The 110,764-nt window shown below is 69.5% G+C and carries 109 protein-coding genes and 2 pseudogenes (1 of these 111 cut by a window edge); 48 read left to right on the forward strand and 63 right to left on the reverse strand.

What is annotated here, in order from left to right; all coding sequences use genetic code 11:
- Positions 1–134: 134 nt before the first annotated feature.
- The 8 genes from MMF98_RS16250 to MMF98_RS16285 form a co-directional block, all read right to left on the reverse strand.
- Positions 135–1,235: a LacI family DNA-binding transcriptional regulator gene (locus tag MMF98_RS16250; protein ID WP_243307706.1), complete on the reverse strand. Its 1,101-nt coding sequence runs from the start codon at positions 1,233–1,235 to the stop codon at positions 135–137.
- Between the two features lie 100 nt (positions 1,236–1,335).
- Positions 1,336–1,989: a hypothetical protein gene (locus tag MMF98_RS16255; RefSeq protein ID WP_243307708.1), complete on the reverse strand. Its 654-nt coding sequence runs from the start codon at positions 1,987–1,989 to the stop codon at positions 1,336–1,338.
- A gap of 18 nt (positions 1,990–2,007) precedes the next feature.
- Positions 2,008–2,868 (reverse strand): COG1470 family protein, encoded by an 861-nt coding sequence (locus MMF98_RS16260; protein ID WP_243307710.1) that lies wholly within the window; start codon positions 2,866–2,868, stop codon positions 2,008–2,010.
- Complete coding sequence (locus MMF98_RS16265) at positions 2,865–3,392, reverse strand: hypothetical protein (RefSeq protein ID WP_243307711.1); 528 nt, start codon at positions 3,390–3,392, stop codon at positions 2,865–2,867. Before MMF98_RS16265 ends, MMF98_RS16260 begins: the two co-directional genes overlap by 4 nt.
- Positions 3,389–4,042: a hypothetical protein gene (locus MMF98_RS16270; protein ID WP_243307714.1), complete on the reverse strand. Its 654-nt coding sequence runs from the start codon at positions 4,040–4,042 to the stop codon at positions 3,389–3,391. The genes MMF98_RS16265 and MMF98_RS16270 overlap by 4 nt, the downstream gene beginning before the upstream one ends.
- Positions 4,043–4,052: 10 nt before the next feature.
- Positions 4,053–4,688: a hypothetical protein gene (locus MMF98_RS16275; protein ID WP_243307715.1), complete on the reverse strand. Its 636-nt coding sequence runs from the start codon at positions 4,686–4,688 to the stop codon at positions 4,053–4,055.
- A gap of 12 nt (positions 4,689–4,700) precedes the next feature.
- Entirely contained in the window at positions 4,701–5,342 is a 642-nt protein-coding gene (locus MMF98_RS16280; RefSeq protein ID WP_243307716.1) for a hypothetical protein, read from the reverse strand.
- A gap of 104 nt (positions 5,343–5,446) precedes the next feature.
- Complete coding sequence (locus tag MMF98_RS16285; RefSeq protein WP_243307717.1) at positions 5,447–7,615, reverse strand: hypothetical protein; 2,169 nt, start codon at positions 7,613–7,615, stop codon at positions 5,447–5,449.
- 427 nt (positions 7,616–8,042) lie between these two features.
- Here MMF98_RS16285 and MMF98_RS16290 point away from each other — a divergent pair, with 427 nt between their 5' ends.
- Positions 8,043–9,020, forward strand: a complete 978-nt coding sequence (locus tag MMF98_RS16290) for an ABC transporter substrate-binding protein (RefSeq protein ID WP_243308647.1) — start codon at positions 8,043–8,045, stop codon at positions 9,018–9,020.
- Positions 9,021–9,098: 78 nt separating this feature from the next.
- On the forward strand, positions 9,099–11,006 hold the full coding sequence (gene htpG, locus MMF98_RS16295) for a molecular chaperone HtpG (RefSeq protein ID WP_243307718.1): 1,908 nt from the start codon (positions 9,099–9,101) through the stop codon (positions 11,004–11,006).
- Between the two features lie 21 nt (positions 11,007–11,027).
- Here htpG and MMF98_RS16300 read toward each other — a convergent pair whose 3' ends face one another.
- Positions 11,028–11,639 (reverse strand): hypothetical protein, encoded by a 612-nt coding sequence (locus MMF98_RS16300; protein ID WP_243307719.1) that lies wholly within the window; start codon positions 11,637–11,639, stop codon positions 11,028–11,030.
- An 80-nt stretch (positions 11,640–11,719) separates the two neighbouring features.
- Between MMF98_RS16300 and MMF98_RS16305 the strand changes: the two genes are divergently transcribed.
- Together MMF98_RS16305 and MMF98_RS16310 are read left to right on the forward strand one after the other, a co-directional pair.
- Entirely contained in the window at positions 11,720–12,088 is a 369-nt protein-coding gene (locus tag MMF98_RS16305) for a hypothetical protein (RefSeq protein WP_243307720.1), read from the forward strand.
- A gap of 102 nt (positions 12,089–12,190) precedes the next feature.
- Positions 12,191–12,592 carry a hypothetical protein gene (locus MMF98_RS16310; protein ID WP_243307721.1) on the forward strand — a complete coding sequence of 134 codons (402 nt, stop codon included), beginning with the start codon at positions 12,191–12,193 and terminating at the stop codon, positions 12,590–12,592.
- Positions 12,593–12,618: 26 nt separating this feature from the next.
- Here the strand turns inward: MMF98_RS16310 and MMF98_RS16315 are convergent, their stop codons facing one another.
- Positions 12,619–13,653, reverse strand: coding sequence for a serine/threonine protein kinase (locus MMF98_RS16315; RefSeq protein WP_243307724.1), 1,035 nt, complete (start codon positions 13,651–13,653; stop codon positions 12,619–12,621).
- An 85-nt stretch (positions 13,654–13,738) separates the two neighbouring features.
- Between MMF98_RS16315 and MMF98_RS16320 the strand changes: the two genes are divergently transcribed.
- The 11 genes from MMF98_RS16320 to MMF98_RS16370 are packed head-to-tail and all read left to right on the forward strand — an operon-like array spanning position 13,739 to position 25,719.
- Positions 13,739–14,212 carry a lipocalin-like domain-containing protein gene (locus tag MMF98_RS16320; protein ID WP_243307726.1) on the forward strand — a complete coding sequence of 158 codons (474 nt, stop codon included), beginning with the start codon at positions 13,739–13,741 and terminating at the stop codon, positions 14,210–14,212.
- The gene (paaN, locus tag MMF98_RS16325) at positions 14,209–15,897 is read left to right on the forward strand and encodes a phenylacetic acid degradation protein PaaN (protein WP_243307728.1); all 1,689 of its coding nucleotides are present in this window, start codon (positions 14,209–14,211) and stop codon (positions 15,895–15,897) included. Before MMF98_RS16320 ends, paaN begins: the two co-directional genes overlap by 4 nt.
- Before the next feature lie 11 nt (positions 15,898–15,908).
- The gene (locus MMF98_RS16330; RefSeq protein ID WP_243307729.1) at positions 15,909–17,354 is read left to right on the forward strand and encodes a carotenoid oxygenase family protein; all 1,446 of its coding nucleotides are present in this window, start codon (positions 15,909–15,911) and stop codon (positions 17,352–17,354) included.
- A 36-nt stretch (positions 17,355–17,390) separates the two neighbouring features.
- Entirely contained in the window at positions 17,391–19,142 is a 1,752-nt protein-coding gene (locus MMF98_RS16335) for a class I adenylate-forming enzyme family protein (RefSeq protein ID WP_243307730.1), read from the forward strand.
- A complete protein-coding gene (locus tag MMF98_RS16340) occupies positions 19,139–19,840 on the forward strand; it encodes an alpha/beta fold hydrolase (RefSeq protein WP_243307731.1) in 702 nt (233 codons plus the stop codon). The genes MMF98_RS16335 and MMF98_RS16340 overlap by 4 nt, the downstream gene beginning before the upstream one ends.
- 28 nt (positions 19,841–19,868) lie before the next feature.
- A complete protein-coding gene (locus tag MMF98_RS16345; protein ID WP_243307732.1) occupies positions 19,869–20,846 on the forward strand; it encodes a Bug family tripartite tricarboxylate transporter substrate binding protein in 978 nt (325 codons plus the stop codon).
- A gap of 13 nt (positions 20,847–20,859) precedes the next feature.
- Complete coding sequence (locus MMF98_RS16350) at positions 20,860–21,522, forward strand: flavin reductase family protein (protein WP_243307733.1); 663 nt, start codon at positions 20,860–20,862, stop codon at positions 21,520–21,522.
- Positions 21,515–22,516 (forward strand): Bug family tripartite tricarboxylate transporter substrate binding protein, encoded by a 1,002-nt coding sequence (locus MMF98_RS16355; RefSeq protein ID WP_243307734.1) that lies wholly within the window; start codon positions 21,515–21,517, stop codon positions 22,514–22,516. The genes MMF98_RS16350 and MMF98_RS16355 overlap by 8 nt, the downstream gene beginning before the upstream one ends.
- 10 nt (positions 22,517–22,526) lie before the next feature.
- Positions 22,527–23,537, forward strand: a complete 1,011-nt coding sequence (locus MMF98_RS16360; protein WP_243307735.1) for an NAD(P)H-dependent flavin oxidoreductase — start codon at positions 22,527–22,529, stop codon at positions 23,535–23,537.
- Positions 23,534–24,757: an acetyl-CoA acetyltransferase gene (locus MMF98_RS16365; RefSeq protein ID WP_243307736.1), complete on the forward strand. Its 1,224-nt coding sequence runs from the start codon at positions 23,534–23,536 to the stop codon at positions 24,755–24,757. Before MMF98_RS16360 ends, MMF98_RS16365 begins: the two co-directional genes overlap by 4 nt.
- A gap of 20 nt (positions 24,758–24,777) precedes the next feature.
- Entirely contained in the window at positions 24,778–25,719 is a 942-nt protein-coding gene (locus MMF98_RS16370) for a winged helix-turn-helix transcriptional regulator (protein ID WP_243307737.1), read from the forward strand.
- A gap of 137 nt (positions 25,720–25,856) precedes the next feature.
- On the opposite strand, the gene MMF98_RS16375 is transcribed toward MMF98_RS16370, so the two are convergent.
- From MMF98_RS16375 to MMF98_RS16390, 4 genes are read right to left on the reverse strand one after another with little or no spacing between them, the layout of a single operon-like run.
- Positions 25,857–27,221: an amidase gene (locus MMF98_RS16375; protein ID WP_243307738.1), complete on the reverse strand. Its 1,365-nt coding sequence runs from the start codon at positions 27,219–27,221 to the stop codon at positions 25,857–25,859.
- Positions 27,222–28,196: a Bug family tripartite tricarboxylate transporter substrate binding protein gene (locus MMF98_RS16380; protein ID WP_243307739.1), complete on the reverse strand. Its 975-nt coding sequence runs from the start codon at positions 28,194–28,196 to the stop codon at positions 27,222–27,224.
- 33 nt (positions 28,197–28,229) lie between these two features.
- Positions 28,230–28,751: a cupin domain-containing protein gene (locus tag MMF98_RS16385; RefSeq protein WP_243307740.1), complete on the reverse strand. Its 522-nt coding sequence runs from the start codon at positions 28,749–28,751 to the stop codon at positions 28,230–28,232.
- Entirely contained in the window at positions 28,748–30,379 is a 1,632-nt protein-coding gene (locus MMF98_RS16390; protein WP_243307741.1) for a gamma-glutamyltransferase, read from the reverse strand. The genes MMF98_RS16385 and MMF98_RS16390 overlap by 4 nt, the downstream gene beginning before the upstream one ends.
- A 135-nt stretch (positions 30,380–30,514) precedes the next feature.
- Between MMF98_RS16390 and MMF98_RS16395 the strand changes: the two genes are divergently transcribed.
- Complete coding sequence (locus MMF98_RS16395) at positions 30,515–31,195, forward strand: TetR/AcrR family transcriptional regulator (protein WP_243307742.1); 681 nt, start codon at positions 30,515–30,517, stop codon at positions 31,193–31,195.
- 47 nt (positions 31,196–31,242) lie between these two features.
- Positions 31,243–31,464 carry a hypothetical protein gene (locus tag MMF98_RS16400; protein WP_243307743.1) on the forward strand — a complete coding sequence of 74 codons (222 nt, stop codon included), beginning with the start codon at positions 31,243–31,245 and terminating at the stop codon, positions 31,462–31,464.
- Between the two features lie 137 nt (positions 31,465–31,601).
- On the opposite strand, the gene MMF98_RS16405 is transcribed toward MMF98_RS16400, so the two are convergent.
- A complete protein-coding gene (locus MMF98_RS16405) occupies positions 31,602–32,693 on the reverse strand; it encodes a DUF2855 family protein (RefSeq protein ID WP_243307745.1) in 1,092 nt (363 codons plus the stop codon).
- A gap of 154 nt (positions 32,694–32,847) precedes the next feature.
- On the opposite strand from MMF98_RS16405, the gene MMF98_RS16410 reads away from it, so the two are divergent.
- Both MMF98_RS16410 and MMF98_RS16415 read left to right on the forward strand, forming a co-directional pair.
- Positions 32,848–33,618, forward strand: a complete 771-nt coding sequence (locus MMF98_RS16410) for a hypothetical protein (protein WP_243307747.1) — start codon at positions 32,848–32,850, stop codon at positions 33,616–33,618.
- An 87-nt stretch (positions 33,619–33,705) separates the two neighbouring features.
- Positions 33,706–34,935: a hypothetical protein gene (locus MMF98_RS16415; protein ID WP_243307749.1), complete on the forward strand. Its 1,230-nt coding sequence runs from the start codon at positions 33,706–33,708 to the stop codon at positions 34,933–34,935.
- A gap of 96 nt (positions 34,936–35,031) precedes the next feature.
- On the opposite strand, the gene MMF98_RS16420 is transcribed toward MMF98_RS16415, so the two are convergent.
- The 4 genes from MMF98_RS16420 to MMF98_RS16435 form a co-directional block, all read right to left on the reverse strand.
- Complete coding sequence (locus MMF98_RS16420; protein ID WP_243307751.1) at positions 35,032–35,448, reverse strand: organic hydroperoxide resistance protein; 417 nt, start codon at positions 35,446–35,448, stop codon at positions 35,032–35,034.
- Between the two features lie 49 nt (positions 35,449–35,497).
- Positions 35,498–35,947, reverse strand: coding sequence for a MarR family winged helix-turn-helix transcriptional regulator (locus MMF98_RS16425; protein ID WP_243307753.1), 450 nt, complete (start codon positions 35,945–35,947; stop codon positions 35,498–35,500).
- An 86-nt stretch (positions 35,948–36,033) separates the two neighbouring features.
- Complete coding sequence (locus MMF98_RS16430) at positions 36,034–36,840, reverse strand: crotonase/enoyl-CoA hydratase family protein (RefSeq protein ID WP_243307756.1); 807 nt, start codon at positions 36,838–36,840, stop codon at positions 36,034–36,036.
- Between the two features lie 9 nt (positions 36,841–36,849).
- On the reverse strand, positions 36,850–37,710 hold the full coding sequence (locus MMF98_RS16435) for a 3-hydroxybutyryl-CoA dehydrogenase (RefSeq protein ID WP_243307758.1): 861 nt from the start codon (positions 37,708–37,710) through the stop codon (positions 36,850–36,852).
- A gap of 371 nt (positions 37,711–38,081) precedes the next feature.
- On the opposite strand from MMF98_RS16435, the gene MMF98_RS16440 reads away from it, so the two are divergent.
- Complete coding sequence (locus MMF98_RS16440; protein WP_243307759.1) at positions 38,082–38,819, forward strand: hemerythrin domain-containing protein; 738 nt, start codon at positions 38,082–38,084, stop codon at positions 38,817–38,819.
- Positions 38,820–38,841: 22 nt separating this feature from the next.
- Here the strand turns inward: MMF98_RS16440 and MMF98_RS16445 are convergent, their stop codons facing one another.
- The 13 genes from MMF98_RS16445 to MMF98_RS16505 all read right to left on the reverse strand — a co-directional run bounded on the left by MMF98_RS16445 (position 38,842) and on the right by MMF98_RS16505 (position 49,663).
- The gene (locus tag MMF98_RS16445) at positions 38,842–40,194 is read right to left on the reverse strand and encodes a GAF domain-containing protein (RefSeq protein WP_243307760.1); all 1,353 of its coding nucleotides are present in this window, start codon (positions 40,192–40,194) and stop codon (positions 38,842–38,844) included.
- Entirely contained in the window at positions 40,191–40,685 is a 495-nt protein-coding gene (locus tag MMF98_RS16450; protein ID WP_243307761.1) for a hypothetical protein, read from the reverse strand. Before MMF98_RS16450 ends, MMF98_RS16445 begins: the two co-directional genes overlap by 4 nt.
- A gap of 5 nt (positions 40,686–40,690) precedes the next feature.
- The gene (locus MMF98_RS16455; protein ID WP_243307762.1) at positions 40,691–41,521 is read right to left on the reverse strand and encodes an ABC transporter permease; all 831 of its coding nucleotides are present in this window, start codon (positions 41,519–41,521) and stop codon (positions 40,691–40,693) included.
- A gap of 2 nt (positions 41,522–41,523) precedes the next feature.
- Positions 41,524–42,447 carry an ATP-binding cassette domain-containing protein gene (locus MMF98_RS16460; RefSeq protein ID WP_243307763.1) on the reverse strand — a complete coding sequence of 308 codons (924 nt, stop codon included), beginning with the start codon at positions 42,445–42,447 and terminating at the stop codon, positions 41,524–41,526.
- 66 nt (positions 42,448–42,513) lie between these two features.
- On the reverse strand, positions 42,514–43,323 hold the full coding sequence (locus MMF98_RS16465; RefSeq protein ID WP_243307764.1) for an ABC transporter permease: 810 nt from the start codon (positions 43,321–43,323) through the stop codon (positions 42,514–42,516).
- Positions 43,324–43,326: 3 nt separating this feature from the next.
- Complete coding sequence (locus MMF98_RS16470) at positions 43,327–44,211, reverse strand: ABC transporter permease (RefSeq protein ID WP_243307765.1); 885 nt, start codon at positions 44,209–44,211, stop codon at positions 43,327–43,329.
- A gap of 4 nt (positions 44,212–44,215) precedes the next feature.
- Positions 44,216–45,223 (reverse strand): Rieske 2Fe-2S domain-containing protein, encoded by a 1,008-nt coding sequence (locus MMF98_RS16475; RefSeq protein ID WP_243307766.1) that lies wholly within the window; start codon positions 45,221–45,223, stop codon positions 44,216–44,218.
- Positions 45,224–45,234: 11 nt separating this feature from the next.
- Entirely contained in the window at positions 45,235–46,377 is a 1,143-nt protein-coding gene (locus MMF98_RS16480) for an ABC transporter ATP-binding protein (protein WP_243307768.1), read from the reverse strand.
- 8 nt (positions 46,378–46,385) lie between these two features.
- Positions 46,386–47,432, reverse strand: coding sequence for an ABC transporter substrate-binding protein (locus tag MMF98_RS16485; RefSeq protein ID WP_243307770.1), 1,047 nt, complete (start codon positions 47,430–47,432; stop codon positions 46,386–46,388).
- 50 nt (positions 47,433–47,482) lie between these two features.
- Entirely contained in the window at positions 47,483–47,797 is a 315-nt protein-coding gene (locus MMF98_RS16490) for a 2Fe-2S iron-sulfur cluster-binding protein (RefSeq protein WP_243307771.1), read from the reverse strand.
- 6 nt (positions 47,798–47,803) lie between these two features.
- The gene (locus MMF98_RS16495; RefSeq protein ID WP_243307772.1) at positions 47,804–48,796 is read right to left on the reverse strand and encodes a Rieske 2Fe-2S domain-containing protein; all 993 of its coding nucleotides are present in this window, start codon (positions 48,794–48,796) and stop codon (positions 47,804–47,806) included.
- Positions 48,797–48,803: 7 nt separating this feature from the next.
- Entirely contained in the window at positions 48,804–49,253 is a 450-nt protein-coding gene (gene gloA / locus MMF98_RS16500) for a lactoylglutathione lyase (RefSeq protein ID WP_279343711.1), read from the reverse strand.
- 23 nt (positions 49,254–49,276) lie between these two features.
- Positions 49,277–49,663 carry a RidA family protein gene (locus tag MMF98_RS16505; protein WP_243307773.1) on the reverse strand — a complete coding sequence of 129 codons (387 nt, stop codon included), beginning with the start codon at positions 49,661–49,663 and terminating at the stop codon, positions 49,277–49,279.
- A 257-nt stretch (positions 49,664–49,920) separates the two neighbouring features.
- Between MMF98_RS16505 and MMF98_RS16510 the strand changes: the two genes are divergently transcribed.
- Together MMF98_RS16510 and MMF98_RS16515 are read left to right on the forward strand one after the other, a co-directional pair.
- A complete protein-coding gene (locus MMF98_RS16510) occupies positions 49,921–50,907 on the forward strand; it encodes a LysR substrate-binding domain-containing protein (protein WP_243307774.1) in 987 nt (328 codons plus the stop codon).
- Positions 50,900–52,339 (forward strand): amidase family protein, encoded by a 1,440-nt coding sequence (locus tag MMF98_RS16515; protein ID WP_243307775.1) that lies wholly within the window; start codon positions 50,900–50,902, stop codon positions 52,337–52,339. Before MMF98_RS16510 ends, MMF98_RS16515 begins: the two co-directional genes overlap by 8 nt.
- A gap of 66 nt (positions 52,340–52,405) precedes the next feature.
- Here the strand turns inward: MMF98_RS16515 and MMF98_RS16520 are convergent, their stop codons facing one another.
- Positions 52,406–53,899 carry an AMP nucleosidase gene (locus MMF98_RS16520; RefSeq protein WP_243307776.1) on the reverse strand — a complete coding sequence of 498 codons (1,494 nt, stop codon included), beginning with the start codon at positions 53,897–53,899 and terminating at the stop codon, positions 52,406–52,408.
- A gap of 134 nt (positions 53,900–54,033) precedes the next feature.
- Entirely contained in the window at positions 54,034–55,398 is a 1,365-nt protein-coding gene (gene gor, locus MMF98_RS16525) for a glutathione-disulfide reductase (protein ID WP_243308652.1), read from the reverse strand.
- A 176-nt stretch (positions 55,399–55,574) separates the two neighbouring features.
- Here gor and MMF98_RS16530 point away from each other — a divergent pair, with 176 nt between their 5' ends.
- Positions 55,575–56,879, forward strand: coding sequence for a chloride channel protein (locus MMF98_RS16530; RefSeq protein WP_243307777.1), 1,305 nt, complete (start codon positions 55,575–55,577; stop codon positions 56,877–56,879).
- 12 nt (positions 56,880–56,891) lie between these two features.
- Here MMF98_RS16530 and argE read toward each other — a convergent pair whose 3' ends face one another.
- The 4 genes from argE to MMF98_RS16550 form a co-directional block, all read right to left on the reverse strand.
- The gene (gene argE / locus MMF98_RS16535) at positions 56,892–58,007 is read right to left on the reverse strand and encodes an acetylornithine deacetylase (RefSeq protein ID WP_243307778.1); all 1,116 of its coding nucleotides are present in this window, start codon (positions 58,005–58,007) and stop codon (positions 56,892–56,894) included.
- Between the two features lie 10 nt (positions 58,008–58,017).
- Entirely contained in the window at positions 58,018–58,938 is a 921-nt protein-coding gene (locus MMF98_RS16540; protein WP_243307779.1) for a DMT family transporter, read from the reverse strand.
- Complete coding sequence (locus tag MMF98_RS16545) at positions 58,939–59,658, reverse strand: alanyl-tRNA editing protein (protein ID WP_243307780.1); 720 nt, start codon at positions 59,656–59,658, stop codon at positions 58,939–58,941.
- Positions 59,659–59,736: 78 nt separating this feature from the next.
- Positions 59,737–60,570 (reverse strand): AraC family transcriptional regulator, encoded by an 834-nt coding sequence (locus MMF98_RS16550; RefSeq protein WP_243307782.1) that lies wholly within the window; start codon positions 60,568–60,570, stop codon positions 59,737–59,739.
- A 94-nt stretch (positions 60,571–60,664) separates the two neighbouring features.
- On the opposite strand from MMF98_RS16550, the gene dbpA reads away from it, so the two are divergent.
- Positions 60,665–62,050, forward strand: coding sequence for an ATP-dependent RNA helicase DbpA (gene dbpA, locus MMF98_RS16555; RefSeq protein ID WP_243307783.1), 1,386 nt, complete (start codon positions 60,665–60,667; stop codon positions 62,048–62,050).
- A 60-nt stretch (positions 62,051–62,110) separates the two neighbouring features.
- Here dbpA and MMF98_RS16560 read toward each other — a convergent pair whose 3' ends face one another.
- The 8 genes from MMF98_RS16560 to MMF98_RS16595 are packed head-to-tail and all read right to left on the reverse strand — an operon-like array spanning position 62,111 to position 68,871.
- Positions 62,111–63,097: a Bug family tripartite tricarboxylate transporter substrate binding protein gene (locus MMF98_RS16560; protein ID WP_243307784.1), complete on the reverse strand. Its 987-nt coding sequence runs from the start codon at positions 63,095–63,097 to the stop codon at positions 62,111–62,113.
- Between the two features lie 18 nt (positions 63,098–63,115).
- Complete coding sequence (locus MMF98_RS16565) at positions 63,116–63,289, reverse strand: hypothetical protein (protein WP_243307785.1); 174 nt, start codon at positions 63,287–63,289, stop codon at positions 63,116–63,118.
- Complete coding sequence (locus MMF98_RS16570; protein WP_243307786.1) at positions 63,282–64,370, reverse strand: branched-chain amino acid ABC transporter permease; 1,089 nt, start codon at positions 64,368–64,370, stop codon at positions 63,282–63,284. The genes MMF98_RS16565 and MMF98_RS16570 overlap by 8 nt, the downstream gene beginning before the upstream one ends.
- A gap of 1 nt (position 64,371) precedes the next feature.
- On the reverse strand, positions 64,372–65,256 hold the full coding sequence (locus MMF98_RS16575) for a branched-chain amino acid ABC transporter permease (protein WP_243307787.1): 885 nt from the start codon (positions 65,254–65,256) through the stop codon (positions 64,372–64,374).
- Entirely contained in the window at positions 65,253–65,975 is a 723-nt protein-coding gene (locus MMF98_RS16580; RefSeq protein ID WP_243307788.1) for an ABC transporter ATP-binding protein, read from the reverse strand. The genes MMF98_RS16575 and MMF98_RS16580 overlap by 4 nt, the downstream gene beginning before the upstream one ends.
- A complete protein-coding gene (locus MMF98_RS16585) occupies positions 65,972–66,718 on the reverse strand; it encodes an ABC transporter ATP-binding protein (protein ID WP_243307789.1) in 747 nt (248 codons plus the stop codon). Before MMF98_RS16585 ends, MMF98_RS16580 begins: the two co-directional genes overlap by 4 nt.
- Positions 66,715–68,034, reverse strand: coding sequence for an ABC transporter substrate-binding protein (locus MMF98_RS16590; protein ID WP_243307790.1), 1,320 nt, complete (start codon positions 68,032–68,034; stop codon positions 66,715–66,717). The genes MMF98_RS16585 and MMF98_RS16590 overlap by 4 nt, the downstream gene beginning before the upstream one ends.
- Positions 68,035–68,094: 60 nt before the next feature.
- Positions 68,095–68,871 (reverse strand): coniferyl-alcohol dehydrogenase, encoded by a 777-nt coding sequence (locus tag MMF98_RS16595; RefSeq protein WP_243307791.1) that lies wholly within the window; start codon positions 68,869–68,871, stop codon positions 68,095–68,097.
- A 204-nt stretch (positions 68,872–69,075) separates the two neighbouring features.
- Here MMF98_RS16595 and MMF98_RS16600 point away from each other — a divergent pair, with 204 nt between their 5' ends.
- Positions 69,076–70,848 (forward strand): sigma-54-dependent Fis family transcriptional regulator, encoded by a 1,773-nt coding sequence (locus MMF98_RS16600; RefSeq protein WP_243307792.1) that lies wholly within the window; start codon positions 69,076–69,078, stop codon positions 70,846–70,848.
- Positions 70,849–70,879: 31 nt separating this feature from the next.
- On the opposite strand, the gene MMF98_RS16605 is transcribed toward MMF98_RS16600, so the two are convergent.
- On the reverse strand, positions 70,880–71,776 hold the full coding sequence (locus tag MMF98_RS16605; RefSeq protein ID WP_243307793.1) for a helix-turn-helix transcriptional regulator: 897 nt from the start codon (positions 71,774–71,776) through the stop codon (positions 70,880–70,882).
- Between the two features lie 288 nt (positions 71,777–72,064).
- Between MMF98_RS16605 and MMF98_RS16610 the strand changes: the two genes are divergently transcribed.
- Entirely contained in the window at positions 72,065–72,829 is a 765-nt protein-coding gene (locus MMF98_RS16610; protein WP_243307794.1) for a nuclear transport factor 2 family protein, read from the forward strand.
- Between the two features lie 162 nt (positions 72,830–72,991).
- On the opposite strand, the gene MMF98_RS16615 is transcribed toward MMF98_RS16610, so the two are convergent.
- Positions 72,992–73,627, reverse strand: coding sequence for a cysteine hydrolase family protein (locus MMF98_RS16615; protein WP_243307795.1), 636 nt, complete (start codon positions 73,625–73,627; stop codon positions 72,992–72,994).
- Between the two features lie 94 nt (positions 73,628–73,721).
- Here MMF98_RS16615 and MMF98_RS16620 point away from each other — a divergent pair, with 94 nt between their 5' ends.
- Together MMF98_RS16620 and MMF98_RS16625 are read left to right on the forward strand one after the other, a co-directional pair.
- Positions 73,722–74,714, forward strand: coding sequence for a GlxA family transcriptional regulator (locus MMF98_RS16620; RefSeq protein WP_243307796.1), 993 nt, complete (start codon positions 73,722–73,724; stop codon positions 74,712–74,714).
- Positions 74,715–74,736: 22 nt separating this feature from the next.
- Positions 74,737–75,459 carry a sulfite exporter TauE/SafE family protein gene (locus tag MMF98_RS16625; protein ID WP_243307797.1) on the forward strand — a complete coding sequence of 241 codons (723 nt, stop codon included), beginning with the start codon at positions 74,737–74,739 and terminating at the stop codon, positions 75,457–75,459.
- 54 nt (positions 75,460–75,513) lie between these two features.
- Here the strand turns inward: MMF98_RS16625 and MMF98_RS16630 are convergent, their stop codons facing one another.
- The 5 genes from MMF98_RS16630 to MMF98_RS16650 all read right to left on the reverse strand — a co-directional run bounded on the left by MMF98_RS16630 (position 75,514) and on the right by MMF98_RS16650 (position 83,072).
- The gene (locus MMF98_RS16630) at positions 75,514–77,604 is read right to left on the reverse strand and encodes a DUF6600 domain-containing protein (protein WP_243308713.1); all 2,091 of its coding nucleotides are present in this window, start codon (positions 77,602–77,604) and stop codon (positions 75,514–75,516) included.
- A gap of 296 nt (positions 77,605–77,900) precedes the next feature.
- Positions 77,901–81,194: a fused isobutyryl-CoA mutase/GTPase IcmF gene (gene icmF, locus MMF98_RS16635; RefSeq protein ID WP_243307798.1), complete on the reverse strand. Its 3,294-nt coding sequence runs from the start codon at positions 81,192–81,194 to the stop codon at positions 77,901–77,903.
- A 40-nt stretch (positions 81,195–81,234) separates the two neighbouring features.
- A complete protein-coding gene (locus tag MMF98_RS16640) occupies positions 81,235–82,095 on the reverse strand; it encodes a PPK2 family polyphosphate kinase (RefSeq protein ID WP_243307799.1) in 861 nt (286 codons plus the stop codon).
- A gap of 94 nt (positions 82,096–82,189) precedes the next feature.
- A complete protein-coding gene (locus MMF98_RS16645; RefSeq protein ID WP_243307801.1) occupies positions 82,190–82,645 on the reverse strand; it encodes a DUF6691 family protein in 456 nt (151 codons plus the stop codon).
- Positions 82,646–82,661: 16 nt separating this feature from the next.
- Positions 82,662–83,072 (reverse strand): YeeE/YedE family protein, encoded by a 411-nt coding sequence (locus MMF98_RS16650; RefSeq protein ID WP_243307803.1) that lies wholly within the window; start codon positions 83,070–83,072, stop codon positions 82,662–82,664.
- A 71-nt stretch (positions 83,073–83,143) separates the two neighbouring features.
- Between MMF98_RS16650 and MMF98_RS16655 the strand changes: the two genes are divergently transcribed.
- The 8 genes and pseudogenes from MMF98_RS16655 to MMF98_RS16690 all read left to right on the forward strand — a co-directional run bounded on the left by MMF98_RS16655 (position 83,144) and on the right by MMF98_RS16690 (position 88,630).
- On the forward strand, positions 83,144–83,389 hold the full coding sequence (locus MMF98_RS16655) for a metal-sensing transcriptional repressor (protein ID WP_243307805.1): 246 nt from the start codon (positions 83,144–83,146) through the stop codon (positions 83,387–83,389).
- A gap of 16 nt (positions 83,390–83,405) precedes the next feature.
- A pseudogene (locus tag MMF98_RS16660) lies at positions 83,406–83,906 on the forward strand (MBL fold metallo-hydrolase); the annotation flags it as partial.
- 174 nt (positions 83,907–84,080) lie between these two features.
- The gene (locus tag MMF98_RS16665) at positions 84,081–84,518 is read left to right on the forward strand and encodes a rhodanese-like domain-containing protein (RefSeq protein ID WP_243308654.1); all 438 of its coding nucleotides are present in this window, start codon (positions 84,081–84,083) and stop codon (positions 84,516–84,518) included.
- An 85-nt stretch (positions 84,519–84,603) separates the two neighbouring features.
- A complete protein-coding gene (locus MMF98_RS16670) occupies positions 84,604–85,920 on the forward strand; it encodes an acetylornithine deacetylase/succinyl-diaminopimelate desuccinylase family protein (RefSeq protein ID WP_243307807.1) in 1,317 nt (438 codons plus the stop codon).
- A gap of 163 nt (positions 85,921–86,083) precedes the next feature.
- Positions 86,084–87,265, forward strand: coding sequence for a GGDEF domain-containing protein (locus MMF98_RS16675; RefSeq protein ID WP_243307809.1), 1,182 nt, complete (start codon positions 86,084–86,086; stop codon positions 87,263–87,265).
- Between the two features lie 131 nt (positions 87,266–87,396).
- Positions 87,397–87,711: an ArsR/SmtB family transcription factor gene (locus MMF98_RS16680; protein ID WP_243307810.1), complete on the forward strand. Its 315-nt coding sequence runs from the start codon at positions 87,397–87,399 to the stop codon at positions 87,709–87,711.
- A 2-nt stretch (positions 87,712–87,713) separates the two neighbouring features.
- Complete coding sequence (locus MMF98_RS16685) at positions 87,714–88,181, forward strand: SRPBCC family protein (RefSeq protein WP_243307812.1); 468 nt, start codon at positions 87,714–87,716, stop codon at positions 88,179–88,181.
- Positions 88,182–88,207: 26 nt separating this feature from the next.
- On the forward strand, positions 88,208–88,630 hold the full coding sequence (locus tag MMF98_RS16690; protein WP_243307813.1) for a GFA family protein: 423 nt from the start codon (positions 88,208–88,210) through the stop codon (positions 88,628–88,630).
- On the opposite strand, the gene lysM is transcribed toward MMF98_RS16690, so the two are convergent.
- Positions 88,627–89,115 (reverse strand): peptidoglycan-binding protein LysM, encoded by a 489-nt coding sequence (gene lysM, locus MMF98_RS16695; protein WP_243307815.1) that lies wholly within the window; start codon positions 89,113–89,115, stop codon positions 88,627–88,629. The genes MMF98_RS16690 and lysM overlap by 4 nt on opposite strands.
- 128 nt (positions 89,116–89,243) lie before the next feature.
- Here lysM and MMF98_RS16700 point away from each other — a divergent pair, with 128 nt between their 5' ends.
- Both MMF98_RS16700 and MMF98_RS16705 read left to right on the forward strand, forming a co-directional pair.
- On the forward strand, positions 89,244–90,158 hold the full coding sequence (locus tag MMF98_RS16700) for a hypothetical protein (protein ID WP_243307816.1): 915 nt from the start codon (positions 89,244–89,246) through the stop codon (positions 90,156–90,158).
- The gene (locus MMF98_RS16705; RefSeq protein WP_243307817.1) at positions 90,155–90,922 is read left to right on the forward strand and encodes a type III pantothenate kinase; all 768 of its coding nucleotides are present in this window, start codon (positions 90,155–90,157) and stop codon (positions 90,920–90,922) included. Before MMF98_RS16700 ends, MMF98_RS16705 begins: the two co-directional genes overlap by 4 nt.
- A 98-nt stretch (positions 90,923–91,020) precedes the next feature.
- Here the strand turns inward: MMF98_RS16705 and MMF98_RS16710 are convergent, their stop codons facing one another.
- Entirely contained in the window at positions 91,021–92,583 is a 1,563-nt protein-coding gene (locus MMF98_RS16710; RefSeq protein WP_423837639.1) for a wax ester/triacylglycerol synthase family O-acyltransferase, read from the reverse strand.
- Positions 92,584–92,722: 139 nt separating this feature from the next.
- On the opposite strand from MMF98_RS16710, the gene MMF98_RS16715 reads away from it, so the two are divergent.
- Positions 92,723–92,977 carry an acyl-CoA-binding protein gene (locus tag MMF98_RS16715; protein WP_243307818.1) on the forward strand — a complete coding sequence of 85 codons (255 nt, stop codon included), beginning with the start codon at positions 92,723–92,725 and terminating at the stop codon, positions 92,975–92,977.
- A 96-nt stretch (positions 92,978–93,073) separates the two neighbouring features.
- Here the strand turns inward: MMF98_RS16715 and MMF98_RS16720 are convergent, their stop codons facing one another.
- From MMF98_RS16720 to MMF98_RS16740, 5 genes are read right to left on the reverse strand one after another with little or no spacing between them, the layout of a single operon-like run.
- Positions 93,074–94,030 carry a VTT domain-containing protein gene (locus MMF98_RS16720; protein ID WP_243307819.1) on the reverse strand — a complete coding sequence of 319 codons (957 nt, stop codon included), beginning with the start codon at positions 94,028–94,030 and terminating at the stop codon, positions 93,074–93,076.
- 35 nt (positions 94,031–94,065) lie between these two features.
- Positions 94,066–95,307 carry a CaiB/BaiF CoA transferase family protein gene (locus tag MMF98_RS16725; protein ID WP_243307820.1) on the reverse strand — a complete coding sequence of 414 codons (1,242 nt, stop codon included), beginning with the start codon at positions 95,305–95,307 and terminating at the stop codon, positions 94,066–94,068.
- Positions 95,304–95,621 carry a polyhydroxyalkanoic acid system family protein gene (locus MMF98_RS16730; protein WP_243307821.1) on the reverse strand — a complete coding sequence of 106 codons (318 nt, stop codon included), beginning with the start codon at positions 95,619–95,621 and terminating at the stop codon, positions 95,304–95,306. The genes MMF98_RS16725 and MMF98_RS16730 overlap by 4 nt, the downstream gene beginning before the upstream one ends.
- Complete coding sequence (locus MMF98_RS16735) at positions 95,614–96,720, reverse strand: aminopeptidase (RefSeq protein WP_243307822.1); 1,107 nt, start codon at positions 96,718–96,720, stop codon at positions 95,614–95,616. Before MMF98_RS16735 ends, MMF98_RS16730 begins: the two co-directional genes overlap by 8 nt.
- The gene (locus MMF98_RS16740; protein WP_243307823.1) at positions 96,717–98,792 is read right to left on the reverse strand and encodes a molybdopterin-containing oxidoreductase family protein; all 2,076 of its coding nucleotides are present in this window, start codon (positions 98,790–98,792) and stop codon (positions 96,717–96,719) included. The genes MMF98_RS16735 and MMF98_RS16740 overlap by 4 nt, the downstream gene beginning before the upstream one ends.
- A gap of 98 nt (positions 98,793–98,890) precedes the next feature.
- Here MMF98_RS16740 and MMF98_RS16745 point away from each other — a divergent pair, with 98 nt between their 5' ends.
- From MMF98_RS16745 to MMF98_RS16765, 5 genes are all read left to right on the forward strand, one after another.
- On the forward strand, positions 98,891–99,973 hold the full coding sequence (locus MMF98_RS16745) for an ABC transporter substrate-binding protein (protein ID WP_243307824.1): 1,083 nt from the start codon (positions 98,891–98,893) through the stop codon (positions 99,971–99,973).
- 482 nt (positions 99,974–100,455) lie between these two features.
- Entirely contained in the window at positions 100,456–101,226 is a 771-nt protein-coding gene (locus MMF98_RS16750) for an MHYT domain-containing protein (protein ID WP_243307826.1), read from the forward strand.
- Between the two features lie 303 nt (positions 101,227–101,529).
- Complete coding sequence (locus MMF98_RS16755) at positions 101,530–102,714, forward strand: helix-turn-helix transcriptional regulator (protein ID WP_243307829.1); 1,185 nt, start codon at positions 101,530–101,532, stop codon at positions 102,712–102,714.
- A 61-nt stretch (positions 102,715–102,775) separates the two neighbouring features.
- The gene (locus tag MMF98_RS16760; protein WP_243307831.1) at positions 102,776–103,987 is read left to right on the forward strand and encodes a M20 aminoacylase family protein; all 1,212 of its coding nucleotides are present in this window, start codon (positions 102,776–102,778) and stop codon (positions 103,985–103,987) included.
- Positions 103,984–105,081, forward strand: coding sequence for a M14 family metallopeptidase (locus tag MMF98_RS16765; RefSeq protein ID WP_243307833.1), 1,098 nt, complete (start codon positions 103,984–103,986; stop codon positions 105,079–105,081). Before MMF98_RS16760 ends, MMF98_RS16765 begins: the two co-directional genes overlap by 4 nt.
- Positions 105,082–105,159: 78 nt before the next feature.
- On the opposite strand, the gene MMF98_RS16770 is transcribed toward MMF98_RS16765, so the two are convergent.
- Positions 105,160–107,160 (reverse strand): lytic transglycosylase domain-containing protein, encoded by a 2,001-nt coding sequence (locus MMF98_RS16770; RefSeq protein ID WP_243307835.1) that lies wholly within the window; start codon positions 107,158–107,160, stop codon positions 105,160–105,162.
- 10 nt (positions 107,161–107,170) lie between these two features.
- Here MMF98_RS16770 and MMF98_RS16775 point away from each other — a divergent pair, with 10 nt between their 5' ends.
- Positions 107,171–107,746: a 5-formyltetrahydrofolate cyclo-ligase gene (locus tag MMF98_RS16775; protein WP_243307837.1), complete on the forward strand. Its 576-nt coding sequence runs from the start codon at positions 107,171–107,173 to the stop codon at positions 107,744–107,746.
- A 6-nt stretch (positions 107,747–107,752) separates the two neighbouring features.
- On the opposite strand, the gene MMF98_RS16780 is transcribed toward MMF98_RS16775, so the two are convergent.
- On the reverse strand, positions 107,753–108,736 hold the full coding sequence (locus tag MMF98_RS16780) for a LysR substrate-binding domain-containing protein (protein ID WP_243307838.1): 984 nt from the start codon (positions 108,734–108,736) through the stop codon (positions 107,753–107,755).
- Between the two features lie 132 nt (positions 108,737–108,868).
- On the opposite strand from MMF98_RS16780, the pseudogene MMF98_RS16785 reads away from it, so the two are divergent.
- Positions 108,869–109,117 (forward strand): annotated as a pseudogene (locus tag MMF98_RS16785) (DUF2917 domain-containing protein); the annotation flags it as partial.
- A 110-nt stretch (positions 109,118–109,227) separates the two neighbouring features.
- Here the strand turns inward: MMF98_RS16785 and MMF98_RS16790 are convergent.
- Positions 109,228–109,686: a TfoX/Sxy family protein gene (locus tag MMF98_RS16790; RefSeq protein ID WP_243307839.1), complete on the reverse strand. Its 459-nt coding sequence runs from the start codon at positions 109,684–109,686 to the stop codon at positions 109,228–109,230.
- A gap of 37 nt (positions 109,687–109,723) precedes the next feature.
- On the opposite strand from MMF98_RS16790, the gene MMF98_RS16795 reads away from it, so the two are divergent.
- Both MMF98_RS16795 and MMF98_RS16800 read left to right on the forward strand, forming a co-directional pair.
- Positions 109,724–110,329 carry a TetR/AcrR family transcriptional regulator gene (locus MMF98_RS16795; RefSeq protein WP_243307840.1) on the forward strand — a complete coding sequence of 202 codons (606 nt, stop codon included), beginning with the start codon at positions 109,724–109,726 and terminating at the stop codon, positions 110,327–110,329.
- On the forward strand, positions 110,326–110,764 hold the 5' portion of the coding sequence (locus MMF98_RS16800; RefSeq protein WP_341481313.1) for a gluconokinase. It continues 113 nt past the right edge of the window; 439 of the gene's 552 nt are visible here — the first part of the coding sequence; its start codon is at positions 110,326–110,328; the stop codon falls past the right edge of the window. The genes MMF98_RS16795 and MMF98_RS16800 overlap by 4 nt, the downstream gene beginning before the upstream one ends.

Below are 110,764 nucleotides of genomic sequence, written 5' to 3' on the forward strand. Positions count from 1 at the left end.
CGCCGCGAGGCGCGCGCGGGAACTCCTGATTTGATAGCTGGAAAGGACCAGGGGACGAGGACATCGGGCCGATTTGGCTTGAAAAATCCGCCGCCGGGCCGTTTTCTCGCCGCCGCCCGCCGGCCGGCCCCGCTTCAGGCCGGCGCCAGCGAGCCCAGCGACGAACCCCGCACCACTAGTTGCCCTGGCAGCAGGATCTGGCGCGGCGGCAGCACCAGCCCCTGCAGCCGCTCGATCAGGCAGTTGGCCGCGAGCCGCCCGAGGTCGTCGGTGGGCTGCGCGATGGTGGTGATGCCCGGGCCGACATGCGGCGCCCAGTCGGTGTCGTCGAAGCCGACCAGGCCCAGCTCCCGGCCCCAGTGCCAGCCCAGCCGCGCCATCGCGCCGGCCAGCCTCAGGGTGATCACCGAGTTGCTCGACAGCACGGCGGCGCGGCGCGGCGCGGCCTGCGCGCGCCAGGCCCGCAGGGCCTCGGCCAGCGCGTCGGTGGCGCCGTCGCCGTCCTGGCTCTCGAAGGTCTGGCCGCGCACGCCATCGGCCTGCTGCGCGAAGGCGCGGAACGCCGCCTCGCGCTCCAGGCGCGAGCTCACGCCGCGCATCGGCTCGGTCACGTAGAGCAGGTCGCGCCAGCCCTGCTCGGCTAGGTGGCCGGCCGCCATGTGCACGGCGCTGGCGTTGTCCAGCGAGACGAAATCGGCCTGCAGCCCGCTGTGGCGGCGGTCCACCAGCACCACGGGGCGGCCCTGGCGCGCGCCGTCCACCACCGCGCCGGCGTCGCGCCCGAGCGTGTTGAGGATGAAGCCTTCCACCTGGTAGGAGGCCAGCGCCTCGATCGCGGCGCGCTCGCGGCCGCTGTCGTTGCCCAGGTTGAACAGCATCAGCAGGTAGCCCGCCTGCTGGCAGGCGCGCTCGGCGCCGCGCAGCACGGCCACCGAGAACGGGTTGGTCACATCGGCCACCACCAGCCCGATCAGCCGCGAGCGCCCGCGCTTGAGCGCGCGCGCCATCGGGCTGGGCGAGTAGCCCAGGGCCGCGACGGCGGTTTCGACGCGCGTGGCGATGTCGGGCGTGAGCAGGGTCTCGCGGTGATTCAGGAAGCGCGACACCGTGGCCTTGGACACGCCGGCGGCGCGCGCGACGTCGTCGATCGTGGCGCGGCGGGCGCCGGGCGGGGCGGAGGCATCTGGCGTGGGGCGGGCGGCAGCGCGTGCACGCGGGGGGCGGGGGTCGGGCATGAAGGGGGCGGGCGAAGGGGCGGGGTGACTGAAACCAGTTTCAGTCGATGCAGGGATGATAGCGCCCGGCTGCGCCGGCTGTCCAGCCGCGCGTGCGCGTTCAGGGCGACGAGGCCGTGAAGCTGATCTGGCCGGTGTAGACGCCGGCGCGCTGCGTCGCCAGCGGGTTGTACGAGAAAGTCCAGTTGGCGCTGCGCACCGTGACCAGGTTGGAAAAGGCCGTGCCCGTGACGTTCACCGCCGGCCCGGTGCCGGTGTTGGGCACCACGGGCGCGGGCAGGTTGGCGTCGCTGGAGCTCAGCACGATCTGCGACAGCGGAATGTTGTTGGCGCCGCTGTTCAACGGCGTCGTGGCCGTGGCCCGGATGCTGATCTGGCCGGCGTTGCTGCGCACTTCGACCGGCAGGCTGGTCGCTGCCGCCGTGAAGGCCGGCAAGGCGCCATTCCAGACCACGGTGGTGTTGTTGCCGGCAACCGGCACCACGGCGCCGGCGGGAATGGCGGGCACGGCATTGAAGGCCACGGTATCCACCGTGGCGCTGGCCGTGGGGAACGCGCCCGTGCCGACGCGAAAGAAGATGAACTTGCCGATGTTGAGCACGAAATCGAGGTTGGCGGTGGACGAGTTCGTGCCGGTGCTGCCCTGGTGGGCCAGGGCGCTTGGCAGGGTGCCGCCCAGCGCCAGCAGCAGCGCAAGCGCCCGCAGGGCGGGCTGGCGCAGGCGCGGGGGAGGGCACGCGGGCAGGGGCGTCATGGCGGAGGCGGCGGGAGGCTACTTGAACTCGGCATTCACCTTGAAGCTGCCCAGGTCCCAGTCGAGTTGGCCGCTGGCCCGGACCGGCAGCACCACCTCGGGCGGCTTCTGGCCGGACTCGGCTTTCGGCAGCAGCGGCAGGGTGCGGGTCTGGCCCGGCATGATGGGCGTGCCCTCGGGCAGCAGGTCGAACTTCAGCCCCTTGGCGTCCACCGCCTCCAGGCCGCCTTCGAGGCGGCCGTGGGCATCGCCCTGGTTGCCGACCGTGATCACGGGGGTGCGCTTGCCGTTGATCTCCTTGACGCCGACCTGCTGCACCTCGAGCCTGGGTTCGGCACCGTTGATCATCACGTACACCGCCACCGCGATGCGCCCGCTCACGGGCAGGCTCAGGCTGGCGCCGCCGCTTTGCAGCTGGGCCCGGTAGGCCGGCTCCACGCCCTCGATGGCCAGCATGAAGCGGCACTCGCCGCGCGGCGCATCGGCCGGGATGTCGACCTGGAAGCGGAACGCGGTCTTGGCCTGGGGCATGACTCGCAGCAGCTTGCGCTCCAGCGTCACCCAGGGCCGGCAGCTGCCCGGCAGCAGCTCGTCGTGGTAGCCCACTTCGCCGCTCTCGGAGTAGGTCCAGTCGAGCGTGCGCACCGACACCTCGGACGGGGCGGTGCCCACGTTGAAGATGTTGAGCGACTGGCCGATGCGGGCGCCGCTCTTGCCCGTGACTTCGAAGCGCGAAGGCGAGATCGCAACCTCGAACGAAGCGGCCAGGGCCGGCAGGCCGGCGCTGGCCAGCGCCAGGGCGCCCAGCAGGCGGGCTGCCTGCCGGCGCAGGGCAGAGCGTCCATCGACGCTGCGGCCCAGGAGAGAAAAGGGAGTCATGGGGAAACCTCGATTTCGAAATAGGACTCGAACCCGAACTGGCCGTCGCGCGGCCGCTGCAGCTCGCGCAGGTCGAGCTGGAAGCTCAGGTCCAGGCCGTCGCTCATCCAGGCCTCGCGCACCGTGCCGGTCCATACCAGCTGGCGCTCGCCTGGCCGGGCACTGCCGCTGGCGAACAGGCCGTAGCCGCGCCAGTCCACGCGCAGGCCGGCCGGCGAGCGCAGGCCGTTGATCTGGGCCGGAACGACGTAGTAGATGCGGGCCTGGCGGCCGACGTAGCGGGCGGTGGCCAGCTTGTAGTCGACGCGGCCGAACTTCACGGTGGCCGTGACCGGGTTCAGGCTGTCGGCCAGCGGCCGGCCTTCGTTGCTCATCACGACCTGGGCCGGCACGCGGCTGCGCGGCGAGGCGCTGTCGTCGAGTCGGTCGGCCGCGGCCACGGGGCTGGCAGCGCCCGCCAGCAGGGCCGCCGCCAGAGCCCACGACCCGGCGCGTGGCGTCAGCAGAGCAGGCCGGCGCGTCATAGGTTGGTGGCGGTGTACACCACGCGGCCCTGGTAGGTGCCCGACGGGTACAGCGTGGCGTTGTCGTACTGGAAGATCAGCACGTTTCGCATGGTGAGCGTGCCGCCGAACAAGCCGGAGGCCTGGCTTCTGCTGGCGAGGGGCTGGCCGGCCGCGCCGTTGAAGGTGCCGGTCTGGATGTCGCCGCCCCCCGCATCAAGGTTGTAGGAGGTCCAGCTGATGGTGCTGAACGGAATGAGGGTGGTGCCGCAGCCGGTGCCGCCCACGCAGCTCAGGCCGGCGGAGGAATCCACGCTCAGGGCCAGGGTGTAGGTGCCGAAGAGCCCGGGCATCGCCGCATCGATCTGGATTTCCGTGCCGTTTGCCGGGGTGGTCGCCGGGGTGCCGTTGCCGGGTGTGCCCGTGACGGGCACCGGGTTCAGGAACAGGCTGGCGCTGTTGACGTTGAAGGTGACGTTGTTGACCGTGGCGTTGGCCGAGCCGACCCGCAGCGTGACACTCTGCGCCGGAAAGAAACCGCCGGCCCAGGTGAACACCGCCTGCGCATCCTGTGCAAAGAACAGGGCGATCGCGCCCAGGGCGGCGCCCAGCGCCGTGCGTGCCGGGGTGGCGCGGGCGCCGGCGCGGTGCGGCGCGGCCTGGGCGTTCATGGGCGTGGCCTCAGAGGCTGGTCGCCGTGTAGGTCACCACGGAGCTGTAGGCACCAGCCAGCCAGGTCGCGGGCGTGCCGCCCAGGGCATAGGCCCAGTTGGACGACACCAGGGTGTTGGCCGCAATGGCGGGGGTGGCCGCGCAGGAGCCCAGGTTGGCGCCCGGGTGAGGCAGTGTTCCCGTCGCGGTCACCGCGAAATTGGCCAGCGTCGGGCCGCCCGCGCCAATCGCCGTGGCGGCGCAGTTGACGGTGGAGCCGGTGGAGTTGCTCCACGCCGCCACCGCCAGCGCGGCGGGGTCGGCCGAGGTGCTCACGGTCGGCGCAGTGCCGTTCCAGGTGACGGGGGCATTGTTGGCGGTCACCGAGGGGGTCGTGGGTGTGGCCGGAATGCTGAAGCCCGTCGTCCAGGACAGCGTATCGATGGTGCCCCCGCTCGAACCGACCTTCAGCAGGATCAGCTTGGGCACGGTGACGCTCAGGTTGACGCGCGCGGTGGCGGTGACGACGCCCGTGCCGACGGCACTGTAGCCATAGGTGCTTTCGGCATGCGCAGGCGCGCTGGCCGCCAGCGCCAGGCACAGCAGGCCCGGCGCGGCGGACAGGCGCCGCAGCCGCCGGCCCCGGGGAGAGAGGATGTACTGCATTGCGAGGGCTCCTTACAGGGTGGTGGCGGTGTAGGTCATCTGCTGGGTGTAGCTGCCGGCCGCTGCGCCAGCCAGTGCCGAGGCCGAGACGGAGAACACCCAGTTCGAGCTCACGATGGTGTTGCGCGTGAAGGTCGTGGTGGCGTTGGTGCCCGTGTCGGTGCCCGGGTGGGCGAGGCCGCCGCCGGAGACAGCAGTGCTGGCCACCGTGACGTCCGCGGCGGTCAGGCCGGCGCCGCCTGCCAGCGCCGTCGTGACGGCGGCGTCGACCTTGCCGCCGCCCGAGGCGTTGGTCCAGGCCCAGGCCTGCACCGAGCTGGAGGTGGCGGTGGTCCAGACCGGCGCCGTGCCGTCCCAGCCCGAGGCGTTGTTGCTGCCGTCGGTCAACGGGTTGTTCACGCCGCCCGGGATGCCGGTGTTGAGGGCCGCCGTGAGGTTGGCCGAGTTCACGGTGGTGCCGCTGCTGCCCACGCGCAGCAGGATCAGCTTGGGCACGACGATGTTGATGTCGAGTTTGGCCGTGGCGGTGCGGGCGCCGCTCGTGCCGGTCGCGTCGTAGCCGTACTGGCTCTCGGCGCGTGCACCGAGGCTGGCGGCGAGGGTCAGCAGGGCGCCGGTGAGGACGGCGGCGCGTTGGAGATGCAGGAGGTTCATGGCAAAGGTTTCCTTTCTTTCGCTTTCAGGTTGAGAAACAAACGGGAACAGGTCGATGGCCAGGGAGGGATGGCCGGGTGGGGGGCGCAGGCGTCGTTGCATGGTCATTCCCCCACCCGCACCACAGGGATGCGCGCGGTGGCCTGGCCACGCAGCGGAACATCGACGCTCACGCCCCGGTCCTGCACCGCGCCCCAGGGCAGCGGCACGCTCTCGAGCTTGAGCGTCAGCTGGTGGCGTCCGGTGCCGACCAGCGGAAAATCGAAACGGCCGTTGCGGTCGGTGGTGACGCGGTAGCGGCCGTCCAGGATCACCTCGACGTTGGGCACGCCGCCCTCGCCGGGCTGCTGCTCGCCGTCGCGGTTGACGTCGAAGTACACGATGCCGTCCAGGCTGCCGCCGCCGGCCGAGCCCGGTCCGCGCAGGCCCGCGCCCTGGTAGCTCGAACCGCCGCTGCCTTCCCAGCGCAGGTAGACGGAGGCGTATTTGTCGTTGCTGCGGCTGACCTGCGGCGCGCCCAGCACCGGCGAGGCCACGTTCACGGTGGCCTGGTTCATGACCAGCGTGCCGCCCAGGCGCCAGCCGTGCTGCAGCACCTTCTCGAAGTCCAGCGTGCCCGACAGGCCGCGGCTGGTGGCCAGGTTGCTGTCGCGCGCGGTGTAGCGCAGGCTGCCGCCGATATTCCAGCTGGCCTCGGGCCAGAAGCGGAACACCACCCCGGCGGTGGGCCGCGTTTCGGGGATGCCGTTGCTGCGGTCGCGCGCCAGGCCCAGGGTGGTGACGAACTCGGGCCGCTGGGTTTCGTAGCGGCCCGCGATCCAGTCCTGCTCCCACTCGATCTCGTCGCCCGTGGCGGGCAGGCCGTTGGTCACCAGCACCTCGTCGCGGCGCAGCGTCAGGCGCAGGCGGCTGCGCCCCCAGCCGGGCGCCAGGCGGGTCTGGTAGTAGCCGCTGGCGTAGACGCTGCGCATGCCGGCGCCGAGGTCGGGCAGGCCATTGGTGCCGCTGTCGTAGCGATTGCGGCTCAGGTTGACGTTGGCCCCGACGGTGTCGTCGCGGTTCAGGCGGTACTGGGCGTTGGCATTCAGGCCGAGGCGGCGGCCTGCCAGGCGGCCCGGGTCGCGGTGCGGGTTCTGGTCTTCCAGGCTCAGCCCGAAGCCCCAGGTCAGGCGCATGCTGCTGCCGTCCATGCGCCAGTAGGCGCCGCGGTTGTCGGCGGGCAGCAGCAGGTCGCCGAAGCGCAGGTTGGGTTCGGCGCTGTAGGCGCCCATCTCGTGCCGCAGGCCCCACCAGCGGAAGCCGCCCTCGGCAAAGAAGCCCTGCGCGCTGTTGGCCCGGTCCGCGATCGGGGCCGAGGTCTGGCTGCGCACGTACATCAGGCGGCCCTTGCCGGTGCTGTTCAGGGAGAGGTCGCTGCCGTAGCCCACGCTGGCGGCCAGGCTGGTGACGTTGTCGGTCAGGCTCGTGAAGCCGGCGGCGGAGTAGGCGGGAATGCCGCTGGCCTGGTTGACCTGCAGGCCGGCGAAGGTGTCGCCGGACAGGCGCCGGCTGTAGCCGGCCCAGGCCAGGGAGCCCTGGCTGCGCTCGTAGCCGGGGTAGGGGCCGCCGGCGAGGTTGCCGCGCGCGCCGAAGCCCACGCGCAGGTCGGACAGGCCGTCGAACACGCGCATGCCGATGCCGCGCACCATGCCGCTGCCCAGCGACAGCCGGTAGGCGCGCGTCAGGGCGTCGGTGATCTCGCTCGACATGTCGCCCACGGTGGTGTCGGCGAACAGGCTGGGGGTGATGGGAAAGCCGAGGTTGCGCACGGTGAAGCGGGCGCTGGACTTCTCGGTGGCATAGCCCAGCGGGCCGCCGCCCAGGCCCGCTGCGCCCTGGCTGTCGCGCCAGTCCAGCTGCACCAGGAAATCCCCGTAGTTCAGGGTTTCGCGGCGGTATTCGAGCCGCTGGCCGAGTTCGGTGGCGCTGCGCAGCGCCAGCCCCGAATCGGAGCGGGCCGTGCCCATGCGCGTTTCGACCACGTAGCCGCGAAAGCCGGTCTGGTCCGGGTCGGGCGGCCGGTCGTCCTCAGCCATGGACGGCAGCACGCTGGCGTCCATGACCTTGTCTTCGTAGGCCTTGGGTCGGTTAGCCAGCATTTTTCTCAGGCGCTCCTGTTCGGCCTGGAAGCGGTCCAGGGACTCGACCTGGGGCTGCGGCACGTCCGCGGCCGGAACGCCCGTGCTGCCGGCGGGGCCGGCATGCACGGCCCCAGCGGCCAGAGAGATGGCCAATGCGATGCATTGCCAACGGCAGGAGGCTCGATATCGTGACTTCCCAACATCTGAAAAATTCTTGCGCACGTACTGCAAAACGGCGAATCACCCGGAAAATGACGAGTACAAAAGTTCCTGTTTCTTGGGGTTGTTTTGAGTTTGAAACTATTTGAAACAATTAGAGCGTTAATAGGGAATAGTTTGTTTTCTTGTTACATTAAAAACAAAAGTTCGTTAAATAAGTCACGGTAATCCTTAAGTGATGACGCTCTGGGGCACCGTCAAAGTGCGTCTGAGCGGTGCTCGTCAGGAGTGGCAAGGGAATTCGCTATGCTTGCCCGGCTGGCGTGGGGAGGCCGCGCCTGAAGCGAGGAGTCAAGCCATGAATTCATCCAGACTGCTGCGTGGCGCGCGTGCCCTGTGCCTGGGCGCCGCGGTGGCCGCGATGGCGGGCTCCGCCGCCGCCCAGGGCGCCGTCAGTGCGATCTGCAGCACCGACCAGGCCTGGTGCGAGATGGCCGCAACCGAATTCAGCAAGGCGACCGGCCTGCGCGTGCAGCAGACGCACAAGGCCACGGGCGAGGCGCTGGCCCAGTTGCGGGCCGAGGCCGCCAACCCCAAGACCGACCTCTGGTGGGGCGGCACCGGCGATCCCTTCCTGCAGGCGGCCGAAATCGGCCTGCTGGAGCCCTACCGGCCCGACTATCTGGACCAGTTGCACGGCTGGAGCGTGCGTCAGTACGCGATGACGCAGAACCGCGTGGGCGGCTTCTATACCTCGGCCATCGGCTTCGGCTTCAACACCGAGCTGCTGCGCAAGAAGAAGCTGCCCGAGCCGCATTGCTGGGCCGATCTGGTCAAGCCCGGCTACAAGGGCGAGATCGAGATTTCCCATCCCGTGAGCAGCGGCACGGCCTACACCATTCTGGCCGGGCTGGTGCAGCTGCTGGGCGAGGACGCCGCATTCGACTACATGAAGCAGCTGCACCGCAACGTGACCACCTACACGCGCAGCGGCCAGGCGCAGGCGCCCAATGTGGCCAAGGGCGAGGTTGCGGTGGGCGTGAGCTTCATCTTCGGCTTCGAGGGCTGGCGCTATAACAAGTACCCGGTCAAGACCGCTGCGCCGTGCGAGGGCACGAGCTACGAGATCGGCGGCATCGCGCTGGTCAAGGGTGGGCGCAACCCGGCCGGCGCCCGGCGCTACTACGACTGGCTCATGAGCCCTGCCGGCCAGTCCATCGGCGGCAAGGCCAACAGCTTGCAGGTGCCGGCCAACAAGACCTTCAAGACCGATCCGCGCATTCCGTCGCTTGATGACGTGAAACTCATCAAGTACGACTTCGAGAAGTATGGACGGGCCGCCGAACGCCGGCGCCTGCTCGAGCGCTGGACCCGCGAGGTGGAGTCGCTGCCCCGATAATTGCGCCCTTGAAAGCCGCGCGGGCGCCCCGTATCTGCTGGGGCGTTTCGCGCTTTGTATTCCCGCACGACAGACACCATGAGCAAACAAACCCTTTCCTTCCAGGCCGAAGTGGCCCAGCTGCTGCACCTGGTCACCCACTCGCTGTACTCCAACAAGGAAATCTTCCTGCGCGAGCTGATCTCCAATGCCTCCGACGCCTGCGACAAGCTGCGTTTCGAGGCGCTGAACGACAACGCCCTGTACGAGGACGCGCCCAACCTGGAAGTGCGCGTGAGCCTGGACAAGGCCGCCCGCACGCTGACCATCGCCGACAACGGCATCGGCCTGTCGCAGCAGGAGGCCATCGACAATCTCGGCACCATCGCCAAGAGCGGCACGCGCGAGTTCATGGGCAAGCTCAGCGGCGACCAGAAGGCCGATGCGCAACTGATCGGCCAGTTCGGCGTGGGCTTCTACTCGGGCTTCATCGTGGCTGACAGGATCACGGTGGAATCGCGCCGCGCGGGGCTGCCGCCCGAGGAGGGCGTGCGCTGGGCCAGCGGCGGCACCGGCGACTTCGAGGTTGACAGCATCACCCGTCCCCAGCGCGGCACCAGCGTCACGCTGCACCTGCGCGAGGACGCCGACGACTACCTGAACGCCTGGACGGTCAAGGGCATCATCGGCAAGTACTCCGACCACATCAGCCTGCCCATCCTGGTGGAAAAGGAAGAGTGGAAAGACGGCGAGAACGACCAGCCCGGCGAGATGGTGAAAACCGGCGAATGGGAGACCGTGAACCAGGCCAGCGCCCTGTGGACGCGGCCCAAGAAGGACATCACGCCCGAGCAGTACGCCGAGTTCTACAAGCAGATCAGCCACGACCATGAGGCGCCGCTGGCCTGGAGCCACAACCGCGTGGAAGGCGGCACCGAGTACACGCAGCTGCTCTACCTGCCTGCCAAGGCCCCGGCGGACCTGTACAACCGCGACAAGGCCGCCGGCGTCCGGCTGTATGTGAAGCGCGTCTTCATCATGGACGATGCCGAGGCGCTGCTGCCGGTGTACCTGCGCTTCGTCAAGGGCGTGATCGACTCGGCCGACCTGCCGCTCAATGTGAGCCGCGAGCTGCTGCAGGAAAGCCGCGACGTGAAAGCCATCCGCGAAGGCTCGACCAAGCGCGTGCTCGGCATGCTGGAAGACCTGGCGAAGCAGGAAAAGGACGATGGCGCCTCCGAAGAAGACAAGGCCAGGTACGGCAGGTTCTATTCGGAATTCGGCGCCGTGCTCAAGGAAGGCCTGGGCGAGGACTTCGGCAACCGCGAGCGCCTGGCCAGGCTGCTGCGCTTCGCCTCGACGGCGAGCGACACGGTGACCGTCTCCTTCGCCGACTACAAGGCCCGCATGAAGGAAGGCCAGGACGCGATCTACTACATCACGGCCGACACGCTGGCCGCCGCCAAGAACAGCCCGCAGCTCGAAGTCTTCCGCAAGAAGGGCATCGAGGTGCTGCTGATGAGCGACCGGGTCGACGAATGGGCGCTGAACTTCCTCAACGAGTTCGACGGCACGCCGCTGCAGAGCGTGGCCAAGGGCGCGGTGGACCTGGGCAAGCTGCAGGACGAGGCCGAGAAGCAGGCCGCCGAAGAAGCCGCGGAAACCTTCAAGCCCGTGCTGGCCAAGCTCAAGGAGGCGCTCAAGGACAAGGCCGAGGACGTGCGCGTGACGACGCGCCTGGTCGATTCACCGGCCTGCCTGGTGGTGACCGACGGCGGCATGAGCATGCAGCTTGCGCGCATGCTCAAGCAGGCCGGCCAGAAAGCGCCCGACGTGAAGCCGGTGCTCGAAGTCAATGCCGACCATCCTCTCGTGAAGAAGCTCGACGGCTCGGTGCATTTCCACGACCTGGCCCACATCCTGTTCGACCAGGCGCTGCTGGCCGAAGGCGGCATGCCGGAAGACCCGGCGTCCTATGTGAAGCGGGTGAACGCGCTGCTGGCGTAAATACGTTCTGTGGTGGCGGGTTCAGCGTCCGACCAGCGCGCAGTACGCCGCGCGCGTATCGGGTGCCACGGAGGCGATCAACTGCTCGTAGGACGTCTGGTGCCGCGCCAGCATGCGCGCCGAAGCCACGGTTCGGGACTTGCAGAACCAGTGGCAGGTGTGCTGCATCAGGAACAGCTCGGCCGACATCGTGAAGGCCCGGGCCTTGGGCGATGGAGCCTCGCCGTCCTGAGCCTGCGCCGCGTGCGCGATCCCGCGCGCGTGAAGGGCCAGGGCCTTGCGCAGGTCGAACGTGGCGCTCGGGAACAGCCGGGTTGCAAAGGGCAGGTAGAAGGGCAGCTTGCTGACGCGCGCGCTGGCTTCGTCCGCGCGGGAAAACTCGGCGGCGAAGCGGTTGAACTGGTCGCACAGGCTCTGCTCGGTGGAGCGCAGCAGGCCCCAGATCTGCTCGCGGCGCTCCGGGTCGCTCTCGCCGAGCGCCCGCAGATAGCCCTGTGTCAGCGCCTCCATGTTCTTCTCGATCTGGTACTGGCCGAGATGGCTGCCCAGGAGTGCAATGCGCTGGCCCTGGTCCTTGGATTTGAGGGCCCAGAAGGCGAAGGCGATGAGCATCGCCAGAAGAAACATGTCCATGACTGCGGTGTTGATCACTGGTGCAAAGGGCTCCGAGTGTAGTCACCACCGCCTGCAAGCCGATAGCCACGCCTCTCACCATGACCCTGCACTACCTCGAGTTTGACTACAGCGAAGACGCCGAAGGCACAGGCAGCTTCGATGCCATGGCCTCGGCCGCGCCGGCACAGGTGGCGGCCCTGCAGGCGGAGGTGACGCGCGTGCTGGACTGGGCGCATCGCGACTTTGCCGGCGCGCGCGAGCCGCTGGACGAGGGCGGCGACTGGGACTACGAACTGCAGGGCGTGCAGGAAGTGGCGACGACGCTGCAAACCCGGTACGACGCGGCGGCGGGACGGCTGGACCTGCAGCCGGGCGAGACCGGGGCGCCGCGCCTGACGCTGACGTTGACCGTCAGCGGAACCCCGGCGTTCTGCGAGGCGTTCAGGGGCGCGTTTGGCATCGCCTAAGGCACAGATTCCCGGGCTTTGCCGGCTGGAGTGGACGCTGCTCGCGGCGCAGGTGTATGGTGGAGCCTTCAGGAGGCGCTTGTCGTGATGAATCCGATGTCCATGTCTGTTCTTTCTTCGTCATCTTGGCGCGCTGCGCGCCGGGTGGGTGCTGGCGGTGCCGCCGCGGTGCTGGCGCTGCTGCTGGCCGGGTGCGGGTCTGCGGGCGTGGGGATTGGCGTTCCGGTCGGGCCGTTCTCGATCGGCGTCGGGGTCGGCAGCGGCGGCGTGACGGCCGGGGTGGGCACGGGCGTGGGGCCGGTCGGCGTCGGCGTGGGCGTCAACCAGCGCGGCCAGGTCACGGGCGGCGTGGGTGTGGGGGCCAGCACGCCGATCGGCAACAGCAACGCACGGGTCGGCGTGGGCGTCGGCACGGGCACCGTGCTGTACGACCCGCAGCGCAAGCCGGCGCCAGCCACCGGCGCCGCGCCGCTGCCGGCGGCCGCGGACCCTGTGGCGCCTTAGCCTCTTCTCCCGGTGGAGCTGGGGGCTCACGCCACCAGCGCCGGCTCCTGCATCGCTTCCATCTGCTCCTGCAGCATGTGGACCTGGCCCTGCCAGTAGTCGCTGCTGCCGAACCACGGGAAATTGGCCGGAAAGGCCGGGTCATCCCAGCGCCGGGCCAGCCAGGCGCTGTAGTGGATGAGGCGCAGCGTGCGCAGCGGCTCGATCAGGGCCAGTTCGCGGCGGTCGAACTCTCGGAATTGTTCATAGCCGTCGATCAGGGCGCCAAGCTGATGGGTGCGCTGGGCGCGGTCACCGCTGAGCAGCATCCACAGATCCTGCACGGCCGGGCCGGTGCGCGCGTCGTCGAGGTCGACGAAATGCGGGCCGCCGCCCGGCAGATCGGCCGGCGTCCAGAGGATGTTGCCGGGGTGGCAGTCCCCATGCAGGCGCAATGTCTGGATATTTGAAGGATTGGCGCCGTTGGTCCAGGCGGGGAGGCCGCTCGATGCTATCAAATTGAGAGCGTCCGTGCAGGCGGCTTGCCAGGCGCTCTGCATGTCCAGCGGGACCATGTCGTTCGCCAGCAGCCAGTCGCGCGAATCGACGCCGAAGGTCTGGAGATTGAGCGCGGGGCGGTGCTCGAAGGGCTTGGCCGCGCCCACGGTGTGGATGCGGGCCAGGAAACGGCCGATCCATTCCAGCACCTCGGCGTCATCCAGCTCGGGCGCGCGCCCGCCGCGGCGCGGGCTGACGCAGAACGCGAAGCCCGCGTGGTGGTGCAGTGTGCGGCCCTGCAGGACCAGCGGCCCCACGGCCGGCACTTCGGCCGCCATCAGCTCGGCCGCGAAGGCATGCTCCTCCAAGATCTGCGCCTCGGTCCAGCGGCCGGGCCGGTAGAACTTCGCGACCACGGCCGAGCCGTCGTCCAGGTAGGCTTGGTACACGCGGTTTTCGTAGGAACTCAGCGCCATCAGGCGGCCGTCGCCCTGCAGGCCGACGCTGGCCAGCGCATCGAGCACCACGTCGGGCATGAGCCGCTCATAGGCGTGGCGCTCGGAGGTTTCGGGGGTTGACACCATGGTGACATTCTCGGCGTTAAACCCGTGGTGCCTCGCTTGCCAAGCCGAAAAACTTGATCTACATTGAGTTCAGTTAAGAAAGTAAATGGAGAAGATTTTGGATTCGACGGGCAATCCGCTGCTGGGCACCTGGTACCTGGTGCGCTGGGACATCAGCTACGGCGACGGCCGTGCGCCGACGCTGCCATTCGGCGCCGAGGCCACGGGCCTGATCCAGTACACGGGCGACGGCCACATGAGCGCCTGCATCGCGCGCGGCGGGCGCGGGCGGCTGTCCAGCGACAGCGTGCGCAGCGCGCCCGAGGCCGAGCGCCTGGCTGCGTTCGAAAGCTATTTCCAATACGCAGGACCTTATGAGATCCGCATCCACGAAGGGCGCCGGCAGGTGGTGCACACGGTGACGCATGCGCTCAACCCCAACTTCGTCGGGACGCAGCAGGTGCGCAACATGGACATCGACGCCGACGGCGGGCTGACCCTGTCGGCCTCCGACACCGTGCCCGGCACGGCCGTGGCGCGCCATCACCGTCTGGTCTGGTCGCGCCGGAGTGCTTCATGAGCCTGTTCGAGAAACACCGCGCCACCTTCGAGCGCGCGCAGCTGGCCTGCCGCGAGCGGCACTGCTGGAGCCCCTACCCCGAGCTGCCGGCCAAGTACCCCGATGCCGAGGCGGCCCAGGCCGCCGGCCGCGCCGCCTTCCGGGCGCACCTGGGGCAGCGTTTCGCGTTGGACCAGCCGGGCGCCGTGGGCGAGCTCGGCGAGGAAGTGTCGCCCTACACCCAGCAGCCGCTGGGCGTGCGCTACCCGCAGGCCGAGGTGGACACGCTGTTCGACGCCGCGCAGCAGGCCATGCCGCGCTGGGCCGCAGCCTCCATCGACACCCGCATCGGCGTGCTCATGGAAGTGCTCGACACGATCTACCGCGAGCACCTGTTCGAGATCGCCCAGTCCGTGATGCACACGGCGGGCCAGAGCTACAACATGGCCTATGCCGGCTCGGGCGTGAACGCGCTGGACCGCGGCATCGAGGCCCTGGTCTATGCGCACCAGGCCATGCAGGCCGTGGCGCCCTCGGCGCGCTGGGAGCGCCGCTTCGGCCCCGCGCAGATCGTGCTCGACAAGACCTACCGCCTGGTGCCGCGCGGCGTGGCCGTGTGCTTCTCGTGTGCGAGCTTTCCCACCTGGAACGCCTGGCCGTCGATGCTGGCGAGCCTGGCCACCGGCAACGCGGTGATCGTCAAGCCGCACCCGGCCACCGTGCTGCCGATGGCGATCTCGGTGCGCGTGTTCCGCCGGGTGCTGGCGGCTGCGGGCTTCGATGCGAACCTGGTCACGATGGCGCTGGACACGGTGGCCGAGCCCCTGGGCAAGCGGCTGGTCAAGCACCCCAAGACGGCCATCGTCGACTTCACCGGCAGCGTGCGCTTCGGCCAGTGGGTGGAGCAGAACGCGCACCCGGCGCTGAGCTTCACCGAGACCGCGGGCTGCAACACCGTGGTGCTGGAGTCCGCCGACGACCTGGACGCCGCGCTGCGCAGCCTGGCCACCACGCTGTGCATGTTCAGCGCCCAGATGTGCACCAGCCCGCAGAACATCTACGTGCCGGCCCAGGGCGTGCGCACGCCGCAGGGCCGGGTGCCGCTGGACGAGGTGGCGCGGCGCCTGGCCGACGCCGTGGCGGCGCTGACCAGCGACCCGAAGAAAGCCGCCATGATCCTGGCCACGCTGCAGTCGCCGCAGACGCTGGCGCTGCTGGCCCAGATGCAGGAGGAGGGCGCGAAGCGCGGCCGCGTGCTGCTGCGGCCCGAGGCCTATGCGCACCCCGAGTTCGCGCAGGCGCGCACCAGCACCCCGCTGATGCTGCAGGTGGGCAAGGACGCGCGCGACCTGTACGGCGAGGAGCGCTTCGGCCCCGTCAGCTTCGTGATCGCCTGCGACGACGCGGCGGATGCGCTGCGCCAGGCCACCGCCGACGTGAAGCAGTTCGGCGGCCTCACCGCCTTCCTGTATTCCACCGACGAGGCCTACATCGCGCAGGCCGAGGCCGCCTACGCACAGGCCGGCGCGCAGCTCACCATCAACCTCACGGGCCCGATGCCGCTGAACTTCGCCGCGGCCTACAGCGACTACCACGTCACCGGCCTGAACCCGGCGGGCAACGCCAGCCTGACCGACCTGTCTTTCGTGGCGAGCCGCTTCCGCATCACGCAGTCGCGCCGGCCCGCACCCCTCACCTCACCCTGAAGGAGAACACCATGGGCGTCAATGAAATCCCCGTTCTGCAAGGCGGCTTCGCGCCGATCGAGCAGGAACTCACGCTGGACCTCACCGACATCGAAGGCGAGGTGCCGAAGGACCTGACCGGCATGTACGTGCGCAACGGACCGAACCGCCGATTCGAGGCGGCCGGCCGCTACCACTGGTTCGACGGCGACGGCATGCTGCACGCGGTGCGCTTCGAAGGCGGCCGGGTGCAGTACCAGAACCGCTGGGTCATGACCGACAGCTTGCGCGAGGAACTGGCCGCTGGCGCCGCGCTGTGGCAGGGCATCAAGGACCCGCCGCGCAAGGACCGGCCCGACATGCCGGTCAAGAACACCTCCAACACCGACGTCAAGTTCTATGCCGGCAACCTGGTTTCCATGTGGTACCTGGGCGGCTCGGTCTACCAGGTGCGCCCAGGCGACCTGTCCACCGTGGGCAAGCTGGAGTTCGACGAGCGCATGAAGGCGCTGCCGGTGTCGGCGCACTCCAAGGTGGACGAGCGCACCGGCGAGTTCCTGTTCTTCGCCTATGGCAAGGAGGCGCCCTACATGCACTACGGTGTGATGGACCGCCACGGCAAGCTGCAGACCTTCATGCCGGTGCAACTGCCCGGCCCGCGCCTGCCGCACGACATGGCGATCACGCCCAATTACACCGTGGTGCACGACCTGCCGCTGTTCTACGACATGGACGCTTTCGCGGCGGGGCGCCACAAGCTCAAGTTCCATCACCAGCTGCCTTCGCGCTTCGGCGTCATCCCGCGCCACGGTACGCCCGATCAGATCCGCTGGTTCGAGGCCAAGCCAACCTACATGTACCACGTGTCCAATGCCTGGGAAGAGGACGACGGCCAGGGCGGCACCGAGATCGTGATGACCGGCACGCCGTTCCGCCTGCCGCGCGACTGGCGCGGCAACATCGAGGTCGACCGCTTCCCCAAGATGCTGGCCAACCTGGAGCACGACTTCCTGTTCTACGAATGGCGCTTCAACCTGCGCACCGGCCAGACCAAGGAGCGCGTGATCGACGACATCGTGAACCAGGAGTTCCCGGTCATCAACTCCTGGATGCAGGGCTACAAGACCCGCTACTCGTGGAACGTGCTCATGGGCCGCAGCAACCGTGCCGAGGACCCGCGCTTCTGCGGCTTCGTGCGCTACGACCTGGAGCGCGACACCTGCACCAGCTACCACGAGGGCGTGAACAAGTGGTTCAGCGAGGCACCGTTCGCGCCCAAGGACCACTGGAAGAAGGAAGACGACGGCTACCTCGTCGGCTTCATGTGGGACGATGAGAAGCAGGCTTCCTACGTGACGGTGTTCGACGCCGCCGACATCACCCAGGGGCCCGTCTGCCGCATCAAGCTGCCGCAGCGCGTGCCCAACGGCTTCCATGCCACCTGGGTCAGCGGCGAGCGCCTGGCCCGGGGATATTGATGGCGCACCCTCAGGCTGTGTGAAAAGGCGGAGCAAGTGATTCTGGTTGCACCTGAAAAAATCGACGAATACACCGCGCGCGGCTGGTGGGGCACCACCACGCTGTGGGACCTGTTTGCCAGCCACGTGCGCGAGCGGCCCGAGGCCGAGGCCGTGGTCGACGCGCCCAACCGCGCCGACTTCGCGCACGGCGTGCCGCGCCGCCTGAGCTGGGCGATGCTGGCCGACGAGGTGGACCGGTTCTGCGGCCTGCTGCTGGACCAGGGCATGCGCCGCGATGCGGTGTTGGTGGTGCAGTTGCCGAACTGCGTGGAGCAGTTCGTGGTCTACCTCGCCTGCGCGCGGCTGGGCATCGTCGTCACGCCGGTGCCGATCCAGTACCGCGACCATGAGCTGGGCCACATCCTCGATGTCACGCAAGCCGCAGGCGCCGTCACCTTCTCGCGCATCGGCAAGCCCGAAGGCGGGCATGCAGCGGCGGCCATGTTCACGGGGCTGCAGGCTGCGCATCCCGGGCTGGCCCGCGTGTTCGCCTGGGGCGACGCGGTGGGGGATGGCGTGATCGACATTGCCCGCTGCACCGCCGAAGCCGTCACGCCCGCCGCACGCGAACGCCTGGCGCGCGCCGAGCGCGAGGTCGCCGTCACCGCCAACGACGTGTTCACCATCTGCTGGACCTCGGGCACCGAGGCCGCGCCCAAGGGCGTGCCGCGCAGCCACAACGAGTGGCTGATCGTCGCGCCCTCGATCATCGAGGCCGGCGAGATCCGCCCGCGCGCGCGGCTGCTGAACCCGTTCCCGCTGGTCAACATGGCGGGCTTTTCCACCGCCTTCGCGTCCTGGCTGCGCCTGGGCGGCACGGTGGTGCAGCACCAGCCGTTCACGCTGCCGGTGTTCCTGCAGCAGCTGCGCGAGGAGCGCATCGACTACACCGTGGCGCCGCCGGCCATCCTCAACATGCTGCTGCAGAACGAGGCGCTGCTGGAGGGCATCGACTTCGGGCGCCTGAGCCGCATCGGCTCGGGCTCGGCGCCGCTGTCGGACTGGATGGTGCGCGGCTTCGGCGAGAAGTACGGCGTGGAGATCGTCAACTACTTCGGCTCCAACGAGGGCGCGGCGCTGTCGGGCAACCACGTGGACATTCCCGACCCGGCCCAGCGCGCGCAGTTCTTCCCGCGCGCTGGCGTGGCGGGCTACGACTGGAGCATCTCCACCACGCGCAAGATCCGCACGCGGCTGGTCGACGTGGAGACCGGCGAAGACATCCTGGAGGCCGGCCGCCCCGGTGAAATCCGCTTCACCGGCCCCACCATCTTCAGCGGCTACTACCGCTCGCCGGCCCTGAGCGCGCGCGCGTTCGACGAGCAGGGCTTCTACAAGACCGGCGACCTGTTCGAGATCGCGGGCGACCGCCTGCAGTACTACCGCTACGTGGGCCGCTCCAAGGACCTGGTGATCCGCGGCGGCGTGAACATCTCGTCCGAGGAGATCGAGAACCTGCTGCTGGCCTGCCCCGGCGTGCGCGAGGCGGCCGTGGTCGGCGTGCCCGACGAGATGCTGGGCGAGAAGGTCTGCGCCTGCGTGGTGGCGGCCGACGGGCAGGCGCCGAGCCTGGACGCCATCAACGGCTTCCTGCGCGAGCACAAGCGCGTGGCGGTCTACAAGCTGCCCGAATACCTGCTGCCGCTGCAGGCCCTGCCGCGCAACCCGGTGGGCAAGATCCTCAAGCGCGAACTGCGCGAGCAGGCCAAGGCTCTGGCCGCCACACCCCGGAGAGAAACCGCATGAAACCCGTCCTGCTGCTGATTCCCGGCATGCTCAACACCGCCGAGGTCTGGGCCGGCGTGGCCGAACACCTGGGCGATGCCGCCGAGTTGCGCATCGCCACGGTGCAGACCCAGGACAGCATCGCCCAGATGGCGCGCGACGCCTGGGCCCTGCTGGCCGATGTGCCGGCCGGGGTGCCGCTGGTGCTCTGCGGCTTCTCCATGGGCGGCTACGTTGCTCTTGAAATGATGGCGTCGCCCGACCGCCCCGTGAGCGCCCTGGCCTTGTTGGACACTTCAGCCCGGCCCGAATCGGCCGAAGGCGCGGCGATGCGCGAGAAAACCATCGCCGCCATCGGCCGCGATTTTTCCAAGGTGGTGGACGGCGTGGCGCAGTTCGCCACGCATGCCGCGAGCCGCGAGGATGCGGCGCTGATGGCGCGCCTGCGCGAGGTCATGCTCGGCATCGGCAGCGAGGCCGCCATCCGGCAGAACCGCGCCATCCTGGGCCGGGCCGACCACCGCGCGCGGCTGGCGCAGCTGAATGTGCCGACCCTCGTGATGTGCGGGCGCGACGACAAGGTCACGCCGCCCGCACTCTCGCAAGAGCTGGCCGCGCTGATTCCCGGCGCGCGGCTGGAATGGATTGAGAACGCGGGCCACATGGCCCCGATGGAGCAGCCGGCCCGCGTCGCCGCGCTGCTCGCCACCCTGCTGTAGCCCCCATCCCCGTCAGGAGACAAACACCATGAAACGACGCCACGCCCTGCAGCTGCTGGGCACCCTGCCGCTGGCCGCGGCCCTGCCCGCAGCCCGGGCCCAGGCTTTCCCCGACAAGCCGGTGCGCATCGTCGTGCCGTTCGCGGCCGGCAACACATTGGACACGGCGCTGCGCCTGGTGGCCGAAGCGTTCAAGCAGAACACCGGCCAGCCCATGCTGATCGACAACAAGCCCGGCGGCTCGGGCATCATCGCAGCGCAGACCGTGCTGTCGGCGCCGCCTGATGGCTACACCCTGCTGCTGGCCAATACCAGCATGTTCACCATCAACCCGCACACCTTCGCCAAGCTGCCCTACGACCCGGAGAAGAGCTTCCGCCCGGTCACCAACTTCCTGGGTTCGGCCATGGTCATGGCGGTGAATGCCAGCGTGCCGGCCAACAACCTCAAGGAATTCATCGCCTGGGCCAAGGCCCGGCCGGGCAAGGTGTCGTTCGCCTCGTTCACCGCGGGCAACTCCTCGCATTTCTCGGGCGTGATCCTGAACCAGCGCGCCGGCATCGACATGGTCCACGTGCCCTTCAACGGCACGCCGCCCGCGGTGCAGAACCTGGTGGGCGGGCAGGTGGACGCGGCCTTCCTGCCGCTGCTGGCCGTCAAGCCGCACATGGACAGCGGCAAGGTCAAGGTGATCGCCGTCACCAGCCCGCAGCGCTCGCCGCTGATGCCGGGTGTGGGCACCTTCCGCGAGCAGGGCTTTCCCGACCTGGAAATCTACATCTGGGCCGCGATCGTGGCGCCGGCCGCCACGCCCGAGGCGGTGGTCGGCAAGCTCAACGCCGAGCTGGTGCGCATCCTGAAGTCCGCCGAGATCAAGGACAAGTGGCGCACCATGGATTTTGAAACCCTGCCGTCCACGCCCGAGGAGTTCACCCGGTTCGCACAGGCGGATTCGCGGCGCTGGGCCGAGGCGGTGAAGATTTCCGGCTTCAAGGCCAGCGAATAGAGGGAGTCCTGCCATGTTCTATTCGCCGGGCAGCGAAACCTCGGGCCTGCCCCACAACCCGTTCAAGTCCTGCTGCGTGCCGCGCCCGATCGGCTGGATCTCCACCGTCAGCGCGGCCGGCGTGCACAACCTTGCTCCCTACAGCCAGTTCCAGAACCTGACCTGGGACCCGCCCACCGTGATGGTGGCGGCCAATGCGCGGGCGGACGGCTCCCCCAAGGACACCGCCGCGAACATCCTGGCGACCGGCGAGTTCGTCTGGAACATGGCCACCTACGACCTGCGCGAGTGGGTGGTCGGCAGCTCGCGCGACTGGGCGTCGGGCGTGGACGAGTTCAGCGAGCTGTCCATTCCCTGGGTGCCGTCCGTGCATGTCGCGCCGCGCCGCGTGGCCGGCTCGCCGGTGCAGTTCGAGTGCCGGCTGACGCAGCAGCTGCGCATTCCCGGCAACACGGCCGAGGCCTCGGCCTGGCTGCTGGTCGGCCAGGTGGTGGGCATCCACATCGACGACGCGGCGCTCACGCCCGCGGGGCAGATCGATATCACCCGCCTCAAGCCGCTGGCGCGCATGGGCTACCGCGACTACACCTGCATCGAGCGGGTGTTCGAACTCAGCGAATTCACCGGCCGCCAGGCCGCGGGCATTGCCCATCTTCAGGAGGTTCTCCATGCATGACGCCCTCACCGTGCGGACGACCCGGCGCCAGGTGCTGATGCTGGCGGCTGCGGCAAGCCTGGGCACGGCTGCCCGGGCCCAGGCGGCCTACCCCGACAAGCCGGTGCGCATCGTGGTGCCCACTGCCGCCGGCTCCGGCTCGGACCTGATCGCGCGGGCGCTGGCCCAGCAGCTGGCGCTGGCCTGGAAGCAGCCGGTCACGGTGGACAACCGGGCCGGCGCCTCCGGCATCATCGGCGTCGAGGCGGCGGTGCGTTCGCCGGCCGACGGCTACACCCTGCTGATGTCGTCCTCCTCGCCGGTGATCATCAACCCGATGATCTTCCGCAAGCTGCCCTACGACCCGCGCACGGCGCTGACGCCGGTGTCGCACGTGGCGATCGGGCCGGCAGCGCTGCTGGTGAATGAAACCACGCGAGCCAGGAGCCTGGCCGAATTCGCGGCGCTGGCCAAGGCCCGGCCGCGGCAGCTCAGCTATGGCTCGTTTGGCACGGGCTCGGGCGGCCACCTCGGGGTGGAGGCCTTCTGCCAGGCCGCCGGCATCGAGATGATCCACGTGCCCTACAAGGGCACGGCGCCCGCGGTGACCGACCTGCTGGGCGGCCAGATCACCAGCGTGCTCACCGATCTGGCCACCGCGCAGACCCATATCCGCAGCGGCAAGCTGCGGGCGCTGGCCATCAACGGCCCGGCCCGTTCGCCGCTGCTGCCGGAAGTGCCCACCTTCACCGAGCAGGGTTTTGCCAGCGTGGAGGGCACCTATGCCCGCTTCGCGCTGTTCGCGCCCGCGGGCACGCCGCCCGCGGTGGTGGAGCGCGTCTCTGCCGACAGCACGGCCGCCCTGCGCCGGCCGGAGCTGCGCGAGCGCTTCACCGCACTGGGCTATGGCCTGGAGGGCAGCACCCCGGCCGAGCTGGCCGTCCTGCTGAGGCAGGACACCGACCGCTGGAGCCGCGTGATCGCGGCGCTGGGCGGCATTTCACTTGACCAATGAGGTTCATCCCGTGCCTTCCACTCGCACTTCTCCCTTCTCCCTGCGCCTGCCGGTGTTCGCCGCCCCGATGTTTTTGATCTCCGGCCCCGAACTGGTGCTGGCCGCCTGCAAGGCCGGCATCATCGGTGCCTTTCCCACGCCCAACGCACGCCCGATCGAGACGCTGGATGCCTGGATGCGGCAGATCACCGAGGGCCTGGCCCGCGCGCGCGACGAGCAGCCTGCGGCCACCATCGGCCCCTGGTGCGCCAACCTCGTCACGCACTCGTCCAACACGCGGCTGCCCGAGGACCTGGCGCTGATCGCCAAGTACAAGCCGCCGATCGTGGTCACCGCCCTGGGCAGTCCCAAGCCGGCCATCGAGGTGGTGCACGGCTATGGGGGCCTGGTGTTCGCCGACGTCATCAACCTCACGCTGGCGCGCAAGGCGGTGGCGGCCGGCGCCGATGGCCTGGCCTGCGTCTCGGCCGGCGCGGGCGGGCACACCGGTTCGCTCTCGCCGTTCGCCTTCGTGAGCGCGGTGCGCGAGTTCTTCGACGGCCACGTCATCGTGGGCGGCGGCATCAGCGACGGCTGGGGCGTGGCCGGCGCCATCGCGGCCGGGGCCGACTACGTCTACATGGGCACGCGCTTCATCCCGGTGGCCGAGAGCCTGGCCCAGGCCGAGTACAAGCAGATGCTGGTGGACAGCTCGGTGGATGACCTGGTGGTCAGCGCCGGCATCACCGGCACGCCCGCGAGCTGGCTCAAGCCCTCGCTGCGCGCCAACGGCCTGGACCCGGACAACATGCCCGCCGCTCCCGCGCGCAACTACGACAGCAGCCAGTCCATCGGCGCGAAGAAATGGAAGGACGTCTGGGCCGCGGGTCAGGGCGTGGGCGCCATCAAATCGGTGGAGCCCGTGGCCGCCGTGGTGGAGCGGCTCGCGCAGGAGTACGCCCAGGCCACGGCGCGCCTGGCCGGCTTGCCCTACCAGGCCGCTTCCGCCCCACGAACCGACGCCCTGAGGAGAGTCGCATGACCGAACCCGTGTTCATCCTCGGCGGCCACCAGACCGACTTCGCCAAGGCCTGGTCGCGCCAGGGCCAGGACCTGTCCGACATGATGCGCGAGGCCACGCTCGGCGCGCTGGAGGCCGCGCGGCTCGATGCCTCGGCCGTGCAGAGCATCCACGTGGGCAATGCCTTCGGCGAGCTGCAGCGCCAGCAGGCGCACCTGGGCGCGATGGTGGCGCAAGTGGTGCCCGAGCTCTGGGGCGTGCCCGCGATGCGGCACGAGGGTGCCTGCGCCTCCTCGTCGCTGGGCGTGCTGGCGGCCATGGCCGAGATCGAGGCCGGGCGCTACGACTGCGTGCTGGTGCTGGGCGCCGAGGAGTTCAAGAACCTGCCGGGCAACCAGGCCTCGCAGAACCAGAACGCCGCCGCCTGGCAGGGCCGCGAGGGCTTCGACTGCACCTACATGTGGCCAGCCGCCTTCGGCCGCGTGGCGCAGGAGTACGAGCGCCGCTACGGGCTGGACCGCCGGCACCTCAACCGCATCGCCGAGATCAACTACACCAATGCCCGGCGCAACCCGTTGGCGCAGACGCGCCAGTGGCAGTTCGACGTCTTGAGTTTCACCGACGACGACGAGGCCAACCCGGTGATCGAGCCCGGCACGCGGCGCCAGGACTGCGGCCAGATCACCGACGGCGCTTGCGCCGTGCTGCTGGCCTCGGGCCGCTTCGTGCGCGAGCAGGGGCTCGACGCCGCCGCGCTGCCGCGTATCGCGGGCTGGGGCCACCGCAACGCCGGCCTGCGCCTGCTCGACAAGTTCGAGCGCAGCCAGGGCCAGCCCTATGTGTTCCCGCACCTGCGCCGGACGCTGGAAGACGCCTGGCGGCGTGCCGGCGTGGCCGGGGTGGAGGCGATGGACGGCGTCGAGACGCACGACTGCTTCACCACCACCGAGTACGTGGCCATCGACCACCTGGGCCTCACCCCGCCGGGCCAGAGCTGGCAGGCGGTGGAAGATGGCAGCATCGCCCCCGGCGGGCGCTGCCCCGTCAACATGAGCGGCGGCCTGATCGGCTGCGGCCACCCGGTGGGCGCCACCGGCACGCGCATGCTGTTCGATGCGGCGCGCCAGGTCACAAACCAGGCCGGCGACTGCCAGATCGAAGGGGCCGAGCGCATCCAGACGCTCAACATCGGTGGCTCCTGCGCGACCGTGGTGAGCTTCGTGGTGGCGCGGGGCGGCTAGGATGCGGGGCTGGAAACCCCATGGCCCTGACCCCCGACCTCGACCTCACCCGCGACGCGCTCGCCTCCAGCACCCTCAGCCACGGCCTGCACCTGCTGGGCGACCGCTGGACGGTGGCGGTGATCCTCGGCGCCTTCCTCGGCGTGCGCCGCTTCGACGACTGGCAGGCGCGCCTTGGCATTCCGCGCCACACGCTGGCGGAGCGCTTGAAGGCGCTGACCGAGCTCGGCCTGCTGCGCCAGCGCCCCTACCAGCAGCGCCCGCTGCGCCAGGGCTATCACCTCACCGCCAAGGGGCTGGCGCTCTACAACCACGTGCTCATGATGTGGACCTGGGAGCGGCGCTGGGGCGTGCGCGCATCGATGCTGCCGCAGCGGCTGGTGCACCGCGGCTGCGGCCACGCCTTCGTGCCGCAGATGGCCTGCGCGGCCTGCGGCGACCGGGTGGGGGTGGGCGACCTGATGTTCTCGCTGCATGTCAATGCCGCGCTGCAGGCCCGGGTGCCGCCGCGTCTGCGGGCGGCGCGGCTGTCGCCCGAGGCGTCGGCGCAGATGGGCCTGGGGCTGCGGGTGGACCGCTGGGCATTGCTCATCGTTTCGGCCGTGCTGCTGGGCTGCCACTACTTCGACCAGCTCAGCCACGTGCTGGGCATCGGCAGCAGCGTGCTGGCGCGCCGCCTGGCTGGCATGGTGGATTCGGGCCTGCTGCTGTGCCAGGCCGACCTCAACGACGCGCGCCGCAGGATCTACCGCCTCACGCCGGCCAGCCGCGACCTGTTCGGCTACATCATCTGTTTTTCGAGCTGGGCCAGCCGCTACCACTTCCACGAGCCCAGCTCCATCCGCCCCACCCACAAGGGCTGCGGCCAGCCCTTCGTGCCGCAGGTGGTGTGCAGCCACTGCCACGCGCCGCTGCAGCCCTGGGAGGTGCGGCCCGAGGGGCTGGAGGGCGCGGCGGGCTGACCGGGGCGTTTGGGCCGAGGATTTCGAGGTAAAACCCGCCAATGTCCAGGCGGGGCAGTTCTTTCTTGCTATGGTTTTGGGAGCGATGGCAGCAGCCCTGACCGCCGTAGCGCAGCCCCCGGGACAGGGCTCCGGCCTCAGCGCAGCACGGCCTCGATGGCGGTGGCGATCGCCAGCAGGCGCGTGTCCTGGCCGTTCCCGCAGATGACTTGCAGCCCCGCCGGGAGGCCTTCCCGCGTCGGCATCGGCAGGCTGACCGCGCATTGGCCGAAGACGTTGACGGGACGGGTATGGCGCCCGATGCGCCGGTTCCAGTGCAGGGCGTCGTCCAGGGAGCGCAGGGCGCTGCGCGGGCCGGCCACGCAAGGCGTGGTGGCGCACAGCCACGCGTCGTACCCCTGCATCTGCGCTTGCGCCAGGTGCCGCAGTTGCGCGGCTTGCCGGGCCAGGGCGTCCAGCTCCGCGGGGGGCATGTCGATCTCGGCCGCGGCCCGCGCCGCGGTGACCGGGTCGAGCAGGTCCATGCCGGCGCGCAGCCGGTCCTGGCCCAGCATGCGCGCAAATTCCGCCGGCATGCGCCGCGCGAACAGGCGCGCAACTTCTTCCGCCGCGGGGGGCGCGACGGGCGACACGGCCGCGCCCGCTTGCCGCAGCCGCTCGACGGCGTGGCCCAGCGCGTCCTGCACCGCGGCGTCCAGCGGCTCGCCATCCGGCTCGCACAGCCAGCCCAGGCGCAGTCCCGACAAACCGGCGGCCGAACCGGCGGATGGCGTGTCTGGAGCAAGGCCGAGATGGGGCCGGAGCGCGTGGGCCACCGCGGCGCAGTCGGCGGCGCTGGTGGCCAGCACACCGAGCGCGTCCATGGAGGGGGCGGCCGGGAAGACGCCGTCGGTCGGCCACACGCCTTGCGTGCTCTTGTACCCCGCCACGCCGCACAGCGCGGCGGGCACCCGCACGGAGCCGCCGGTGTCCGTGCCCACGGCAAAGGCGCACAGGCGCGCCGCCACGGCCACCGCCGATCCGTGGCTGGACCCGCCGCACAGGCGGCGGACGGTGCCATCCACCGGGTTCCAGGGGCCCGGGTCCTCCCAGTTGAGTGTGGCCAGCGCGAACTCGGTGGACGCCGTGGTGCCCAGGATGACGCAGCCCGCGGCGCGCAGCGCCCGCACGAACGGGCCTTCGACGGGGCACAGGCTGGAGACGTCGAGCCGCGAGTTGACGCTGCACCCCAGGCCTTCGACGGCGATGATTTCCTTGACGGCGATGGGCACGCCCATCAAGGGGCCGCGGTCATGCCCCTGCGCGCGCTCCGCATCCAGGGCACGCGCTTCGGCCAGCGCCTGCTCGGCCCGGACCTGGCGAAACGCCTGCAGCTTCGGCTGCAGGGCAGCGATGCGGTCCAGGTACTGCCCGACCGCCTGCTCGCTGGTGACGGCGCCCTGGCGCAAGGCCCGTGCGAAGGCGGCGATGCCCGGGGAAAAAATGTCTGCAGCGGCCGCCACTCACTGCACTTTCACGTGGCCTGCCTTGGCGATGCCGCCCCATTTCTTCTGCTCCTCCACCATAAAGCGGCGGAGCTCCTCGGGCGTGCGCTGCGTGGGCTCGGTGCCGGTGCTGCGCATCCGCTCCTGCACGTCGGGCGCCTTCAGCGCCGCATTGATGGCCTGGTTCAGCTGCGCGATGACCTGGGGCGGCGTGCCGCGGGGCGCCATGAAGGCATACCAGCCCAGGTACTCGCGGTCGTCCAGTCCCAGCTCCTTCACGGTGGGCACGTTGGGCAGGGTGTCCACGCGTGCCGCCGAGGTCACGGCCAGGGGCAGCAGCTTGCCCGACCGGACTTGCGCCGTGCCGGTCGACACCGCGTCGACCATGATGGGCATCAGGCCGCTGATGACGGCCAGTTGCGCCTCGGGTGCTGTCTTGTGGGGCACGACGGTGACGTCGAGGCGATGGCGCTGGCGCAGGCCTTCGAAGACCAGGTGGTTGAGCGATCCGCTGGCGCCCATTGCGAGGTCGAGCTTGCCCGGCGCGGCCTGGGCCTGCTGCACGAAGTCGCCCAGCGTGCGGATCGGCCCGCCGGGGTGGGCCACCCACAGCATGGCGGTGGTTCCGGCCAGCGCCACCGGCTCCAGGTCCTTCATCGGATCGAGCGGCATGCGCTCGTAGATGGAGGTGTTGATAGTCAGTGCGCCGGTGGAGGCGAACAGCAGCGTGTAGCCGTCGGCCGGCGCCTTCGCCACCAGGTCCATCGCGATGTTGCCGTTCGCGCCCACCCGGTTCTCGATGACGATGGGCTGGCCCAGGCTGGCCGTGAGCTTGGGCGCGAGGAGCCGCGCAATCCATTCGTACCCGCCGGGTGCGATCGGCGTCACGATGCGGATCGGTTTGCTGGGGTAGGGCGGCTGCGCCGCCGCGCCATGGGCCGCGGCGGCGGCCCAGGCCGCCAGGCAGGCCTTGAGGAAGAAGGAGCGAAGCATGGGAAGTCCTTTCAAGGGAGGAAGCCGTGCGGGCTAGGTGCGCGTGATGTGGCCTTGCGCGTCCAGCGCATAGCCGGCCTGGCGCGCGGTGTCGAGCACGTCCTGCGCCCACTCCACCTTGCCGGGGTCGGTGCCGCTCAGGATCGCAAGGATGTAGGCCTCCTGGTCGCCGTCGTTGCGAAAGCCCCGCATGATGTGCGGCGGCACCGAGACCGTGTCCCAGGCGCCCAGGGTCAGCGTGCTCTCGCCGGCGTCGCCCCAGATCACCGTCCAGGTGCCGGACAGCGGCATGAAGACCTCGACGGTCTGGTGCAGATGCAGGCCGGAGCCTTTGCCCGGCTGGGCTTTCACCAGGGTGATGTGGAAGTTCTCCACGTCCTGGATCGGGATCTCCATCGACGCGTCCTCGCACACGCCCATGCCGATGATGTTGTAGTTCTCGCGCTGGTAGGCGGGCAGCACGGCGTCGATCAGCGGCATGGTGCTGGGCACCAGCTTGTCGAAGAAAGCCACGCGCCTGAGCATCTGCTCGCGGGTGACGACGGGGTTGCTCATGGCTTGTTTCCTTCTCGGGTTGCTGCGGGGTGGGGATGGGCGAGGTCTTCCTCGCTGACGGCGACGCTGTAGGGCACGTCGATCGAGGCCATGCCGCTGTTCAGGTCGCCGACGCGCTGGACGGCCGAAGGCACGGCGAACGGCATGGGATAGGCGGCGTGTTCGATCAGGCTGACGCGGTGGCGCTCGGCGATGCGCGCCACCACCTCGGGTGGGAGCCGGTGGTCGCACAGCACCTGGGCCGGGTCCGAGGCGTCGATCCGCGGCGTGTGGAATGCCTGCGCGAGGTCGAGGCCGTGGTGCAGCATGAACGACAGCAGCTGGATCACCGCCGGCGGGATGTGCCGCCCGCCCGAGCCGCCCAGCGCCAGCCAGGGCTGGCCGGCGCGCTCCACCATCATCGGGCAGGCATTGGTCAGCGGCCATTTGCCGAGGCCGATGGAATTGGGCCGGCCCGGCTCGGGGTCGAACCAGAACATGCCGTTGTTCATCAGCAGCCCGAGCCGTTCGAGCATCACGCGCGAGCCGAACCGGGCGCCCAGCGTGTTGGTCAGCGACACCATGTTGCCCTCTGCATCGACGACGTTCAGGTGCGTCGTGCACTTGTCACGGGGGCCGGTGTCGCCCAGGCTGGCGTAGCGTTCGGTCCAGCAGTCGCGCATCACCGAGGCGATGTGCCCGTAGTCGTCGGGCGTGGGCTGGCTCGGGGCCGGCGCGTGGCCGCGGAGGTAGCGCTCGAAGAAGCGCAGCGCGGTCGGGCCGCCGTTCAGGCCCGGCACCGCCAGCAGGCGCACGCCCGCATGGTCCAGCGCCATCGGCTCGGCGATGCGCGCGCGGTAGGCCGCCAGCTCCGCGGCCGTCCACGTCCGGCCGCAGGCGGCCACGTCGGCCAGCAGATCGCGGGCGGTCTCGCCTTCGTAGAAATCGCGGTAGCCGCGCTCGGCCAGGCGCCGCAGCATCGCGGCGTCGCGCGGGTTGCGGATCACGTCGACGCCGTCGGCCTCCTCGACCGTCGGCGCGTAGTGGCCGTCACGCAGGAACACGTCGCGCGTGCCGGGAAACCGCGCCAGGCCGCGGGCTTCCGTGCCGATGGCCAGGGTGGTGTACCAGTTCACGGGCCAGCCGCGCTCGGCCAGATCGACGGCCGGCGCCAGGGCCCGGTGCCAATCCCAGGTGCCGAAACGCTCCAGCGCCTGGCCCAGCCCGTCGACCGCCCCGGGAATCAGCATGGCCGTCGGACCCGACATGTTGCGGCCGCCTTCGACCCGGGGCCAGCGGAAGGTGCCGATGCGCGCGTTGCCGGGCGCGAGGGGGTAGTTGCGCGGATCGGCGTCCAGGGCCGCCTTCATGGAGAAGTCGATCGCGTGGTAGCGGTTCTCCCGGGCCTGGTGGACGAGCATGCAGCCGCCGCCGCCCAGCCCGCTGGACCAGGGCTCGACGACGTGCAACGCGCAGGCCGCCGCCACCGCCGCGTCGACCGCATTGCCGCCCTGCGCGAGCACGGCCGCGCCGATTTCCGCCGCGCGGGCGCTGGCCGCCACCACGACCCCCGTGCGCGAGGTCGTGACTTGTTTGCTCAGCACCCAGTGCTGGTGCTTCTCACCGATTTCCAACCGCAGCTTTGACATTCGATCCTTCCCGGGGCGTGGGGCAACGCAGCAAGCCTGCGCGCTGGCAGTTTAGAAAGTAAATCATCCGTTGTCAACCATCCGGATGGTTGATTAAATGAAAAAAAGCCACTCCGCGTCCGCATAATGGCTGGCATGAAAACGCCCCCCTCTTCGCAAGCCCCGCTCATCTCGGCCAGCCGGTCGCGCGCGCCATCCGACGGCCGGCGCAATGCGGAGCGCACCAAGCGCAACCTGCTGGACGCCGCCTATGTGGAGTTCTCGGAGAACGGCTTCCAGGGGGCCCGCGTGGACGCCATCTGCAAGCGCGCCGGCGTCAGCAAGCAGATGCTCTCGCACCATTTCGGCTCGAAGGAAGCCTTGTTCGTCGAGGTCCTGGAGCGGGCCTATCTGTCGTTCCGGATGCACGACGACGACGTCGAGCTGTCCAGCGGCGGGCCGGTCGAGGCGGTGGAGCACCTGGTGCTGAGCACCTTCGACCACGTGCAGAAACACCAGGAGCTGATCCGGCTGCTGTCCGACGAGAACATGCACAACGGGCGCCACATCCAGCAGTCGCCCAAGCTGCGCGCGCTCTATCGGCCGTTGATCGAGAAGATCGCGGCCATGCTCAAGCAGGGCGAGCGCGCGGGGCTGTTCCGCAAGGGCGTCGATCCCTACCAGTTCTACATCTCGATGACGTCGCTCATCTTCCTGTTCTTTTCCAACAACCATACGCTGAGCGCGGTGTTCGACATGGACTTCTCCACGGCCAAGGCGCGGGCCGAGCGCCGCCGCCACGTCGTCGAGTTCGTGCTGGCGGCGCTGCGGCGCTGAGGGGCCCAGGTCCACGCCGGCGTTGATGGCCGCCAAGCATCATCACGATGCGCAACGCGGAGGCCACCATTCCCAACGCGGTGCTGGTGAGCAACCCGATCCGCAACGACTCGCGGCTGGCGGACAGCACGGGCACCCTGGTGTCGGCCAAGGCCTTGATCGGCTACGACACGCCGTGGCGGCAGGTGCATGCGCTGCCGCTGGACGCGGCCTCGCGCACCGGCGGGCTGCGCGCCGAGCCCCGCCCTTCGTGCAGCAGCGCGCCCTGAGCGATTTCTACGTGGAGTCATGTCGCCGCATTGCATGGCGCAGCCGGCCCAGCCGGTGGTTCCGGCGCCAGCACGGCCCCAACCTTGATTTTTTGAGCGTTTTACGGCCGATGTCCAGGTGGGGTGTTCGTTTTCAGCTATTGTTTTGATAGCGAAAGAATGTGCCCCGTGCGCGGATCGCCGTGCCCGGCCAGCACCTCGGCATAGGTGGCCAGCACCGCCTGCGGGCCCTGGTAGTGCTGCACCACGAGCCAGGGCGCGCCCGGCGCTGCCACCTGTGCGATGAACGCCTGCCAGGCCTGCATCAGCCGCTGGCCCAGGCCCTCGGCGCCCCAGTCGGCCTGGCGCTTCTTGACCTGGGCCGGCGCGAAGAACAGCGTCGGGCGCGGGCCGGGCAGGTCCCTGGCGCTGCCGAGCTGTTCCACATGCGTGCCGCCGATCGAGCTGCTGAACCGGAGCTGGGCAAAGCGCGTGTGGATGGCGTGGCGCAGCTTCGCATTGCCGGCGAAGTCCACGTACACGCAGGGCGTGTCGGCCGCCACCAGGTCGAGCTGCTCATAGGCGAGCACGCGGTGATAGACCCCCAGGCTCTCGCAGAACGCCACGTTGGCGGGCGAGGTCAGGCCCACCACCTCGATGCCCGGGCGCTGCGCCAGCTGCGCGGCCGTGCCATAGGCGGTCTTGCTCGAGGCGCTGGACAGCAGCATCGTGGTGGCGCCGAAGAAGCTGTTGTCGGCCAGGAAATCGTCGATCAGCCACGAGGTGATGAACAAGGGGCGCAGCAGGGACTGCAGGTCCTCGCTGTCGGCGGTGTACAGGGGGTCGGCCGCGCAGCGCAGGTACTGGTTGTAGACGGCATGCAGGGCCGCCCGGTGCGGCGCGCCGTCGACAAAGCCCGCAGGCGAGAGCCGCGCGGGCGCCAGCACCGCGCTGGAGGCCATCGGCCAGTAGCCATAGAGCCGCTCGCCCACGGCCACGCCCGGGTGCAGCGATTGCGTCACCGTGGCGAAGCCCCAGACCGGCACGGTGCCCCAGCCGTCCTCGCCCGTGGGGAAGAACTGCCAGTAGTCCATCGCGTCGCCGAAGGCCGCATAGGTGATGTTGTTGGCGGTCAGCGCGAACGACTCGACGCGCACGCGCACCTGGCCGTCGGCCAGCGGCGTGTCGTCGGTGCTGCGCAGCCGGGTGGTGGCAAGCTGGTCCTTGCGGACGAGGAGTTGGGTGGTCATGCCGCTACCGTAGCGCAGCGCGCCGGCGGCGGCAAGGGCTCCAGAGGCCCCGCCCATCGCGCAGGTGACAGGGCGCCGGGCGCCCATCGCCATAATCACGCGGCACGCCCCGACGGCCATGGCTGGCATGGCCCCGGCGTGCGCGGAGACCCCAATGAGTTTTCAGTATGTGAGCGTGGAAGAGGCCCTGCAGCACGACGGCCTGCGCATGGTGGTGGTGGGCCAGGTGCCCAGCCCCTGGGGCGAGGCTGCCAAGGGCATCCTGCACATCAAGCGCATCGACTGGGTGGCCGTGCGCCTGGCCTACGACAGCGAGCCGCTCAAGGCCTGGACCGGCGCGCGCAACGGGCCGGTGGCCCTCTACCGGAACGAACCGCCGCGCGCCGGCTGGGCCGACATCCTCCTGCTGGCCGAGCGCCTGGCGCCCGCGCCCTCGCTGCTGCCGGCCGACCCGGCCGAGCGCGCGCTGGTCTTCGGGCTGGCCCACGAAATCTGCGGCGAAGCGGGCCTGGGCTGGTCGCGCCGCCTGCAGCTGATCCATGCCGGCCTGCACGGCGCGGGCGGCTTTCCGGAGCGGGTGGCGAAGTACCTGGGCAAGAAATACGGCTACAGCCCCGAAGCCGGCGCCGCGGCCGACGCCCGGGTGGCGCAGCTGCTGGGCATGCTGGCCGCGCGCCTGCAGGCCCAGCGCGCCGCGGGGAGCCCCTACTACGTGGGCCACGCGCTGAGCGCGGCAGACATCTACAGCGCGACCTTTGCCGCCCTGTTCGATCCGCTGCCGCCGGCGCAATGCGCGATGGACGCCGGCACGCGCGCGGCCTTCGAAACGCGCGACGCGCAGACCGCCGCGGCGCTGGACCCGATCCTGCTCGCGCACCGCGACAGGGTGTACGCGGAGTTCCTGGAGCTGCCGCTGTCGCTGTGAGGCGGAGCGGGCACGGCATGCCTTGCGCCGCCTGGGGGAGTGAAACTCCTTATTGCGATCAGGGACTCCATGCTTGGAAATAGGCGCATGGATTGCTTATCTTCACGGAACGCCTGTATTCCCTCGCGCGGCGGCGTCCAACTCGCTGGCAAGAACGCGGCGCAGGCCCTGCGCAACCGCACCGAACTCGACACGCTGCTGCAGGCCCTCGGGCTGCAGGGCCACACCTGCACCGAATCGCTGGTCACCGTGAGCGGTCATGTGCTGGTGTGCACGCTCACGCGCGAAGCGGCGCAGTCCTGGGCGCCCGCGCACGACACCCTGGGCCTGCAGTTGCGGGTGCAGGAGACCTGGGCGGGCCTGGACGAGCCGCAGGCGCTGGAGCGCGAGATCCTGATCGCGCTGCTGGCTTCGCCCATCGGTTTTGGCTATCCCGGCGTGGAGGCCCTCCTGTCCCAGGTGCGGGTGCGGCGGAACATTGCGCTGGCCGCGCGCAAGACGGCGCTCGCCTTCAAGACCGAGGCCGCCGAGCGTCCCGAGGCTTACTGGCGCTACGACGAGGGCAACGGCTTCCTGCTCCATCCCGGCCGCCCGCTGATCGAGGCGCTGGTCTGCGCCACCCAGCCCGAGGCGACGGGCAAGCTGTACGACTTCTCGTGCTACCGCGCCACCGAGTACGTGATCCTGCTGGGCATCGCCCAGGAGGCGGCCCGGCATCACCCGCGGCTGCTCGACGAGCTGCAGTCCTGCAACGAGCAGAACGCCATCCGGTCGGGCCAGTTCCACGACGTCTTCCTGGTCGAGTACGGCAGTATGGAGGCGCCGCTGCCCGCGCGCTATTACGTGCCCGGCGACCGCCTGTGGTTCCGCAACCCCGACGAGCGCTCCTCGGACGTGATGGGCTACGAGGGCTCGTGGGTCATCTACATGGGCGGCGGCCTGTTCAGCAACTTCTGGCGGCGCGACCGGCCCTTCACGCTCGAGTCCAAGTGCCTCGAGGTGTACCACTGGCGCGATGGCGTCGTGACGGATGCCGCGGGCGAGCTGCAGATGGACGAGGCCCGGGTTGAAGCCTGCGTGCAGCGCACCCAGGCCCAGCCCCAAGCCTTGCGGCAGGTGCTGCAGCGCATGATGCGCATGCGCGATGCCAAGGGTGTCTATGCCGACGGCGGCTGCATCGACAGCACGCGCGAATACCCGCGCGGCGTGGCGGCCGGCGCCTGCGAGCTGGTGCTGCCGCCGCTGCCCGGCGCACTTGAGGCATCGCAGCCTCGGGCGGTGCCGCCGGTGGCCGCCGTGGCGGGCGCCTGCCCCTGAGCCAGCGCGCGTCCACGGGCTGAGGCGCCTTTCCAAAAAAGAAGGCCCGCCTGTTCCACACAGGCGGGCCGCTAGGCGGGCGACAGCCGGGCGTGATCAGACCAGCGTGATTGTCACGTCGATGTTGCCGCGCGTGGCGTTGGAGTAGGGGCACACTTGGTGGGCGGCGTCCACCACGCCCTGGGCCACGGCGCGGTCCAGGCCGGGCAGGCTGACCTTGAGGCGCGCGGCGATGCCGTAGGCGTTCGGGATCGGGCCCAGGTCCACTTCGGCGTCGATGGCCAGGTCGGCCGGCAGCGCGACCTTCATCTTGCCGGCAACGGCCTTCATGGCGCCGATGAAGCAGGCGGAGTAGCCGGCCGCGAACAACTGCTCGGGGTTGGTGCCGGTGCCGGAGGTGCCGGGCGAGGACAGCGTGACGTCCAGGCGGCCGTCGTCGGTCTTGGAGGCGCCGTCGCGGCCGCCAGTGGTGTGGGCGCGGGCGGTGTACAGAACTTTGTCGAGCTGGGTCATGGTGGTTTCCTTCGAGTGATGGAGGTTGGGTGGACGGGGAGAACGGTCTTCAGGCCGTCAGGCGCTGACGCAGGGCTTGCACCTGCTGGGTGAGGGAAATCAGTTCGGGAATGGAGCACTGGCTGGCGCTCAGGATGCAGCCCGGAATCCGCGCGGCCCGGGTCTTGAGCGCGCGCCCGGCGGCCGTGAGGCTGACGCGTACGCGCCGCTCGTCCTGCACGTCGCGGATGCGGGCGATCAGGCCCGCGGCCTCCAGCCGCTTGAGCAGCGGCGTGAGCGTGCCCGAATCGAGGTACAGGCGCTCGCCGAGCTCCGAGACCATCAGCCCGTCGCCTTCCCACAGCACCAGCATCACCAGGTATTGCGGGTAGGTCAGGCCCAGTTCGTCGAGCAGCGGCTTGTACAGCTTGGTCATGGCCAGCGAGGTGGAATACAGCGCGAAGCACAGCTGGTTGTCGAGCAGCAGGGCCTGGGCGGTGAGAGACTTGTCGGCGGGCATGGTCGAATTATAGTCAACAATTAAATTGTGTACAAGTTAATTGTTGCGACAAGTAACCCACGCCTTGGCGCTACGGCTGCAACGGCTCAGCGGCCGGTGAAGCGGGCCGGGCGCTTCTCGATGAAGGAGCGCACGCCCTCGGCCGCGTCTTCGCTGTTGGACAGGCGCTGCTGCACCTCGATGAAGTCCTGCATCGCTGCCAGCGGCCCGTGCTCCACGGCCTTGAGCGCATTCAGGCGCGTGGCGGTCACCGCCAGCGGCGCCTGGGCGGCAATGCTCTGCGCCAGGCGCAAGGCCTCGTCCAGTTCCTGGCCCGCCGGTACCACCTTCTGCACGAAATGCAGGCGCAGTGCCTCGGCGCTGCCGAACTCGTCGCCGGTCAGCAGGTGCAGCAGCGCATTGCCCAGACCGGCGCGCTCGGCCATGCGCAGCGTGGCGCCGCCCGTGGCCATGATGCCGCGCCTGACCTCCAGTTGCGAGAAACGGCAGTTGTCGGCCGCGATCACGATGTCGGCCGCCAGCATCAGCTCGATGCCCAGCGTGAAGGTGATGCCCTTGACCGCCACCATCATGGGCTTGGTGCGGCGGCGGTAGCCGGGCGTGCCCAGGTCGGTCGGCTCCACCAGCCCCAGCGGAATGGCTTTCTCGCCCCGGCGCATCAACGGCGCAATGGTGGGCAGGTCGAGCCCCGCGGTGAAGTGCTCGCCCATGGCATGGAGCACGCCCACGCGCAGCGCCGGCTCGTCGTCCAGCCGGGTGTAGGCCTCGCCGAGCTCGCGGAACATCTTGGGCGTGAAGCCGTTGCGCTTGGCCGGCCGGTTGATGCTGATGAGCAGCACATGGTCGAGCACCTCGCAGTCGATGCTGCCTTCGGGATGTTCCGCGACGCTCATGGCCGTTCCTCAGTAGGCGTAGACGCCGCGGCCCGTCTTGCGGCCCAGGCGGCCGGCGGCCACCATCTCCTTGAGCAGCGGGCAGGGGCGGTACTTGCTGTCGCCGAACTCGGTGAGGTAGACCTCCATCACCGCCAGGCACACGTCCAGGCCGATCATGTCGGCCAGCGCCAGCGGGCCGATCGGCTGGTTGCAGCCGAGCTTCATGCCCGCGTCGATGTCCTCCGGCGTGGCCAGGCCCTCGGCCAGCACGAAGAAGGCCTCGTTGATCATCGGCACCAGGATGCGGTTGACCACGAAGCCCGGCGCGTTCTTCACCGTGATCGGCGACTTGCCCAGCGCCTCGGCCAGCGCCTTGACGGCATCGTGCGTGGCATCGCTGGTCTGCAGGCCGCGGATGATCTCCACCAGCGCCATCATCGGCACCGGGTTGAAGAAGTGCATGCCGATGAAACGGTCGGCGCGCGAGGTGGCGGCCGCCAGCTTGGTGATGGAGATCGACGAGGTGTTGGAGGCGATGATCACCTCGGGCGCCAGCAGCGCGTCGGCCTGCTTGAGGATCTTGAGCTTGAGCTCGTAATTCTCGGTGGCGGCCTCGATCACCAGTTGCGCGGCCTTGAGCGCCTCATAGTTGGTGGAGGTCTGGATGCGCGCCAGCGCCGCGGCCTTGTCGGCCTCGGTGATCTTTTCCTTCTTGATCAGCCGGTCCAGGCTACCCGCCACCGTGGCCAGGCCCTTGGCCACGGCCGCGTCGGTGATGTCCACCATCACCACGTCGATGCCCGACACCGCGCAGGCCTGCGCGATGCCGTTGCCCATGGTGCCGGCGCCGATGATGCCGACGGTCTGGATGGAAAGGTTCTGGCTCATGAGGAAAGGCTCCGGGAAGATGAGAAAGAGAGGGGAAGGCAGGTTCAGCCGGGAATGGTAACGCCTGCATGGGCGGAGGTTCGCCGCCGCCCATCGGCCTGCGGGCGCATGCGCAGCCGGGCTCGCGCGGCAGCGCTCCATGCGCCGCCAAAGTTGTGATGGATGTCGCAGCTTTTCGGCTGCGGCCGCAACCGGACGCGCGCTTAAGAATTCTTTAGTGTGGCCTTAAGTATTTTTTAGCAACGCCGTGAGGGCCCCGTTCCTAGACTTCTTTCCATGGCCGCAGTGCATGGGGCATTGCCGCCAGTCCACCCTGCCAGGCCGGACGCCTCCGGCGCCGCCTGGCCCATCGAAGAGAAAGAAGCACGACGATGAACATCGATCCCAAGGAAATGGCCGAACTGGCCTCTGTGCCCGCCGCACCGCGCGAGGACCTGTATTCAGGCATCCACAAGGCGCTGCGCGCCCTGATGGCCGACACGCTGCTGGGGCTGGGCCGGATGGACACCGAAGACGATTTCGAACTCGCGCAGACCTGCCACCGCGTGATGGAACTGCTGGATTTCTGCCGCGCGCACCTGACGCACGAGAACCAGTTCATCCATGCGGCCATCGAAGCCCGCGCGCCCGGCGCCAGCGAGGTCATTGCCCACGAGCACGAAGAGCACGAGCGCGGCATCACCGAGCTGGGCTCCGCGGTCACCGCGCTGCTGACGGCCCCGCGCGCAGGGCGCGCCGCGGCGGCGCTGGGACTCTACCGCCAGCTCGCGCTGTTCATCGCGCACAACTTCGAGCACATGCACGTGGAGGAAACCGCGCACAACGCCGTGCTGTGGAGCCGCTACACCGATGCCGAGCTCATCGCCATCCACAATGCGCTGGTGGCGTCGATCCCGCCGGAGGAGATGATGTACGTCATGCGCTGGATGGTGCCGTTCATGAATCCGTCCGAACGCGCGGCCATGCTGGGCGACGTGCAGCGCCATGCGCCGCCGCAGGCATTCCAGGCCGCGCTGGAGGTCGCGCGGCCGCACCTGACGGATGCCGAATGGGCCAAGCTCATGCGCAGCCTGGGCCTGTCGCCGGTGTCGGGGCTGGTGAGGGCCTGAACGGCGGAAGACTGCCGGGGGCTCAGCCCGCCACGTCTTCCAGCACCACGGGGCGGCCCACCGCGAGGCGGAAGCGGCCGCGGCCGGTTTTCTCGATGCGGATGTGCGGGCTGTTTTCCTGCAGCCGCCGCTGCAGCAGCAGCAGCCGGGCTTCGAGGTTGTCCGTCACGTCGGGCAGCCTGATCGACGGGTCCAGCCGCAGCTCGCGGTTGGAGAATTCGGTGCGGCCCTGCTGCGCATGGTCGCGCAGCAGCTTCCAGAAGATGGCGCCGGCCACGCCCTTGATCAGGTAGGTGTCGTTGATGAAGACGCTGTCATTGGGGCCGAAGCGGCGCACCAGCAGCGGCGCGCCCGCCACCGGCGCGGCGGCGGTGGCCACGCCCGTGTCGGCCGCCTCGGTGGCGGCCTGCATCAGGTCGATGGCCGAACCCAGCTGGCCGGCCACGGCCACCAGCACGTCTTCGTCCTCGTAGGTGAATTGCTGGTCGTTCGGGCTTTCCACGAACAGCACGCCCAGCAGCCGCCCCGCCGACAGGATGGGCACGGCGAGCTGGCTGTGCGGTTCGGCGAGTCCGGGGTAGGGGATGTCGGTGTCCAGCGGCATGCCGGGCGCGTCGGCGCGCAGGCTGCTGCGGATGGCGTGGCTGTAGAGGTAGGCGCTGGTCATGTGCAGGATGCGCACCGGCGTGCGTTCGCGCGCGGCCACGCCGATCACGCCATCGCCCATCTCGATTTCCGAGCCCACGCCCGAGACGGCATAGCCGCAGCTGGCTACGGTGTAGAGCCGGCCGCTGCCGGCATCGAGCATCAGCACCATGGCATGGCGCACGCCCAGGGTGTCGCTGAGCGTGCCCAGCGCGGCGTTCAGCAGCTCGTCCAGCGTGGTGCAGCGCGACAGCCGCTCGCTGCAGCGGCGCACCGCGCCCAGCATGCCGCTGCGCGGCAGCGGGGCGGGCAGCGGCTGGCCTTCGACGCGCTCGATCTCGCGCACCTCGTAGACATCGGAGCCCAGCAGGGCGAACACGCTGGCCATGCCGCTGTGCGAGGCGATGCCCGCGAGCTGCGCCTTCATGCTCTCGAACAGCGGGCCCTGCGTTTCGGTGCGCAGGTAGCGGATCGACAGGCGGTAGAACTGCGCGGTGACCGGGTGCATCACCAGCACCGTGGCGTGCGGGTTGACCAGGATGTTCTGTCGCGTCTTGTTGAAAAACTGGAACGACAGCGCCACATGGCGTTCGTCGACATGGAACACCTGCGAGATCAGGGCGATGTTGGGCGTGCCGTCGGGTGCGCAGGTGCCCATCATGGCGGGAATGGCGCCCTCCAGGCAGGGCCGGATCTCGGCCATGGAGGCGCTGTCGTCGGCCGGGCTCATGCCGCTCCCTCCTCGCCGAGGGCCGCGCCGGCGCGCGGGCCGGGTGTCTGGTCGAAGGCCTGCAGGGGCTCGAAGCTGACCGCCACCACGTCCTCGATCCGATGAGACAGCATGGCACGCGTGAGCGAGGGGGGATAACCCACGCGCAGGACTTCCTGCTCCATCGCCTGCAGGTAGCGCGCCAGCAGCGGCTCGTCGTCCGGACTTGCCTCGCGGATGCGCGCGCGTTCCGTCTTGACCTGCACGGTGCGGTGCGTGAAGGGCACGCTGAACACCACCGCGGCGCTTCCCGTGGCGGCGATGTCCTGCACTAGCTGGCGCGACGAGCGGCGCGTGAGGTAGACCGTGATGGTGCGGCCCTCGGGCGTGATCGTGCTGCCCACCGCGCGCATGACGCTGGGCCGGTTGGCCTGGTCGCGCGAGCAGACGATGGTGGTCACCCCCTGGCTGATGAGCGCGATGAACTCCGGCGTCAACAGGCTGGCGGCCATGGCATTCAGGCCTTGAAGCGCCGGCGGGTGAGCGCCAGCGCCAGCCAGAAGGCGGCTACGGCGTAGGCCAGCAGCACCAGCAGGTTGCGCAGCGGATGCTCGGGCCACTGGTCCATGAACAGCGGGCGTACCAGCTCCACCGCGTTGGTCAGCGGCAACCAGTCGGAGACCACGCGCACCACGCTTGGCAGCTGTTCGCGCGGGAAGAACACGCCGCTCAGGAACATCATGGGCGTGAGGAACAGCGTGAAGTAGTAGGTGAAGAAGTCGTAGCCCTTGGCCAGCGCATTGAAGATCAGCGCGATGCATGAGAAGCTGATGCCGGCCAGGAACAGAAGGGGCCAGGCCAGCAGCAGCTTGGGGCTGTGGCTGATGCCGAGCGCCAGCATCACGCCCAGGATGGCCGTCACGGTGAACAGCGCCTTGAACGAGGCCCACAGCATCTCGGCCAGCACGATGTTGTCCAGGCTCACCGGCGCGTTCATGATGCCGTCCCAGGTGCGCTGCACCTGCATGCGCGAGAACGCCGAGTACAGCGCCTCGAACGAAGCCGCGTTCATGGCGCTCATGCAGATCGAGCCGCTGGCGAGGAACAGGATGTAGGGCACGCTCTGCCCGCCCAGGTTGACCTGGCCGACCAGCGCGCCCATGCCGTAGCCGAAGGCCACCAGCCAGATCAGCGGCTCGGCGATGTTGCCCACCAGGCTGGGCACCGCGAGCTTGCGCCACACCAGCAGGTTGCGCAGGAACACCGGCCACCAGCGCCACGACAGCTCGGGCGCGCGCCAGGCCGACAGGGTGGGTTCTGGCACCGCCAGGCTGTTGTCGCTGCTCATGGTCAAGCGTCCTCCCTGATCTGGCGGCCGGTGAGCTTGAGGAACAGGTCCTCCAGGTTGGCCGGCCGGTGCAGCGTGCGCAGCTGCGGGTGGGCGGCCAGCCCTTCCAGCAGCGGCTTGGCGCTCTGCGTGTAGAAAAATACCGTCTCGCCGCTGACCTCGACGCGCGCGGCCAGCGCCTTGAGCGGCGAATCCACCAGCGCCAGCGCACCGTTGCCGTAGACCTCCACCACGTCAGGCTCCAGGTGCTGGGCGATCAGGTCGCGCGGCCGGCCTTCGGCGATCTTGCGGCCGTGGTCCAGCACCAGCAGGCGCGAGCACAGGCGTTCGGCCTCGTCCATGAAGTGGGTGGTCAGCAGGATCGACTTGCCCTGCTGCAGCAGCAGTTGCAGGCGTTCCCACATCAAGTGCCGCGCCTGCGGGTCCAGCCCGGTGGTGGGCTCGTCCAGCAGCAGCAGCCGGGGCTCGTTGACCAGCGCGCGGGCCAGGCTGAGCCGGCGCTTCATGCCGCCCGAGAGCTCGCCGGGCTTGGCATCGGCCTTGTGGGTGAGCGCCGCGAACTCCAGCAGCCTCGGGATGCGCGCCTCGATGTCGGCGCGGCGCATGCCGAAGTAGCGGCCATAGACCAGCAGGTTTTCGGCGCAGGTGAAGTCCGGGTCGAGCGTGTCGAACTGGCTCACCACGCCGAGCTGCTCCTTGATGGCCAGCACGTCGCGCGGCATCTGCAGGCCCAGCGCCGTGATCTCGCCCGCATCCGGCGCCGTCAGGCCCAGGCACATGCGGATGGTGGTGGTCTTGCCGGCGCCATTGGGGCCGATCACGCCCAGGCATTCGCCGGGAGCGATGTCGAACGAGACGCCGTCGACGGCCAGGGACGGGCCATAGCGCTTGGTCAGGTTCCGGACGGACAGGAGATACGGCTGCATGGGCGCCATATTACTTGGACGCCGCGACGCGGCGGCCCCCCGGCGGCGGCCGGTGCGCGCGGCCGCTCAGGCGCCTGGGGCCTGGCCACCGCGGTGCCGGGCCGACACCATGCCCAGCACCACGACCGCCAGGCTGCCCAGGATCAGCAGCGTGCTGACGGTCGAGAGCGTCGGGTCGATCTCGTCGCGCAGGGAGCCGAACATCACCTTGGTGATGGTGGCGTTGTCGCCGGCGGCGATGAACAGCGAGACCACCACCTCGTCCAGCGAGGTGACGAAGGCGAACAGCGCCCCGGACAGCACGCTGGTGCGGATCTGCGGCAGGGTGACCGTGAGGAAGGCGCGCAGCCGCGTGCAGCCCAGGCTGCGCGCCACCAGCTCCTGCGACATGTCGAAGGAGCGCAGGCCCGCCAGCACCGTCACGACGACGAAGGGCAGCGCCAGCATGGTGTGGGCCAGCGCGATGCCTGCGAAGTTGCCGAGGATCTCCAGCCTCACGAAGATGTAGAAGATGCCAATGGCCAGGATGATGTGGGGCACCATCAGGGGCAGCAGCAGGAAGGTCTGCGCCAGGCGCACGCTGGCCGTGCGCCCGTGGTGGATGCCGTAGGCGGCCGCGACGCCCAGGGGCGTCGCCAGCAGCGTGGTGCAGAAGGCCAGCTTCAGGCTCACCAGGAGGGCCCCATACCATTCGAGTGCGGTGAAGAAGCGCTCATACCAGCGCAGCGACCAGCCGCGCGGCGGGAAGTCCAGCATGCGCGAGTCCGAAAAGGACATGGGGATTACCACCAGCACCGGCAGCACGAGGAACAGCACGACCAGTGCGGCCAGTGCATAGAGCCAGATCCGGCGGCGGTGGGACACGAGAGCGTTCATGGCTTATTTCTGGAACAGCCGCTCGACCGGCATGTAGCGCCCGGCGGCGGCGAAGATGGCCAGCACCGCGGCCACGAAGAAGATGGCGACGGCGCTGGCCGTGCCCCAGTTCATGCTGCTGTTGACCTCGTGCTCGATCAGGATGGACATCACCACCGTGCGCCCACCGCCCAGCAAGGCCGGCGTGATGTAGAAGCCCAGGCACAGCACGAAGACCAGCACGCACCCGGCCACGATGCCGGCCATCGTCTGCGGAAAGAAGACGTGCCAGAACGTGTAGAGCGGCGAGGCGCCCATGCCGGCGGCGGCCCGGGTGTGGTCAGGGTCGACCTTCTGCAACGCCGCGTACAGCGGAAACACCATGAAGGGCAGCATGATGTGGACCATGCCCACCAGGGCGCCGACGGCGTTGTGCATCATCGGTATCGGGGTGTCGATCAGCCCTGACTTGAGCAGCAGCGTATTGACGATGCCGCGGTTCTGCAGCAGCACCAGCCAGGCGTAGGTGCGCACCAGCACGCTGGTCCAGAACGGCAGGGCCACCAGCGCCATGACCAGCGTGGCGGCCCAGCGCGGCATCAGCGTCATGGCATAGGCCAGTACGTAGCCCGCGAGCGCGCACACGACGGTGGTGACCACGGCCAGCCACGCGGTGAGGTAGAAGGCCCGGGCATAGGAGGTGTCGTCGAAGATGCGGGCGTAGTTGTCCAGCGTGAAGCCGCCTTGCGGCCCCGTGAAGGACAGGGCGAACAGCCACAGCAGCGGCACGGCCAGCAGCGCGAAGATCAGCGCCGCGGCCGGCGACACGTTCAGCAGCGCCCAGCGCTGCTCGCGGCGCTCCAGGCCGCGCGGGCGCGCGGCGGCGGCGGGAAGGACATGCGTGGCCATGGCGTCAGTTGATGAACGGGGCCGAGGGATGGGCGCGCGGATAGGCCCGCAGATAGCGCAGGAAGCGCCCCAGCGTCGTGTCGGCCTTGGTGAGCAGGCCTTGCCGGTAGTGAATGGTGTTGAGGATGTCCTTGTCCTCGCCGACCGTGCGCCGGCTGATGGCCAGCACATCCTGGAGCTGCGCCGCGGCGTCGGGGCCGGCACGCACCAGGCTGCAGCTGAACACCTCGTGCTGGCCGGGCCGCGGCAGGCTGAAGCCGGTCACGTTGCAGCGCCAGTAGCCGTTGTACAGGCCCCAGCGGTAGAACACGCTGGTGCCCAGGATGCCGGCCGTGTTGGCGATCGGCACATTGCCCTGATGAACGCCGCTGTAGCTGAATTCCATGCCGTGCTCGTGCCAGCGCACGAGTTCGTGCGGGTCGTCCGCGTCGAAGCGGATCTTGTGCACCACCTTCAGGTGCTGCATGTCCGGCGTGTTGGCGGCGAACACCCAGGGGTCGCACTGCAGGCGCTCGCCCATGCGGTAGGCGCTGGCGGCCAGTTCGGCATCGGGATAGGGCAGTTGCGGCAGATCGAACAGCGGCGTCTCGCCGTTGAAGACCCAGATGATGCCGAAGCGCTCCTGCGTCGGAAAGACGAACAGGCAGGCCGAGCGGGGTGGCGGGTCGCCAATGCCGGTCTTCACGCACACACCGTCGCCGTTGTACTCCCAGTGGTGGAAGGCGCACTGCACGTGGTTGCCCACGACCCGGCCCACCGACAGGTCCGCGCCCACGTGCGGGCAGTAGGCGCTCATGGCCTGCGGTGCGCCGCCCTCCTTGCGGAAGACGACGATCTTGCCGTCCAGGAACTCAAGGCCCAGGATCTGGCCCGCCGCCAGGTCCGAGGCGAGCGCGACCGGGTACCACGACTGCGAGAACAGCCCGTTCTCGCCTTCGGGTGGAATCGGCATGGCGCGCGGAGGCTGCGGGCGCGGCCGGGTGGAGGCGGGCGGGGCGATGGTCTGTTCCATGAAGCGAGGTCCTAGTCGGGCACGACGATGGTGGCGGAGGGCGACAGGCCCAGCTCGACGGCCTGGCCGGCCGCCCAGGTCTGCGCCTCGACGCCGCCGCGCAGGGGCTTGCGGATCGAGATGGCCTGCGCTCCGGCGATCTGCGCCAGCATCAGCAGGCTGTCGCCCTGGTAGATCACGTCCGTCAGCCGGGCGGGAATGCGGTTGAATCCCTCGCCATACTCGCCCGGCAGCAAGAGGCGCTCGGCCCGCAGCGCCACATGCAGCGAAGGCGCGTCGGGCAGCGGGTCGGCCACCGCCAGCAGGCGGCCGTCCGGCAGGGCTACGGTGCCCGCCGATGCCTGGGTGACGGGCACCAGCGTCGTTTCTCCGATGAAGCCGGCAACGAAGCGGCTGGCGGGCTTTTCATAGATGCGCGCAGGAGCGTCGCACTGCTCGATCCGTCCCTTGTTCATCACGGCGACCCGGTCGCTCATGGTCAGCGCCTCGCGCTGGTCGTGGGTGACGTAGAGGGTGGTGGCGCCGATCTTCTCGTGCAGGCGGCGGATCTCGACCTGCATCTGCTCGCGCAGGTTCTTGTCCAGCGCCGACAGCGGCTCGTCCATCAGCACGATGCGCGGCGCGAACACCACGGCGCGGGCCAGCGCCACGCGCTGGCGCTGGCCGCCAGAGAGGGCCGAGATGCTGCGGCCGCCGAGCTGCGAGAGCTGCACCAGCTCGAGGGCCTCACGCACGCGCCGGTCGATCTCCGGGCCCGCCATCTTGCGCACCCGCAGCGGAAAGGCGATGTTTTCGTACACGCTCTTGTGCGGGAACAGGGCGTAGTTCTGGAACACCATGCCCAGCCCGCGCTCGTGCACCGGCCGGGCGGTGACGTCATCGCCGCCGAACCACAGCGTGCCCTCGTCCGGCGCAATGAAGCCCGCGATGATGTTGAGCAGCGTGGTCTTGCCCGAACCCGAGGGCCCGAGCAAGGTGAGGAATTCGCCGGGCTTCACGTCGAGCGAGACGCGGTCGAGCGCCGCGAACGCGCCGTAGGACTTGCTCAACGCCTCGGTCCGGATGCCCAGCGATCCCTGCCCGGCGGCCGCGGGCGCCTGGTCGCGCACGGCCAGGCCGGCCGGCGCGGCGGAAAGAACGGATGCAGGACTCATGGCCACCATCACTGCAGGAACTTGGCGAAGCGCTGATAGGCAGCTTCGGCCTCGGGCGAGGCATACCAGCGCTGGTCGGCCCACACCTGCCGGGGCAGGTTCTGCGGCGCGCTGGGCAGCCACTCCATCGCGGCCGCGGGAATCAGGCCGCCCTCGAAGGCCTTCAGGTTGGTCGGGCCGTAGATGCTGGCCACGGCGAAGGCGGCCTGGTTCTTCGGTTCGAGCGCGGAGTTGATCAGCTGCATCACGGCCTTGGGGTTCTGCGCGTTGTGCGGCACCATCAGGCATTCGGTGTCGATGAAGGCCTTGTCCCAGACGAAGGTGAGCGGCGTGCCGTCCTTGACCACCGACATCGCGCGGGCATTGGAGATCAGGCCCATGTCCACCTCGCCGTCGCGCATCAGCTGCATGGCCTGGCCGCTGGACTTGTACCAGACCGCCACGTGCGGCTTGATCTTCTCGAGCTTGGCGAAGGCGCGGTCCACGCCGGCCGGCGTGCGCAGCACCTTGTACACGTCGGCCGGGGGCACGCCGTCGGCGATCAGCGCGATCTCCAGCGCATACAGGCCGTCGCCGATCAGGGTGCGGCGGCCGGGGAATCTCTGCACGTCGAAGAAGTCGGCCCAGCTCTTGGGGCCGTTGGCGCCGTACTTCTTGGTCTGGTAGGTCAGGCCGTAGCTGAAGGTGTACACGCCCACGTACTTGGGCTGGGCCAGCGCGGCCGGCACCTTCGACTTGTCGACCACGCCGTAGTCGATGTCCTGGATCAGGTTGGCCTGGGCCGCCTGCTCACAGCGCGCGAAGCCGATTTCAGTGAGGTCCCAGCCCGGCGCCTTGGCCATCAGGTGGGCCTTCACGCCGCTCCAGAAGCCGTTGCGGTCTTCCTTGATGCGGATGTTGAGCTTGCCCGCGTCGGCAAACATCTGGTTGACCATGGCCTCCTGCAGGGGGCCGCCGAAGCCTGCGAAGGCCACGGTGGTCTGCGCGGCGGCGGCCAGAGGCCATTGCAGCAGCGCAGCGGTGGCGACTGCGCCCAGGATCTTGAGGACTTTCATCGTGAACACTCCAGCAATAGGGGTTGGTACTTGGAAAGGGAGGCGGTGCTTCAGGCGGCGATGGCCAGCCGCAGGCCGTCCATCGCCTGCTCCACGCGAATCTGGCAGGCCAGGCGCGACGTCGGCCGCCGCCCATCCAGCCAGTCAAGCAGGGCGGCTTCGTCGGGCGCGGGGGCGGGAAGGCGGGCAAACCAGGTCTCGTCCAGATGCACGAGGCAGGTGCCGCAGGCCAGGCTGCCTTCGCAGGAGGCCTCGATGTCCAGGCCTGCGTCCTTGAGCGAGCGCATCAGCGAGCGCCCGGCCTGCGCCGGCACCTCGCGCAGCGCCTGGCCGTCGGCATCGAGCAGGTGGCAGGTGATCGTCATGGCGGTTCAGCGGATGAAGGGGGCCGATGGATGGGCCCGCGGGAAGTTGCGCACGATGGTCAGGTACTTGGCGAGCGTGCGGTCGGCCGCGGTGAAGGTACCCTGGCGGTAGTGGATGCTGTCGAGGATCTTCTCGTCCTCGCCGATGGTGCGCTCGGTGATGCCGCGCATGATGGCCAGGCGTTCCTCGGCCTGCTCGCCCTTGAGCACCATGGCCGCGCCGTACACGTGGTGCAGGCCGGGCGCGGGCAGGGCGAAGCCGGTGACGGCGGCGCACCACCAGTCGCCATAGCTGCCGGTGCGCCAGAAGCAGCCGGTGCCGCGCAGGCCCAGGTTCCAGTCGATGGGCACGCCGCCCTGGTGCCGGGCCTTGATGTTGTATTGAAGGCCCCACTCGTCCCAGCGGATCTCGTCGTGCGGGTCGCCATGCTCGAACTTCACCTTGTGCACGGCCTTGAGGTGCTGCATGTCGGGCGTGTTGGCCGCGAACACCCAGGGGTCGCTGTGAAACGGCCGCGGCAGCTTGTAGCTCCAGACCAGGAGCTGGTCTTCGGGGTAGCCCATGTCGGGCAGCTCGAACAGCGGCGTCTCGCCGTTGAACACCCACACGATGCCCCAGCGCTCCTGCGATGGAAAAACGAACAGGCAGGCCGAGCGCGGCGGCGGGTCGCCGATGCCGGTCTTAACGCACACGCCGTCGCCGTTGTATTCCCAGTGGTGGAAGGCGCATTGCACATGGTTGCCCACGACCTGGCCCACCGACAGGTCCGCGCCCAGGTGCGGGCAGTAGGCGCTGGTGACGTGGACCGCGCCGTCATCGCCGCGGAACGCAACCACCTTGCCGTCCAGAAAGGGGCAGCCCAGGACCTGCCCCCGGGCCACTTCGGACGACAGGCACAAGGGGTACCACGACTGGCGGAACAGGCCATCCTGGCCTTCGGCCGGAATGGGCAGGGTGCGCGGGGGCGTGGGGCGTGCGGGGGCGGCGGTCGGTTCCATGGTCTTTCTACTTTCTGCCGATCAGCTCGATCTTGTAGCCGTCGGGGTCTTCGATGAAGGCGATCAGGGTCGGGCTGTGCTTCATGGGCCCCGGCGAGCGGGAAATCTTCACGCCGGCCTCGGCCAGCTCGCCGCAGGTCGCATAGATGTCGTTCACTGCCAGCGCGATGTGGCCGTAGGCCGCGCCCTGGGCGTAGGGCTCCTGCTGATCCCAGTTGTGCGTGAGCTCCAGCACCGTGTCGCTGTCCTCGTCGCCGTAGCCGAGGAAGACCAGCGTGAAGCGCCCGCTCGGGTAGTCCTGGCGGCGCAGCATCTGCATGCCCAGCGCGCCGATGTAGAACTCGAGCGAGCGCTGCAGGTTGAACACGCGCAGCATCACGTGCAGCAGGCGCGTGGGCCGTTCGCTGAGATCCAGCCGCGGCTCGGGCTGGGAATGGGTGGCCAGTTCGTAGTCCATCGCGAATCCTGTGCTCGCCCGCCTTACTTCACCGCAATGGCTTCGATCTCCACCTTCCATTCGGGCTTGACCAGCCCGGACACATAGACCAGCGTGGAGGCCGGCTTGTGGCCCTTGAGCACGCCCTTGCGCACTTCCACGAAGGTGGCGTAGTCGGCCGGATTGACCAGGAAGATGGTGGTCTTCACGATGTTCGTGATGCCCATGCCCGACTCGGCGAGGATGGCCTCGATGTTGGCCCAGGCCTGGCGGCACTGGGTGGCCACGTCGGCCGAGGCCACGCCGTTGGCATCGATGCCGATCTGGCCGGCGGTGTACACCGTCTTCTGCGCGCCCTCGGCGAGCATGCCGTTGCTGTAGGAGGCCGGCTCGCCGCCCATGGAGGCCGGGTTGATCATGTGGATGCTCATGGGGTGTCCTTTGGTGTGAATGAGTGTGGAGACGAAGAGGCTTCGGATGTCCTGATTGTTCAAGCGCGGGCGCGCTCTGCCTAATGAAAAATTGTTGGGGCGGCACTTCAAGAAAGTTGGGGCCCCTGCGGGCGCGGGGCTGGCCCGGAAATCGCTAGAACCCGGGAGATGGGGTTTTCGCCATTCCGGCGCTTCATCGCGGGGCGTAACATGCCCCACGAAGGCGCTGGCCCGACTCGCCTGTGATGAACGACACGATGCACAAACGCAAACGCCTGCCGCCGCTGAAGGCGCTGAAAGTTTTTGAAGTCTCTGCCCGGCTGGGCAGTTTTGCGCGCGCGGCACAGGAGCTGTGCGTGACGCAGACGGCCGTCAGCCACCAGGTCAAGATGCTGGAGGAGTTCGTCGGCGGCCTGCTGTTCGAGCGCGTATCGAGCGGGCTGGTGCTCACGCCGCTCGGGCAGACCATCCGCCCCGGCATCGTCGCGGGCTTCGAGAGCTTCGAGTCCGCCATGGCGCTGCTGCCGCGGCCCCAGCCCAGGAGCGTCGAAACCCTCATCATCAGCGCCTTGCCCTCGTTCACGCAGGAGTGGCTGATGCCCCGGCTGGAAGAGTTCCGCACCCAGCGGCCCGACATCGACGTGATGGTGCGGACCGACTACAAGATGGTGGACCTGGCCGACTCCGACGTGGACCTCGCCATCCGCTTCAGCCGCGCCGACTTCGGCCGCGACCTGAAGGCCGACCTGCTCTCCAACGAGCAGGTCTTTCCGGTCTGCAGCCCGGACATCCTCGACCAGCCGGCCGGCAGCTACACGCGCGACGACCTCAAGCGCTTCACCCTGCTGAACTCCTCGGTGCGCATGGTGCACGAGCCCTGGATGTCGTGGGAGCTGTGGCTGGAAGAAGCCGGCTTCGAGCACACCGACGTCACCAGCGGCCCGTGCTTCAGCGACCCCTTGCTCATCCTGCGCGCCGCGGTCGCCGGGCGCGGCCTCGTGCTCGGCCGCAGCATGCTGGTGCGCGACCACCTGCGCAGCGGCCGCCTGGTGGCGCCCTTCAGCGGCTGGGCCAAGCCGATCCTTTCTTCGTACTTCGTGGTGAGCACGGTCCAGAAGGCCCGGCTGGAGAAAGTGGTGGCCTTGCGGACCTGGCTGCTGGACTGCGCGCAGCGCGAGGCCGCCGAAGGCGCGGGCGGCACGCCGCCCGCCGCCGCGCAAGAGGCCAGCCTGGACCGTGCCTGAGCACGGCCCCCTGGCGGCGTTGACCGCGCAGGCGGTGCGGGCGGCGCTGCAGGCCGGCCAGTTCAGTGCGCAGGTTTATGGCGAAGCGCTGCTGGCGCGCTGCGCGGCCTTCGGCACGCTGAATGCACTGGCCTGGCTGGAGCCCGAGGCCGTCCTGCGGCAGGCCCGCGACGCCGATCGCGCACGCGCTGCGGGCGAGCCGGTTGGCAGCCTCGCGGGCCTGCCCGTCGTGGTCAAGGACAACATCGACACGCCAGGCTTTCCCACCTCGGCGGGCAATGCCTGGCTGCGGTCCTGCCTGCCGGACACGGCCGCGCCGGTGTGGCAGGCGCTGGCAGGCCAGGGCGCGATCCTGCTGGGCAAGGCCAACATGCACGAGCTGGCCGCCGGCGGAACCTCGAACAATCCGGTGTTCGGCCGCGTCGGCAACCCGGTGTCGCCGGGGCGCATCGCGGGGGGCTCCAGCGGCGGCACGGCCGCTGCCATTGCTGCCGGGCTCGCGCCGCTGGGGCTGGGCACGGACACCTCGGGCTCGCTGCGCACGCCGGCCTCGTTCTGCGGCATCGCGGCCCTGCGCCCGACCACGGCGGGCGAGCGGGCCTACAGCGCCCAGGGCATCGTGCCCCTGGTGGCCGCGCTCGACACCGCCGGCCCGATGGCACGCAGCGTGGCCGATCTGGTCTTGTTGCATGGCGCCATCACCGCCCGTTCGCCATCGATGCCGCCAGCGCCCGAGGGCCTGCGGCTCGGCGTGCCGCGTAGCTACTTCTGGGACCGGCTGCAGGCGCCGGTGGACCAGCTCTGCCGCATGGCGCTGGGGCGGCTGCAGGACGCGGGCATCGCCTGCATCGAGCTGGACCTGGGCGAGCTGGCCGAGGAGGCCGTGCACTGGCAGATCGAGCTCGGCCGCGCGGGCCGGCTGCGCGACCTGCGGGCCTTTCTCGCGCAGCGCCTGCCCGGCGTGGACCTGCGGGAGTTCATCGGCGCCATCCGCAGCGAGGACGTGCGCGCGCTCTACCTGGACAGCCCGGCCAGCGCGCAGGCCGAGGCGCCGATCCTGCGCGAGCATCTGCCGCGCCTGCGCCGCCGCTACCAGCATCTGCTGGACACGCACTGCCTCGATGCCATCGCCTATCCCTGCGTGCCGGTGGCCGCGCCGCTGGAAGCGCAGGCGCGCGGCCGGCCGGACGACGTGATCGAACTGCACGGGCAGTCCGTCGCGCTCGGCCTGGCGCTGGCCCGGAATGCGCGCTTTGCGGCGGCCCTCGGCGCGCCCGCGCTGGTGCTGCCGGCGGGGCGCAGCGAGGAGGGCCTGGCCATCGGCCTCGAACTGGCCGCCCGGCTGGGCGACGACGGCCGGCTGCTGGCGCTGGGGCAGACGGTGGAGGCCGTACTGGCCTCCCACCGGCAAAAAACCCCGAAATTTGAATAAAAACAGCCGGAGGTCCAGGTCCTGCGGTCAAAGTTTGCTATCAAATAGATAGCGACCGGGTGATGGCTACTGGAACGCGACCTCGGCAAAGCTGCGCAGCTTGCGGCTGTGCAGCCGGTCCACGCCCTCGCAGCGCAGGATCTCGATGGCGCGCATGCCGATGCGCAGGTGCTGGTCCACGCGCTCGCGGTAGAAGTGGTTGGCCATGCCGGGCAGCTTGATCTCGCCGTGCAGCGGCTTGTCGGAGACGCACAGCAGCGTGCCGTAGGGCACGCGGAAGCGGAAGCCGTTGGCCGCTATTGTTGCGCTCTCCATGTCCAGCGCCACGGCGCGGCTCTGGCTGAAGCGGCGCTGCGGCTCGTTGTGCGGCAGCAGCTCCCAGTTGCGGTTGTCGGTGCTGGCCACGGTGCCGGTGCGCATGATGCGCTTGAGGTCGGCGCCGCGCATCTGCGTCACGTCTTCCACCGCCTGCTCCAGCGCCACCTGGATCTCGGCCAGCGCGGGAATCGGCACCCACAACGGCAGCTCCTCGTCGAGCACATGGTCTTCGCGCACATAGGCGTGGGCCAGCACGTAGTCGCCCAGCTGCTGGCTGTTGCGCAGGCCGGCGCAGTGGCCCAGCATGATCCAGGCGTGCGGACGCAGCACCGCGATGTGGTCGGTGATGTTCTTGGCATTGGCCGGGCCGACGCCGATGTTCACCATGGTGATGCCGCTGCGGTCGGCCCGCATCAGGTGGTAGGCCGGCATCTGCGGCAGCCGCGGCGGCGCCACGCCCAGCGCATCGCCGGGCTGGGCCGGCAGGCCGGCGCGGCGCGTCACCACGTTGCCGGGCTCGACGAAGGCCACGTACTCGCTGGCCGGGTCGGCCATGGCTTCGCGGCCCAGGCGCACGAACTCGTCGATGTAGAACTGGTAGTTGGTGAACAGCACGAAATTCTGGAACCACTCGGGCGCGGTGCCGGTGTAGTGGCGCAGGCGGTGCAGCGAATAGTCCACGCGCGGCGCGGTGAACAGGGCCAGCGGCTGGGGCTCGCCGGGGCGCGGCTCCCAGGTGCCGTTGGCGATGCCGTCGTCCATCGCGGCCAGGTCGGGCAGGTCGAACGCGTCGCGCATCAGCAGGCGGCGCTCTGCGCTCAGCGAGCCCTCGATGTGGTCGTGCTCGGCAAACGAGAAGTGGACGGGGATGGGCTGTGTGCTGGTGCCCACCTCGAGCTCGACATGGTGGTTCTGCAGCAGCAGGCTGAACTGCTCGAGGTAATAGTCGCCGTACAGGTCGGGCCGCGTGAGCGTGGTTTCAAAGCGGCCGGGCCCCGCCACGAAGCCATAGCTCAGGCGCGCGTTCTCGGGCGAGCCGTGGCGCGCCACGGTGTCGGTGTGCACCCGCACGAAGGGATAGCAGGCCCGCACGTGGCCGGGCAGGCTGTCGCCGGCCACGAAGCGCTGCATGGCCTCGCGCAGGTGCGCCAGGCTGCTCTCGTAGATGGCCTGCACCTGGGCCAGCGCGGCAGCGGCGTCGGTGTAGCGGGTCGGGGCGATGAAGGGGGGCAGGTAGGGCATATGCAGCTATTGTGTACCGGGCGGGCAAAAGGGTTGTTTGCCGTGGTGGCCTGCATGGGGCGGCCCCGCAGGACCAGGCTCCCGCCTCGCCGATGCGGCGGCCGGCGGGCCGGTCCTGCCCCTCGGCCGCGCCGTCAAGCGGCCTTGAACGGCACCGGCTCGCGCATCGTCACGAATTCTTCCGCCGCCGTGGGGTGGATGCCGATGGTGCTGTCGAACAGCGCCTTGGTGGCGCCGGCCTTCAGCGCCACCGCGAAGCCCTGCACGACTTCGCCCGCGTCGGGGCCGACCATGTGCAGGCCGACCACGCGGTCGCTCGCCTCGTCCACCAGCAGCTTCATCAGTGTGCGCTCGCTGCTGCCGCTCAGGGTGTGCTTGAGCGGCTTGAAGTCGGTGCGGTAGACCGCGACGCGGCCGAACTTCCTGCGCGCCTCGGCCTCGGTGTAGCCCACGGTGCCGATGTTGGGATGGGTGAACACGGCCGTGGGGATGAAGTCGTAGCCCATGGTGCGCGTGCCCGGGCCGAACAGGCGGTCCACCAGCGCCATGGCCTCGCCCAGGGCGACGGGCGTGAGCTGCACGCGGTCGATCACGTCGCCCAGCGCGTGGATGGACGGCACCGAGCTCTGGTAGTGCGCGTCGACGACGATGGCGCCGCGCTCGTCGAGCGCCACGCCCGCGTCCTCCAGCCCCAGGCCGGCCGTGTTGGGCACGCGGCCGGTGGCATAGAGCGCGGCGTCCACCGTGAACGTGTCGCCCTCGGCGAGGCGCACGGACAGGCCCTGTGCCGTGCGGGTGATGGCGGCCACGCCGGCGTTCAGCCGCAGGTCCACGCCGGCCTTGCGCATCTCGGCGGCGATGAAGTGGCGCACGTCGTCGTCGAAGCCGCGCAGCACCTGGTCGCCGCGGTACAGCTGCGTCACCTGGGCGCCCAGCCCGTTGAAGATCGAGGCGAACTCGCAGGCGATGTAGCCGCCGCCCACCACCAGCAGGCGTTTCGGGAACGGCTCGAGGTCGAACATGTCGTCGGAGGTGATCACCTGCTCGCGGCCCTCGAACGGCGGCACGCTCGGCTGGCCGCCCGTGGCCACCAGGATGTGGCGGGCCGTGTGGTGCTGGCCATCGACTTCCACCGTGTGGCCGTCGACCAGCCGGGCCCGGCCGCGGATCAGCCGCACGCCCGCGCCCAGCAGCAACTGCTGGTAGACGCCGTTGAGCCGCGTGATCTCGGTGGCGCGATTGGCCTTGAGCCGGCTCCAGTCGAACTGCGGGTGGCCGACCTCCCAGCCGAATCCCGCGGCTTCCTCGAACGCCTCGGCGTAGTGCGCGGCATAGCTGTAGAGCTTTTTCGGGATGCAGCCCACGTTGACGCAGGTGCCGCCCAGCGCGCCGGCCTCGGCCAGCGCGACCCGGGCGCCGCGCTGCGCGGCCATGCGCGCGGCGCGCACGCCGCCGCTGCCGCCGCCGATCACGAACAGGTCGAAGTCATGGGTGGGCATGGGGTCGGGCGCTTCCTTGGCTGTGGCGGGGAGGGCAGACGCCATTCGGTGAATGGCGGTGTGCCGGTATCGTACGGGATCGCGCAGCGCAGCGTGCGGGCCCGCCGGCAAAGGCCCCCGGGGATAAACTGCCTTCGATGTGCCCGCCGGACAGCGCCGACAACCCCCCTGGCTCCGTGGCCCCCGAACCGGGCCCGCGCGGGCCGGCGCCGGCCGGGCAGACGCTGCGGCTGTGGTTCTGGGCGGCCGTGGTCGGCGCCCTGGCCGCTGCCGCCACCGTCGGCTTTCGCTGGCTGGCGCAGCAGGTCGAGTGGCTGGCCACGGGCCAGTCGGGCAGCCTGGTGGCCGCGGCGCGCGCCCTGCCGCCCTGGCACCGCGCGCTGGTGGGGGTGGCCGGCGGCGTGCTGGCCGGCCTGGCGCTGGCGGCAGGCGCCTGGTGGGCCCGCCGCGGCCCGCGCGGCGCGCAGCACCTGGACTACATCGATGCGGCCCGCGCCGGCCAGGCCGAACTCAACGACCGCACCACGCTGGCGCGCACCGTCTCGGCCCTGTTCTCGGTCGGCACCGGGGCCTCGATCGGCCGCGAGGGCCCGATGGTGCAGCTCGCGGCCTGGCTCGCCTCGTGGCTGGCGCGCTGGCTGCCCTTCACCGTGGAGCAGCGCAACACCCTGATGGTCTGCGGCATCGCGGCGGGCATCGGCTCGGCCTACCACGCGCCGGTGGCCGGCGTGGTGTTCGTGCTCGAACTGGCGCTGGGCTTCTTCGCGCGGCGCACCGTGGCGCCGGTGCTGATCGCCTCGGCCACCGCGGGCGCGCTCATCTACTGGCTGGTGGAGCCGGCCCCGCTGTATGCGATGCCCTCCGTGGCGATGGTGCCGACCAGCCTGGGCGTGGCCCTGCTGGCTGGCGTGTTCTTCGGCGCCGTGGGCTGGCTGCTGCTGGGACTGCTCGAAGGCAGCCGTGGGCTGTTTGCGCACCTGCGTCCGCTGCCGCTGCGCCTCGGGCTGGGCGGCTTGCTGGTGGGCTTGTTGTCGGTGGCGGTGCCGGAGGTCTGGGGCAATGGCTACAGTGTGGTCTCGCGCGTGCTGCAGGGCGAACTGCTGTGGCAGGGGCTGGCTGTCATCCTGCTGGCCAAGGTGGCTTCCACCGCGCTGAGTTCGGGCAGCGGCGCCATCGGCGGGGTGTTCACACCCTCGCTGTTCGTCGGCGCGGCGGCCGGCAGCACGCTGGCCCAGGTGGCAGCGCTGTGGCTGCCGGCCAGTCTGGTGGGCGACCCGCGCCTGCTCGCGGTGGTCGGCATGGCGGCGGTGCTGGCGGCGGTGACGCACGCGCCGCTGATGGCGATCGTGATGGTGCTGGAGATGACCGGCCAGTTCCAGCTCACCGTGCCGGTGATGCTGGCCTGCGGCGTGGCTTATGCGATCAGCACCGAGTTCGGTGCGCGGCCCCTCTACGGCAACCCGATCGAAGGGAATGCCTGAGGCCTTGAAAAATCATCCAGGGACTTCGATGCCCGTGGCCCAGGCGCCGACGCGGGCCAGAAAGCGGTCGGCGGCGTGTAGTTCGCTGGCGGCGATCCATTCGTCGGGCTGATGCGCCTGGGCAATGGTGCCCGGCCCGCAGACCAGCGAGGGAATGCCGGCCTGCTGGAAGAACCCCGCCTCGGTGCCGAAGGCAATCTCATGCGGTGGCCACAGTGCGCCCAGGGCTCTGGCCACGTTCACGGCCGGGCTGGCGCTGTCCGCGCCGAGCGCCGGCACGCCGGCGAGCAGGGCCTGCTCGACTGCGACGTCCGCAGGCGTCGCGGCCAGCATCCGTTCCACCTCGCTCCTCACCGCCGCGGTGCTGGCCTCGTCGGTCGGCCGGAACTCCCACAGCACCTCGCAGCATCCGGGGACGATGTTGAGCGCCGTGCCGCCGTTGATGCGGCCGATATTGAAGGTGGTGCCATGACCTTGCCGCGGCAGCCTGCGCCCCAGGCTCGCCAACTGCGTGATGAGCAGGGCGGCCGGCTCGATCGCGCTGGCGCCCAGGCTCGGATCACCCGAATGCGCCGGGCGGCCCCGGAAGGTGACCCGGTGGCCGTAGAAGCCGCGGTGGGCCAGGCCGACGCGCATCCCGGTCGGCTCGCCAATGATGGCGAGCGCCGGCCGCGGAGCATGGGACAGCATGTCGGCGATCAGGCGCGGAACGCCGAAGCAGCCCACCTCCTCATCGTAGGAGAGCGCGAGCTGGATGGGGCGCTGCAAGTCCAGGCCGCGCCAGGACGGAACCGCTGCCAGGCAGGCCGCGATGAAGCCTTTCATGTCGGCCGCGCCCCGGCCATGCAAGCGGCCATCGCGCTCGACCAGCGTGAAGGGGTCGGAGTGCCAGTCCTGGCCCTCGACCGGAACCACGTCGGTGTGCCCGGACAGCACGATGCCGCCCGCCACCTCGGGGCCGAGGGTCGCCAGCAGGTTGGCCTTGGCGCCGTCGTCGCTGTGGCTCAGTCGCACGCGGGCGCCATGGCTTTCGAGGTAGTCGGCGACCCAGCGGATCAGGTCCAGGTTGGAGCGGTGCGAGGTCGTGTCGAAGGCGACCAGGACGCGAAGCAGTGCGGTCGTGTCCATGGCCGGGCGTTCAACCGGGTTGCGGGCGCCGCGCGGGCCGCAGCGTGGTGACGAAGAAACCCAGCAGGATGAGCGCGATGCCCGCGAGATGGAAGGCGCGCACGGGTTCTTGCAGCAGGAGGAAGGCCAGCAGCGCCGTGAACAGCGCGACCAGATGGAAGGACACGCCGGTCACCGTCGCGCCGAGCATCGCGACGCAGCGGTTCCACAGAATGAAGGCGAACAGCGAGGCGAAGATCCCGATGTAGAGCACGGCGCCGAGCGAGGTCGGGTCGGTCGGGATCTGCGCGCCGCGCGCCAGCTCGAACACCCAGAAGGGCATCAGCACGGCCAATCCCGCGGCCATGGTGGCAGCCAGGAACACCAGGGGGCTGATTGCCGCGGGCTTGCACCGCAGCAGCACGGAGTACACGGCGTAGTTGGCGACGGCCAGCAGCACCAGCAGCTCGCCGCCGTCGAAGCGCAGGGCCGCGAGGCTGGCCAAGTCGCCGCGCGCCACGATCCAGGCCACGCCCACGAAGGAGATGGCGATGCCGAGCAGCGCCTTGCCGGTGATGCGCTCCACGCCGAGCACCAGCGCGGCGAGCGGGACCATGAGCGGCAGCGTCGAGTTGAGGAAGGCCACGCTCGCGGCCGGCACGGTCTGCAGGGCCAGGTAGCCCAGCGCGTTGTAGCCGGCGATGCCGAAGGCGCCGCAGGCCGTGATGAGCCGCCAGTGGCGCGCCAGCAGTGCGCGCTCCCGCCAGGCCTGGCGCCAGACGAAGGGCGACAGCGCCGCGAGCGCCACGACCCAGCGGCCGACCGCCAGCGACACCGGTGGAAAGACGGGGCCGAGCGCGCGGCCCAGCACCAGGTTGCCGGCCCAGAAGGCCGGCGGCAGCCACAGCAGCCAGACGGGATGGGCCCACAGGGCGAGCAGCAGCCGGCGCATCTACAGGCCCTGCAGTCCGATGCGCACGCGGCGGTTGGAGCGGCCCTTGTTCTCGATCTTGAGGATGCGGATCGGCCGCGAGGCGCCCGTCGAATCCAGATGCGTGCCGCCGCAGGCCTGCCGGTCCAGCCCGGCGATCTCGACGATGCGGATCAGGCCTTCCGACGAGGGGGGCGGAGCCACCGAGCGTGAGCGCAGCAGGCCTTGCTCGCCATGGGCCGCGGCCAGGGGCACATGGCTGACATGGACGGCCAGGTCCTGCCTGACCACGTCGTTCAGCTCCGGCTCCAGGGCCCGCAGGCGGTCGTTGTCGGCGTCGGGCAGGTCGAAGTCGATGCGCGCCGTGCCGTCCTCGTTCATCTGCACGCCAGTCACCAGGGCGCCGTCGAAATCCCTGAACACCAGTGCGTTCAGGATGTGCAGGTCCGTATGGAGCTCGCGCATGAGCTGGCGGAAGACCGGGTCGACCTCCGCCCGGACTTCGCCCGTGACCTCGATGCCGCCGGCCAGCTGGGCCCAGACAGCGCCGCCTTCTTCGGAGAAGCCGGTGACCGCCGCCTCGCCGCCCTGCCAGCGGATGAGGCCCCGGTCCGGGAGCTGGCCGCCGCCGCCGGGATAGAAGGGATGCCGGGACAGCAGGACGGCACCCGGCCGTGCCCGCAGCACCTGGGCGTCGAGTGTCAAGGTGCCAGGATGGTCCTGGCAGAAGAGTTGCGTCATGGCTTGCCTTACTGGTTGGCGCCAGCATGGCAGGACGGCGCTAGATGCTATTGGTCAAAATTGAGGGAGGCGGCTTTTTCAGCCCGCGCCCGCCTGCACGTACTGCAGCGGCGTCATGCCGAATGTGCGCTTGAAGTGCTTGTTCAAGGCGCTCTGATCGTAAAAACCGGAGGCCAGGGCGGCCTCGACGACGGACTGGCCCCGTTGCAGCCGGCGCAGCGCTGCCCGCAGGCGCAACTGGGTCAGGTAGGTGTGCGGGGTCAAGCCGATCGAGCGATTGAACACGCCGATCAGCTGGAAGGGCGTCAGGTCCGCGGCCGCGGCCATCTGCTCCAGCGTCAGGCGCTCCGCATGGCCATCGCGCATCAGCTCCAGCACGGGCGCGAGCACGCGCAGGTCCGCCGATGGCGCTCCAGGAACACGCTGCTGCGCCTGCCCATGCCTTTGGAACAAGGCGCCGAAGCTGCGCACGAACAGTTCCCGGTGCAACAAGGGATCGGGCTCGCCGTCCAGGGCGCGGTGAAGCTCCAGGAAGCGGGCGACGAGCTCCGGGTCGCGCACGACGTTCGAGGTGAAATAGCGGGGCCGGTCGATCCCCAGCGCGGCCAGAACCGCCTGGATGCCCGGCTCGGCCAGGTAGAAGGACCGGTAGCGCCAGCGCTCGCTGCCGCCCATCCGGCCCGAATGAGGTTCGGCGGGATTGAAGACCAGCAGCGCCTGCTGATGGGCGATATCGGTGCGGCCGCGGCTTTTGAACTCCGAGCCGCCGATTTCCGTGGCCGCGACGACGAAGGAGTCGTGGACATGGGGCGCGTAGTCATGCGTCGTGAAATCCGCATGAAGCATGTCCATCCCCGGCAGGCCGGGCGCATGCCAGTACCGGGACTTGTTGCGGGGATCCAACCGGGCCAAGGAAACACCTTTTCAAGCAGGGAGCCGACTCCGCCTCATTATGAATGCCCGTGCCTCGGGCAGGGGCTGAAGGCCATGTACCGATAATCGGCGCATGACCGCTTCTTCCACCGATTTCCGCAGCCTGCCGCTGTCTCCCGCCATGTTGGCCAACCTGCAGCAACTGGGCTATCTGGAGATGACGCCGATCCAGGCTGCCAGCCTGCCTGTGGCGCTGCTGGGCAAGGACCTGATCGCCCAGGCCAAGACCGGCAGCGGCAAGACCGCGGCCTTCGCGCTGGCGCTGTTGGCCAACCTGAACCCGCGCCGCTTTGCGGTGCAGGCCATGGTGCTGTGCCCCACGCGCGAGCTGGCCGATCAGGTGACCACCGAAATCCGGCGCCTGGCGCGGGCCGAGGAGAACATCAAGGTCGTCACGCTGTGCGGCGGCGTGCCGCTGCGCAACCAGATGGCGAGCCTCGAAAACGGCGCCCACATCGTGGTCGGCACGCCGGGCCGCATCATGGACCACCTGGAGCGCGGCTCGCTCAACATCGAGGCGCTCAACACCCTGGTGCTCGACGAGGCCGACCGCATGCTCGACATGGGCTTCTTCGACGACATCGCCACCGTGGCGCACCAGTGCCCGAAGGAGCGGCAGACGCTGCTGTTCTCGGCCACCTATCCCGAAGGCATCGCCCGGCTGGCCGCGCAGTTCATGCGCGCACCGCAGACCCTCAAGGTCGAGGCGCAGCACGAGGGCACAAAGATTCGCCAGCGCTGGTACGAGGTCAAGGAGAGCGAACGCCTGCATGCGGTGAGCCTGCTGCTCAATCATTTCCGCCCCGCGAGCACGCTGGCCTTCTGCAACACCAAGGCCCAGTGCCGCGATCTGGTGGGCGTGCTGCAGGCCCAGGGCTTCAGCGCGCTGGCGCTGTACGGCGAGCTGGAGCAGCGCGAGCGCGACCAGGTGCTGGTGCAGTTCGCCAACCGCAGCTGCTCGGTGCTGGTGGCCACCGACGTGGCGGCGCGCGGGCTGGACATCGCCCAGCTCGAGGCCGTGATCAACGTCGACATCACGCCCGACCCCGAGGTGCACATCCACCGCATCGGGCGCACCGGCCGCGCGGGCGAGGAAGGCCTGGCGCTGAGCCTGGCCAGCCTGGACGAGATGGGCAGCGTGGGCAAGATCGAGCTGCTGCAGGGGCGAGAATCGGAATGGCACCCCGTTGATGAACTGGTGCCCGCCGGCAAGGATCCGCTGCGCCCGCCCATGGCCACGCTGCAGATCATCGGCGGCCGCAAGGAAAAGATCCGGGCCGGCGATGTGCTGGGCGCGCTTACCGGGGAGATGGGGTTTCGCAAGGAGCAGGTCGGCAAGATCAACGTCAACGAGTTCTCGACCTATGTCGCGGTGGAGCGCGAGATCGCGCGCGAGGTCGAGAAGCGCCTCAACGCCGGCCGGGTGAAGGGCAAGAGCGTCAAGGCGCGCCTGCTCTAGGGGCAACGCTGATCAAGCCCTGGTTATGGCGTCACGCGGGCAGGCTTCTCTCAGGCCTGCTCAATCGGCCCGGATGCCGCGCTGCTGGATCAGCGGGTGCCACAGCGAGGTTTCCATCGACATGTAGGCGCTCATCAGCGTGGCGTCGCTGGGGCTGACCTCCATGCCGAATTCGACCAGCTTGCGCCGGACTTCAGGCGCGGCGACGGCCTTCTGCAGCTCGGCCGAGAGCTTGTCCACCACCGGCTTGGGAGTGGCCTTGGGCACCACCACGCCTTGCCACGCATAGACCTCCAGGTCCTTGTGTCCCAGCTCCGCGAAGGTGGGCACATCGGGCAGCACGGCCATGCGCCTGGCCGACACCACGGCCAGCGGGCGCAGGCGCCCGGCCTTGATCATCGGCAGGCCGCCGGCGCTTTCCACGATCATCATCGGCACCTGGCCGCTGGCCACGTCCTGCACCGCGGGGGCGGCGCCGCGATAGGGCACGTGCACGATGAACAGGCCCAGGCGCTGCTTGATCAGCTCCATGGCCAGGTGGTGAGGCGTGCCCACGCCAGGCGATGCATAGCTGTAGCGCCCGGGTGCTTTCTTCACTTCGTCGATCAGTTGCTGCACGCTGGTGATGCCGCTGCCCGGATGCACGGCCAGGATCAGCGGGAACCGCGCCATCAGGCCCAGGGGCGCGAAATCCCTTGCCGGGTCATAAGCCAGCTTTTTGTATAGCACGGGGTTGAAGATCAGCACGGCGTTGTCGGCCGTGAGCAGTGTGTAGCCATCGGCCGGCGCCCTGGCCGCCTCGGCGGCCGCAATGCTGGAGGCCGCGCCCGGCTTGTTGTCGATCACCACCGGCTGGCCCAGCTGCTGTGACAGCTGGTGGCCGACCGTGCGGGCCAGGAAGTCGGTGCCGCCGCCGGCGGGAAAGCCCACCAGCCAGCGCAGCGGCTTGTTCGGAAAATCCTGCGCGTGCAGGGGACCGTTGAGCGCGGCGGCCAGCGCCAGGCCCTTCAGGACCGTGCGGGCGAGGTTGAGGATGCGTGCATTCATGGTGGGCTCCTGAGTTAGTTAACAGGTTAAATAAATGGCAAAAAAAGAGATCCCTTGTTGATCAGCCCATTGCGAACGCAGTGGCAATCTCAAAGCTCCGACAGGGGCCAACGCATTCGCCAATGCGCTGAACGAGGTGCTGCGTTCGGCCGAGGCCGGCCGGCCGTCGATCAGCATGGAAAAGTCAGGCATGGGAGTTCTCCAGCGGAGTGGAACGGGTGGGCGCCTGGCTGCGGCGCGCCGGCGCGGGGTCTGCGTTCAGGCGATAGCCCACGGGCAACAGCTGCAGGCCGGTGCGCTGCTCGAATTCGCCCCACAGGCCCTTGGGCAGGAACAGCGCGAACAGCACCGCCACCACGCCCAGGCCGATCAGGTAGGTCACGCCGGTGGCGCCAAAGAAAGTCTCGATGGCGAAGAACAGCGCGGCGCCGATGATCGGGCCCTCATACGTACCGATGCCGCCTACCAGCACCATGAAGAGCATGTAGGCCGTCCATTGCACGCTGAAATAGGTTTTGGGTTGGAAGGTCACCGAGGTGGCCAGCCACAAGGCGCCGGCCGCCGCGCAGCCAAACGCGGACAACACGAAGATGAGCCGCTTGGCAGGCAGCACGCGCACCCCCACCGAGGCGGCCGCGTCCTCGTCGTCGCGGATGGCCTGCAGCGCAACGCCGGTGCGGCTGCGCAGCAGCACGAACACGCACCAGCCCAGCGCCACCATCACCGCCAGCGCCATCCAGTAGGTCGTCAGGCGCCTGGTGCCGGGGTCGTACTGCTGCAAGGCGATGAGCGAGGTGCCCGTCTCGCCCTGGATCAGCGTATCCAGGTTGACCAGCAGATGCGCCAGCGCCGCCAGGACCCACATGCCGATGGCGAATTCGCCGCCGCGCAGCCTGAGCATCAGGTAGGAGATGGGAATGGACAGGGCCGCTACCGCCAGCGCGCCCGCCAGCAGCGCGGGGTAGGGGCTCATGCCTGCGTTCGCCAGCCGCACGGCCGCATACGCGCCCAGGCCGAAGAACGCCTGGTGGCCGACCGAGACCTGGCCTGCATAGCCGGCCAGCGCGTTCCACATGAGGGCCAGGATGGCATAGATGAACAGCGTGGTGAGCCGGTCGACCCAGCCTGCGTCCAGCACCAGCGGTGCCAGGGCCAGGCCCAGTTGCGCGGCCACGAGCAGCGCGACCGAGGTCCTGGCGGTGGGCGTCCAGCGCTCGACCCGCCAGGGGGTGAGCCGGATCGCATCGTCTTGAGAGGGGGCAGTGCGCGGCATGTCAACGCTTTCGGCGAAAGAACGGCAGGGGAGGGTCCTGCAGGAAGATGCGGGCCAGCAGCACGGCAAGGAACAGCACGTGGCCGGCGATGAGGAAACCCTGGGGGTGCAGCTGGGCGCCCAGGCTTTGCGCCAGGCCCAGGGCGATGCCGCCCAGCAGCGTGCCCCAGAGCGAGCCGGCGCCGCCGATCATCACGGCCTCGAAGGCAAAGAGCAGCTGCGGCGCGCCCGAGTACGGGTCCACGGTCGCGCGCATCGCCAGGAACATCCCGGCGACCGCAGCCGCGGCCAGCGAGATGGCGGCAGCCACCCCGTTGACGGCGATTGCGTTCACGCCGACCAGTTGCGCCGTGGCCGGGTCGTCGGCGACGGCGCGGATGCGCCTGCCGATGCTCGTGTAGGTCAGCAATAGCTGCAGCCCGCCCAGCAGTGCCATGGCAGTCAGGAAGATCAGCAGCGACAGGTGGCCGACCAGAAACCCTCCCACTTCGAACGCGTCGTAGGCCAGGCTGTCGATGTGCGGCGCCAGCGACCGCGTGTCCGCCCCGAACGCGCTGAACATCGCGTTGTCCAGCACCGCGGCCAGGCCGAAGGTCGCCAGGATCGGCACCAACTCGCCGGCGCGGCGGCTGCGCTCCAGCACCAGCCGCTGCAGCGCCCACCCCGCCGCCGCCATCGCCGGCAGCACCAGCAGCAGGCCCAGGAATGGATGCAGCCCATGCCGGTCGGCCAGGAGGTATACCGCGTAGGCGGCCAGCACCGCGATGCTGCCGTGGGCCAGGTTGATGATGCGCATCACGCCGAACATGAAGGACAGGCCACATGCCAGCAGGGCGTAGTACCCGCCCAGCAGCACGCCCTGCAGTACCTGGTTGGCCCAGCTCATCGGGCCGCCTCCGCGGTGGTGCGGTGCCCGAAATAGTGATCCATGACTTCCTCTCTTGTCATTTCACCGGCCCGGCCGCTGGCGACCACGCGGCCTTCCAGCAGGCAGGCGATGCGGTCGGCGATGCTGAAGGTGCGCTGCAGGTCCTGCTCCACCAGGATCAGGGTCGTGCGGGTGGCCAGCAGGGATTGCAGCGAGTCGTAGACGCCCTGCACGGCCACCGGCGACAGGCCCAGCGACACCTCGTCAAGCAACAGCAGGCGCGGGTTCGTCATCAGCGCGCGGCCGATCGCCACGGCCTGCTGCTGGCCGCCCGAGAGCGATCCCGCCTGCGCCTTCAGCTTGGGCACGAGCTGCGGAAACGCCGCCAGCACGCTGTCGAAGTTCCATGGCCCCGCGCGGTGCGCGGCCAGCGCCACACGCAGGTTGTCGGCCACGCTCATCGACTTGAACAGCCTGCGGCCCTCGGGCACCAGGGCCATGCCGAGCGCGGTGCGCTGGTGCGCGGGCAGCGCCGTGACATCCCGGCCTTCAAAGACGATCCGGCCCGCCGCCGCCGGGTGGATGCCGGCCAACGTGCGCAGCAAGGTGGTCTTGCCCGCCCCATTGGCGCCGACCAGGGCCAGCCGCTCACCTTCGGCCAGCGACAGGTCGATGTCGCTGACGGCCTGGAGCAGGCCGTGGCGCGCCACCAGTCCGGTGACTTGCAGCAGGCTCATGCGTGGCCTCCCAGGTAGGCGGACATCACGGTCTGGTTTGACAGCACGGCCTCGGGCGTGCCGTCAGCGATGATGCGGCCCGCGTCCATGCAGACCAGGCGTTCGGCCACCTGCACCAGAACGTGGACGATGTGCTCGATCCAGACGATGGTGATCTGCCGCTGCCGCAGGGCCTTGATCGTGCCGACCAGCTCCGCGGCCTCGCCGTCGGTGAGGCCGCCGCCGATTTCGTCCAGCAGCAGCACCGCCGGGTCGGTGGCCAGCGACCGCGTCAGCTCCAGGCGCTTGCGGTCCAGCAGGCCCAGCGATTCGGAGCGCCGGTTCGCCACGGGAAGCATGCCGCACAGGCGGATCGCGTCCATGCTGCGCTCCTGCGCCTGCGTGCGGGTGAACCCGCCGCCGTGCAAGGCGGCGGTGAGGACGTTCTCGAAGACGGTCATGCCGCCGAATGGGCGCGGCACCTGGTGGCTGCGCGCGATGCCCAGGCGGCAGCGGTGTGCAGCATCCATGCCCGTGATGTCGCGCCCCGCATAGTGGATGGTCCCGGCCGTGACCGGCAAGGACCCCGACAGCGCCGCCAGCAAGGTCGTCTTACCGGCGCCGTTGGGCCCGACGATGCCAATGGCCTCGCCGCGGCGGAGGTTGAAGTCCACTTGGTCGAGCACGGTCTGGGCGCCGAACCGCTTGGACAGGCCGCGCGCGGAAAGCAGCGCCTGCGATGGGGGGCGGGACTGCGGGATCACGAATACGACTTCAGCTTGGCGGCCACGGGAATCCTGGGGTCGCTCTCGTTCTCCGTGATCACGTAGTCGTACTTGAATTTCGAGCCCGCTGCCGGCTTGACCCACTGCGCGCCGATCATGGGTACGGAGGAAACGTTGCCCACCGGGCCCTTGGTGAAGTCGACCTTGCCCATCATCGTGGTGGTCTGCAGCGTCGACAGCGCCTTGGCCAGCCCTGCCTTGTCCTTCGGGTTGGCGGCCGCCTTCAGGGCTGCCACGCCAGCGTCCAGCAGCGACAGCGAAGCGCCCAGCTGCTGGTTCCACTGCTTGCCCGAGGCCTTCTCGTAGCCATCGGCCAGTTGCACGCCAGTCAGGCCCGTGAGCGCGGAAGCGTACGGATAGTTCTTGTGCCAGTAGGCGGCCACCGACAGGTTGTAGCCCAGCGGGCCCAGCACTTCGATGGTCGACGCGAACAGGCCGGTCTTGGCGATCTGCACGACCTTCATCGACTTGGCCAGGCCCTGCTGCGCCGCCTGGCGCCAGAAGGTCGCGAAGTCCGGAGGAATCGGGAATGAGCACAGGATTTCGCATTTCTCGGCCTTGAACCTGGCGATCTGCGCGGAGAAGTCGGTGGTGCCTGTTTCGTAGGGGCCGCCGTCCACGACGGTGAAACCGGCTTTCTGCAGATGCGGCAACAGGGCGTTGCGGATGGCGTTGCCGTCGGCGTCGTTGGGCAGCAGGGCGGCAACTCTCTTGTTGCTGGGCACGGCCGACCATTGGGAGATATAGGACTTCACGAAATCGGCCACACCGAAGGAGAAGAGAAAGCTCCACTTGAAGGGCGAGGGCGCACCCGGCTTGGCGCCGCGGCCGAAGTACCACGCCTCCCAGGGCATCACGGTGGCCAGGCACGGCACGCCCGCGGCCTCGCAGGCATCGGACACGGGGTTCACCACCTCGGGCGTGGACGTGGTGAGCATCAGGTCCACCTTGTCGTTGTCAATCAGCGCCTTGGCGAGCTGGCTGGCGCGGGCCGGGTCCGACTGGGTGTCGCGGTCCAGGATTTCCACTTTGTAGGCCTTGCCGCCGATGACCAGGCCCGAGGCCAGGGCCTTGCGCGCCAGCGCGAGCACGTGGCCGTCGCCTTCGCCAAAGCTGCCCAGCGGGCCGGTGCGCGGGCTGACGAAGCCCACGCGCAGCGTGTTGTCGAGGCCCTGGGCGCGCGCCAGCGTAGGGTCCAGGAGGGCCAGGCCCGTGGCACCGGCCAAGCCCAGGACGTGGCGGCGATTGGGAGGGGTGGCCTGCGCGGGCGAAGCCGGTATGTTCGATTTGTTCAAGAGAGTCTCCTCGGGTCAGGTTGAGTTGTGGGGTGGAGTGAGGCGAGAGAAATCACGGGTCTAGTGAAAGCCGTTCATCTGCAACTGGACGTCGGCGAACATGCCGCCGTCGGTGGGGATGTTGGTGCCGCGGATCCAGGCCGAGCGGTCGGAGAGCATGAAGCAGACCACCGGCGCGATGTCCGAGGGCTGGCCGGGCCGGTCCATGGTGCGCATGTCCTGTTCGGCGCGCGCGCCCAGGGTCTGCAGGAAGTCCTTGAGGATGGGCGTGTCCACCGGGCCGGGGCTCACCGCATTCATGCGGATGCCGCGCTCGCGCCAGGTCCAGCGGTTCTGCATGGTCCACACGATCAGCGCTTCCTTGGAGAAGAAGTAGCTGCGCGCGCCGTCGATCCCGTGGAGCTTGCAGAAGGCCTCCACGTCCTGCGGGGCCAGCGTTTCGCTGGCCTCGATCGCCTGCTTCGACTGGGGCCAGCCGAGGCCGGCGAGCGAGGCCAGGTTCACGATGGACGCACCGTCGGAAAGCTTGGGAACCAGCTGGGTCGTGAGGTGCTTCAAGCCCAGCAGGTTGACCTTGATCACGTCCGCCGCGGGCCGGGTCGGTGGCAAGCCGGCGATGTTGGCCAGGCCGTCGATGCTGCTGGGCAGTCGGCCGATCAGTTGGTCGATCGAGGCGCGATCGGACAGATCGGCCTGGATGAACTCACCCGCGGCCTGCGCGGGGCGGTTGATGTCGACGGCGATGACCTGCGCGCCGTACGACGTCGCGAGCGCCGCGGTGGCGGCGCCGATGCCCGACGAGGCGCCGGTGATGACCAGGGTTTTTCCTTGAAGCACGGTTTGTCTCCTCCTTTGGATCCGGTAATGGCTGATGGCGGTGTGGCTGGTAGTGCGCAAGCGCCGTGCCAGGCCGCCTGCGGGAAGAAAGTCCAGCGATATCAACCACTTGCGCCATTCGCGCCGGGATTACCCTTGGTCAAAATGTGATGCGTTGGTGAATAATTTCTGATCAATAAATCACCCATCGTGGCAACGCATCCCATGAAGAAAAGCATTTCCCGGCTGTCGCTGGCGCAGTTGCAGGACCGCCTGGGCGCGGGGACCAGCGAGGAGATCGACGAGGGCGCAACGCCCACGCTGCGCGACCTGGCCGAGACCCTGAGCTTCTCGCCGGGCGATGGCCGCATCTGGCTGAACGACCAGCGCATGGTGCTGTGGCGCTCCTCCACCTACGGCGCGCTGCGCCGCGAGCTCATTGCCAGCATGGGCCAGGAGCCGGCGCGCTCGCTGCTGACGCGCGTGGGCTACGCCGCTGGCGCTCGCGACGCGGAACTGGTGCGGCGCACCTGGCCGGACAGCGACCCCGTGAACGCCTTCCACGCCGGCCCGCGCATGCACAAGCTCGAGGGCATCGTGCGGCCCGAGACCATCCGGTTCGAGTTCGACATCGCGCGCGGGGACTTCTTCGCCGACTACTGGTGGCACGATTCCAGCGAGGATGACGAGCACATCGCCGCCTTCGGCATCGGCACCGAGTCGGCCTGCTGGATGCAGGTGGGTTATGCCAGCGGCTACGCGAGCGCCTTCATGGGCAAGCTGATCATCTACCGTGAGGTGGCTTGCCGCTCCTCGGGCGCCGAAGTGTGCCGCATCGTCGGACGCCCCGCCGACCAGTGGGAAGATCCGGAACTCGATCAGCACTACTTCACCCCCGATGCGTCGGCAGAGCGCGTGCGCCGCGCGCTGGTTCCCGTGGTTTCCCAGGTCAGCCGGCCGCGCGCCGACAAGCCGCAGCCGGCAGGTGCGGCCACGGAGCTCATCGGCATCTCCTCGAGCTTCAGCGCCGCGCGCCACCTGATTGAGCGCGTCGCGCCGACGCAGGCCACCGTGCTCTTCACCGGGCCTTCCGGCGCGGGCAAGGAGCTCTTTGCGCAGACCCTGCACAGGATCAGCCCCCGCCATCCGGCGCCCTTCGTGGCGGTCAACTGCGCCGCGATTCCGGACACGCTGATCGAATCCGAGCTGTTCGGCGTGGAGCGCGGCGCCTTCACCGGCGCGACCGAATCGCGTGCCGGCCGCTTCGAGCGGGCCAAGGGGGGTACGCTGTTCCTGGACGAAATCGCTTCCCTGAGCCTGGTGGCGCAGGGCAAGCTGCTGCGCGCCCTGCAGGAGCGGGTGATCGAGCGCGTGGGCGGCCTGAAGGTGATTGCCGTGGACGTGCGCGTCGTCGCCGCGACCAACGTGAGCCTGCGCGACGAGGTGGCGGCCGGCCTGTTCCGCCAGGACCTGTTCTTCCGCCTCAACGTCTTCCCGATCACGCTGCCGTCGCTGAGGGAGCGGCGCGACGACATCCCGTTGCTGATGGAGGCTTTCCTGCGCCGCTACGCGCAGCTGCACGCGCGCGAGGTGCCGGGCTTCACGCCGCGCGCGGTGCAGGCGCTGCTGCAGTACGACTTTCCCGGAAACATCCGCGAGTTGCAGAACCTGGTGGAGCGCGGCGTCATCATGGCAGCGCACGATGAGCCGGTCGATGTCCATCACCTGTTTCGCGGCGGCGAGCACCTCCAGGCGCAGGCCCTCGGACTCGACACGGGCGGGCGCCTGACGCAAGCGGCCGCGCTCGGCGCTGACGGGGACCGGCTCTCCAGACCCGCCAAGGGCGCGGGCAATGCCCGCGGCCCGTCCCGCAAGGATGCCGCGGTCTATCGCAAGGCCCTGGTCGCCGCCCGCTTCAACGTGGCCGAAGCCGCACGCCAGCTGGGGCTGACGCGTGCCCAGATGGCGTACCGATGCAAGCGGCTGGGCGTGATTTGAGCGGCTGGGACGTGGGCAGCGCAGGCCCAGGTCATGGCGCCGGGCGCAGGTGCGCCGCCGCCCTGAATTCGAGCGGCGTCACGCCCGCCAGCCGCTTGAAGAATTTCACGAAGTTGGTGGGTTCGCTGAACCCCAGGCGGTGCCCGATCTGCACCACGGTCTCGTCGCTGTGCACCAGCAGCCGCTTGGCCTCCAGCGCGATGCGCAGGTCCAGCGCCTGCTTGGCCGTGTGGCCGGCGGCGGCCAGACAGGCGCGCGACAAGGTGCTCTCCGAATACCCGAGGCGGCGCGCGTAGTCCAGCACGCTCAGGCGCTTGTGGAAATTTGCCTCCAGCTCGCGCACGAACAGGCGGTACATGCCTGCCTCGCGTGGCAGGGCCCGGTCGCCGGCCTGCCTGACGCGCTCGCAGGCCAGGCGCAGCAGCAAAGCCATCAGCCCATGGCGGATGATGGCTGATTCGATGTCCCGGCCGGCAAAGCCCGCGATGTCCCCGGCCAGGCGGCCGGCATCGGCCGCGGCCGCGGCAAAGAGGCTGCGGCTGGGCTGGCTGGCCGTGGGCCATTCGTCCAGCGCCAGCAGCCTCATGTCCGGCTGCGGCTGCGCGATGGACGGCACCAGCGCCTCGGCCTTGAACAGCATCAGGTGGCCTTGCAGCGCCGACGTCATGCGCCACTGGTGCACCTGGCCCGGGCGCACGAGCAGCACGGTGCCGGGCCGCAGCCCGAACTCGACGAAATCGACCATGTGGCTCGCATGCCCGGACTGCACCAGCAGCAGCAGGTGGAAGTCCACCCGCTCGGCCGCGCCCAGCGCATGGCCGGCGCGCTGGCGCAGCTCACCCAACGTCATGACCTCGACGCCAACTCCCGACAGCCGCGGGTTGTGGAAACGGACGTCCTTCAGGGGCCCGGACAGCGCTTTCTTCATGGCGCCAGTGTAGGTGGCCACGCCGGCCCGGGGAAGCCTGGTTGACGTGTTTTGACCATAGGGCGACGGGCTTTCACCTTGGCCTGATGCACGCCAGGGCAGACAATTTTCCTTCTCGAATCGACCTTTCCGGCCCCGGCGGGTTGATTCGGGCAGATCCATGAATAGCCAGGAATGACCATGAAGCTCCCTCGTTTTCTGAGGCTCGCCGGCGCCGTTGCAACCACCATTGGTGTGATCGGCTGCACGGCTCCCTCCCTCTCAGGCAACTCAACCCAAAGGCCCACCATGACCCCCCAGAAACAGCAAGTCGTCGCTTTGCTCAAGAGCATCGAAACCGGCGATCCCGCCCCCGTGGCGGCGATCAATCCCGACAAGTACATCCAGCACAACCTGTCCGCGGCCGACGGCCTGGCGGGCTTCGGCGCATTGATGCAGATGCTGCCCCAGGGCTCGGCCAAGGTGGATACCGCCCGCGTGTTCCAGGACGGCAACTACGTTTTTGCGCACACCGACTACAACTTCTTCGGCCCGAAGATCGGGTTTGACATCTTCCGTTTCGAGGACGGCCGCATCGTCGAGCACTGGGACAACCTGCAGGAGAAGCCGGCCAAGCCGAACCCGAGCGGCCACACGATGACCGACGGCGCGCTGGAGGTGACGGATCTCGCGAAGACCGAGGACAACAAGCGCCTGGTGCGCGCATTCGTCGACGACATCCTCGTCAACGGCCGCATGGACAAGCTCACGGGCTACTACGACGGCGACCACTACATCCAGCACAACCCTCAGATCGGCGACGGCCTGTCGGGCCTGGGCGCCGCGCTGCAGGCGATGGCCAAGGCAGGCCTCACGATGAAGTACGACCGCATCCACAAAGTGCTGGGCGAAGGCAACTTCGTGCTGGCCGTGAGCGAAGGCCAATTCGCCGGCAAGCATGTGTCGTTCTACGACCTGTTCCGGGTGCAGGACGGCAAGATCGCCGAGCACTGGGACACCATCGAGGCGATCCCGCCGCGTCCGGACTGGAAGAACGCGAACGGGAAGTTCTGAGCGCGGCGCGTTTCAGTGCGCGGGGACGACTTGTTTGTGCAGAGCAGGTCTTCCCGCACCGGTTGTTGAAGAAGCCGAAAGCCTTGCAGGCGGCCCCGGCAAGGCGCCAGCCCTGTGGGGGACGCTCGCCAACGCGGCCTCCGGGAAGCTATGAACAGGCGCTCAGACGGCTGCTTTCGCGCGCGCCGCCGCATACGAGGCGGGAATGTTGCCGCGCGGGATCGGCTGCCCGGCCTGGGCGGCCGCGATCCAGCCCTCGGTGCTGGTGACCGAGGCAAACCGCGTGTGGAACACGACGCTGAAGACGCGGTGGATTTCCTCGGCCGTGGCGCTGCCGGCCGTGTTGGCGTAGGGCAGGGAGCCGGTCGCATCCTGCAGGAATTCCACCTGCAGGCCGCGGTGCGTGGCTTCAAAGATGGTGGAAGCGTCGCAGTTGTGCGTCATGTAGCCCGCCACGGCCAGCGTGTCGATCTGGCGCGAGGCCAGCCAGTCGGCGAAGTCGGTGCCGGTGTACACGCTGGGGAAGCTCTTTTCAATCAGGTGGTCGTGCGGGCGGCGCGCCACGTCTTCGTGCAGTTGCCAGCCGTGCGAGCCGCGGCCGAACATCGGCGACTCGGGCGGGGCGCTGTTCTGCACCAGCACGATCGGGATGCCGGCGGCGTGGGCCGCATCCATGGCGCGCCCGATGAGGGGCAGCGACTGCGCGACCGGCGGGTGTTCGATCAGCAACTGGCCGGTGAAGTATTCGTTCTGCACGTCGATCACGACGAGCGCGCGGCGGGGGCTGGCGGCGGGCATGGGGACTCCGGGATGAGGAAAATGAAGCCGATTGTTCGCCGTCGGCGGGCCGCCCGACAGTGGCCCGCATGACATAAATCGATAAGATCGGGCCATGCCCGCTTCGCCTGCCTCCGTGTCCGCTGCCCAGACCGTGGCCGTGGTCGCATTCGATGGCATCAGCCCGTTTCATCTCTCCGTGCCCTGCCTGGTGTTCGGCCAGGAGATGGCCGGCCCTGGCATGCCGCGCTTCAGGCTGCTGGTGTGCGCACCGCAGGCGGGGCCGTTGCGCACGCCGGCGGGCTTTCGCATCGACGGCGTGCGCCGGCTGTCGGCCCTCGTCGGGGCCGACATCGTCATCATTCCCTCGTGGCACAGCCCGACCGCGCCCGGCTACCAGCCGCCGCCCGAGGCCCTGCTGAAGGCGCTGCGCGCCGCCCACCGGCGCGGCGCGCGCATCGTGGGCCTGTGCCTCGGGGCCTTCGTGCTGGCCGAGGCGGGCCTGCTCGACGGCCGGCCCGCCACCACGCACTGGGCGCTGGCCCCGGTGTTTGCGCAGCGCTATCCGCAGGTGGCGCTGCGGCCCGACGTGCTGTATGTGGACGATGGCGACGTGCTGACCTCGGCGGGCACGGCCGCGGGCATCGACTGCTGCCTGCACCTGCTGCGCACCGAGCATGGCGCCGAGGTGGCGAACCACCTGGCGCGGCGCCTGGTGGTGGCGCCGCACCGCCAGGGCGGGCAGGCGCAGTACGTGGAGCAGCCGCTGCCCGCGTCGGGCGCCGGCCACCGCCTGTCCGGCGTGCTCGAATGGGTGCAGCAGCACCTGGATCGCGCGCACAGCCTGGACGACCTGGCGCGGCGCGCGCTGCTGTCGCGGCGCAGCTTCACGCGGCATTTCCGCCAGGTCACGGGCACCACGGTCGGCCGCTGGCTGCTGAACCAGCGGCTCGCGCTGGCCCAGCGGCAACTGGAGTCCACCCATCGCAGCATCGAGCAGATCGCGGCCGACACGGGTTTCGGCTCGGCCGCATCGCTGCGCCAGCATTTCGCGGCGGCGTTCCGGGTGCCGCCCTCCCTCTACCGGCGCGAGTTCCGCGCCAACTGAGACAGCCTGAAAGACCGAACGCATGGAATTTCTCATCGTCCTGGCCATCGGCCTGGTGGCCGGCACGGTGGGCGGCATCGTCGGCTTCGGCACCTCGATCATGCTGATGCCCGCGCTGGTAGTGGTGTTCGGTCCGCGCGAGGCCGTGCCCATCATGGCGGTGGCCAGCATCATGGCCAACGCCTCGCGCGTGGCCGCGTGGTGGCGCGAGGTCGACTGGAAGGCGACGGCCGCCTACAGCGCCACCGGCATTCCGGCGGCGGCGCTGGGCGCCAGGACGCTGCTGGTGCTGCCGCCCGGTGTGGTCGAGGGCGTGCTGGGCGTGTTCTTCATCGGCATGATCTTCATCCGCCGCTGGATGGCGCGCCAGCACTGGCAACTGACGCGGTGGCACCTGGCGCTGGTGGGCGCGGGCATCGGTTTTCTCACGGGGATCGTGGTCAGCACCGGGCCGGTGAATGCGCCGTTCTTCCTGATGTACGGCCTGGTCAAGGGCGCCTACCTGAGCACCGAGGCCATGGGGTCGCTGGCGGTGTACCTGTCTAAGGCCGCGACCTTCCACCACCTCGGGGCGCTGCCGTTGGAGATCGCCGGCAAGGGTTTGATCATCGGCTCGACGCTGGTGGCCGGCTCTTTTTTTGCCAAGCGCTTCGTGCGCCAGCTCGACGCCGAGAAATTCCGCCTGCTGATGGACGCCCTGCTGCTGCTGGCGGGGCTGACGATGCTGTGGGCCGCGCTGCGGTAGCGCCTGTGAGCAGGCTCCTGGATCCCGCACGGGCCGCCATGCCGTGAACGACGCCTAGTTGCGTGGCTCCGGGCGCTGCTCGTCGCCGCGCGCGGGACGTTGCGGCCCTTCACCGCGCGGCCGGCGCTCATCCTGGGCCTGCCGTGCTTGCTGTTGTTGTTGCTGCTGCGCGCGGACACGCTGCGCTTCCTGGGCTTGTTGCGCTGCGCGTTGAGCCGCCTGCTGTTGCTGGCGCTGGAACTGTTCCTGCTGCTGGCGCTGGGCCTGGTCCCGCTGCATCTGCTGTTGACGCTGCATTTGTTCCTGCCGCTGTTGTTGCTGTTGCTGTTGCTGCTGCATCTGCTGTTGTTGGCGTTGCGCGGCTTCGCGCTGCATCTGGTCGCGCTGCATTTGCTGCTGTTGCTGGTGCTGCGCCTGGTCCTGCTGCTGGCGTTGGGCTTCCGCGCGGCGGGCCTGGTCCTGCTGCTGCATCTGCTGCTGGCGCTGCGACTGCTCCTGCCGCTGTTGTTGCTGCATTTGTTCCTGCTGCTGTTGCTGGGCCTGCCGCTGGGCGGCCTGCGCCCGCTGCTGCTCCTGGTCCTGCCGGGCGCGCGGGTCTTGCCCGGCCTGCGGTGGGCGCTGCGCCTGTTCCCTCGTCGGGGGCTGCGCGCCTGCGGGCGGATGTGCTGCCGGGCCCTCGGGCGCATGCGGCGGGGCGCCCGGCGGGCGGGCTCCCGGGGCGGGGCCGCCAGAAGGCTGGGCGGCCAAGGCCGGCGGCGGGCGGCGGGCGATGACCTGGCGGTTCAGCACCTCGGTGGGCGGCATGGCGCGTGGCGGTGCGGGGCGGGCTGCTTCGGCCGGCAGGCCGCCGCGTCCCGGCGTGGGCGGGGCCACCCCCACCTGGGCCTGGGCCAGTGCGGTTGCAGGCAGGCGCATGAAGTTGCCGCGCACCGGCCTGCCGCGGCCGAAGTCGTCGGCCGCGATCGCGGTCACGGCCTCGGGGCGGCGCTGGTTGACGTACACGTTGGTGACGTTGACCTGCCGGTTGACGATCACTGTGCGGTTCAGGTTGGTGACGTAGGTGGGGCTCGCGGTATAGGCGGGCCGGTAGGCTTCGCCAGGGCCGAGCGGGAACCAGGCCACGCCCGGGTGGCCGCCGCCGATGGAGATGTTCCAGTTCACGCCGCCGCTGCTGCCGCCCATGAAGGCGACCAGCGCGGGGGCATATACCGGGCGCGGCGCCAGCCGGCCGGGCACCCAGGCCCAGCGCGCGCCGACGTAGGCCCAGCGCCCATAGTGGAACGGCGCGAAGCCCCAGGGCGCGTCGTCGATCCAGGTCCAGCCCCAGGGCGCGATCCAGTCCCAGTGGCCGTAGCGGTAGGGCGCCCAGTCGGCCACGGCGACGCGCGGCACCCAGACCGCGCCATAGCCCGGGTCGGTCTGCCAGTCGCCGTAGCTGTCGAGCTGCTCATAGCCGATGGTGTCGCGCGACACGTAGCGCGCCGAGACCGACTGGTCTTCGCGCCGGTCGCGGTCGGCGGCCCAGAGGTCGAAGGCATCGCGGGCCGGGTTGTCCTGGGCCGAGACCTGGGCGAGGTTGCGGCCCGAGAAGGCGATCTGCTGGCGGCTGGCCAGGCCCAGCGATTCGCCGTTCTCGCCCCAGGCCGTGCCGCCGCCCGACTGCACGGTGACCTGTGACACGCCGCGCTGCGGATCGACGTCGACGCGGTAGTCGCCCGGCTGGTCCAGCGTGACGGCGAGGTTGGGGGTGTCGATCTCGACGCGCTCGCCCGGGTACAGCGTGCGCAGGCGCACGTTGAGCGTGCCCTGCATCAGGCTGAACTGGGCGGTCTGGTCGTCCAGCGCCGTGATGTCCAGGCTGCTCTGGCCGTTCAGGCGCAAGGCGGTGGCACCGACATGCATTTCGGCCCGCGCGGCGCCGTCGGTCCAGAGCCGGTCGCCGGCGGTCAGCGGGCGGTTCAGCGTGGCATCGGTCCAGGCGCCGGAGCCGGCGGCGGAGAAACTGACCGCGCCGTCGAAATAGTTGAGCCGCGCCACCCGGCCGGGCGGGTCGGCCTGGGCGAAGGCCAGCACGCTGGCCGTCAGCAGCATCAGCCCGACGGACCAGGCGCGCAGGCGCGGGAAGGGAGTGAAGCGGTGGGTCATGGTGTCCTCTCTTCTGTTCTGGCGGTACGAGGCGCGGTGCGCCTTCTTCCTTAAGAGAACGCGCGAGCCGCCGAAAGATCGCTAACCGGATGCAAAGCATGTGCAAGTTCCCAGGGGGATTTGCAACGAGGTGTAATGGTTTTTAGGGTAAAAAGAGGCGGATGTCCAGGTGCAGCGGACGTTTCTTGCTATCAAATCCGGAGCGATGAAGGCGAGGCGTGGCCTCGCCGGGCGGCGGCCACTCGGCGAGGTTCCCCGGCGGCGCGGCCGCCCCGCCCGTCCGGCAGCGCCGGCGTCTACATGTTGCGCCGGTACTGCCCGCCGACCTCGAACAGGGCCGAGGTGATCTGGCCGAGCGAGCACACGCGCACCGCGTCCATCAGCACCTCGAACACGTTGTGGTTCTCGATCACGGCCTGCTGCAGGCGCTTGAGCAGGGCCGGGGCCTGGGCCGCATGGCGCGCATGGAAGTCCTGCAGGCGCGTGAGCTGGCTCTGCTTCTCTTCGTCGGTGGAGCGGGCCAGCTCCAGCTTGTCCTGCACCGCGTCGCCGTGCGGGTTGCGGAAGGTGTTGACGCCGATGATGGGCAGCTCGCCGGTGTGCTTGAGCATCTCGTAGTGCATCGACTCGTCCTGGATGCGGCCGCGCTGGTAGCCGGTTTCCATCGCGCCGAGCACGCCGCCGCGCTCCGCGATGCGCTCGAACTCCAGCAGCACGGCTTCCTCCACCAGCTCGGTCAGCTCCTCGATGATGAAGGCGCCCTGGTTCGGGTTCTCGTTCTTGGCCAGGCCCCACTCGCGGTTGATGATGAGCTGGATCGCCATGGCGCGGCGCACCGAGTCTTCGGTCGGCGTGGTGATGGCTTCGTCGAAGGCGTTGGTGTGCAGGCTGTTGCAGTTGTCGTAGATCGCGATCAGCGCCTGCAAGGTGGTGCGGATGTCGTTGAACTGGATTTCCTGCGCGTGCAGGCTGCGGCCGCTGGTCTGGATGTGGTATTTGAGTTTCTGACTGCGTTCGTTGGCGCCGTACTTTTCCTTCATCGCCACGGCCCAGATGCGGCGCGCCACGCGGCCCATCACGGTGTACTCGGGGTCCATGCCGTTGCTGAAGAAGAAGGAGAGATTCGGCGCGAAGTCGTCGATGTGCATGCCGCGCGCCAGGTACGCCTCCACGAAGGTGAAGCCGTTCGAGAGCGTGAACGCAAGCTGGCTGATCGGGTTGGCGCCGGCTTCGGCGATGTGGTAGCCCGAGATCGACACCGAGTAGAAGTTGCGCACGTTGTGGTGCACGAAGTAGGCGGCGATATCGCCCATGACCTTGAGGCTGAACTCGGTGGAGAAGATGCAGGTGTTCTGGCCCTGGTCTTCCTTGAGGATGTCGGCTTGCACCGTGCCGCGCACATTGGCCAGCACCCATTCGCGGATCTTGGCGGCTTCGGTGTCGGTGGGCTCGCGGCCGTTGTCGGCCTTGAACTTGTCCAGGTTCTGGTCGATCGCCGTGTTCATGAACATCGCAAGGATGCTGGGTGCCGGGCCGTTGATGGTCATGCTGACCGAGGTGGCCGGGTTGCACAGGTCGAAGCCGCCGTACAGCACCTTCATGTCGTCCAGCGTGGCGATGGACACGCCCGAGTTGCCCACCTTGCCGTAGATGTCGGGCCGCAGGTCGGGGTCGTTGCCGTAGAGCGTGACCGAGTCGAACGCGGTGGACAGGCGCTTGGCCGGCATGCCCTCGCTGAGCAGCTTGAAGCGCTTGTTGGTGCGGAACGGGTCGCCCTCGCCGGCGAACATGCGCGTCGGGTCCTCGCCCTCGCGCTTGAAGGCGAAGGTGCCGGCGGTGTAGGGGTAGCTGCCCGGCACGTTGTCCAGCATCAGCCACTTGAGGATTTCGCCGTGGTCTTCGTACTGCGGCAGGCTGACCTTGCGGATGGGGGTGCCCGAGAGCGATTTCGTGGTGAGCGCGGTGCGGATTTCCTTGTCGCGGATCTTCACCACGTACTCGTCGCCGGCATAGGCCTGCTGCATCTCGGGCCACTGGGCCAGCAGCTTGCGCGCGGCCGGGTCCTGCACGGCCTCGCGCTGCTGCGCGAGGTCCAGCGTGGCCTCGGCCGCCGGGGCGCGCTCGGGCTTGTCGACCCGCAGCATGGCCGTCGCCGCGCGCAGCTGCTGGATCTCGCGCGCCAGCCGGGCCTGCTCGCGGGCGCGCTTCTTATAGCCGCGCACGGTATCGCTGATCTCGGCCAGGTAGCGCGCGCGCGCGGGCGGCACGATGGGCGTCTGGTTGGTGCTGTGGCGCCCGCCGGCCCGCGGCAGGCTGCCGTCGCCCAGGTGCAGGCCGAGCTTGGCCAGCCGCGGCTTCAGCGCCTGGTACAGCGCGGTCACGCCGTCGTCGTTGAAGCGCGCGGCCATGGTGCCGAACACCGGCATCTGGTCGGCAGGCGTGGTCCAGGCCTCCTTGTTGCGCTGCACCTGCTTGGACACGTCGCGCAGCGCATCGGCCGCGCCCTTGCGGTCGAACTTGTTGATGGCCACGAACTCGGCGAAATCGAGCATGTCGATCTTCTCGAGCTGGCTGGCGGCGCCGAACTCGGGCGTCATCACGTACATCGGCACGTCCACATGCGGCACGATGGCCGCATCGCCCTGGCCGATGCCCGAGGTCTCGACCACGATCAGGTCGAAACCGGCGCACTTGGCGGCGGCCACCACGTCGGGCAGGGCCTGGCTGATCTCGGAGCCGAAGTCGCGCGTGGCCAGCGAACGCATGTACACGCGCGGCCCGTTCTGCCACGGGTTGATGGCGTTCATGCGGATGCGGTCGCCCAGCAGGGCGCCGCCGCTCTTGCGGCGCGAGGGGTCGATTGAGATGATGGCCACGCGCAGCGTGTCGCCCTGGTCGAGGCGCAGGCGGCGGATCAGCTCGTCCGTCAGGCTCGACTTGCCCGCGCCGCCGGTGCCGGTGATGCCGAGCACCGGTATCTTCTGCGTTGCGGCCCGGGCCCGCAGCGCCTGGACGGTGGCCTCGTCGGCCCGGCCGTTCTCGAGCGAGGTGATGAGCTGGGCCAGCGCGCGCCAGGCCATCTCACCGTGGCCTTCGAGGGCTTCCAGGGTCTTGGGCGCGTGGGCGGTGAGGTCCTTGTCGCAGCGCATCACCATCTCGCCGATCATGCCGGCCAGGCCCATCTTCTGGCCGTCCTCGGGGCTGTAGATGCGGCTCACGCCGTAGGCCTGGAGTTCGCGGATCTCGGGCGGCACGATCACGCCGCCGCCGCCGCCGAACACCTGGATATGCGCGCCGCCGCGCGCCTTCAGCAGGTCCACCATGTACTTGAAGTACTCGACATGGCCGCCCTGGTAGCTGCTGATGGCGATGCCCTGCGCATCTTCCTGCAGCGCGGCCGTCACCACCTCGTCCACGCTGCGGTTGTGGCCCAGGTGGACCACCTCGGCGCCCATGCCCTGCAGGATGCGGCGCATGATGTTGATGGCCGCGTCATGGCCGTCGAACAGCGAGGCGGCGGTGACGAAGCGCACCTTGTGCGTGGGGCGGTAGCTGGCGAGAGCCTTGTATTCGGCGGACAGGTCGGTCATGGCGTCGGTCTTTCGCGAAATCACAGCAGAGGGGAGGGGCTCACTCGACCTTGAGGCCCTTGAGCTGGGGGTTGGGGTCGGGGTAGCGCAGGCCGAGGCCTTGCAGGGTGTCGCGCAGCACGCTGGCGATCATCAGATTGCGGTGGGTCTTGGAGTCGGACGGCACGATGGTCCAGGGCGCCCATTCGGTGCTGGTGGCGCCCAGCAGCGCGCCGTAGGCCTTCTGGTAGTCGGGCCATTGCTTGCGGGCGCTCAGGTCGTCGAGGCTGAACTTCCAGTGCTTGGTCGGGTCGTCCACGCGCTCCTGCAGGCGCTTGCGCTGCTCCTCGAAACTGATGTGCAGCAGGAACTTGAGGATCACCGTGCCGGTTTCACTGAGCAGGCGCTCGAAATCGTTGATCTGGCGGTAGCGCTGCTGCGTCTGCTCGGGCGTGATCCAGCCGTTGACCACCGGCACCAGCACGTCTTCGTAATGGCTGCGGTTGAACACCATGACCTCGCCGGCGCCCGGCATCTCGCGGTGGATGCGCCACAGGTAGTCGTGCGCGCGCTCCGCCTCGGTGGGGGCCTTCCAGCCCACGGTGCGCACGCCCAGCGGGCTCATGCGGGCAAACACGCCGCGCACCGTGCCGTCTTTGCCCGCGGTGTCGGTGCCCTGCAGCACCACCAGTAGCTTGAAGCGCTTGTCGGCGAAGAAGATGTCCTGCAGCGCGTCGAGCTCCACGGCGAGGGCGTCCACCGCCTCCTTGTCCTGCGCCTTGCTGCCGCTGGAAAACGGCTTGGCCGCGGGGTCGAAGTCCGCCAGCGCGCGCGGCTTGCCCGTCTTGGTGGCGGGCAGGCGCCAGTCCGCCAGGGCGCGGGCCAGCGGGCGGGCTTCCTCGTCGGCTCGGGAAGAGGGCATGTCTGTCTCCGGCGTTCTGTTGACGTTTACGTAAACGTCAACTTTAAACGATTTGCCCGGCCTTGTCCCGACAAATTTCGGGCCGGCGCCGGGATCAGGGCCGCGCCGCGCCGCCGGCCAGCCGCCGGGCCAGCGCCATGCCCGCGGCCATGGCGGCGACGAACAGCAGGGCATCCAGGCCACCCGTCAGCAGCGAAGCCAGCGCCGGCCCCGGGCAGTAGCCCGCCAGGCCCCAGCCGATGCCGAACAGGGCGGCGCCGAACACCAGCCGCCGGTCGACGCCGCGCCGCGTGGGCAACTGGAAGGTGGCGGCCCGCCAGGGCTTGCGCCCGGGGCGCGGGGTGACGGCGAACGCCACCAGCGTCACGCACAGCGCGCCGCCCATCACGAAGGCCAGGCTCGGGTCCCAGGCGCCGAAGCGGGCCGGGTCCACGAGGCCGCCCACATTGAGAAAGCCGATCACCTTGGCCGGCTGCGTCATGCCCGAGAGCACCAGCCCCACGGCGAACAGCGCGCCCGACACCAGCGCCAGCAGCAGTTTCTGGATCATGGAGGCCTCCTGTCCTTCAGCCCTGGACATAGCGTGCTATCAAAACAGTAGCGGCACCGGCGCCCATGAAAACCAGCGTGGCCACCAGCGAGCGCATCGAGCGCCGGCCCAGGCCGCACACGCCATGGCCGCTGGTGCAGCCCGAGCCCAGGACCGTGCCGAAGCCGACGAGGGCGCCGGCGGCCAGCAGCAGCGGCCAGGGGCGCAGCACGGTGGCCGGCGGGTGCAGCCAGGCCGCGGCTGCCGCGCCGGCGCCCACCAGCCCGGCCAGGAAGGCCCAGCGCCAGGCGGCTTCGCCCGGGATGCGGCTGAACGCGCCGGCAGCGATGCCGCTGATGCCGGCGATGCGCCCGAGCGAGGCCAACAGCAGCCAGCTCGCCAGTCCGATGAGAACGCCGCCCGCGGCGGCTTGCCAATAGGAATGCATGGGTTTTTGAGGAAAATCAAAACCGCCAATATACTCCACAGGGTATATTGATGGCTTCAAAGGTTTATTCGATGTCACGTCTTGCCGATCCCGGAAAAAAGAAAGCCCTGCGCGACCGGCTGGCCCGGGTCGAGGGCCAGTTGCGCGGCCTCCAGCGCCTGGTCGAGGGCGATGCCGACTGCGAGAAAATCGCCCAGCAGCTGGCCGCCGCCCGCAAGGCGCTGGACAAGTCGTTCTTCTCGATGGTCGGCTGCATGATCGAGCAGGGCGACCTGCCGCCCGACCACGTGGCCCGCATGCTGGCCAAGTTCGCCTGACTCCCCGAAAGCGCCCATGAACCCGATCCAGCTCTTCGATCCCGTTTCCAGCACCTACACCTATGTGTTGATCGACGAGGCCAGCCGCGAGGCGCTCATCATCGACCCGGTGGACGAGCAGCTCGAGCGCGACCTCGCCACGCTGCGCGAGCATGGCTTGCGCCTCGTGTGGACGGTGGAAACCCATGCGCATGCTGACCACATCACCAGCGCCGGGCAACTGGCCGAGCACGCGGGGGCGCGCACCGCCGCGCCCGCCGGCTGCGGCATCAGCACGGCGGCCGTGCAACTGCGCGATGGCGACGTGCTGCGCTTCGGCGGCGAGCAGATCCAGGTCCTGCACACGCCGGGCCACACCGCCGGCAGCATGAGCTACCGCTGGCGCCAGCATGTGTTCACCGGCGACACGCTGCTGATCAACGGCTGCGGCCGCACCGATTTCCAGTCGGGCAGCGCCGAAGACCTGTACCGCAGCCTGACGCAGGTGCTGTTCGCGCTGCCCGATGACACCGTGGTCTGGCCTGGGCACGACTACCAGGGCCGCAGCCACTCCAGCATCGGCGTGGAAAAAGCCACCAATGCGCGCGTGGCCGGCCGGTCGCTGGCAGAATTTGTAGCGATCATGAACGAACTCCACCTGCCCCGGCCCCGCCGCATCGACGAAGCGCTGCCTGCCAACCAGGTGTCCGGCCTGCGCCACGACGCCGGCGGCGCGGCGCCCGATGCCGTGCGCCCGGCAGAAGGCTATGCGGGCGACGTCCCGCCGCCGCTGGCCCTGGCCTGGTGGCAGGCCGGCGAGGCCGTGCTGGTCGACGTGCGCACCGATGCCGAGCGCGAATGGGTGGGCTTCGTGCCCGGCGCCGTGCCGCTGGCCTGGAAGCAGTGGCCGGGCATGGCGATGAACGCCAGCTTCGATGAGGGCCTGAAGGCCGCGGTGCCGCCCGGCGGCAAGGTCGTGCTGCTGTGCCGCAGCGGCGTGCGTTCGGTGGCGGCCGCCCGGCGTGCCACGGAACTCGGCTTCGAGGCCTACAACATCCTCGAAGGTTTCGAGGGCGACCCCGACCAGAACGCCCAGCGCGGCCGCAAGGGTGGCTGGCGCCTGCGCGGCCTGCCCTGGCGCCAGAACTAGGGTCCGCTTTCTCAGCCGGCCCGCCGCGGCCGGAGCGCGCCTGCGCGAACCAGCAAGGCCGCGCCATGCGGTCTAAACTGGCGGCATGAGCCTCAATACAGATTCCCTTCTCAAACGCATCGAAGCCAAGCGCGACGAAGTCGTGGCGCTGACCCAGGACCTGATCCGCATCCCCACCATCAATCCGCCCGGCGATGCCTATGAGGCCTGCGCCCGCTTCCTGGGCGAGCGGCTGCAGCGGCGCGGCTTTGCCGTGGAGTACGTGCGCGCCCACGGCGCCCCGGGCGACAGCGACTCGCACCCGCGCACCAACGTGGTGGCGCGCCATGCCGGCAGCGGCGCGGGCGAATGCGTGCATTTCAACAGCCACATCGACGTGGTGGAAGTCGGCTCCGGATGGACCACCGATCCGTTCGGCGGCGAGGTGAAGGACGGCAAGGTCTATGGCCGCGGCGCCTGCGACATGAAGGGCGGCCTGGCGTCCAGCGTGATCGCCTGCGAGGCGCTGCTGGAGGAGGGCATCGCGCTGCCCGGGGCGCTGGAGATCAGCGGCACGGTGGACGAGGAGTCGGGCGGCTACGGCGGCGTCGGCCACCTTGCGAGCCTGGGCTATTTCAGCAAGCCGCGCGTGCACCACGTCATCATTCCCGAGCCGCTGGGCGTGGACCGCATCTGCCTGGGCCACCGCGGGGTCTGGTGGGCCGAGGTCGAGACGCGCGGGCGCATCGCGCACGGCTCCATGCCGTTCCTGGGCGACAGCGCCATCAACCACATGAGCGCCTTCATCCATCTGCTGGAGACGCAGCTGCTGCCGCGCCTGAACCAGCGCCGCACGGCCGTGCCGGTGGAGCCGCCAGGGGCGCGGGTGAGCACGCTCAACATCAACAGCATCCATGGCGGCCATGTGGAGCAGCGTTTTGCCACCGATGCGCAGGGCCGCCCCGGCGGCGACCTGCCCGCGCCGGTGGTGGCGCACAGCTGCCGCACCGTGCTGGACCGCCGCTTCATCGCGGAGGAAAACCTGGAAGCGGTGAAACAGGAGATCGTCGACATGCTGGATGAGCTCAAGCGCACGCGCCCGGGCTTCGACTACGGCGTGCGCGAGATCATGAGCTTCGTGCCCACCGCCACGCCGCGGGATGCGCCGGTGGTCGATGCGACGGCGCGCGCCATCGCGCGCGTGCTCGGACGCGAGCCGAGCTACATCGCCAGCCCCGGCACCTACGACCAGAAGCACATCGTGCGCACCGGCCAGCTCAACGATTGCATCGCCTATGGCCCGGGCATCCTTGACCTTGCCCACCAGCCGGACGAGTACGTCGGCATCCGCGAACTGGTGGATTCGGCCAAGATCATGGCGCTGGCCGCCCTGCAGCTGACGGGTGCCATGCCGCGCCGATAGCCATAAATATGGAAAAAACGCCATATTCATCACGATACGAGTTTCAGATTGTTGACTATTTCGTGATAAATTTTTGGTAAATGACGTGTCTTGACTACACTCTGGATTCGAATCATTGAAGGCCGGCGGCCACCGCCGGCACGGCAGTTTCGGGAGATTTTTGTTGGACACCGTAATTCCTGACGAACGGGAGGGTGAGGCGACCCTGCCGCCGCCGCATGTGCAGAAGAAGGTCTGGCTGCCCGAAGACAGCGTGCCGCGCCACATGGGCTGGGTCGAACCCTGGATCGGTGCATCGATCGCGCTGTACACCGCCTGGGTGGCGCTGACCGCCTATGCCGACCACCCGATGCTCTGGCTGTACGTGGGGCTGGCGGCGGTGCTGGCCTGGCGCAGCTGGCAGCGGCCCGCCCGGCGGCACAAGGACCTGCTGCTGCGCGCCATCTGCTTCTCGGCGCTGGGCTGCCTGGTCCTGCTGCAGGAGCGCGCCGACCCGCTGGGAGTGGGCGGGCACTTCTTCTACTGGATCACGATGCCGCTGATCCTGTATGCCTTCCTGCTCAAGGCGGAGTTCGCCTGGGTGCTGCTGGGGGTCAACCTGGTGGTCTACGTCGTGTCGGTGGTGGCGAGCGTCAACCCCACCGATTCGCGCGCCCTGCTGATGCGCGCGGGCTTCCTGGTCATTTTCGCGGTGGCGGCCATCCGCATGGGCCTGGTGCTGCGCCGCACCGATGAACTGCTGGAAACCCGCCGCGTCGACCTGGTCAGCGGCCTGCTCAACGAGTACGGGTTCATCGACCACGGCACCGACCTCTGGCGCTACTGCCGCAAGTCGGGCCTGGCGATCACGCTGGTGTTTCTCGACATTCCCGATCTGCGCCGGCTGCGCGAGCTGTACGGCGCGGCCGCGGCGCGCGATGGCGTGGCCCGTGTGGTGGCGGCGCTCGGCACGCTCGACGTGGGCAAGAACGTGTTGGCGCGGCTGAGCGTGTCGCGGTTTGCCCTGCTGGTGGCGGCCCCGCGCGACGAGACCATGGCCTTCGTCGGCGAGAAGCTCGGCATTCCGCCCAAGATCGAGATCGACGAAGAGGGGCTGGAGATGCTGTTCCTGGTGGACGTGCACCCGGTCGAGAGCCGCTTGCAGGGCGTGGCGTTCGCGCGCTTCTATACCGCCGAGATCGACGCGCTCGAAGCCCAGGCCGAGCGCCGTTCGGTGCATGTGAATGTGCCGCCCGCCACGCCGCCCGCGGCGCAGAAGGCGGTGCCCGCGCTGCAGGACGATCCGCCGTCGCTGCCCGACGTGCAGCTGCCGATCACCGTGCCGATGGGGCCCTACTCGTCCTGAGCCGGGGCGCCCGCGCCCCGGGCGTGTTGCTGATCCAAACGATGGATGCCGCCGGCGCGCAGCGCCCGGAAGCGCCGCTTGACATGCAGGTATTTGCCTGCATATAATGCCCTCACGCACAAACGCAACAGATGGACGCTGACAAGGTTTTCAAGGCACTGGGCGACCCGACACGCAGAAAGCTGCTCGACCTGCTGTACCAGCAGAACGGGCAGACGCTGGGCGAGCTCTGCGAGCACCTGGACATGGCGCGGCAATCGGTCACTCAGCACATCGGGCTTCTCGAGGCGGCCAATCTGGTGAGCACGGTCTGGCGCGGCCGGGAGAAGCTGCATTTCATCAACCCGGTGCCGCTGCACGAGGTCTACGAGCGGTGGGTGCGCAAATTCGAACGGCAGCGGCTCAGCCTGCTGCACGACCTGAAGAAGGAACTTGAAGGAGAGTGATGATGAGCACAGAAAAAACCAGCTTCGTGTATGTGACCTACATCCGATCGACACCGGAAAAGGTGTTCGAGGCCATCACGCAACCGGAGATCGCGCGGCGCTACTGGGGCCACGAGAACGTCTCCGACTGGAAGCCCGGATCGGCCTGGCAGCATGTGCGCGCCAACGAGCAGCGCACGGTCCAACTGGTCGGCAAGGTGGTCGAAATCGCGCCGCCGACGCGCCTGGTCATCACCTGGGCGAACCCCGCGCAGGCGGACGATCCGGCCAGCACCAGCCGCGTGAGCTTCGACATCGTGGCGTACGCGCAGGAGATGGTGCGGCTGACCGTCACCCACGACGAACTCGAGGCCGGCAGCGCGATGGCCAAGGGCATCCAGCAGGGCTGGCCAATCGTGCTGTCCAGCCTCAAGTCGCTGCTGGAAACGGGGCAGGGCATCGACGTGTTCGCCAAGCCCAAGGCGGCTTGACTCGTGGCCTGAATCGGGAGTTGTCCATGACCCAGCCCTACACCGGCGGATGCGCGTGCGGCGCGATCCGCTACTCCACGCCGCACGCGCCCGTCTTCCAGAACCATTGCCAGTGCCGCGACTGCCAGCGGCGAAGCGGCGCCGGGCACGGGGCGTGGCTGACCTTTCCCGCGCGCGCCGAGATGGCGATCACCGGCGAGGCGACGGAGTGGGAGGTCGCGGCCGACAGCGGCAACGTGAAGATCCACGCCTTCTGCCCGGTCTGCGGAACGCCGGTCTACCTGCGCTTTGCCGCAATGCCGGAACTGATCGCGGTTCCTGCGGGCAGCCTGGACGAGCCGGGCCGCTTCGCGCCGCAGGCGCTTACCTACAGCGTCCGCGGGCTGGCGTGGGACGCCATCGATCCCGCGTTGCAGGCCTTCGAGCGGATGCCGCCTGGGCCTGGCTAAGCCAGCGGCGGGATGCGCAGCTTCTGGCCCGGGTAGATCTTGTCGGGGTCGCTCAGCATGGGCTTGTTGGCGGTGAAGATCACCATGTACTTGTTGGCATTGCCGTAGAACTGCTTGGCGATGGCCGAGAGGGTGTCGCCGCGCACCACGTCGTGGTACTGCGCCTCGTCGGCCGGCTCGGCGATGGACAGCAGGTTTTCCACCTCCTGCACGCCGCCCACGTTGCCGCAGCACAGCGTGACCTTCTCGCTGGCTTCCTGGGTCGGGGCCTCGCCCTGCACCGTGACCTTGCCGCTGGCGCCATCGAACAGCACGAACAGGCCGACCACGCCGAGGCTCTGGGTCTCGATGTAGTCGCGGATTGCGTGCGCGGCCCGGGTGTTGAGCTCGTCCAGGTTGGGGGCCGCGGCGGCGGCAGCCTGTTCGACTTCCTTGTGGCCGAAGAGCTTCTCGCCGGCTTCCTTGATGAAACTGAACATTCCCATGAGGTGACTCCTGTTGGTTGAGGGGGCCGTGGTGACTGTACCGGGATTCCATGTCGGCGCCGGGAACGCCGGGGCCGAGCGTTTATATTGCGGTGCAAACAGCGACATTTGCCACATGGAGGACTCCCATGAACGACGACGATCGCACCGCCTCCCTCATCACCCCCGCCGTGCTGGCCCGGATGAAAACGCAGACCACCGCCTCGCCGGCAGTCTGGCTCGACCATCTGGCGGCCGACGCCGGGCAACTGCCGGTGATGCGGCTGGCCGAGCTGCGGCGGGCGCTGACGGCGCAGGCGGAACTGCGCGACGCCGGGGCACTGGCCGAGCAGGCGGGCGCGCTCGACACCGCGCTGCAGCAGATGGATTTCGGCCTGCTGCAGGCCCGGGGCTGGTGGGCCCGCGCTACCGGCCGGGGCCGCGACGCCGGGGCCGAGTTCACGCGGCAGTTCGAGCACGCGGGGCAGGCCGCCATGCGGCTGGAGGCGCAGATGGCCGCGCTGCAGAAAAACCACCAGTCCCGCGCAGCCGCGATGGAGCGCGGGCTGGTCGAGATGGAGCTCGAAGGCCGCTCGCTCGCGCAGACCGTGGAGCAGGGCGGCAAATGGCTGCAGGACATGCGCGCGCAACTGCAGCGGGGCGCCGACGCGGCCACCGACGCGGCGGCCCGCCAGCAGGTGCAGGAAGACACGGCGCGCTGCGACATCCTGGTGGCGCGGCTGACGGCCCTGCGCGGCGTCGGCGAGGCGGCCGACCTCGCGCGCCGCCAGGCGCAGGACGCCTGGGCCCGGCGCGTGGCGCTGCTGCCAGCGCTGCCGGCCCTGACCAAGGCGCTGGCCCACTGGCGTGACCAGCTGGCGGGCCTGTCGGCGGCCGACGGGGCCGGCGCGGCGCTGGAGCGCCCGCTGAAGGCGCACCGGCAACTGGGCGACCAGGTCCGGCAACTGGCCGACCAATGTACGCCGCTGCTGGCGCAAAATGCGGCTCTGGCCGGCAGCCTCCAGGCGCTGGGCCTGCAACTTCAGGCAGCAGGACAGGAATGACTTTTCTCGCAATCGACATCGGCAACACGCGCCTCAAGTGGGCGCAGTACGACGCCCCCCGGCCCGGCGCCACGCTGCTGGCCCAGGGCGCGGAGTTCCTGGAAAACATCGACAAGCTCGCCGACGGCGCCTGGGCCAGCCTGCCGCCGCCCGGCCGCGTGCTGGGCTGCGTGGTGGCGGGCGACGCCGTCAAGCGGCGCGTCGAGGAACAGATGGAGCTGTGGGACGTGACGCCGCAATGGGTGGTGTCCAGCGTCGAGGAGGCCGGGCTGACCAATGGCTACGACCATCCCACGCGCCTGGGCTCCGACCGCTGGGTGGCCATGATCGGCGCGCGCCACCGCATGCTGGCGCAAGGGCCTGCGCGCCCGCTGGTGGTGGTGATGGTGGGCACGGCCGTCACGGTGGAGGCGATCGACAGCGACGGCCGGTTCCTCGGCGGCCTGATCCTGCCGGGCCACGGCATCATGCTGCGCGCGCTCGAATCGGGCACGGCCGGGCTGCACGTGCCGACCGGCGAGGTGCGCGAGTTTCCCACCAACACCAGCGACGCGCTGACCAGCGGCGGCACCTATGCCATTGCCGGCGCGGTGGAACGCATGATCCAGCATGTGCGCGCCCACTGCGGCGCCGAACCCGTGTGCGTGATGACCGGCGGCGCGGGCTGGAAGATGGCGCCCAGCATGAGCGTGCCGTTCGAGCTGGTGGACAGCCTGATCTTCGACGGCCTGCTGGAGATCGCGGCGCGGCGTTTTGCCGCGTAATTCAAGGGAAATCAGGCCGATGTCCGCGTGAGGCGGTCATCGGGTGCTATCAATTTTGGAGCGGACTCGGTTCAGGCCGTCCGCACCCCAGGGCGCCGTCAGGCCCCCGCGGCGTCCCAGGGCAGCATCAGCGTCACGATCGAGAGCCGCGCGAACTCGGGCTCGAACTCGTCGATGATCTTCTGCGGATCGGGGCACAGCGTGGTGTCGGTGATCACGCCGAACTGCACGCCGCCGCCATAGCTCAGGATCGACACGCCCAGGCCGATGTCGCCCGACTGCGGCACCCAGAACATGCTCTGCTCCAGCGTGGCGCCGCACAGCTTGAGCTTCTCTCGTGGGCCGGGCACGTTGGTCATCACGGCCGTGGTCTTGCGGCCGAACAGGTTGAGCATCGCATCCTGCGCCGGCTTGATCAGCAGGCCTGCCACCGCGAGCATGCCGAAGGCCAGCAGCGGCTGGGTGCTGCCCTTCAAGTTGTTCATGCGCCGGCGCACCTCGTAGACGCGCTCGATCGGGTTGTCCACGCCGATCGGCAGCACCAGCGGCACCAGGCCGAAGCGGTTGCCGAGCTTGTAGGCCTGCTCGATCGGGCGCAGGTTCACCGGCACCATGGCGCGGATCTCCTGGCCCGCCACCTCGTCGCCGAACGACTTGAGGTATTCGCCGATGGCGCCGGCCACGCAGCTCAGCAGCACGTCGTTGACCGAGCAGTTGAGCGCGCGGCCCACGGCCTTCACTTCATCGAGCGGAATCGGCTGGCACCAGGCCACGCGCTTGGCGCGTCCGGGCTTGCCCTTGAGCCGGGTCTTGGAGTCGTCGGGCATCAGCGCCAGCGCGGCGGCGTCGCTCACCACCTGGTAGGCGAGCTTGGCCATCTCGAGCGAACTGTTCATGCCCGACTGCGGATCGCGCAGCAGGCCAAGCGACTTGGCCGCGCCGTCGCCGGCCGCGCCCAGCGCCTTCACCGTCATGCCGGTGAAGGGCTTGATCAGCATGTCGGCGATCCAGTCCTCGGCACCCGCGGGTGCTGTCTTGCGCTTGCGCTCGGGCGGCGGCGCGCCGCCGTCGACCAGCGACATGGTGACCGAGATCAGCGCGATGCCGTCGGCGATGCAGTGGTGGATGCGCACGATCATGGCGCTGCCGCCCTGGTAGTCCTCCACCAGGTGGATCTGCCACAGCGGGCGCTTGGGGTCCAGCGGCTGCATCGCGAGGCGGCCCACGTGGTCCTGCAGCGCCTGCTGCTCCGCGCCCGGGCGGTGCCGCGGCAGCTTCTCGCGCACCACGTGGTGGTGGATGTCGAACTTGCGGTCTTCCACCCAGGTGGCGCCGGCGGCGTCTTCCACCACACGCTGGCGGAAGCGGTTGTACTTGAGCAGCCGCTCCTGCACGCGCTCGCACAGCGTGTCGTAGCCGATGGCCGGCTGCAGCGTCCAGACGCCGACGATCATCATGAGGTTGGAGGGCGAGTCCATGCGCAGCCAGGCCGTGTCGACCTTGGTCATGCGCTCGCCCGACAGGCCCAGCATGCCGCCGGCGGCGCGGCTCACGTTCTTCTGCACGGCCTTGGCGGCCTGGCCCGCCTGGCGGGCGGCCGGCGCGACGGCGGCGCCGACCTTGCGCGCGGCATTTGTTGCGGTGACTACGCGGGTGACCATCTGTTCTCCACCATCTTGTTGGTATGAATTCGGGACCGGCCCCTATTCTGGGGCGAGTGCTGCCCGTAAGATACTGCGCAGTTACCCCAACAGGTAGACGTTTCCCCCCACCCCGGACCCATTCATCGAGGAGCACCCCATGGCCGACCTGAACGCTGCTTTCGAAGCCGCCGTTGCCAATTCCAAGAACCTGAGCGAGCGTCCCGACAACGCCACGCTGCTGAAGATCTACGCGCTGTACAAGCAGGCCAGCGCCGGCGACAACGCCGACAAGAAGCCCGGCTTCGGCGACATGGTGGGCCGCGCCAAGTGGGACGCCTGGAACAACCTCAAGGGCACCTCCGGCGACGACGCCAAGCAGCAGTACGTCGACCTGATCGCGTCGCTGAGCTGATTTTCAGCGCCTGAGCGGCGCCAGGGCACGTCAATCCATGGCATCCCCCGCTCGGCTTCGGCCTCGGTGTGGCCTGCAGACTGAGCTCCATTCAATCTAGGACTGCTGCACGGCCTGCGCCGGCGCGGCATTCGCGGCCATCCAGGCGTGGTAGCCGCCGCGCAGCGGGCGCACCGACAGGTAGCCGGCCTCGCGCAGGCGGTGCGCCGCCTGGATCGCGGTGGCGTCCTCGGGGCAGGCGCACATCGTGACGATGGGCAGCTCCCGCGGCCAGTCGCGCACGGCCTGCGGCAGTTCGTCGATCGAGGCGGCGCGCGCGCCGGCCACCGGGCCGGTCTCGGCGATCATCACGGCGCTGCGCAGATCGAGCAGCAGCGGGCGCGGAGCCGGGTCTTCGGCCGCCAGCGCCGCGATCAGTTCGACGGGCGTGATGTGCGGCACCGCGCCGAGCCGGCGGAAGCGGTATTTCTGCCAGAGCTTCCAGCCCAGCCACAGCGCCACGAGCAGCAGCACCGCCAGCAGCACCCGGCCGCTGTAGGCGTCGAGTGCCGCGATGATGGAGGTAACGGCGTCGCGCAGCAGCCAGCCCGCGACGAGTGCCGCGCCGGCCCACAGCCCGGCTCCGAAGGCCGTGGCCGCCAGGAAGCCCGGCAGGCGCATGCGCAGGGCGCCGGCGATTGGCGGCGCCACGGTGGAGAAGCCGGGCACGAACTTGGCCACCACGAGCGAGGACACGCCCCAGCGCACGAAGCGCGCCTCGGTCTCGCTGACGCAGGAGCCCGGGTTGATCGACAGCCGGCACAGCCCGGCCAGCACGCGGTAGCCGAAGTGCCGCCCCGCGCCGTACCACAGGCCATCGGCCAGCACCGAAGCCAGGATGGCCGCCACCAGCACCGGCCCCAGGCTGCCGGCCGAAAGCGCTAGGCTGCCGGCCAGCAGCAGCGTGGGCACGGCCGGCACCGGCAGCCCGATCTGCTGCAGCAGCACGTTCAGGAACACCACGGTGACGGCGTCGTGCCGCAGGTACTGCAGGATCTGGGGGATGTCCGGCATGGCGGTGGCGCCCTGGGTTGTCGCGGTGGATGCCTTCAGCCGCCTACGATGCCGCGCTCGCGCAGCGCGGCGATCTGCCGGGGCGTGAGGCCGATCTCGCGCAGCACGGCGTCGCTGTCCTGCCCGAGCGCGGGCGCATTGCGCCGGTGGCCGCCCGGCGTGGCCGAGAGCTTGGGCACGAAGCCGGGCACGGTGAGGGCGCTGCCGTCGTCCAGGGTCACCTGCTGCAGCATGCCGCGCGCGGCGTAATGCGGGTCGGCCGCGATGTCGGCCACGGTGTAGATGCGGCCGGCCGGCACCTCGGCGCGGGCCAGCGCATCGAGCGCCTCGGCCACGCTGTGCTGTGCGGCCCACTGGCCGATGGCGGCGTCGATCTCGGCCACGCGCGCCACGCGGCCGGTGTTGTCGGCCAGCTGCGGATCAGCGCCGAGGTCGTCGCGGCCGATGCAGCCCATCAGCCGCTTGAAGATGCTGTCGCCGTTGCCCGCGATCAGCGCGTAGCCGCCGTCGCGGCAGGCATAGGCGTTGCTCGGCGCGATGCCGGGCAGCGCGCTGCCGGCCGGGCCGCGCACCGCGCCGAAGGCGCTGTACTCGGGCAGCAGGCTTTCCATGCAGTTGAACACGGCCTCGTACAGCGCTACGTCCACCACCTGGCCGCGCCCCGAGGCGTGGCGGTGGTGCAGCGCCATCAGGATGCCGATCACGCCGTGCAGCGAGGCCAGCGTGTCGCCGAGGGAGACGCCCACGCGCACCGGCACGCGGCCGGGCTCGCCGGTGAGATGGCGCAGGCCGCCCATGGCCTCGGCCACCACGCCGAAGCCCGGGCGGTCGCGGTAGGGGCCGGTCTGGCCGTAGCCGCTGACGCGCAGCACGATCAGGCGCGGGTTGAGCGCCTGCAGCGCCTCGGGCCCGAGGCCCCAGCCTTCCATGGCGCCGGGGCGGAAGTTCTCGATCAGCACGTCGGCCTCGGCGGCGAGGCGGCGCACGATGTCCTGTGCCTCGGGCTGGCGCAGGTCCATCGCGAGCGAGCGCTTGTTGCGCGACTGCACCTGCCACCAGACCGAGGTACCGTCCTTGAGCAGGCGCCACTGGCGCAGCGGGTCGCCGCCGGCCGAGCCCGGCCGCCGCGGATCGGCCGGCGGCTCGATCTTGACCACGTCGGCGCCGAAGTCGGCCAGCGTCTTGGCCGCGAACGGGCCGGCGATGAGCTGGCCGAGCTCCACCACCTTGAGCCCGGCCAGCGGGCCGGCCGGTGTGGCGCTCTTTTCGGCCGTCATGCCTTCTTCTTGGCCGGCGCTTTTTTCTTGGCCAGCAGCGCGTCCAGGTTCTTCACGATCTCGGCCTCGATGCGGTCCTTGAACGCGCCCAGCAGGAAGCCGAGCCTGGCCTCCAGTTCGAAGCTGTTCTTGTGGACGGCGAGCGTGCCGCTGACGCCCGAGCGGGTGAAGCTCACGAGGTCACTGGTCTTGCCCTCTTCGTAGGTGCATTCCATGTCGAACTCTTCCTCGACCTGTTCGGCCCAGCGAAAGGCCAGCTTGCGCGCCTCGGGCAGGCCGAGCGCATGTTCGCGCTGAATGTGGATGTCAGGCACCGGGTGTCTCCTCGTAGGCTTTGAGCGCACGGTCGCGCTCGTTCTTCGGCATCGCGGCCAGCCGTTTGACCGCATCATAAAACCGTTGCCAGTCCTGGCCTTCGCGCTGGAACAGGGCCTCGAACGCGGGCACCTGCTCGTCGTAGGCGGCCTGGGCGCCGAAGGCCGCGTTGTTGGCGCGCGCCACCCAGGCGTCGTAGCCGGCGTAGCGCGCGGGGTCGCCACCCCAGGCGGCGCGCAACTGCGCGTACTGCGCGCGGAAGTCCTGCATTGCTACATCTTTCATAGCAACCATCGACCGCTGCGCCTGGACATCCGCCGGTTTGGGTTCATAAATCGCGGCCAGGCGGCGGCGCGTGGCCAGCGTGAGCGTCTTGAACTGCGTGCGCCGCGCGTCGTAGTCGGCGTACTCGCGCCGCGCCGCCTCGCCGGCCTGGGTGGCCAGCCAGCGCTGGCTGCCCAGGCGCTCCACGGCGGTGGCGAAGGACTCGTTGAACATGGTGTCGCCCTTGGCGTAGACCACCTGGTGCGCCAGCTCGTGGAAGACCAGGCGTGCGAGTTCGCCCTCGGGGTAGCCGATGAAGGTGTTGAGCAGCGGGTCGCCGCCGAGCCAGTTCATCCAGCCCAGCGTGGAGTAGGCGGGCACGCCGTAGACGCTGGTCTCCAGGCCCTGGCCCTGCAGCTCGCGCGCCAGGGCCTGGGCCTCGGCTTCGTCGTAGTAGCCGCGGTAGCCGACGCAGCCCACGGCCACGAAGCACCAGGTGTGCAGCGTGAGTGACAGCTCGGGCGCGGCCACCACGTTCCACACGGCGGCGCGGCGGTGCAGGTCGGCATAGCGGTGGTAGCTGGCGTTGTCGGGCAGCTTGAGCTCGGCCACCGCGTAGGCGCGGATGCGCTGCGCCAGCTCCAGGCGGGCCTTGAGCGCGGCCGGCGCCGCGGGGTCGGCCAGCCAGTCGTCGATCGGGCGCGCGGCCTGCATCAGCGCCAGGTGGCCGCTGACGGACTGCCAGTAGTAGCCCAGGTTGGCGCAGCCAGCCAGGCTGCCCGCCAGCACCAGCAGGGCGGCGGCGCGCAGCAGCCGGCGGGCGGCGGCGCTCACGCTGCCTGCACCTCCACCAGGCAGTCGTAGAACACCGGGCCGCGGCCCAGGTCGGTCAGGCGCTGGCTGGTGAGCTGGTTCACGTTGGTGCCGTCCAGCCCCATCTTGCGCCACCAGACGCCCAGGCCATTGACCACGCCGGGCCGCGCGCGCGGCGACACCTCGGCCTTGCAGCGGTACTCGCCGCGGTCGTTGAACACGCGCACCACGCTGCCGCTTTCGATGCCGCGCGCGGCGGCGTCGCTTGCGTGGATTTCCAGCAGCGGTTCGCGCTCGATGTCGCGCAGGCTCTTCACGTTGACGAAGCTCGAGTTGAGGAAGTTGCGCGCCGGCGGCGAGATCATGGCCAGCGGGTAGCGCGCCGAGCTGCCGGGCACTTCGTAGTTGGGCAGGTGGTCGGGCAGCGGGTCCAGCCCCAGCGCGGCCAGCCGCGGGCTGGCGAACTCGCAGCGGCCCGAGGGCGTGGGAAAGCCGCCCTCGGCGAACGGCGCCTCGGGCAGGTCCAGCGTGGCGAAGCCGTGGTCCAGCAGCCGGTTGAAGTCCACCTGCTCGCCGAAGGCCTGGCGGCACAGGGCCTCGTCGCTGTCGCCGAAGCAGGGCTCGGCGAACCCCAGGCGCCGCGCCAGCTCGCGGAAGATCTGCGTGTTGGGCCAGGCCTGGCCCTGCGGCGCGATGGCGGGGCGGTTCAGCAGCACGTCGGTGTGGCCGTAGGCGCTGTGGATGTCCCAGTGCTCGAGCTGGGTGGTGGCGGGCAGCAGGTAGTCGGCGTGGTCGGCCGTGTCGGTCTGGAACTGCTCGAGCACCACGGTGAACAGGTCCTCGCGCGCAAAGCCCTGCACCACCTTGCCCGACTCGGGCGCCACGGCCACCGGGTTGCTGTTGTAGACCAGCAGGGCCTCGATCTTCGGCCCGAAGCCCGCGCCGCCCGGGTGCAGCAGCGCGTCGCCGATGGTGCTCATGTTGATGGTGCGCGGCTGCCGGCCGGCCAGCAGCTCGGGCCGCTGCAGCGCCGCCTTGTCCACCGGGAACAGGCCCGAGCTCGACAGCAGCACGCCGCCCGCGCGCTGCCGCCAGGCGCCGGTGAGCGCGGGCAGGCAGGCGATGGCGCGCGCCGCGTTGCCGCCGCCGCGCACGCGCTGCATGCCGTAGTTCAGGCGGATCGCGGCCGGGCGGGTGGTGCCGTAATCACGCGCCAGCGTGCGGATCTGCTCCACCGGCAGGCCGCAGACCTCGGCCGCGCGCTCGGGCGGCCACTGCAGCGCGCGCTCGCGCAGGCCCTCCCAGCCCAGGGTGTGGCGCGCCAGGTAGTCGTGGTCCAGCCAGTCGTGCACGATCAGCTCGTGCATCAGCGCCAGCGCCAGCGCGGCATCGGTGCCGGGCAGCAGCGCGAGGTGCTCGTGGCACTTGTCGGCGGTCTCGCTCTTGCGCGGGTCGATGCACACCAGCTTCGCGCCGTGCCGCTTGGCCTCCTGCGCGTAGCGCCAGAAGTGCAGGTTGCTGCCGATCGAGTTGCTGCCCCAGATCAGGATCAGCTTCGACTCGGCGAAGAACTCCACGCGCATGCCGACCTTGCCGCCCAGCGTCTGGGTCAGCCCCTCGCCGCCCGCGGTCGAGCAGATGGTGCGGTCCAGCAGCGAGGCGCCGAGCCTGTGGAAGAAGCGCCCGGCCATGGCCTCGCCCTGCACCAGGCCCATGGTGCCGGCATAGCTGTAGGGCACGATGGCCTCGGGGTCGCGCGCGGCGATGGCGGCCAGGCGCTGCGCGATGTCGTCCAGCGCCGCGTCCCAGCTCACCGGCTCGAAGCGGCCCGCGCCCTTGGGGCCGACGCGCCTGAGCGGCTGCAGCAGGCGCTCGGGGTGGTAGCTGCGTTCGGTGTATTTAGAAACCTTGGCGCACAGCACGCCGCCGGTGTGCGGATGCGCGGGATTGCCCTGCACCTTGCGCGCCACGCCGTCTTCCACCGTGGTGAGCAGCGAGCAGGTGTCGGGGCAGTCGTGCGGACAGGCGCCGCGCACGACGCCCGAGGCTTGCATGAAACTGACACTAGGGACAATGCCGGTGGCGCTGTTCATGGAGTAACCCTATAGTTTTCAGACCCAGATGGCTTGTGCTGGCCGGTTCTGGAGGAGACAACATGACAAGAATCAGATCGTTGGGCCATCATGCCCTGATGGTAGCTGCCCTGCTGCTGGGCGGGGTGTTCGCCGCCCAGGCCGAGGACGGCGTGAGCAAGACCGCCGTGGTGCTCGGCCAGTCGGTGGCGCTGAGCGGGCCGGCCGCCACGCTGGGGCTGCCGTTCTCGCAGGGCGCCCGGCTCTATTTCGACCGCGTCAACGCGGCCGGCGGCATCAACGGCCGCAAGATCGAGCTGGTGACGCTGGACGACGCGGGCAGCCCCGCCGCCACGGTGGCCAATACGCAGAAACTGCTGGCGCAGGGCGTGCTCTCGCTGTTCGGCTACTACGGCTCGCCCCAGGTGACGGCGGCCTACCCGGCGATCAAGGACGGCGACGCGCTGCTGTTCGCGCCGATGGCCGCGGCCGACGAGTTCCGCGGCGCGCTCTACCCCAACCTGTACAGCCTGCGGCCCGGCTACTCCGAGGAGGCGGCCGCCATCACGCGCCATGCCGAGACGCTGGGCGCGCGCAAGCTGGCCATCCTGCACGCCAAGGACGGCGAGTCGCTGGCCGCGCTCGATTCGGCCGAGCGCACCATGACCAGCCTGGGCGCCAACCTGCTGGTCAAGGCGCCGATCGAGGCGGTGGACAAGGCGCTGGCCGCCCGGCCCGAGTCGGTGCTGGTGATCAGCGACCCGCGCGGCGCCGCCGTCGCCATCCGCGAGCTGCGCGCCAAGGGCTTCCGCGGGCCGATCTACGGCTTCTCCAACACCGGCGAAAGCCTGCTGGCCGAGCAGCTCGGCGCGGCCGGCGCGGGCGTGGTGGTGGTGCGCGTGGTGCCGCGCAGCGAGGGCGCGCGGCTGGCCGTGGTGCGCGAGCTGCAGGCCGACGCGGCCGCCGCCAACCTGGGCAAGCCCAATGTCTACATGCTCGAGGGCTACATCGCCGCGCGCGTCTATGCCGAGGCGCTGCGCCGCATCGCCAAGGAGCCGACGCGCGCCCGGCTGCGCGGCGCGCTGGACGGGCTCGACAACGTGAGCGTGGGCGGCTTTCGCGTGCACTTCGCCGAGGAGCGCGTGGCCTCCAAGCTGGTGGAGCTGAGCCTGATCGACTCGCAGGGGCGGGTGCGCGAGTAGGCGGGGCGGGCCGCTGGCGCGGTTTGGGCCCGGTTTTCAGGTCAAATCAGGCGGATGTCCTCGTCGGATGGCCGTTTCTTGCTATCAAAAAATGAGTAACCGGCCGGCGGATGGCCCTGCGGCATCGCCGGGCGCCAGGGGCCCTGCGCAGAAGGGGGCCGGCACCCCGAAGGCCCGCATCCCCCAAACAGGCATGCCGATGACTGTTTCCGAATAGGGCGCGGCCATGCCATGGCCGGGCGGATCCATGGCGATGTTTCTGAGGAAACCCGGCCCCGCAGCGGGGGCGAGGGCATGCCTTGCCCCGGACAGGCGCAGTGGAGAAAGTCACTGTGGTGTTGTGCATTTGCCGCCTCGAAAAGGCCGCACGGCGAGTAACTTCACGCGAGCCCGATATTTGACACGCTCAACCATTGGATCAACCCCCAGGGCTGCCTAGACTTCGGCACACAAGCAGTTACATCGTTGGGTATTGAACAAAAATGAACGAAGTTATCCAGACCTCCTGGCGCCTGGAGATGGTCGCGTTGTCCTACGCCATCTCCGTCCTCGGCGCCTTTGTCGCCCTGACCGCCGCACGCAACATTCGAGGCCGAGACGGCCTCAGCCTTCTCAACATCCTGGCCGCCGGCCTGGCCATGGGCGGCATCGGTGTCTGGTCCATGCACTTCACGGGCATGCTGGCGCTGGACCTCAAGATGGGCAGCGGCTATTCGATGGTCGAGACGCTGATCTCCCTGGTGGCCGCGGTGGGCGCTACCTCCGCCGCGCTGGCCTTCGTGGCGCGGCGGCCGGACAGCCTGCCGAGGATCGTCGGCGCGGGCACCCTGCTCGGGCTGGGCGTGGCAGTCATGCACTACCTGGGCATGTACGGCATGCGCTTTCCGGGCCACTTCGTCTGGTCTTACCCGGTGGTGGCGCTCTCGGTCGGCATGGCCGTGGCGGCGGCCAGCGCCGCGCTGTGGCTGGCGTTCCGCACCCGCACGGTGATCCTGCGCCTGGTCGCCGCGGCCGTGATGGGCGTGGCTGTTTGCTCGATGCACTACACCGGTATGGCGGCAGCCGACTACGTCTGCACCTCGGCCACCGAGCGCTACGCGACGCCCCAGGGCTTCGGTGTCATCAGCTCGATGGCCATGCCCTCGCTGATCGCCGTCGTCGCCATCGGGATCGCCCTGGTGATCGCGATGGACCAGCTGCTGCAGCGCGTGGCGGCGGCGCACCCGAGCCAGGCCGGAGTCCCGTCGAAATAGACGGCTCGAGTACCAGCGCCGAGCTGGCGAAACTGAGCCTGTGCTTGACGGGAAGGGCGTGTGTTGCATGCAGTTGGCCCTCAGCCACCCGCCGCCCGCCGCCCGCCGCCCGCTCACACGGTCTGCGCCGGCCAAAAAGCAGTGAAATTGACGCAATGTCCAGGTGAGCTGGTTCTTTGTTGCTATCAAAAAATGAGCGACTGACTGGCCCGTCCCTCTGCCGTGTCGCCCCGGCGGCCGCCCCGTTTTGCTACAGTCGGCGCTCCACCCTCTGTTCTTCCTGCTCCCCCAACCTGGGTCTCCATGAGCCTGCCATCCCCCAGCGAGCCTTCGGGCCGCGACGCCGCGGAGTTTTCCAGGCTGGCCCACCTGATCTACGAGGCGGCGGCCCAGCCGCAGGCCTGGCCGCAGGTGGTGGCGGCCGTGGCCCAGTCGATGCGCGCCTCCAAGGGCCTGATGTTCACGCCCGGGGTCGGCCCGCAGGACGGCGGCATGGCGTTCCCGTGGCAGATTTCCGAGCGGCACATGCAGCTGTGGGCCACGCAGTACATCGGCGACGACATCTGGGCCGCCAATGCCCGCCGGCTCGGGCTGTGGCGCCAGGGCCTGGTCATGGCCGACGAGCGCCTGGTGCCGCGCGAGGAATTTCTCGCCTCGCGCTTCTACCGGGAGTTCCTCAGCGCCAGTGGCATCGGGCGCATGTGCTGCGGCGTGGTGTTCGAGGAGGCGCCGGGGCTGCCCGGCACGGCGCTGTCGGTGTTCCGCGACGTGCACGAGCCCCCGTTCAGCGAGGCCGACCAGGACTGGCTGCGGCTGCTGGTGCCCCACCTGTCGCGCTCGCTCGGGCTGATGTACCGGCTGGGCGCCGTGCAGCAGCAGACGGCGTCCCTCATGGCGGCGCTGGACCGGCTGGCGTTCGGGGTGGTGCTGCTCGATGGCCGCACCCAGGTGCTGCACCTCAACAGCGCGGCCCGGGCCGTGGTGGGCCGCGGCGACGGCCTTGAAATCAACGCGCAGCGCCAGCTCGCGGGGCCGGCGGCCGGTGGCGCGAGGGCGGGGCTGTCGCACTGGCTGGAGTCGATCCGCGACCAGGGCCTGAGCGATCCCGCGCATTTCTCCGACAGCTTCATGGTGGCCCGCGCGCAGGGCGACCGGCGCTATGCGATCCAGTGCTCGGGGCTGCCGGTGACCGACCACTGGCAGGCGCAGGGCGAGGCCGTGCGCTTCGTGGCCTTCATCACCGACCCGGACGCGGTGCAGATGCCCGACACGCAGCGCCTGTGCCGGATCTACGGCTTCACCGAGACCCAGGCGCGCGTCGCCAGCGGGCTGGCCGGCGGCCGCAGCTACAAGGAGGTGGCGGGCCAGCTCAACATCTCGGAGGAAACCGTGCGTTCGCACGTCAAGGAAATCTATCCCAAGGCGCGGGTCAACCGCCAGAGCGACCTGACGCGCGCCATCATGTCGATCGGGCTGGCGGCGGTCTAGCAATCCCCCGCATGCGCGGATGGCGCGGCGCGGCTAGGATAGAAGGCTGAAGGAGTTTTCCATGAAGATCATCGATTCCATCGTCACCCAGGCCGCCGGCATCGCCGCGGTCCGGCGCGACATCCACGCCCACCCCGAACTCTGCTTCGAGGAAGTGCGCACCGCCGACCTGGTGGCGCAGAAACTCACCGAATGGGGCATCCCCATCCACCGCGGCCTGGGCACCACGGGCGTGGTCGGCATCGTGAAGAACGGCAGCTCGGCGCGCGCCCTGGGCCTGCGCGCCGACATCGACGCCCTGCCGATGCAGGAGTTCAACACCTTCGCCCACGCGAGCCAGCACCAGGGCAAGATGCACGCCTGCGGCCACGACGGCCACACGGCGATGCTGCTGGCCGCGGCCCAGCACCTGGCCAAGAACCGCAACTTCGACGGCACGGTCTACCTGATCTTCCAGCCGGCCGAGGAGGGCGGCGGCGGCGCGCGCGAGATGATCAAGGACGGGCTGTTCGAGCTGTTCCCGATGGAGGCCGTGTTCGGCATGCACAACTGGCCGGGCTCGCAGGTCGGCAAGTTCGCCGTCAGCCCGGGGCCGGTGATGGCGTCCACCAGCGAGTTCAAGATCGTGATCCGCGGCAAGGGCAGCCACGCCGCGCTGCCGCACCTGGGCCTGGACCCGGTGCCGGTGGCCTGCCAGATGGTGCAGGCGTTCCAGACCATCATCAGCCGCAACAAGAAGCCGATCGACGCGGGCGTGATCTCGGTCACCATGATCCACGGCGGCGAGGCCACCAACGTGGTGCCCGACAGCTGCGAGCTGCAGGGCACGGTGCGCACCTTCTCGACCGAGGTGCTGGATTTGATCGAACGGCGCATGAAGCAGGTGGCCGAGCATGTGTGCGCGGCGCACGAAATGCAGTGCGAGTTCGAGTTCGTGCGCAACTACCCGCCCACCGTCAACCACGCGGCGGAAGCCGCGTTCGCGCGCCGCGTCATGGCCTCCATCGTCGGCGCCGAGAACGTCGAGGTGCAGGAGCCCACCATGGGCGCCGAGGACTTCGCCTTCATGCTGCAGGCCAAGCCCGGCGCCTACTGCTTCATCGCCAACGGCGACGGCGCGCACCGCGAGATGGGCCACGGCGGCGGCCCCTGCACGCTGCACAACCCGAGCTACGACTTCAACGACGACCTGATTCCGCTGGGCGCCACCTACTGGGTGCGCCTGGCCGAGGAATGGCTCAACACCCCCCACCACGCGAAGGACCACGCATGATCGGCGTCACCGAGGCTTTTTCTCCCAGCTATGCAAAGGCGCGCAGCCGCTTCCTGGAGTCCGCCGCGGCCGCCGGGCTGCGCGTGGAGTCGCACCCGCACCCGCTGCCGGGGCGCGACGGCGAGCCGCTCGCGATGGACGTGGCACTCGACGGCGCGCCCGACGCCCGCAGCCTGCTGATCGTCACCAGCGCCTGCCACGGCGTGGAGGGCTACTGCGGCACCGGCGTGCAGGTGTTCGCGCTGCATGACGCCGAGTGGCGCGAGAAAGCCCGCGCGCAGGGCGTGGCGGTGCTCTACATCCATGCGCTCAACCCCTATGGCTTCTCGCACATCCGCCGCGTCACGCACGAGAACGTGGACCTGAACCGCAACTTCCACGACTTCTCGAAGCCGCTGCCGGTGAACGAGGCCTACCGCGAACTGCAGCCGCTGCTGCTGCCCGCGCAATGGCCGCCGGCTGCCGGCAACACCGCCGCCATCGGCCAGTACATCGCCGCGCGCGGCGAGGGCGCCTACCAGGCCGCCATCACGCGCGGCCAGCACGAGTTTCCCGAGGGCCTGTTCTTCGGCGGCACCGAGCCGACCTGGAGCAACCGGACGCTGCGCCAGGTGCTGCGCCAGCACGGCCGGCGCGCCGCGCGCCTCGCCTGGATCGACCTGCACACCGGTCTGGGCCCGAGCGGCGTGGGCGAGCGCATCTACGCCGGCAACGATGACGCCGCCGCCGTGCAGCGCGCGCGCGCCTGGTGGGGCGGCAACGGCGCCACGCCGGTGACCTCGATCTACGACGGCTCCTCGACCTCGGCCTTTCTCACGGGCCTGATGTGGACGTCGATCTACGACGAATGCCCGCAGGCCGAGTTCACCGGGATCGCCATGGAGTACGGCACCGTGCCCGTGCTCGACGTGATGCAGGCGCTGCGCGCCGAGCACTGGCTCAACATCCACCGCGATGCGCCGGCCGAGCTGGCGCGGCAGATCAAGCAGCAGATGCTCGAGGCCTTCTACACCGACACCGATCTCTGGAAGGGCCAAATCATCAGCCAGGCGCGCCAGGCCCTGTTCCAGGCCGTCGACGGGCTGAATTCCTGATCGAATCCGCCCAAGGTCCAGGCGGGGCGGTTCTCGCCTGCTATTGAATTGGTAGCAGGTGGGCGGCCCTCAAGCCGCTCAGGGAATGTCCTTGTTCGGCTCGGGCACCGAGGCGTCGCGCGGGCCCACCGTGCCGAGGCGCGCCTTCAGCGATTGCGGCTGCCCGGTCAGCAGGGCGGCGTAGATCGCGGTGTTGGACAGCACCTTCTTCACGTAGTCGCGGGTCTCGCTGAACGGCACGTTCTCGGCCCAGATCGCGGCATCGAGCACCGGGCCGTTGCGCCAGCTGCGCGGGCGGCCCGGGCCGGCGTTGTAGGCCGCGGCGGCCAGCGCCATGGAGCCGGCGAAATCGTCGAGCACCAGCTTGAGGTAGCCGGTGCCGATGGCGATGTTGGTGTCGCGGTCGGTCAGCTGGTCGGTGCTGAAGCCGCTCATGCCGAGCTTCTTCGCCGTCCAGCGCGCGGTGGCGGGCATGACCTGCATCAGGCCCGAGGCGCCCACGCCCGAGCGGGCGTCCATCACGAAGCGGCTTTCCTGGCGGATCAGGCCGTACACATAGGCCGGGTCGAGCGCGACATCGCGGCTGCGCTTGACCACGCTGTCGCGGAACGGCATCGGAAAGCGCTGCTCGTAGTCGGCCTCGCCCTTGGTGCGCTCGCTGGTGTTGATGCAGCGGTCCCAGACCTGGTTGTCGCAGGCCAGCTGCGCGGCGGCCAGCAGCTCGCGGTCGTTCAGGTTGCCGGGCTCGCCCCGGGCGTTCACGAGGTTGGTGCTGTAGTTCCACTCGCGCACCCCCTCGGGGCGCAGGCCGATCAGGATGGCGTACAGGCCCCGGTTCAGGCCGGGGTTGCGGCGCGCGCCCTCTTTCTCCTCGGGCGTCAGCGGCTGCGGCCGGCCGGGCACGGTGATCTTCTGGCCCAGCTCCTCGAGCGCGAGCTGCTCGTAGAAACCGCGCGGGCCGGCGATACCCTCCAGCAGGGCCTGCGCTTCCTGGGCGGCGGCCGGGCTCTTGTGCTGCTGCAGGGCGCGCGCCTTCCAGTAGACCCAGGTGGGGTCGCGGCGCGCGTCGTCGCCCATGGCGTTGACGGCCTGCAGCACCTGCGGCCATTTGCCCACGCGTAGCGCGGCGCGGGCCTTCCAGGCCAGCATGTCGTCGGTCAGGTCGCCGTCCTTGCCGACCTTGGCGAAGTAGGCAAGCGCGTCGTCCGAGGCCAGCCGGGTGGCGGCCTGCTTGCCGATCACGCCCCAGGTCCAGTGGCGTTCCTCGGCGCTGAGCTGGCTGCTCCAGCGGTCTTCGAGCAGGCCGGCGGCGGCGTCGGGGTCGTTGGTGGCCATCTTGATCAGCGCCAGCACGGCCAGTTCCTTGCGGGTCTTGGGCGAGGCCGCGGCCTTGCCGGTGAGGAACTTCGCGGGATTGCCGTTGAGCTCGCCAACCAGGTTGAGCGACTCGGGGGCGACGATCTCCACCGCGTTGCGTGCGGCGCGCGGGCGGTTGGCCTCGATCGCCAGCCGGGCCTTGCGCCAGGCGTCGGCCACGGGCATCTTGCGGGCGCTGATGAGGCGGTCGGCCGCCAGCGTGCAGCCGTCGTCGGCCTCGCGCAGCGCGAACCAGTTGCGGCGCACGTCGTCGGCCAGGGCCGGGTTCGCAGTGCCGCCGTCCTTGAGGAAGTCGATCAGCAGCGCGTAGCAGCGCACCTCGCGGTCGTCGCCCATGCGGAAGCTCGGGTGCTCGGCGGCGAAGCCGGCCCAGTCGCGGCGCTGGCCCAGCAGCAGCAGCCAGTCGTTGCGCAGCCGGTCTTCCTGGTAGGTGCCGGCGTAGCGCGTGAGGAAATCGTGCACTTCCTGCGGCATGGCCTCGTCGAGCCGGGCCTTCAGCTCCCAGTAGGCGGCCCAGGGTTCGAGGGCGTGGCCGCGGGCCTGCGGCAGCAGCTGCGTGAGCCGTTTCTTGTCGCCGCGCTTGTAGGCCTGGTTCATGTCGAGCAGCAGCTCGTCGGCCCGGTTCTGGGCCGGCGCCGGCAGGGCCAGGGTGCTTGCCACCAGGGCCGCCAGAACCGGTGTCAGAATCTTTGTGTACTGCATGAGGGGAATTATGGACAAAAAGGCTGTGCGCCAGGCGCTCATCGAACAACGTCTGAACCTGCCCGACCGCCTACAGCGTGCCGAGTTGTTACAGCGTGTCATGCGCATCTGGCTGGTAGGGCGGCCCGACACGGTGATCGGCGCCTACTGGCCGATCAAGGGCGAGTTCGACCCGCTGCCGGCGCTGCACCGCTGGAAGGAGGACGGCGAGCTGCTCGACGAGCCGCAGTTGCGGCGCATCGCGCTGCCGGTGGTCGACAAGGTGCACAAGACGCTGGTGTTCCATGCCTGGTACCCGGGCTGCCCGATGGAGGAGGACGCCTACGACATCCCCAAGCCCAAGGACACCGAGGTGGTGGTGCCGACGCTGCTGTTCGTGCCCTGCCTGGGCTACGGCGCGGGCGGCTACCGGCTGGGCTACGGCGGCGGCTTCTACGACCGCACCCTGGCCACGCTGCAGCCGCAGCCCGTGACGGTGGGCCTGGGCTTCACGCAGGGCTTCCTGCCGGATTTCGAGCCCGAGGCGCACGATGTGCCGCTGCACGCGATCCTGAACGACAACGGGGTGGTCTGGCCGGTGGCCTGAGCGGCCTCAATCGAGCTGGTCGAGGGTGTCCGGGTCGGGCACTTCGCCGATGGTTTCGCGCGTGGCCTGCGACTGCTGCTGCAGCCAGTCGCAGAAGGCGCGGATCTCGGGCCGGGCCGCGCTGCGCGGGCCGACCACCAGCCAGTAGGCCATGGGCGAATCCATGCGCTGCTGGGGCAGGGCCTCGATCAGGTCGCCGTTGGCCAGGCTCTCGGCCACCAGCGGCAGGCGCGCCAGCACCACGCCCTGGCCGGTCAGGGCGGCCTGCACCATCTGGTAGGCGTAGTTGAAGTACAGCCAGCGCTTCGGGTTGAGCTTGGGCAGCTTCTGCTCGTCGAACCAGCGCCGCCAGGTCAGCCATTCCAGGTGGGTGCGGTGCGCATCGCCGGCCTCGATCAGGGCGAACTGGGCCAGGTCTTCGGGTCTCTTCAGCTTGGGCCCGCTCTTGAGCAGCCAGGGGCTGACCACCGGCGTGAGCTGCTCGCCGAACATGCGCACGGCCTGCGCCGGCATCGACGAGGCCGGGCCGTAGCGCAGGGCGAGGTCGACGTCGGCCGTGTCGAGGTCGACCGAGGCGTCGCTGGCGTCGATGCGGATGTCGATGTCGGGGTTGTCGCGCTGGAAGGCCTCCATCCGCGGGATCAGCCACATCGAGGCGAAGGAGGCGAAGGTGGTGAGCGACACGCTCTTGCGGCCGGCGGTCTGGCGGATCTGGCGCACCGCGCTGTCGATGCGCTCCAGCGAGGGCGAAACCGCCGCCAGCAGCTGCGCGCCCGCGCTGGTGAGCTCCACGGCGCGGGTGTGGCGCAGGAACAGGGGCACGCCCACTTCTTCTTCCAATGCCTGGATCTGGCGGCTCACGGCGGACTGCGTGAGCGCCATCTCCTCGGAGGCGGCGCGGAAGTTGAGGTGCCGCGCCACGGCCTCGAAGGCGCGCAGGTGGCCGGCCGAGATGGGCCGCGTGCGCAGGTGGGTTTGCGAGTGCTGCATGTGACAGCGTGATGTCAGGAGGGGAAGGCTGATTGATGCGGATCCGGAATCAATAGCGTATCCCGTTTTCATTGGACTGCCAAGGGTTTGCCAACGATGATTCATCCTCAAATCGCCACTTTGGAGAAGATCATGGCCTCGCAAAATGTTCTGCTTTCGCAACAATCCTCGCTCGACCAGACGCTGCCGGGTTGCTGGAAGCTGGGCGCGGGACGAGCCGTGACCCTGCAGCCGCACGAAGAGGGCATCCTGCGCATTGCGCACGGCCGCATGTGGGTCACCTTCGAAGGGCTGCACACGGGCCACGGCAACGAATCGGGCGACTACTTCCTGAACGCCGGCGAGCAGCTCGCGCTGCGGCCGGGCCAGCGCGCGGTGATCGAGTCCTGGGGCGCCGACAGCCAGACCCCGGCGTATTTCAGCTGGGATGCCGTGCCGGCGGTGGTGCGCGGCCAGGTTCGAGGCGCCAGCGGCTGGCAGCAGGCCGTGGTTCAGCCGCTGGCCGATTTGCGCCTGGCGCTGGTTTTGGGCGCGGGGGCGGTAGGCCGCCTGGTCCTGGGGCTGGCCGGCTTGGCGGCGGGCGTGGCCGCGCGGCGCGGACGCACCGCCTTGGCCGAGCGCGCCTTCAGCGCGCAATCGAGCGCCTGCCGCGCCCATTGAGCCATCGCGCCGGGCGACTCCATGGCGTCGTCGGGCGCGCTGTAGTAGTTCAGCTTCATGGGCTTGCCCTTGGCTTCGTAGACGAAGGGCTTGCAGCCCGCGGCCACCCATTGCGGCTCGGTGTCGGCGTTGACTTTCAGGTAAAGCGTTTCCCAGGCGATCAGGCCGAAGGTCAGGCCGCCGGTGCTGATGCCGAAGCCGCCGAACATGGGCCGGGCCGTGCACGGCCCGACGCTGGACAGCAGTTCGCAGCAGTAGCGGGCAAAGTCCTGGGCGGGAGTCGTCGTCATGGCGCGACGATAGCAGCGCGCCGCGATAATGCCAACCATGGCCCGCCCGAAGTCTTCACAGCACGAATTCAAGCGCGATGAAATCCTGGACGCCGCGGCCCAGTGCTTCGCCGACCGCAGCTATCCCGCCGCCAGCATGAACGACATCGCGCTCGCCTGCGGCACCAGCAAGGCGAGGCTCTACCACTACTACGGCAGCAAGGAAGCCATCCTGTTCGACCTGCTGGACCGCTACACCCAGCGGCTGCTGGCGATCATCGGCCATGCCGAGGCCACGGCGCAGCGGCGCAACCTGGACGAGCGCGCCGCGCTGCACGAGCTGATCCGCAGCTTCCTGCAGGAGTATGAAACCTCGGCCACGCGCCACGTGGCGCTGCTGGGCGACACCAAGTTCCTGGGCGATGCGCAGCGCGAGCTGATCCTGAACCGCCAGCGCGACGTGGTCTCGGCCGTCACGCGCTTCCTGCGCCGCGCCTACCCGCAGCGCCTGAACGCGGCCAACCAGACGGCCGTGACGATGATGCTGTTCGGCATGATCAACTGGACCTTCACCTGGCTGCGCCCCGGCGGCGCCATGAGCTACGCGGCCTTCGCCGAAGAGGTGATCGCCACGCTGGAGCGCGGCCTGGCGGGAGGCGCGTGAGCCCGGCCGCGGCATCGCCGGTGCCCGCCATCGTGGTGATGGGCGTGGCGGGCTGCGGCAAGTCGGCCGTGGGCTCGCGCATGGCCCGGCTGCTGGGGCTGCCGCTGATCGAAGGGGACGACTTCCATTCGGAGCACAACGTCCGCAAGATGCAGCAAGGCCAAGCTTTGACGGACGAGGACCGGGCCGGCTGGCTGCGCCGCCTGGGCGCCGAACTGGCGGGCTGCCGGGGCGGGGCCGTGCTGACCTGCTCCGCACTCAAGGCGACCTATCGCGAGAGCCTGCGCGCGGCCGTGCCCGGCCTGCGTTTCGTGCACCTGGCCATCGGTTCGGACGAGTCGCTGCGCCGCGTGGCGGCGCGTACCGGCCATTTCTACCCGGCCAGCCTGGTGACCAGCCAGTTCGAAGCCTTGCAGGATCCGTCGGCCGAGCCGG

The sequence above is a fragment of the Variovorax terrae genome (assembly GCF_022809125.1).
Lineage (GTDB): Bacteria > Pseudomonadota > Gammaproteobacteria > Burkholderiales > Burkholderiaceae_C > Variovorax_A > Variovorax_A terrae.

Coding starts and splice junctions, on each gene's coding strand:
- MMF98_RS16680 (WP_243307810.1), top strand. CDS start 87,397: ATGGACGCTGACAAGGTTTTCAAGGCACTGGGCGACCCGACACGCAGA.
- MMF98_RS16250 (WP_243307706.1), bottom strand. CDS start 1,235: ATGCCCGACCCCCGCCCCCCGCGTGCACGCGCTGCCGCCCGCCCCACG.
- MMF98_RS16300 (WP_243307719.1), bottom strand. CDS start 11,639: ATGGACATGTTTCTTCTGGCGATGCTCATCGCCTTCGCCTTCTGGGCC.
- MMF98_RS16265 (WP_243307711.1), bottom strand. CDS start 3,392: ATGACGCGCCGGCCTGCTCTGCTGACGCCACGCGCCGGGTCGTGGGCT.
- MMF98_RS16475 (WP_243307766.1), bottom strand. CDS start 45,223: ATGGAACAGACCATCGCCCCGCCCGCCTCCACCCGGCCGCGCCCGCAG.
- MMF98_RS16420 (WP_243307751.1), bottom strand. CDS start 35,448: ATGACCCAGCTCGACAAAGTTCTGTACACCGCCCGCGCCCACACCACT.
- MMF98_RS16305 (WP_243307720.1), top strand. CDS start 11,720: ATGACCCTGCACTACCTCGAGTTTGACTACAGCGAAGACGCCGAAGGC.
- MMF98_RS16345 (WP_243307732.1), top strand. CDS start 19,869: ATGAAACGACGCCACGCCCTGCAGCTGCTGGGCACCCTGCCGCTGGCC.
- MMF98_RS16435 (WP_243307758.1), bottom strand. CDS start 37,710: ATGAGCCAGAACCTTTCCATCCAGACCGTCGGCATCATCGGCGCCGGC.
- MMF98_RS16510 (WP_243307774.1), top strand. CDS start 49,921: ATGCACAAACGCAAACGCCTGCCGCCGCTGAAGGCGCTGAAAGTTTTT.
- MMF98_RS16445 (WP_243307760.1), bottom strand. CDS start 40,194: ATGAGCCCGGCCGACGACAGCGCCTCCATGGCCGAGATCCGGCCCTGC.
- MMF98_RS16605 (WP_243307793.1), bottom strand. CDS start 71,776: ATGAAGAAAGCGCTGTCCGGGCCCCTGAAGGACGTCCGTTTCCACAAC.
- MMF98_RS16320 (WP_243307726.1), top strand. CDS start 13,739: ATGGAGAAGATTTTGGATTCGACGGGCAATCCGCTGCTGGGCACCTGG.
- MMF98_RS16455 (WP_243307762.1), bottom strand. CDS start 41,521: ATGAGCAGCGACAACAGCCTGGCGGTGCCAGAACCCACCCTGTCGGCC.
- MMF98_RS16280 (WP_243307716.1), bottom strand. CDS start 5,342: ATGAACCTCCTGCATCTCCAACGCGCCGCCGTCCTCACCGGCGCCCTG.
- gloA (WP_279343711.1), bottom strand. CDS start 49,253: ATGGACTACGAACTGGCCACCCATTCCCAGCCCGAGCCGCGGCTGGAT.
- MMF98_RS16580 (WP_243307788.1), bottom strand. CDS start 65,975: ATGAGCCTGCTGCAAGTCACCGGACTGGTGGCGCGCCACGGCCTGCTC.
- MMF98_RS16260 (WP_243307710.1), bottom strand. CDS start 2,868: ATGACTCCCTTTTCTCTCCTGGGCCGCAGCGTCGATGGACGCTCTGCC.
- MMF98_RS16310 (WP_243307721.1), top strand. CDS start 12,191: ATGTCTGTTCTTTCTTCGTCATCTTGGCGCGCTGCGCGCCGGGTGGGT.
- MMF98_RS16720 (WP_243307819.1), bottom strand. CDS start 94,030: ATGCCGGACATCCCCCAGATCCTGCAGTACCTGCGGCACGACGCCGTC.
- MMF98_RS16385 (WP_243307740.1), bottom strand. CDS start 28,751: ATGAGCAACCCCGTCGTCACCCGCGAGCAGATGCTCAGGCGCGTGGCT.
- MMF98_RS16275 (WP_243307715.1), bottom strand. CDS start 4,688: ATGCAGTACATCCTCTCTCCCCGGGGCCGGCGGCTGCGGCGCCTGTCC.
- MMF98_RS16290 (WP_243308647.1), top strand. CDS start 8,043: ATGGCGGGCTCCGCCGCCGCCCAGGGCGCCGTCAGTGCGATCTGCAGC.
- MMF98_RS16390 (WP_243307741.1), bottom strand. CDS start 30,379: ATGTCAAAGCTGCGGTTGGAAATCGGTGAGAAGCACCAGCACTGGGTG.
- MMF98_RS16600 (WP_243307792.1), top strand. CDS start 69,076: ATGAAGAAAAGCATTTCCCGGCTGTCGCTGGCGCAGTTGCAGGACCGC.
- MMF98_RS16560 (WP_243307784.1), bottom strand. CDS start 63,097: ATGAATGCACGCATCCTCAACCTCGCCCGCACGGTCCTGAAGGGCCTG.
- MMF98_RS16645 (WP_243307801.1), bottom strand. CDS start 82,645: ATGATCCAGAAACTGCTGCTGGCGCTGGTGTCGGGCGCGCTGTTCGCC.
- MMF98_RS16685 (WP_243307812.1), top strand. CDS start 87,714: ATGAGCACAGAAAAAACCAGCTTCGTGTATGTGACCTACATCCGATCG.
- MMF98_RS16655 (WP_243307805.1), top strand. CDS start 83,144: ATGTCACGTCTTGCCGATCCCGGAAAAAAGAAAGCCCTGCGCGACCGG.
- MMF98_RS16770 (WP_243307835.1), bottom strand. CDS start 107,160: ATGCAGTACACAAAGATTCTGACACCGGTTCTGGCGGCCCTGGTGGCA.
- MMF98_RS16490 (WP_243307771.1), bottom strand. CDS start 47,797: ATGACGATCACCTGCCACCTGCTCGATGCCGACGGCCAGGCGCTGCGC.
- MMF98_RS16460 (WP_243307763.1), bottom strand. CDS start 42,447: ATGCAGCCGTATCTCCTGTCCGTCCGGAACCTGACCAAGCGCTATGGC.
- MMF98_RS16340 (WP_243307731.1), top strand. CDS start 19,139: ATGAAACCCGTCCTGCTGCTGATTCCCGGCATGCTCAACACCGCCGAG.
- MMF98_RS16450 (WP_243307761.1), bottom strand. CDS start 40,685: ATGGCCGCCAGCCTGTTGACGCCGGAGTTCATCGCGCTCATCAGCCAG.
- MMF98_RS16775 (WP_243307837.1), top strand. CDS start 107,171: ATGGACAAAAAGGCTGTGCGCCAGGCGCTCATCGAACAACGTCTGAAC.
- MMF98_RS16630 (WP_243308713.1), bottom strand. CDS start 77,604: ATGACCCACCGCTTCACTCCCTTCCCGCGCCTGCGCGCCTGGTCCGTC.
- MMF98_RS16405 (WP_243307745.1), bottom strand. CDS start 32,693: ATGACCACCCAACTCCTCGTCCGCAAGGACCAGCTTGCCACCACCCGG.
- argE (WP_243307778.1), bottom strand. CDS start 58,007: ATGGACACGACCGCACTGCTTCGCGTCCTGGTCGCCTTCGACACGACC.
- MMF98_RS16620 (WP_243307796.1), top strand. CDS start 73,722: ATGCCCGCTTCGCCTGCCTCCGTGTCCGCTGCCCAGACCGTGGCCGTG.
- MMF98_RS16670 (WP_243307807.1), top strand. CDS start 84,604: ATGAGCCTCAATACAGATTCCCTTCTCAAACGCATCGAAGCCAAGCGC.
- MMF98_RS16780 (WP_243307838.1), bottom strand. CDS start 108,736: ATGCAGCACTCGCAAACCCACCTGCGCACGCGGCCCATCTCGGCCGGC.
- MMF98_RS16640 (WP_243307799.1), bottom strand. CDS start 82,095: ATGCCCTCTTCCCGAGCCGACGAGGAAGCCCGCCCGCTGGCCCGCGCC.
- MMF98_RS16425 (WP_243307753.1), bottom strand. CDS start 35,947: ATGCCCGCCGACAAGTCTCTCACCGCCCAGGCCCTGCTGCTCGACAAC.
- MMF98_RS16710 (WP_423837639.1), bottom strand. CDS start 92,583: ATGGTCACCCGCGTAGTCACCGCAACAAATGCCGCGCGCAAGGTCGGC.
- MMF98_RS16650 (WP_243307803.1), bottom strand. CDS start 83,072: ATGCATTCCTATTGGCAAGCCGCCGCGGGCGGCGTTCTCATCGGACTG.
- MMF98_RS16485 (WP_243307770.1), bottom strand. CDS start 47,432: ATGAAAGTCCTCAAGATCCTGGGCGCAGTCGCCACCGCTGCGCTGCTG.
- MMF98_RS16565 (WP_243307785.1), bottom strand. CDS start 63,289: ATGCCTGACTTTTCCATGCTGATCGACGGCCGGCCGGCCTCGGCCGAA.
- MMF98_RS16380 (WP_243307739.1), bottom strand. CDS start 28,196: ATGCTTCGCTCCTTCTTCCTCAAGGCCTGCCTGGCGGCCTGGGCCGCC.
- htpG (WP_243307718.1), top strand. CDS start 9,099: ATGAGCAAACAAACCCTTTCCTTCCAGGCCGAAGTGGCCCAGCTGCTG.
- gor (WP_243308652.1), bottom strand. CDS start 55,398: ATGCCCACCCATGACTTCGACCTGTTCGTGATCGGCGGCGGCAGCGGC.
- MMF98_RS16330 (WP_243307729.1), top strand. CDS start 15,909: ATGGGCGTCAATGAAATCCCCGTTCTGCAAGGCGGCTTCGCGCCGATC.
- MMF98_RS16740 (WP_243307823.1), bottom strand. CDS start 98,792: ATGAACAGCGCCACCGGCATTGTCCCTAGTGTCAGTTTCATGCAAGCC.
- MMF98_RS16545 (WP_243307780.1), bottom strand. CDS start 59,658: ATGACGCAACTCTTCTGCCAGGACCATCCTGGCACCTTGACACTCGAC.
- MMF98_RS16315 (WP_243307724.1), bottom strand. CDS start 13,653: ATGGTGTCAACCCCCGAAACCTCCGAGCGCCACGCCTATGAGCGGCTC.
- MMF98_RS16760 (WP_243307831.1), top strand. CDS start 102,776: ATGAAGATCATCGATTCCATCGTCACCCAGGCCGCCGGCATCGCCGCG.
- MMF98_RS16725 (WP_243307820.1), bottom strand. CDS start 95,307: ATGACGGCCGAAAAGAGCGCCACACCGGCCGGCCCGCTGGCCGGGCTC.
- MMF98_RS16755 (WP_243307829.1), top strand. CDS start 101,530: ATGAGCCTGCCATCCCCCAGCGAGCCTTCGGGCCGCGACGCCGCGGAG.
- MMF98_RS16575 (WP_243307787.1), bottom strand. CDS start 65,256: ATGAGCTGGGCCAACCAGGTACTGCAGGGCGTGCTGCTGGGCGGGTAC.
- MMF98_RS16400 (WP_243307743.1), top strand. CDS start 31,243: ATGCGCAACGCGGAGGCCACCATTCCCAACGCGGTGCTGGTGAGCAAC.
- MMF98_RS16350 (WP_243307733.1), top strand. CDS start 20,860: ATGTTCTATTCGCCGGGCAGCGAAACCTCGGGCCTGCCCCACAACCCG.
- MMF98_RS16480 (WP_243307768.1), bottom strand. CDS start 46,377: ATGAGTCCTGCATCCGTTCTTTCCGCCGCGCCGGCCGGCCTGGCCGTG.
- icmF (WP_243307798.1), bottom strand. CDS start 81,194: ATGACCGACCTGTCCGCCGAATACAAGGCTCTCGCCAGCTACCGCCCC.
- MMF98_RS16750 (WP_243307826.1), top strand. CDS start 100,456: ATGAACGAAGTTATCCAGACCTCCTGGCGCCTGGAGATGGTCGCGTTG.
- MMF98_RS16700 (WP_243307816.1), top strand. CDS start 89,244: ATGAACGACGACGATCGCACCGCCTCCCTCATCACCCCCGCCGTGCTG.
- MMF98_RS16625 (WP_243307797.1), top strand. CDS start 74,737: ATGGAATTTCTCATCGTCCTGGCCATCGGCCTGGTGGCCGGCACGGTG.
- MMF98_RS16505 (WP_243307773.1), bottom strand. CDS start 49,663: ATGAGCATCCACATGATCAACCCGGCCTCCATGGGCGGCGAGCCGGCC.
- lysM (WP_243307815.1), bottom strand. CDS start 89,115: ATGGGAATGTTCAGTTTCATCAAGGAAGCCGGCGAGAAGCTCTTCGGC.
- MMF98_RS16540 (WP_243307779.1), bottom strand. CDS start 58,938: ATGCGCCGGCTGCTGCTCGCCCTGTGGGCCCATCCCGTCTGGCTGCTG.
- MMF98_RS16745 (WP_243307824.1), top strand. CDS start 98,891: ATGGTAGCTGCCCTGCTGCTGGGCGGGGTGTTCGCCGCCCAGGCCGAG.
- MMF98_RS16370 (WP_243307737.1), top strand. CDS start 24,778: ATGGCCCTGACCCCCGACCTCGACCTCACCCGCGACGCGCTCGCCTCC.
- MMF98_RS16615 (WP_243307795.1), bottom strand. CDS start 73,627: ATGCCCGCCGCCAGCCCCCGCCGCGCGCTCGTCGTGATCGACGTGCAG.
- MMF98_RS16465 (WP_243307764.1), bottom strand. CDS start 43,323: ATGAACGCTCTCGTGTCCCACCGCCGCCGGATCTGGCTCTATGCACTG.
- MMF98_RS16765 (WP_243307833.1), top strand. CDS start 103,984: ATGATCGGCGTCACCGAGGCTTTTTCTCCCAGCTATGCAAAGGCGCGC.
- MMF98_RS16365 (WP_243307736.1), top strand. CDS start 23,534: ATGACCGAACCCGTGTTCATCCTCGGCGGCCACCAGACCGACTTCGCC.
- MMF98_RS16705 (WP_243307817.1), top strand. CDS start 90,155: ATGACTTTTCTCGCAATCGACATCGGCAACACGCGCCTCAAGTGGGCG.
- MMF98_RS16255 (WP_243307708.1), bottom strand. CDS start 1,989: ATGACGCCCCTGCCCGCGTGCCCTCCCCCGCGCCTGCGCCAGCCCGCC.
- MMF98_RS16355 (WP_243307734.1), top strand. CDS start 21,515: ATGCATGACGCCCTCACCGTGCGGACGACCCGGCGCCAGGTGCTGATG.
- MMF98_RS16430 (WP_243307756.1), bottom strand. CDS start 36,840: ATGAGCGTCGCGGAACATCCCGAAGGCAGCATCGACTGCGAGGTGCTC.
- MMF98_RS16470 (WP_243307765.1), bottom strand. CDS start 44,211: ATGGCCACGCATGTCCTTCCCGCCGCCGCCGCGCGCCCGCGCGGCCTG.
- MMF98_RS16795 (WP_243307840.1), top strand. CDS start 109,724: ATGGCCCGCCCGAAGTCTTCACAGCACGAATTCAAGCGCGATGAAATC.
- MMF98_RS16495 (WP_243307772.1), bottom strand. CDS start 48,796: ATGGAACCGACCGCCGCCCCCGCACGCCCCACGCCCCCGCGCACCCTG.
- MMF98_RS16520 (WP_243307776.1), bottom strand. CDS start 53,899: ATGCCCTACCTGCCCCCCTTCATCGCCCCGACCCGCTACACCGACGCC.
- MMF98_RS16570 (WP_243307786.1), bottom strand. CDS start 64,370: ATGCCGCGCACTGCCCCCTCTCAAGACGATGCGATCCGGCTCACCCCC.
- MMF98_RS16395 (WP_243307742.1), top strand. CDS start 30,515: ATGAAAACGCCCCCCTCTTCGCAAGCCCCGCTCATCTCGGCCAGCCGG.
- MMF98_RS16715 (WP_243307818.1), top strand. CDS start 92,723: ATGGCCGACCTGAACGCTGCTTTCGAAGCCGCCGTTGCCAATTCCAAG.
- MMF98_RS16610 (WP_243307794.1), top strand. CDS start 72,065: ATGACCCCCCAGAAACAGCAAGTCGTCGCTTTGCTCAAGAGCATCGAA.
- MMF98_RS16410 (WP_243307747.1), top strand. CDS start 32,848: ATGAGTTTTCAGTATGTGAGCGTGGAAGAGGCCCTGCAGCACGACGGC.
- MMF98_RS16270 (WP_243307714.1), bottom strand. CDS start 4,042: ATGAACGCCCAGGCCGCGCCGCACCGCGCCGGCGCCCGCGCCACCCCG.
- dbpA (WP_243307783.1), top strand. CDS start 60,665: ATGACCGCTTCTTCCACCGATTTCCGCAGCCTGCCGCTGTCTCCCGCC.
- MMF98_RS16790 (WP_243307839.1), bottom strand. CDS start 109,686: ATGACGACGACTCCCGCCCAGGACTTTGCCCGCTACTGCTGCGAACTG.
- MMF98_RS16440 (WP_243307759.1), top strand. CDS start 38,082: ATGAACATCGATCCCAAGGAAATGGCCGAACTGGCCTCTGTGCCCGCC.
- paaN (WP_243307728.1), top strand. CDS start 14,209: ATGAGCCTGTTCGAGAAACACCGCGCCACCTTCGAGCGCGCGCAGCTG.
- MMF98_RS16415 (WP_243307749.1), top strand. CDS start 33,706: ATGGATTGCTTATCTTCACGGAACGCCTGTATTCCCTCGCGCGGCGGC.
- MMF98_RS16690 (WP_243307813.1), top strand. CDS start 88,208: ATGACCCAGCCCTACACCGGCGGATGCGCGTGCGGCGCGATCCGCTAC.